Origin of the sequence: Streptomyces sp. MMBL 11-1 (assembly GCF_028622875.1) — a bacterium.
In the GTDB taxonomy this organism is placed as follows: Bacteria; Actinomycetota; Actinomycetes; order Streptomycetales; family Streptomycetaceae; genus Streptomyces.
In genome coordinates, this window is the sequence record NZ_CP117709.1 from 5,227,121 (window position 1) to 5,342,463 (window position 115,343).

The 115,343-nt window shown below is 71.5% G+C and carries 93 protein-coding genes and 2 pseudogenes (2 of these 95 running past the window's edge); 49 read left to right on the forward strand and 46 right to left on the reverse strand.

All coding sequences use genetic code 11. The annotated features are described in order from the left end of the window. Positions 1 to 981, reverse strand: the 5' portion of a protein-coding gene (locus PSQ21_RS23490) for a DUF4190 domain-containing protein (RefSeq protein WP_274032734.1). 228 nt of this gene lie to the left of the window's left edge; the window shows 981 of its 1,209 coding nt (coding positions 1-981); the start codon lies at positions 979 to 981; the stop codon falls past the left edge of the window. A 108-nt stretch (positions 982 to 1,089) separates the two neighbouring features. On the opposite strand from PSQ21_RS23490, the pseudogene PSQ21_RS23495 reads away from it, so the two are divergent. Next, positions 1,090 to 1,248 (forward strand): annotated as a pseudogene (locus PSQ21_RS23495) (DUF255 domain-containing protein); the annotation flags it as partial. Between the two features lie 57 nt (positions 1,249 to 1,305). Then, complete coding sequence (locus PSQ21_RS23500) at positions 1,306 to 1,452, forward strand: hypothetical protein (protein WP_274032736.1); 147 nt, start codon at positions 1,306 to 1,308, stop codon at positions 1,450 to 1,452. A 277-nt stretch (positions 1,453 to 1,729) separates the two neighbouring features. Here PSQ21_RS23500 and PSQ21_RS23505 read toward each other — a convergent pair. Continuing rightward, positions 1,730 to 2,528: pseudogene (locus tag PSQ21_RS23505) on the reverse strand (IS5 family transposase). A gap of 204 nt (positions 2,529 to 2,732) precedes the next feature. Here PSQ21_RS23505 and PSQ21_RS23510 point away from each other — a divergent pair. Then, positions 2,733 to 3,593, forward strand: a complete 861-nt coding sequence (locus PSQ21_RS23510; RefSeq protein ID WP_274032738.1) for a hypothetical protein — start codon at positions 2,733 to 2,735, stop codon at positions 3,591 to 3,593. Positions 3,594 to 3,609: 16 nt separating this feature from the next. On the opposite strand, the gene PSQ21_RS23515 is transcribed toward PSQ21_RS23510, so the two are convergent. The 3 genes from PSQ21_RS23515 to PSQ21_RS23525 form a co-directional block, all read right to left on the reverse strand. Further along, entirely contained in the window at positions 3,610 to 4,476 is an 867-nt protein-coding gene (locus tag PSQ21_RS23515) for a TIR domain-containing protein (RefSeq protein WP_274032739.1), read from the reverse strand. A 46-nt stretch (positions 4,477 to 4,522) separates the two neighbouring features. Beyond that, positions 4,523 to 5,077 (reverse strand): hypothetical protein, encoded by a 555-nt coding sequence (locus PSQ21_RS23520; RefSeq protein ID WP_274032740.1) that lies wholly within the window; start codon positions 5,075 to 5,077, stop codon positions 4,523 to 4,525. A gap of 760 nt (positions 5,078 to 5,837) precedes the next feature. Further along, positions 5,838 to 6,404 (reverse strand): Uma2 family endonuclease, encoded by a 567-nt coding sequence (locus tag PSQ21_RS23525; RefSeq protein WP_274032742.1) that lies wholly within the window; start codon positions 6,402 to 6,404, stop codon positions 5,838 to 5,840. 197 nt (positions 6,405 to 6,601) lie between these two features. On the opposite strand from PSQ21_RS23525, the gene PSQ21_RS23530 reads away from it, so the two are divergent. After that, positions 6,602 to 8,620 carry a thioredoxin domain-containing protein gene (locus PSQ21_RS23530; RefSeq protein ID WP_274032743.1) on the forward strand — a complete coding sequence of 673 codons (2,019 nt, stop codon included), beginning with the start codon at positions 6,602 to 6,604 and terminating at the stop codon, positions 8,618 to 8,620. Positions 8,621 to 8,687: 67 nt separating this feature from the next. Here PSQ21_RS23530 and trhA read toward each other — a convergent pair whose 3' ends face one another. Further along, positions 8,688 to 9,380 carry a PAQR family membrane homeostasis protein TrhA gene (gene trhA / locus PSQ21_RS23535; protein WP_274032745.1) on the reverse strand — a complete coding sequence of 231 codons (693 nt, stop codon included), beginning with the start codon at positions 9,378 to 9,380 and terminating at the stop codon, positions 8,688 to 8,690. A 222-nt stretch (positions 9,381 to 9,602) separates the two neighbouring features. Here trhA and PSQ21_RS23540 point away from each other — a divergent pair, with 222 nt between their 5' ends. After that, complete coding sequence (locus PSQ21_RS23540; protein WP_274032747.1) at positions 9,603 to 11,426, forward strand: phosphoenolpyruvate carboxykinase (GTP); 1,824 nt, start codon at positions 9,603 to 9,605, stop codon at positions 11,424 to 11,426. Positions 11,427 to 11,694: 268 nt separating this feature from the next. On the opposite strand, the gene PSQ21_RS23545 is transcribed toward PSQ21_RS23540, so the two are convergent. The 7 genes from PSQ21_RS23545 to PSQ21_RS23575 form a co-directional block, all read right to left on the reverse strand. Beyond that, the gene (locus tag PSQ21_RS23545) at positions 11,695 to 12,330 is read right to left on the reverse strand and encodes a hypothetical protein (RefSeq protein ID WP_274035899.1); all 636 of its coding nucleotides are present in this window, start codon (positions 12,328 to 12,330) and stop codon (positions 11,695 to 11,697) included. 82 nt (positions 12,331 to 12,412) lie between these two features. Further along, positions 12,413 to 14,221 (reverse strand): vWA domain-containing protein, encoded by a 1,809-nt coding sequence (locus tag PSQ21_RS23550; protein ID WP_274032748.1) that lies wholly within the window; start codon positions 14,219 to 14,221, stop codon positions 12,413 to 12,415. Beyond that, positions 14,218 to 15,543, reverse strand: coding sequence for a toxic anion resistance protein (locus tag PSQ21_RS23555; RefSeq protein ID WP_274032749.1), 1,326 nt, complete (start codon positions 15,541 to 15,543; stop codon positions 14,218 to 14,220). The genes PSQ21_RS23550 and PSQ21_RS23555 overlap by 4 nt, the downstream gene beginning before the upstream one ends. Positions 15,544 to 15,635: 92 nt before the next feature. Beyond that, the gene (locus PSQ21_RS23560; RefSeq protein ID WP_274032750.1) at positions 15,636 to 16,763 is read right to left on the reverse strand and encodes a hypothetical protein; all 1,128 of its coding nucleotides are present in this window, start codon (positions 16,761 to 16,763) and stop codon (positions 15,636 to 15,638) included. Positions 16,764 to 16,881: 118 nt separating this feature from the next. Next, the gene (locus tag PSQ21_RS23565; protein WP_274032751.1) at positions 16,882 to 17,289 is read right to left on the reverse strand and encodes an SCO4983 family protein; all 408 of its coding nucleotides are present in this window, start codon (positions 17,287 to 17,289) and stop codon (positions 16,882 to 16,884) included. An 81-nt stretch (positions 17,290 to 17,370) separates the two neighbouring features. Then, entirely contained in the window at positions 17,371 to 18,582 is a 1,212-nt protein-coding gene (locus PSQ21_RS23570; protein WP_274032753.1) for a pyridoxal phosphate-dependent aminotransferase, read from the reverse strand. A gap of 320 nt (positions 18,583 to 18,902) precedes the next feature. Further along, positions 18,903 to 19,715 carry an arylamine N-acetyltransferase family protein gene (locus tag PSQ21_RS23575; RefSeq protein ID WP_274032755.1) on the reverse strand — a complete coding sequence of 271 codons (813 nt, stop codon included), beginning with the start codon at positions 19,713 to 19,715 and terminating at the stop codon, positions 18,903 to 18,905. A 310-nt stretch (positions 19,716 to 20,025) separates the two neighbouring features. On the opposite strand from PSQ21_RS23575, the gene PSQ21_RS23580 reads away from it, so the two are divergent. After that, positions 20,026 to 20,355 (forward strand): hypothetical protein, encoded by a 330-nt coding sequence (locus tag PSQ21_RS23580; RefSeq protein ID WP_274032756.1) that lies wholly within the window; start codon positions 20,026 to 20,028, stop codon positions 20,353 to 20,355. Between the two features lie 61 nt (positions 20,356 to 20,416). Here PSQ21_RS23580 and PSQ21_RS23585 read toward each other — a convergent pair whose 3' ends face one another. Then, positions 20,417 to 21,235, reverse strand: coding sequence for an NAD(P)-dependent oxidoreductase (locus PSQ21_RS23585; RefSeq protein WP_274032759.1), 819 nt, complete (start codon positions 21,233 to 21,235; stop codon positions 20,417 to 20,419). A 98-nt stretch (positions 21,236 to 21,333) separates the two neighbouring features. On the opposite strand from PSQ21_RS23585, the gene PSQ21_RS23590 reads away from it, so the two are divergent. Both PSQ21_RS23590 and PSQ21_RS23595 read left to right on the forward strand, forming a co-directional pair. Beyond that, on the forward strand, positions 21,334 to 21,768 hold the full coding sequence (locus PSQ21_RS23590) for a winged helix-turn-helix transcriptional regulator (protein ID WP_274032760.1): 435 nt from the start codon (positions 21,334 to 21,336) through the stop codon (positions 21,766 to 21,768). A 134-nt stretch (positions 21,769 to 21,902) separates the two neighbouring features. Beyond that, positions 21,903 to 22,817: a S1 family peptidase gene (locus PSQ21_RS23595; RefSeq protein WP_274032762.1), complete on the forward strand. Its 915-nt coding sequence runs from the start codon at positions 21,903 to 21,905 to the stop codon at positions 22,815 to 22,817. A 36-nt stretch (positions 22,818 to 22,853) separates the two neighbouring features. On the opposite strand, the gene PSQ21_RS23600 is transcribed toward PSQ21_RS23595, so the two are convergent. Continuing rightward, a complete protein-coding gene (locus tag PSQ21_RS23600) occupies positions 22,854 to 23,675 on the reverse strand; it encodes a TetR/AcrR family transcriptional regulator (protein ID WP_274032763.1) in 822 nt (273 codons plus the stop codon). Between the two features lie 83 nt (positions 23,676 to 23,758). Here PSQ21_RS23600 and PSQ21_RS23605 point away from each other — a divergent pair, with 83 nt between their 5' ends. Next, positions 23,759 to 24,607, forward strand: a complete 849-nt coding sequence (locus tag PSQ21_RS23605; protein WP_274032764.1) for a siderophore-interacting protein — start codon at positions 23,759 to 23,761, stop codon at positions 24,605 to 24,607. 43 nt (positions 24,608 to 24,650) lie between these two features. Here the strand turns inward: PSQ21_RS23605 and PSQ21_RS23610 are convergent, their stop codons facing one another. Continuing rightward, entirely contained in the window at positions 24,651 to 26,282 is a 1,632-nt protein-coding gene (locus PSQ21_RS23610) for an N-acyl-D-amino-acid deacylase family protein (protein WP_274032766.1), read from the reverse strand. 49 nt (positions 26,283 to 26,331) lie between these two features. Next, positions 26,332 to 27,669: an alanine racemase gene (locus PSQ21_RS23615; protein WP_274032768.1), complete on the reverse strand. Its 1,338-nt coding sequence runs from the start codon at positions 27,667 to 27,669 to the stop codon at positions 26,332 to 26,334. Between the two features lie 134 nt (positions 27,670 to 27,803). Between PSQ21_RS23615 and PSQ21_RS23620 the strand changes: the two genes are divergently transcribed. From PSQ21_RS23620 to PSQ21_RS23640, 5 genes are all read left to right on the forward strand, one after another. After that, positions 27,804 to 28,946: a sugar kinase gene (locus PSQ21_RS23620; protein ID WP_274032769.1), complete on the forward strand. Its 1,143-nt coding sequence runs from the start codon at positions 27,804 to 27,806 to the stop codon at positions 28,944 to 28,946. Beyond that, positions 28,943 to 29,701, forward strand: a complete 759-nt coding sequence (locus PSQ21_RS23625) for an IclR family transcriptional regulator (protein WP_007460289.1) — start codon at positions 28,943 to 28,945, stop codon at positions 29,699 to 29,701. The genes PSQ21_RS23620 and PSQ21_RS23625 overlap by 4 nt, the downstream gene beginning before the upstream one ends. 6 nt (positions 29,702 to 29,707) lie before the next feature. Further along, positions 29,708 to 30,118: a RidA family protein gene (locus tag PSQ21_RS23630; protein WP_007460291.1), complete on the forward strand. Its 411-nt coding sequence runs from the start codon at positions 29,708 to 29,710 to the stop codon at positions 30,116 to 30,118. 398 nt (positions 30,119 to 30,516) lie between these two features. Further along, positions 30,517 to 31,992 (forward strand): GntP family permease, encoded by a 1,476-nt coding sequence (locus PSQ21_RS23635; protein WP_274035901.1) that lies wholly within the window; start codon positions 30,517 to 30,519, stop codon positions 31,990 to 31,992. A 125-nt stretch (positions 31,993 to 32,117) separates the two neighbouring features. Beyond that, the gene (locus PSQ21_RS23640; protein WP_274032771.1) at positions 32,118 to 33,437 is read left to right on the forward strand and encodes an Nramp family divalent metal transporter; all 1,320 of its coding nucleotides are present in this window, start codon (positions 32,118 to 32,120) and stop codon (positions 33,435 to 33,437) included. Between the two features lie 78 nt (positions 33,438 to 33,515). On the opposite strand, the gene PSQ21_RS23645 is transcribed toward PSQ21_RS23640, so the two are convergent. Beyond that, positions 33,516 to 35,240, reverse strand: coding sequence for a chitinase (locus PSQ21_RS23645; protein ID WP_337961684.1), 1,725 nt, complete (start codon positions 35,238 to 35,240; stop codon positions 33,516 to 33,518). Between the two features lie 851 nt (positions 35,241 to 36,091). Between PSQ21_RS23645 and PSQ21_RS23650 the strand changes: the two genes are divergently transcribed. From PSQ21_RS23650 to PSQ21_RS23720, 15 genes are all read left to right on the forward strand, one after another. Beyond that, on the forward strand, positions 36,092 to 36,958 hold the full coding sequence (locus PSQ21_RS23650; protein WP_274032773.1) for a hypothetical protein: 867 nt from the start codon (positions 36,092 to 36,094) through the stop codon (positions 36,956 to 36,958). Positions 36,959 to 37,242: 284 nt separating this feature from the next. Then, positions 37,243 to 37,950, forward strand: a complete 708-nt coding sequence (cpaB, locus tag PSQ21_RS23655; RefSeq protein ID WP_274032775.1) for a Flp pilus assembly protein CpaB — start codon at positions 37,243 to 37,245, stop codon at positions 37,948 to 37,950. A gap of 7 nt (positions 37,951 to 37,957) precedes the next feature. Next, a complete protein-coding gene (locus tag PSQ21_RS23660; RefSeq protein ID WP_274032777.1) occupies positions 37,958 to 39,271 on the forward strand; it encodes an AAA family ATPase in 1,314 nt (437 codons plus the stop codon). Positions 39,272 to 39,484: 213 nt separating this feature from the next. Continuing rightward, the gene (locus PSQ21_RS23665; protein ID WP_337961706.1) at positions 39,485 to 39,826 is read left to right on the forward strand and encodes a septum formation initiator; all 342 of its coding nucleotides are present in this window, start codon (positions 39,485 to 39,487) and stop codon (positions 39,824 to 39,826) included. Continuing rightward, positions 39,823 to 40,230: a TadE/TadG family type IV pilus assembly protein gene (locus tag PSQ21_RS23670; protein ID WP_274032780.1), complete on the forward strand. Its 408-nt coding sequence runs from the start codon at positions 39,823 to 39,825 to the stop codon at positions 40,228 to 40,230. Before PSQ21_RS23665 ends, PSQ21_RS23670 begins: the two co-directional genes overlap by 4 nt. A 75-nt stretch (positions 40,231 to 40,305) precedes the next feature. Next, positions 40,306 to 41,643: a CpaF family protein gene (locus tag PSQ21_RS23675; RefSeq protein ID WP_274032781.1), complete on the forward strand. Its 1,338-nt coding sequence runs from the start codon at positions 40,306 to 40,308 to the stop codon at positions 41,641 to 41,643. Positions 41,644 to 41,653: 10 nt separating this feature from the next. After that, positions 41,654 to 42,598: a type II secretion system F family protein gene (locus PSQ21_RS23680; RefSeq protein ID WP_274032782.1), complete on the forward strand. Its 945-nt coding sequence runs from the start codon at positions 41,654 to 41,656 to the stop codon at positions 42,596 to 42,598. Positions 42,599 to 42,640: 42 nt separating this feature from the next. Next, positions 42,641 to 43,528, forward strand: coding sequence for a DUF5936 domain-containing protein (locus tag PSQ21_RS23685; protein ID WP_274032783.1), 888 nt, complete (start codon positions 42,641 to 42,643; stop codon positions 43,526 to 43,528). Between the two features lie 136 nt (positions 43,529 to 43,664). Next, a complete protein-coding gene (locus PSQ21_RS23690; RefSeq protein ID WP_274032784.1) occupies positions 43,665 to 45,083 on the forward strand; it encodes a sensor histidine kinase in 1,419 nt (472 codons plus the stop codon). Between the two features lie 28 nt (positions 45,084 to 45,111). Continuing rightward, on the forward strand, positions 45,112 to 46,143 hold the full coding sequence (locus PSQ21_RS23695) for a response regulator transcription factor (protein ID WP_274032785.1): 1,032 nt from the start codon (positions 45,112 to 45,114) through the stop codon (positions 46,141 to 46,143). Positions 46,144 to 46,347: 204 nt separating this feature from the next. Next, complete coding sequence (locus PSQ21_RS23700) at positions 46,348 to 46,578, forward strand: hypothetical protein (protein WP_274032787.1); 231 nt, start codon at positions 46,348 to 46,350, stop codon at positions 46,576 to 46,578. Further along, entirely contained in the window at positions 46,578 to 47,195 is a 618-nt protein-coding gene (locus PSQ21_RS23705) for a pilus assembly protein TadG-related protein (protein WP_274032788.1), read from the forward strand. Before PSQ21_RS23700 ends, PSQ21_RS23705 begins: the two co-directional genes overlap by 1 nt. 34 nt (positions 47,196 to 47,229) lie before the next feature. Then, positions 47,230 to 47,847: a hypothetical protein gene (locus tag PSQ21_RS23710; RefSeq protein WP_274032789.1), complete on the forward strand. Its 618-nt coding sequence runs from the start codon at positions 47,230 to 47,232 to the stop codon at positions 47,845 to 47,847. Positions 47,848 to 47,855: 8 nt separating this feature from the next. After that, positions 47,856 to 48,503, forward strand: coding sequence for an OmpA family protein (locus PSQ21_RS23715; protein WP_274032791.1), 648 nt, complete (start codon positions 47,856 to 47,858; stop codon positions 48,501 to 48,503). A gap of 339 nt (positions 48,504 to 48,842) precedes the next feature. Further along, entirely contained in the window at positions 48,843 to 50,402 is a 1,560-nt protein-coding gene (locus tag PSQ21_RS23720) for a hypothetical protein (RefSeq protein ID WP_274035904.1), read from the forward strand. Positions 50,403 to 50,589: 187 nt separating this feature from the next. Here PSQ21_RS23720 and PSQ21_RS23725 read toward each other — a convergent pair whose 3' ends face one another. Further along, positions 50,590 to 51,006, reverse strand: coding sequence for a hypothetical protein (locus PSQ21_RS23725; protein ID WP_274032793.1), 417 nt, complete (start codon positions 51,004 to 51,006; stop codon positions 50,590 to 50,592). Further along, positions 51,003 to 54,485: an ALF repeat-containing protein gene (locus tag PSQ21_RS23730; protein ID WP_274032795.1), complete on the reverse strand. Its 3,483-nt coding sequence runs from the start codon at positions 54,483 to 54,485 to the stop codon at positions 51,003 to 51,005. The genes PSQ21_RS23725 and PSQ21_RS23730 overlap by 4 nt, the downstream gene beginning before the upstream one ends. 369 nt (positions 54,486 to 54,854) lie before the next feature. Between PSQ21_RS23730 and PSQ21_RS23735 the strand changes: the two genes are divergently transcribed. The 3 genes from PSQ21_RS23735 to PSQ21_RS23745 all read left to right on the forward strand — a co-directional run bounded on the left by PSQ21_RS23735 (position 54,855) and on the right by PSQ21_RS23745 (position 58,689). Continuing rightward, complete coding sequence (locus tag PSQ21_RS23735; protein ID WP_274032796.1) at positions 54,855 to 55,385, forward strand: hypothetical protein; 531 nt, start codon at positions 54,855 to 54,857, stop codon at positions 55,383 to 55,385. A gap of 96 nt (positions 55,386 to 55,481) precedes the next feature. Then, the gene (locus tag PSQ21_RS23740; RefSeq protein ID WP_274035905.1) at positions 55,482 to 56,963 is read left to right on the forward strand and encodes an FG-GAP-like repeat-containing protein; all 1,482 of its coding nucleotides are present in this window, start codon (positions 55,482 to 55,484) and stop codon (positions 56,961 to 56,963) included. Positions 56,964 to 57,489: 526 nt separating this feature from the next. Further along, complete coding sequence (locus PSQ21_RS23745) at positions 57,490 to 58,689, forward strand: glycosyltransferase family 39 protein (protein ID WP_274032798.1); 1,200 nt, start codon at positions 57,490 to 57,492, stop codon at positions 58,687 to 58,689. 63 nt (positions 58,690 to 58,752) lie between these two features. Here the strand turns inward: PSQ21_RS23745 and PSQ21_RS23750 are convergent, their stop codons facing one another. Next, positions 58,753 to 59,184 carry a DUF192 domain-containing protein gene (locus PSQ21_RS23750; RefSeq protein WP_274032799.1) on the reverse strand — a complete coding sequence of 144 codons (432 nt, stop codon included), beginning with the start codon at positions 59,182 to 59,184 and terminating at the stop codon, positions 58,753 to 58,755. A gap of 104 nt (positions 59,185 to 59,288) precedes the next feature. On the opposite strand from PSQ21_RS23750, the gene PSQ21_RS23755 reads away from it, so the two are divergent. The 3 genes from PSQ21_RS23755 (at position 59,289) to PSQ21_RS23765 (ending at position 61,924) form a co-directional block, all read left to right on the forward strand. After that, positions 59,289 to 60,380, forward strand: coding sequence for a prepilin peptidase (locus PSQ21_RS23755; protein ID WP_274032801.1), 1,092 nt, complete (start codon positions 59,289 to 59,291; stop codon positions 60,378 to 60,380). A gap of 139 nt (positions 60,381 to 60,519) precedes the next feature. Beyond that, positions 60,520 to 61,329, forward strand: a complete 810-nt coding sequence (locus tag PSQ21_RS23760) for a class I SAM-dependent methyltransferase (protein WP_274032802.1) — start codon at positions 60,520 to 60,522, stop codon at positions 61,327 to 61,329. Between the two features lie 148 nt (positions 61,330 to 61,477). Further along, positions 61,478 to 61,924 carry a hypothetical protein gene (locus PSQ21_RS23765; protein ID WP_274032803.1) on the forward strand — a complete coding sequence of 149 codons (447 nt, stop codon included), beginning with the start codon at positions 61,478 to 61,480 and terminating at the stop codon, positions 61,922 to 61,924. 522 nt (positions 61,925 to 62,446) lie between these two features. On the opposite strand, the gene mgrA is transcribed toward PSQ21_RS23765, so the two are convergent. After that, the gene (mgrA, locus tag PSQ21_RS23770) at positions 62,447 to 63,496 is read right to left on the reverse strand and encodes an L-glyceraldehyde 3-phosphate reductase (protein WP_274032805.1); all 1,050 of its coding nucleotides are present in this window, start codon (positions 63,494 to 63,496) and stop codon (positions 62,447 to 62,449) included. A gap of 262 nt (positions 63,497 to 63,758) precedes the next feature. Between mgrA and PSQ21_RS23775 the strand changes: the two genes are divergently transcribed. The 4 genes from PSQ21_RS23775 to PSQ21_RS23790 all read left to right on the forward strand — a co-directional run bounded on the left by PSQ21_RS23775 (position 63,759) and on the right by PSQ21_RS23790 (position 68,918). Then, the gene (locus PSQ21_RS23775) at positions 63,759 to 64,520 is read left to right on the forward strand and encodes an isoprenyl transferase (protein ID WP_007452446.1); all 762 of its coding nucleotides are present in this window, start codon (positions 63,759 to 63,761) and stop codon (positions 64,518 to 64,520) included. 420 nt (positions 64,521 to 64,940) lie between these two features. Then, entirely contained in the window at positions 64,941 to 66,263 is a 1,323-nt protein-coding gene (locus PSQ21_RS23780; protein ID WP_274032807.1) for a PhoH family protein, read from the forward strand. Positions 66,264 to 66,652: 389 nt separating this feature from the next. Then, on the forward strand, positions 66,653 to 67,366 hold the full coding sequence (locus PSQ21_RS23785; RefSeq protein WP_274032808.1) for a transglycosylase SLT domain-containing protein: 714 nt from the start codon (positions 66,653 to 66,655) through the stop codon (positions 67,364 to 67,366). A 166-nt stretch (positions 67,367 to 67,532) separates the two neighbouring features. Continuing rightward, complete coding sequence (locus PSQ21_RS23790; RefSeq protein ID WP_274032809.1) at positions 67,533 to 68,918, forward strand: AI-2E family transporter; 1,386 nt, start codon at positions 67,533 to 67,535, stop codon at positions 68,916 to 68,918. Between the two features lie 76 nt (positions 68,919 to 68,994). Here the strand turns inward: PSQ21_RS23790 and PSQ21_RS23795 are convergent, their stop codons facing one another. Continuing rightward, positions 68,995 to 69,528 (reverse strand): alkyl hydroperoxide reductase, encoded by a 534-nt coding sequence (locus PSQ21_RS23795; RefSeq protein WP_003966620.1) that lies wholly within the window; start codon positions 69,526 to 69,528, stop codon positions 68,995 to 68,997. Between the two features lie 12 nt (positions 69,529 to 69,540). Continuing rightward, positions 69,541 to 70,095: a peroxiredoxin gene (locus PSQ21_RS23800; protein ID WP_007452441.1), complete on the reverse strand. Its 555-nt coding sequence runs from the start codon at positions 70,093 to 70,095 to the stop codon at positions 69,541 to 69,543. A gap of 132 nt (positions 70,096 to 70,227) precedes the next feature. Between PSQ21_RS23800 and PSQ21_RS23805 the strand changes: the two genes are divergently transcribed. Next, entirely contained in the window at positions 70,228 to 71,214 is a 987-nt protein-coding gene (locus PSQ21_RS23805) for a hydrogen peroxide-inducible genes activator (RefSeq protein WP_274032814.1), read from the forward strand. A 77-nt stretch (positions 71,215 to 71,291) separates the two neighbouring features. Here the strand turns inward: PSQ21_RS23805 and PSQ21_RS23810 are convergent, their stop codons facing one another. The 5 genes from PSQ21_RS23810 to PSQ21_RS23830 form a co-directional block, all read right to left on the reverse strand. Beyond that, entirely contained in the window at positions 71,292 to 73,679 is a 2,388-nt protein-coding gene (locus PSQ21_RS23810) for an ABC transporter permease (RefSeq protein WP_274032816.1), read from the reverse strand. Then, complete coding sequence (locus PSQ21_RS23815) at positions 73,676 to 74,362, reverse strand: ABC transporter ATP-binding protein (protein ID WP_274032818.1); 687 nt, start codon at positions 74,360 to 74,362, stop codon at positions 73,676 to 73,678. The genes PSQ21_RS23810 and PSQ21_RS23815 overlap by 4 nt, the downstream gene beginning before the upstream one ends. Then, a complete protein-coding gene (locus PSQ21_RS23820) occupies positions 74,359 to 74,883 on the reverse strand; it encodes a PadR family transcriptional regulator (RefSeq protein ID WP_274032819.1) in 525 nt (174 codons plus the stop codon). The genes PSQ21_RS23815 and PSQ21_RS23820 overlap by 4 nt, the downstream gene beginning before the upstream one ends. Before the next feature lie 90 nt (positions 74,884 to 74,973). Further along, positions 74,974 to 75,303, reverse strand: coding sequence for a hypothetical protein (locus tag PSQ21_RS23825; protein WP_337961685.1), 330 nt, complete (start codon positions 75,301 to 75,303; stop codon positions 74,974 to 74,976). Further along, positions 75,300 to 76,271, reverse strand: coding sequence for an SPFH domain-containing protein (locus PSQ21_RS23830; protein ID WP_274032821.1), 972 nt, complete (start codon positions 76,269 to 76,271; stop codon positions 75,300 to 75,302). Before PSQ21_RS23830 ends, PSQ21_RS23825 begins: the two co-directional genes overlap by 4 nt. 240 nt (positions 76,272 to 76,511) lie before the next feature. On the opposite strand from PSQ21_RS23830, the gene PSQ21_RS23835 reads away from it, so the two are divergent. Then, positions 76,512 to 78,743 (forward strand): transglycosylase domain-containing protein, encoded by a 2,232-nt coding sequence (locus tag PSQ21_RS23835; protein ID WP_274032823.1) that lies wholly within the window; start codon positions 76,512 to 76,514, stop codon positions 78,741 to 78,743. Between the two features lie 88 nt (positions 78,744 to 78,831). On the opposite strand, the gene PSQ21_RS23840 is transcribed toward PSQ21_RS23835, so the two are convergent. The 3 genes from PSQ21_RS23840 to PSQ21_RS23850 form a co-directional block, all read right to left on the reverse strand. Continuing rightward, entirely contained in the window at positions 78,832 to 80,739 is a 1,908-nt protein-coding gene (locus PSQ21_RS23840; RefSeq protein ID WP_274032824.1) for a SpoIIE family protein phosphatase, read from the reverse strand. Between the two features lie 384 nt (positions 80,740 to 81,123). Further along, positions 81,124 to 81,810: a cytidylyl-2-hydroxypropylphosphonate hydrolase gene (gene fomD, locus PSQ21_RS23845; RefSeq protein ID WP_274032825.1), complete on the reverse strand. Its 687-nt coding sequence runs from the start codon at positions 81,808 to 81,810 to the stop codon at positions 81,124 to 81,126. A gap of 102 nt (positions 81,811 to 81,912) precedes the next feature. Next, the gene (locus PSQ21_RS23850; protein ID WP_274032827.1) at positions 81,913 to 83,328 is read right to left on the reverse strand and encodes a class II fumarate hydratase; all 1,416 of its coding nucleotides are present in this window, start codon (positions 83,326 to 83,328) and stop codon (positions 81,913 to 81,915) included. A gap of 105 nt (positions 83,329 to 83,433) precedes the next feature. Between PSQ21_RS23850 and PSQ21_RS23855 the strand changes: the two genes are divergently transcribed. Next, complete coding sequence (locus PSQ21_RS23855) at positions 83,434 to 84,987, forward strand: ricin-type beta-trefoil lectin domain protein (protein ID WP_274032828.1); 1,554 nt, start codon at positions 83,434 to 83,436, stop codon at positions 84,985 to 84,987. Between the two features lie 59 nt (positions 84,988 to 85,046). Here PSQ21_RS23855 and PSQ21_RS23860 read toward each other — a convergent pair whose 3' ends face one another. The 7 genes from PSQ21_RS23860 to PSQ21_RS23890 all read right to left on the reverse strand — a co-directional run bounded on the left by PSQ21_RS23860 (position 85,047) and on the right by PSQ21_RS23890 (position 101,136). Next, entirely contained in the window at positions 85,047 to 87,632 is a 2,586-nt protein-coding gene (locus PSQ21_RS23860; RefSeq protein WP_274032829.1) for an amino acid adenylation domain-containing protein, read from the reverse strand. A 37-nt stretch (positions 87,633 to 87,669) separates the two neighbouring features. Next, entirely contained in the window at positions 87,670 to 88,533 is an 864-nt protein-coding gene (locus PSQ21_RS23865; protein ID WP_274032830.1) for an SDR family oxidoreductase, read from the reverse strand. Beyond that, positions 88,530 to 89,264 carry a thioesterase II family protein gene (locus PSQ21_RS23870; RefSeq protein ID WP_274032831.1) on the reverse strand — a complete coding sequence of 245 codons (735 nt, stop codon included), beginning with the start codon at positions 89,262 to 89,264 and terminating at the stop codon, positions 88,530 to 88,532. The genes PSQ21_RS23865 and PSQ21_RS23870 overlap by 4 nt, the downstream gene beginning before the upstream one ends. 98 nt (positions 89,265 to 89,362) lie before the next feature. Continuing rightward, on the reverse strand, positions 89,363 to 90,664 hold the full coding sequence (locus PSQ21_RS23875) for a M18 family aminopeptidase (RefSeq protein WP_274032833.1): 1,302 nt from the start codon (positions 90,662 to 90,664) through the stop codon (positions 89,363 to 89,365). After that, positions 90,661 to 96,498: a MupA/Atu3671 family FMN-dependent luciferase-like monooxygenase gene (locus PSQ21_RS23880; RefSeq protein WP_274032834.1), complete on the reverse strand. Its 5,838-nt coding sequence runs from the start codon at positions 96,496 to 96,498 to the stop codon at positions 90,661 to 90,663. Before PSQ21_RS23880 ends, PSQ21_RS23875 begins: the two co-directional genes overlap by 4 nt. Beyond that, the gene (locus PSQ21_RS23885) at positions 96,495 to 99,821 is read right to left on the reverse strand and encodes a type I polyketide synthase (protein WP_274032835.1); all 3,327 of its coding nucleotides are present in this window, start codon (positions 99,819 to 99,821) and stop codon (positions 96,495 to 96,497) included. Before PSQ21_RS23885 ends, PSQ21_RS23880 begins: the two co-directional genes overlap by 4 nt. Continuing rightward, complete coding sequence (locus tag PSQ21_RS23890) at positions 99,766 to 101,136, reverse strand: MFS transporter (protein ID WP_397989837.1); 1,371 nt, start codon at positions 101,134 to 101,136, stop codon at positions 99,766 to 99,768. The genes PSQ21_RS23885 and PSQ21_RS23890 overlap by 56 nt, the downstream gene beginning before the upstream one ends. Before the next feature lie 220 nt (positions 101,137 to 101,356). On the opposite strand from PSQ21_RS23890, the gene PSQ21_RS23895 reads away from it, so the two are divergent. Beyond that, positions 101,357 to 102,358 (forward strand): LuxR C-terminal-related transcriptional regulator, encoded by a 1,002-nt coding sequence (locus PSQ21_RS23895; RefSeq protein WP_337961686.1) that lies wholly within the window; start codon positions 101,357 to 101,359, stop codon positions 102,356 to 102,358. 59 nt (positions 102,359 to 102,417) lie between these two features. Here the strand turns inward: PSQ21_RS23895 and PSQ21_RS23900 are convergent, their stop codons facing one another. Then, positions 102,418 to 104,085 (reverse strand): fumarate hydratase, encoded by a 1,668-nt coding sequence (locus PSQ21_RS23900; RefSeq protein ID WP_274032839.1) that lies wholly within the window; start codon positions 104,083 to 104,085, stop codon positions 102,418 to 102,420. 194 nt (positions 104,086 to 104,279) lie between these two features. On the opposite strand from PSQ21_RS23900, the gene PSQ21_RS23905 reads away from it, so the two are divergent. Beyond that, a complete protein-coding gene (locus PSQ21_RS23905) occupies positions 104,280 to 104,972 on the forward strand; it encodes a DUF1707 SHOCT-like domain-containing protein (RefSeq protein ID WP_274032841.1) in 693 nt (230 codons plus the stop codon). A 165-nt stretch (positions 104,973 to 105,137) separates the two neighbouring features. Continuing rightward, positions 105,138 to 105,509, forward strand: a complete 372-nt coding sequence (locus PSQ21_RS23910; RefSeq protein ID WP_274032843.1) for a WhiB family transcriptional regulator — start codon at positions 105,138 to 105,140, stop codon at positions 105,507 to 105,509. A 229-nt stretch (positions 105,510 to 105,738) separates the two neighbouring features. Here PSQ21_RS23910 and glpX read toward each other — a convergent pair whose 3' ends face one another. Next, complete coding sequence (gene glpX / locus PSQ21_RS23915; protein WP_274032844.1) at positions 105,739 to 106,770, reverse strand: class II fructose-bisphosphatase; 1,032 nt, start codon at positions 106,768 to 106,770, stop codon at positions 105,739 to 105,741. A gap of 158 nt (positions 106,771 to 106,928) precedes the next feature. On the opposite strand from glpX, the gene PSQ21_RS23920 reads away from it, so the two are divergent. After that, entirely contained in the window at positions 106,929 to 107,477 is a 549-nt protein-coding gene (locus tag PSQ21_RS23920) for a DUF4245 domain-containing protein (RefSeq protein WP_274032847.1), read from the forward strand. Between the two features lie 139 nt (positions 107,478 to 107,616). On the opposite strand, the gene PSQ21_RS23925 is transcribed toward PSQ21_RS23920, so the two are convergent. The 4 genes from PSQ21_RS23925 to PSQ21_RS23940 all read right to left on the reverse strand — a co-directional run bounded on the left by PSQ21_RS23925 (position 107,617) and on the right by PSQ21_RS23940 (position 111,643). Further along, positions 107,617 to 108,207 (reverse strand): malonic semialdehyde reductase, encoded by a 591-nt coding sequence (locus tag PSQ21_RS23925; RefSeq protein WP_274032849.1) that lies wholly within the window; start codon positions 108,205 to 108,207, stop codon positions 107,617 to 107,619. 272 nt (positions 108,208 to 108,479) lie between these two features. Next, positions 108,480 to 108,722 carry an exodeoxyribonuclease VII small subunit gene (locus PSQ21_RS23930; protein WP_274032850.1) on the reverse strand — a complete coding sequence of 81 codons (243 nt, stop codon included), beginning with the start codon at positions 108,720 to 108,722 and terminating at the stop codon, positions 108,480 to 108,482. 156 nt (positions 108,723 to 108,878) lie between these two features. After that, positions 108,879 to 110,090, reverse strand: a complete 1,212-nt coding sequence (gene xseA / locus PSQ21_RS23935; protein ID WP_274032851.1) for an exodeoxyribonuclease VII large subunit — start codon at positions 110,088 to 110,090, stop codon at positions 108,879 to 108,881. Between the two features lie 125 nt (positions 110,091 to 110,215). After that, positions 110,216 to 111,643, reverse strand: a complete 1,428-nt coding sequence (locus PSQ21_RS23940) for an APC family permease (RefSeq protein ID WP_274032853.1) — start codon at positions 111,641 to 111,643, stop codon at positions 110,216 to 110,218. A gap of 93 nt (positions 111,644 to 111,736) precedes the next feature. Here PSQ21_RS23940 and PSQ21_RS23945 point away from each other — a divergent pair, with 93 nt between their 5' ends. Together PSQ21_RS23945 and ppgK are read left to right on the forward strand one after the other, a co-directional pair. Next, positions 111,737 to 112,726, forward strand: coding sequence for a 4-hydroxy-3-methylbut-2-enyl diphosphate reductase (locus tag PSQ21_RS23945; protein WP_176739499.1), 990 nt, complete (start codon positions 111,737 to 111,739; stop codon positions 112,724 to 112,726). 38 nt (positions 112,727 to 112,764) lie between these two features. Further along, the gene (ppgK, locus tag PSQ21_RS23950) at positions 112,765 to 113,520 is read left to right on the forward strand and encodes a polyphosphate--glucose phosphotransferase (RefSeq protein WP_274032856.1); all 756 of its coding nucleotides are present in this window, start codon (positions 112,765 to 112,767) and stop codon (positions 113,518 to 113,520) included. 113 nt (positions 113,521 to 113,633) lie between these two features. On the opposite strand, the gene PSQ21_RS23955 is transcribed toward ppgK, so the two are convergent. Further along, on the reverse strand, positions 113,634 to 114,194 hold the full coding sequence (locus PSQ21_RS23955) for a DUF6542 domain-containing protein (RefSeq protein ID WP_337961707.1): 561 nt from the start codon (positions 114,192 to 114,194) through the stop codon (positions 113,634 to 113,636). A gap of 389 nt (positions 114,195 to 114,583) precedes the next feature. Here PSQ21_RS23955 and ychF point away from each other — a divergent pair, with 389 nt between their 5' ends. Then, positions 114,584 to 115,343: the 5' portion of a redox-regulated ATPase YchF gene (gene ychF / locus PSQ21_RS23960; protein WP_274032860.1), read on the forward strand. It continues 329 nt past the right edge of the window; only the first 760 of its 1,089 coding nucleotides appear in the window; the start codon lies at positions 114,584 to 114,586; its stop codon lies beyond the right edge, outside the window.

The window sequence follows — 115,343 nt, forward strand, 5'->3', positions numbered from 1 at the left end:
GTCGATCGCGCGCAGTAGCATCGCCGACTCGGCCCCGCCTTCCGCCATCCGTTCGGCCCACGCGGTGGCCGCGGCGAGGTCGGTGTCCACCTGCTCGGGGACACGGAACCAGGCCTCGGCCGAGGGCCGCATCGCCTTCAGGTAGGCCAGTTGACCGGCGTCCCACGCGCCGGGGTCCTGCCGCAACGAAGCCTCCGGCAGGCCGGTCTCCGCTCCCAGCCAGCACCGCACAGTCCGGTCCCCGCCGGTCCCGCTGACCGACTCCGGGTAGAAGAAGGAGAATTCGACGGCCGGAAGGGTCCAGGTGTCCGGTGCGAAGTCGTGGAACAGGGGCGCGCAGCCCTCGTAGGCCTGCGCGACGATGGTGGCGGTGTCGGAGATGGCGTGGTCGCCCCTCAGCCGGAACGTTCCGTACACCTCGGCCGGATGAGGCCCGTCGCACGGCACGATCTCGACGGACGGGTCCGTCATCCGCAGGTCCTCGCCCTCCTGGGTGGAGAACAGCCCGCCCGCCGGTGCGAAGCAGTCCCCGGCCTTCAGGTCGAACAGCGTGCCCGCCTTCGTGTCCCGGGGGCCGAGGAGGCCCCCGCCCTCCTCCGCCCAGGCGTCGAACCGTGCCCCGCCGACCACCAGCAGCAGGGTGGCCACCGCGACCACCGCCCCGCCGACGGCCGTCCCGGCAACGGCCAGCCCCTTGCCGCGTTTGCTGTTGCCGGGGATCCGCACCAGCGCGACGATCCCGAGGATCAGCCCCAGCGGCGCGAGGCAGATCAGCAGCGACAGAACGAGCGAGGCGACGGCGAGGCCGCTGAGCGGAACCGGGGATGCCGGAGGGCCGGGCGGGCCGGCCGCGGGCGGGGCGGAGGGGCCGGAGGACAGTGAGGAAGGCGGCGGCACGGTCAGGGCCTGTGCCCTTTCGTCGGGGTAGGCAGCGCAGGAGTCCGTGTGGGGCCGGAGTGCCCGCACGTTAGCAGCGCGCACCTCCGCACCTCCGCACCTGTGTCCACCTGTCCCCCTACCACCGCATGTTCACGTCCGCGGCCCGTGGCGCGCGGGTGTCGCGGAGGAGGGTGCGCGAGGATTGGGTCCATGGCCAACCGACTTGCGCAGACCACCTCCCCGTACCTTCTCCAGCACGCCGACAATCCCGTCGACTGGTGGCCCTGGTCGCCCGAGGCGTTCGAGGAGGCGAGGAAGCGGGATGTGCCGGTGCTGCTCAGCGTCGGGTACGCGAGCTGCCACTGGTGTCAATGTACTTACACAACCAGGTAGTCCTGCCCTGGGGCGTTGCCAGAAGGTAGTCACATGGACACGTGCGATCAGCAGCTGGACGCAAGCATCAACGCTTGGGTAGAGGCCGAGTTGGACGTCTCGCCCGAGTGGGGGCCAGAGAAGTACACCACCATCCGCCAGCTCCTGGAGGACAGCACACCCGCTGTCGCTGCCGAGTAGTAGCGGCACGGAGCCGTAGACTGCGGCCCGCGCGCACGGCACCACTCGGGCTGGGGCACTTTTCGTGGTCGCGACTGTGTGAGCCCGGGGTGGTTCAGCCGGGGGTCGGGCTTCCCGCAGAGCTGGTCAGCCCGACCGGCAGCGCTCCACCACGCGCAGGCCGTCGCACCGCCTGGCTGAGAGTAGCCGCCTCTTTGTGCTGCAACAGACGGCACTGCGCTGCGTCTGGCCGGTAGTCTTCCCAAGCTAACTGCCGCTGCGGAGGGGATGGTTGCCATCAAAGAGTCATCTCATTTGGCGAGCCTGAGGCGGGAGATGAGGGGCAGGCGATACTGGTAAAGGCGAGGAAGTGATCAGCCTTGCGTTCGTAGCGTCGGTGGAGGCGGCGGCAGTCGGCGAGTCAGGCCACGGTGCGCTCCACGGTCCAGCGGTGGCGGGCCAGCCGTTGCGAGGGCTCGGCTCCCTTGCGGGCGATGCCGCCTTCACGTCACCATCGCCGCAGGTGGGTGTAGTTGTAGTCCTTGCCGGCGTGAAGTTTGCCGGGATAACGTCGTCGTCGGCTGCGGCGCGAGCGGATGGGCGGGATGCCCTTCACGAGCAGGATCAGGGCCTGGCTGTCGTGCAGGTTGGCCCCGGAGATGCCGACGGATACGGGCACCTGATCGTTCCGCGATCAGGTGGATCCTCGAGCCGTACTTGCCCCGGTCGACAGGTTTCGGGCCTGTCAGGTCCCCCTTTTCAGGGCCCGCATGTTCACCGAGTTGATCGCGCAGCGCGAGTCCATCTCGCCTCGGGCGCCGAGTTCGTCGGGACCAGGCGGTGGAGCTTGGCCCAGACCCTGGCCTTCGACCACTTCGAGAACCGCCGGAGGGCGGCCGCCCAGGACGGGCCGAACGACGCCGAAGGTAACTGCTGCCAGGTACAACCCGACGTAGTTACGAGGACGATTACGGCCAGCACCTCCCGGTCGCCGTGTCGACGCCCCCGCCCTGCGGCCGCGACGGCGCCTCCGGCACCACCCGCTGGAACAGTTCCCACAACTCGTCCGTCACCAGCCGCTCAACGGTCCCCACCATGACTCACAGACCACCGAGTCCCCCAAATGCGATGACTTCTTAGCATTCTAGAAAATTGCCGCATCGGACAGGAAGCGTTTCGTTCAGTGGCTTTCCACTGAAGTGAACTTGGCTGCAGCGATCGATTTTTGAATGTAAACGTTCATCATCGATCAATCTACCTGTTCGGTGACGTTTCGTAGTCAAGTCCAGTAGGCTTTTGGAATGGTCATCGATAGCGGGTTTCCTCTGGATGCGCCCACGCCCCGTCTCGTTCAAATCACTCCAGGGATGGCGGAGATCCTGCTGTCCCGAACAGTAGTAAATCGTCGCTTGGACTGGGGGCAAGTAGATTTCTTGGCTGATTCAATTATCCGCGGAGAGTGGCAGTTGACGCACCAGGGAATTGCCCTCGACGGGCCTCTTGATACTGGATTTCTACTTGACGGGCAGCACCGATTGAATGCCGTCATCAAGGCCGGCGTCGCAGTGTGGATTTACGTTTTTGAAGGACTTCCGAGAACGGCCTTTCCTGTCCTGGATACCGGGAAGCGTCGAAGCGGTGTGGACACTCTTTCTTCCACCGGTGAGAAGTATCTCCCCGTGCTTTACTCCACGATTCGTCACGTCATTCTGTTTAAAAACATGCCAGATTCCTCATGGAGTGGCAATGGGGCTCGAATCGCGAACGGTCGGATTCTTGCGGCCTATAACGAGGATAGCGGAATGTATCGAGATGCAGTGGCGATGGGCCGTGAGATTTCTAAGCATGTATTTGCTAGTCAAACTGGAATGGCGGTGGGATATTTTGTCACGACTGAGGCGGCTCCTGCAGTGAAGGCGGAAAGTTGGATTGACGGACTAACCTCAGGTGCAAACCTTGAAGTTGGAGATCCGCGGCTCGCTCTGACCAAGGTCCCTCATATGAAGAAGAGGGGTGCCAAGCGTCGATATACCATGCGTGAGCAAGTGGCAATTTACATTAAAGCGTGGAATGCGTGGGTTCAGGAAGAGAAGATCGAGAAACTGAATTTCAAGAAGACAGAGAACATGCCGATGCCTGTAGAAGAGAAGTTCGACCGATGAATCGATGGCGCGCACACTAAGGTAGGCCGGCGCTGCTGCGGAATAGTGCGTCCCCTGACTCGTTCATTACGACCACAGGTCTGCTTAGAGACTTGGCCAAACGTTCAATGAAAGCGCGTGACAAGAATGCGCTACCGTCTGTCGGGTGTCGTGCAGTAATACTCACCTCAGTATTTCCCCATGAGGACTTAGTTACCCGCCATCCGATTTTCGTAAATGATGCCAGGATGAACTCATCTTCGCTGATGCGTCGGCTGCGCGACAGCTTTTCTTCTGCTTGATTCACTTCCCCTTCTAGGCTCACTCCACGGTATTCTAGTTTTCGAACCAGCAGTAGAATTTCCTCAAGCATCTCCGCCTCGGACCGTTCAGCTGTATTTCGCACACCTCCTGGGAGGAGTACTTTTTGGGCCTCCTGGAGGGCGCTTTCCAATTCGGGCCAACTTCGCGTGAATGATCGTTCAAGACGATCCTCAGAAACCGTTCGCCCGGATGATGCCTTGTTCAGGTCGCCAATGAGCTTCCGGACGTCTTGCCGATTTCCCCCTACGGTTGCCTGGAACTTGGATAGCGGTCCGGTTAGGTCTGTAATCTTCATACCGATGAGGAACGGGGTGACACGTGCAATCTCAAATTGTTTTGCAAGTGCCCCTGCTTCGAAGTTGATCCACGTCGATGCTTTGTTCTCGGGAGTCACGCAAATAATCCCGAAATCCGTTGCGGCAAGTTCGTGGGCGAGCTCATCCATTCCCCTACCGCCTTTGGCGATGTCTTGACTTGAGACCCATGGATCAATCTCTTGGATAACATCCGGAAGCCAGCGCTTGAGAGCTTCGGCAACTTTCCTGGAGCGCTCTCCGGACCAACTCAAGAACACTTTCATGAGGGAGCTCTTCTCTTCAGCCACTCACTGTCAAAGGGCCAAGTTGTCATGGGCGTCGGTTTGATTTCAGTAGTTCCTCTTGCTCGACTTTGAGCGTGATGTAAGATTCGCGCACGTACGATAGAAAACCGCTTCCCGGGTGACGGATCAACGTAGAATCGTTGACGGCAACGGTTTCCCAGTCGGCCAATAGGGCATCGTAGGTCGCTGCATGGGCGCAGAAGTCAAGTACCACTGACGGCATCTCTCTTTCAATAATGAGATCTCCGCGAGTGGTGACGATTTCTCTTATCTGTTGGGCCCTTGGGGCGAATACCGTCTTAACCCACACGTGCCAACGCGTCGACACCGACTCGGTCAGCGAGCGCTCTGGCGATTCTTCCGGATCGAGTGGAAAGTATGTGCTGCGATATTCTCTCCATGCTCTTTCGTTAGTTTCCGCCAAAACGAGAAGCGGGCCGTATAGGTCTTTTAGCTGGCTACTAACCCAATTGATCCGTTCCTTTCTGAGAGACCTGCGAACTTCACCTCGGTGATCCATCCAGAAGACCATAATCGCGATTGCGACACCGGCTCCAGCTGTCACGATTGATGCGTACATCCGTGTCCTCCATGGTGTAGTCCGCAAGATATCCAGGCGAAGCCGACAGTAAACCTCTTCGTCAATGGAATTATTGTAATTTTATCTGCATTTCTGGGGTCGTGGAATTGATTACTGCGGCCGATGGTGAATTGCTTCCAAGCGGCTTCCGGGATATGAAATGTCCAGATTTCTGTTTCCCATCGACCCCTCACCGGCCGCGTTGCTGGTGGCCCCCATGTGTCGTGCGGTGCTCCCTTGTGCAGCGCCTGTGCTGTCCGGCCGCAGTCGACCGCTCGTGTGCTGGTGGAGCTGGTCCAGATCCTGGCTGCCGCGCATGCGACGTCTTTGCCGAGCGCCCAGGATTATCTTGCTGCTTCCTGCAGTGATGCCTCCGGCCGTCATCTGGGATGCGCAAGTACGTGATCAGGGAGGCTGTGTGGGAATGAAGGTGGGTAATCTCGTCCAGTGGTGCGAGGCCGATGATCTCACCATGAAAGTCAAGGTCGCTCGCACATGTATTTACCCTCAAAGAGGCACGCTCCGTGACTACGGGCGCTTCGACGTGTATCTAGCCCGGGAAATCCCATGAGCAGGGTGGAGTCTGCTAGAAGCCTGTCGACGGCGGCCTAAGCCTCAGGGGTTGGCGGACGCAGGGGAGGGGCGTCGTCCGGGATTGCATAGGTGATCAGTACCGTGACCACCACGGTCCGGTCCGCCGTCAGTCGCGGCACCACCCTGAGGCGAGAAGCGCCGATGCAGACGTGAGCTCTTTCCCCTCTCAGGCGGTTCCGAGGTCGACAGAGACGGGGAACGGAGCGGCAGTCCTGATCGCGCCGGTGAACATTTCGCCGTCCCTATAGGCCTTGGTGGCGGGGTCGAGGACGTAGGTGTAGACGATCGGAACGCCAGTAGCGGCCTGTTCGATGCGCCAGTAGAAGGGGATGCCGGCCTTGGCGTACTGGTCCACCTTCACGATCCGGTCAGTGGTCTCCGAACCGGGCGACACGACCTCGACGACCAGGAGCACGTGCTCGGGGCGGGTGGGTGTGAGATCGATGGTTTCCGCCCGGTAGACGGTGACGTCCGGGCGGCGGTTGGTGAGTGGAACGTCCTGCAGGCGGACGTCGAAGTCCGTGTCTGCGTTCCAGTCCGGGCCCGCGGCGGCGTCCAGGGCATTGGCCAGGATCCGAGCCAGCCGGTTGTGCCGCTTGGAGGCGCTCGGGCTCACGACGACCATCCCGTCCACGATCTCGATGCCGGCGCACTGCTCCTCGGACCAGGAGTCGTACTGCTCCGCGCTGATCTGCATGTGCATCCACGCGGGCGCCACCATCTCGGCGGACATGGTGTACCTCCTTCGAGGAGCCTCGGCAGGTCCGGTTCTGCTGCGCCCAGCCTACTGTTCCGAGGTGCTGGGCTGCCCGGCCTGGAGGGGGATCGAGGAGCCCACCACGTGATGGCGCACAAGTGCAATTCGGCCAAGTGAGGTGTGCTCGTCAGTGCTTCACCGGCCGTGTCAGGCGCTGTGAGAGGCTGGGCCGTATGAACCGGTTGGCTGGTGTGACCTCGCCTTATCTGCTTCAGCATGCTGACAACCCGGTCGACTGGTGGCCGTGGGGACCCGAGGCGTTCGAGGAAGCGAAACGGCGCGACGTACCCGTTCTGCTGTCGGTCGGCTACTCCGCGTGCCACTGGTGTCATGTGATGGCCCACGAGTCGTTCGAGGACGAGACCGTCGCCGCCTACCTCAACGCGCACTTCGTGTCGGTGAAGGTCGACCGGGAGGAGCGGCCCGATGTCGACGCCGTGTACATGGAGGCCGTCCAGGCGGCCACCGGGCACGGCGGGTGGCCGATGACCGTCTTTCTCACTGCGGACGCCGAACCCTTCTACTTCGGGACCTACTTCCCGCCCGAGGCCCGGCACGGTTCGCCCTCCTTCCAGCAGGTCCTGGAAGGCGTGACGGCCGCCTGGACCGGCCGGCGCGAGGAGGTCGCCGAGGTCGCCGGGCGGATCGTCGCGGATCTGGCGGGGCGTTCGCTGGTGCACGGTGGCGACGGGGTGCCGGGGGAGCAGGAGACCGCGCAGGCGCTGCTCGGGCTGACCCGGGAGTACGACGAGCAGCACGGGGGATTCGGGGGCGCGCCCAAGTTCCCGCCGTCCATGGCGGTGGAGTTCCTGCTGCGTCACTACGCCCGTACGGGTTCGGAGGGGGCCCTCCAGATGGCCGCCGACACCTGCTCGGCCATGGCTCGTGGCGGGATCTACGACCAGCTCGGCGGGGGCTTCGCGCGGTACTCCGTGGACCGGGAGTGGGTGGTGCCGCACTTCGAGAAGATGCTCTACGACAACGCCCTGCTCTGCCGCGTGTACGCCCATCTGTGGCGTGCCACCGGGTCGGACGAGGCCCGTCGGATCGCTCTGGAGACCGCCGACTTCATGGTGCGGGAGCTGCGGACCGCCGAGGGCGGCTTCGCCTCCGCGCTGGACGCGGACAGCGAGGACGCCGACGGACGGCATGTCGAGGGCGCCTATTACGTGTGGACGCCCGCGCAGTTGCGTGAGGTGCTGGGCGAGGACGACGGCGCCTTCGCCGCCGCGTACTTCGGGGTGACGGAGGAGGGGACGTTCGAGGAGGGGGCCTCCGTGCTCCGGCTGCCGGGGGACACGGGGCCCGTGGACGCCGTCCGGGTCGCGGACGTACGGGCCCGGCTGCTGGCGGCCCGCGCGGAGCGGCCGCGCCCGGGGCGGGACGACAAGGTGGTCGCCGCCTGGAACGGGCTCGCCATCGCCGCGCTCGCCGAGACCGGCGCGTACTTCGACCGGCCGGACCTGGTGGAGCGGGCCACCGAGGCCGCCGATCTGCTGGTCCGGGTGCATCTGGGCGAGGTGGCCCGGCTGACCCGTACCTCCAAGGACGGGCGCGCGGGCGACAACGCCGGGGTGCTGGAGGACTACGGCGACGTGGCCGAGGGCTTCCTCGCGCTGGCGGCCGTGACGGGGGAGGGGGCCTGGCTGGAGTTCGCCGGGTTTCTGCTGGACATCGTGCTGGAGCAGTTCACAGGCGAGGGCGGGCAGCTGTATGACACCGCTCATGACGCCGAGCAGCTGATCCGCCGGCCGCAGGATCCGACGGACAGCGCCACCCCGTCCGGCTGGACCGCGGCGGCCGGCGCGCTGCTCTCGTACGCCGCGTACACCGGGTCCGAGGCCCACCGGACCGCCGCCGAAGGGGCGCTCGGTGTGGTGAAGGCGCTGGGGCCGCGCGTGCCCCGGTTCGTCGGCTGGGGTCTCGCGGTGGCCGAGGCGCTGCTGGACGGGCCCCGTGAGGTCGCCGTCGCCGGGCCGGTCGGCGGGGAGCTGCACCGTACGGCGCTGCTGGGGCGGGCCCCGGGCGCGGTGGTCGCGGCCGGGGAGGGCCCGGGAGCGGGGACCGAGTTCCCGCTGCTGGTGGACCGGCCGCTGGTGGGCGGGGAGCCGACCGCGTACGTCTGCCGCCACTTCGTGTGCGACGCGCCGACGACGGACGCGGGGGAGTTGGCGGCCAAGCTCGGCGGGTGAGGGCCGCACAGGGGTGAGGGGCCGGTCGTCTCGTGCGGCCGGCCCCTCGTGCGTAACCCCTCAGCGCTCACCCGTGCTGGTACGCCACCAGCGAGATGCCCACGTAGTGCGCGATGAACGCGGCCAGCGTCAGCGAGTGGAAGACCTCGTGGAAGCCGAACCAGCGCGGCGACGGGTTCGGCTTCTTGATCCCGTAGATCACACCGCCCGCGCTGTACAGCAGACCGCCGACCACGACGAGGACCAGGACCGCGATGCCGCCGGTCCGCATGAAGTCGGGCAGGAAGAAGACCGCCGCCCAGCCCATCGCGATGTAGCACGGGGTGTAGAGCCAGCGCGGCGCGCCGACCCAGAACACCCGGAAGGCGATGCCCGCCGCCGCGGCCGCCCAGACCGCCCACAGCAGGGGCCGGGCGGTGGACTCGGGGAGCAGGAGCAGCGTCAGCGGGGTGTAGGTGCCCGCGATGATCAGGAAGATGTTCGCGTGGTCCAGGCGGCGGAGCACCGCCTCTCCGCGCGGCCCCCAGGTGCCGCGGTGGTAGACCGCGCTGACACCGAACAGCAGACAGGCGCTGAGGATGTAGACGCCGCAGGCTATCCGGCCCATCGTGCTGTCGGTCAGGGCGATCAGGGTGATGCCGGCGATCACCACCGCCGGGAACATCCCGGCGTGCAGCCAGCCGCGCATCCGTGGTTTGACGGGGACGGGGTCGAGTACGACGGGGCCCGGGGGCGCGGCGCTAGCGGCGTCGTCAGTCATGTCCGCATGCTACCTACGCCACCGTAAGTAGCGGATTTGGGGCGCAAATGAGTGGCGATGCTCACGTGTGAGCCCCCCTGGACATATGGGCGGAACAGCCGGATGATCAAATGAGTGCAGTCGGCACCGGATGAGCGCCAGGGGAATTCGAAGGGACGAAGCATCCGGGTCGCAGCCCCCACGGGGCCTTAAGACAACTGACACCCTCAACTAGGAGCGATCGTGGCGCGCGACATCGCGGCTCCCCTCACCGTCCCCACCCACCACCAGGAGCTGGTCTCCTGGGTCGACGAGATCGCAGCGATCACCCAGCCGGACCGGGTGGTCTGGTGCGACGGCTCCGAGGCCGAGTACGAGCGCCTGTGCGGGGAGCTCGTGGCCAAGGGCACGTTCACCAAGCTGGACGAGACCAAGCGGCCGAACTCGTACTACGCCGCGTCCGACCCGAGCGATGTCGCCCGCGTCGAGGACCGTACGTTCATCTGCTCCAAGGAGGAGAAGGACGCGGGTCCGACCAATCACTGGAAGGACCCCGCCGAGATGCGGGAGATCTTCACCGGTGCGGACGGTGTCTTCCGTGGGTCCATGCGCGGGCGGACCATGTACGTCGTGCCCTTCTGCATGGGGCCCGTCGGCTCGCCGCTCTCCGCCATCGGCGTCGAGATCACCGACTCCGCGTACGTCGCCGTCTCCATGCGCACCATGACCCGCATGGGCCAGGCCGTCCTGGACGAGCTGGGCACCGACGGGTTCTTCGTGAAGGCCGTCCACACCCTGGGCGCTCCCCTGGAGGAGGGCCAGGAGGACGTCCCGTGGCCCTGCAACACCACCAAGTACATCTCGCACTTCCCCGAGGACCGCGAGATCTGGTCGTACGGCTCCGGCTACGGCGGCAACGCCCTGCTCGGCAAGAAGTGCTACGCCCTGCGCATCGCGTCCGTCATGGCCCGCGACGAGGGCTGGCTCGCCGAGCACATGCTCATCCTGAAGCTCACGCCGCCGCGCGGGGAGTCGAAGTACGTCGCCGCAGCTTTCCCCTCGGCCTGCGGCAAGACCAACCTCGCCATGCTGGAGCCCACCATCCCCGGCTGGACCGTGGAGACCATCGGCGACGACATCGCCTGGATGCGGTTCGGCGAGGACGGCCGCCTCTACGCGATCAACCCCGAGGCCGGCTTCTTCGGCGTCGCGCCCGGCACCGGCGAGCACACCAACGCCAACGCCATGAAGACCATGTGGGGCAACTCCGTCTTCACCAACGTCGCGCTCACCGACGACGGCGACGTCTGGTGGGAGGGCATGACCGAGGAGGCGCCCGCGCACCTCACCGACTGGAAGGGCAACGACTGGACCCCCGAGTCCGGCACGCCCGCCGCCCACCCCAACGCCCGCTTCACCGTCCCCGCCGGGCAGTGCCCGATCATCGCGCCCGAGTGGGAGGACCCCAAGGGCGTGCCGATCTCCGCGATCCTCTTCGGTGGCCGCCGCGCCTCCGCCGTCCCGCTGGTCACCGAGTCCTTCGACTGGCAGCACGGCGTCTTCCTCGGGGCCAACGTCGCCTCCGAGAAGACCGCCGCCGCCGAGGGCAAGGTCGGCGAGCTGCGCCGCGACCCGTTCGCCATGCTGCCGTTCTGCGGCTACAACATGGGCGACTACATGAACCACTGGGTCAAGGTCGGTGCCGACAAGGACCAGGCCAAGCTGCCGAAGATCTACTACGTGAACTGGTTCCGCAAGAACGACGCGGGCAAGTTCGTCTGGCCCGGCTTCGGCGAGAACAGCCGCGTCCTGAAGTGGATCGTGGAGCGCCTGGAGGGCAAGGGCGAGGGCGTCGAGTCCCCGATCGGCATCCTGCCGGCCAAGGGCGCGCTCGACACCGAGGGCCTGGACCTCTCCGAGGCCGACCTCGACTTCCTGCTCACGGTCGACAAGAAGGTCTGGCGCGAGGAGGCCGCCCTGGTCCCCGAGCACCTCAACACCTTCGGCGACCACACGCCGAAGGAGCTGTGGGACGAGTACCACGCGCTGGTGAAGCGCCTGGGCTGAGCCCCGGGGCTCCGCCTGGGCCGGGCCGCCCCGGGCTCCGCCTGGGCCGAGCGCCACGCTCCGCCTGGGCCGGGCCGCCCCGGGCTCCCGCTGGCCCCGGGGCTCCTGCTGGCCCCGGGCTCCCGCTGAACCCCGCGGCCGGGTCCGTCGGACATCCGCCCTGACCTGTGGGGCCGAACGACCCGCCGCGGTACGGGGCCTGTCCTCGCCGACAGCCCCGGAGGGCCTGTCCCCGACCAAGGACACCCTCCCGGCCCCCGGAACCCCCTCACGGTTCCGGGGGCCGCTCCTTCCCGGCGGGAGGCGTGCGCCGCAGACCGCCGCCCACGCCCCCGCCCCGGTCCTCCAGATACCTCGTGTGGGACCGCTGGCGCAGCTCCTCCGCCTCCCGCAACCCGTCCACCAGCTCCTGCGCCTCCCCGTGCAGCAGCGCCACCTGCCGCTCCAGCTCCTCCTCCGGAGCCCGCGCGCCCGGCGCGAGCCGCGTCCACCACCGGGTCCGCAGATACGCGTCGACGGACTCCGGAACGTCCCGGCGCACCGCCCGCGCCACCACGTGCACGCCCTCCGGATCGTCCGCCAGCGCCTCGGAGACCCAGCCGGGGGCCAGCAGCCCGTCCAGCAGGCCGGTCAGCGCGGCGAGCCGCTCCGTCGCGGCGGCCGGCAGGTCCACCCGGTCCAGATACGCCCGCAGGGTCACGAGGTCGGCCCGCAGTCCGTCCAGCCGGGACGACGGGTCCTCGAACGCCGGGGCGGGCGGCCGGCCCGGCGCGGCGAGCAGCGCGCCCGCCCCGTACAGCCCGCCGACCACCACCGGCCAGTACGCCCCGGCGAACCCGGCGAAGGTGAGGGCGAGACCGCCGAGGGCCGCGGCGCTGCCGGTCAGATTCCGGGCCGACTCCAGATAGCCGACGACCCGGGCCGCCGCGGACCGGCCTCCGCCCCGGCCTCTGCCGGCTGCCGCCGGTCCCTCTCCGGCCTGCTTTCTACTGGTAGCCACGGATCTCCTCGAACGCCCCGTCCAGCGAACCGGGGCCCTCCTCCTCCGTCCCGTCGAAGAGCCGGCCGCCGGTCAGCGCCGCGATCGAGGCCAGCTCCGAGCGGTCGGAGTCGCCGAACACGACCGGGAACACCGGGGTGACCCGGCGCGCGGCGGGCAGCGCCCGGTAGAACGCCGTGAACTCCGCCGCCGACCGGCCCGCCGTGTTCTCGCCGTCCGTCATCAGCACGATGGAGGTGAACACGGACTCGGTGTCCGGGCCGAGGTGGTCGTAGGCGGCGGCGAGCGACGAGTAGATCGCGGTGTCCCCCTCGGCCGTCAGCGCGGCGGCGTCCGCCCGGAGCGCCGCCGGGCCCGCCTTCGGGTCCGCCGGGTCGACCGTGTGCGTGCGGACCTGTTTGACGGTGGACCCGAACGGCAGCAGCGTGACCTGTTCGCGCTCCCGGAGGCCGCCGGTCAGCCCGTTCAGCGCGGACTTCAGCCGCGCCAGCCGCCCGCCCTTCATCGACCCGGAGGTGTCCAGCACGTACACGGTCCGCGACGGCCGCCTCAGCCGGTGCTCGTACGCGGCGAGCAGCCCGTCCGCGACCGACCGCGTACCGGGGAACGGCAGTTCGCGGCGCTGCTCGGGGGAGAGCGGATCGGCGGGGCGCGCGGCGGCGACGACCGGCCGGCGCAGGGTCCGTGCGGTGATCTCCCGCTGCGCCCCGGTGGACCGGAAGTGCTCCGCCAGGGCCCGTACGGCGTCCCGGGCGTCGGGCGTGGCCCCGGTGAGGGCGCTCAGCGGGTAGTCGGCGGTCACCACCCCGTCGCGGGGGCGGATCACCGTCAGCCCGGCACCGGTGTCCCGGTTCAGCGACAGCAGCACCGACTCGTAGTTGATCAGCGCGTCCACCGTGGAGCGCCGGGCGTACGCGGAGGCCAGCCAGCCCGAGGAGCCGGAGGTCAGCCGCTGCCCGGCGAAGAACTCCTTCAGCTTCGGCGCGGCCTCGCGGACGTCGGCGTCGGTGAGCGCCGCCTGCGCGCCGGAGAGCCCGGACGCCACCGAGATCAGTGCGGCGAAACCGGAGTTGGAGCGGCTCGGGTCGGTCATCCCGTACGTCAGGTCCCCGGCCGCGACCGCCCGGTGGACCTGCGCCCAGCTGACCGCCCCGGCGTCCCAGCCGAGCCGCCGCACCGTCGCGGGCCGCACTCCGAGGGCGACCGGGGAGGCCATCAGCGGGGTCTCGGACGCGATCCGGCGGGCTGCCTCCGGATCGAGGCGCAGATAGTCGTTGGACGACAGCCACACCGCGTCGAACGCCCCGTCCGCCTTCCCGGACGCCAGGCGCTCCACGGCGTCCAGCGTGCCTGCCCAGGTGGGCCGCACGGTGATCCCGGTCGCCTCGCGTGCCTTCTCCAACAGGGGCTTCATGTCCGCGAGTTCGCTGGACGCCAGCACGCGGACGGTCCCCGTGCGAGGCCGTCCGTCGTCACCGCCGCCCCGGCCGGCGTCCCGTTCGGCGCCCCGGTCCGTCGTGCAGGCGGCGAGCGGGGCGATCAGGGCGGCGGCCAGCAGCGGAAGGAAGGCGCGCCGGAGCCGGCGGCGGCCGGGCGTCGCGCGGGCGCCGGGCCGGGGGCGTTCGGCCGGGGCCCGCTTGGTCGGTGTGCGTCCGGTCGGTGTGCGTCCGGGCGGGGTCCGATCGGCCGGGGGCCTGTCGGCCTGGGTGCGTTCGGTCTGGGGCCTGTCGGCCCGGGGCCGCTCGGGTGGGGTGCGCTCGGCCCGGCGTACGGGCTCCGGGCGGCGGCTTCTCATGAGCGGCCCCCGTCCAGCGCGGAGTCGGCGGCCCGGCTGCGTTCCAACCGGGCTGCGGCCTCCTGGAGTTCGGCGGTCAGCGACTCCACGGTGGCGGCCATGGTCTCGGTCGCCCGCGTCTTGTACGTGTCGATGGCGTCGAGCGTCGCGTAGATCTGCCCGAAAGCGGTGCGCAGGGTCTCGACGCCGACCGCGGGGTCGGCGGCGATGCGCTGGATCTCCCCGCTCTGCGTGGCGAGCATCTCCGCGTTGCCCCGGATCAGGTCCTCGGTGGTCGAGCGCAGCACCTGTACCTGCTCGGTCACCCGGCGCTGGTTCTCCAGCGCCGAGGACAGCATCACCGCGATCCGCAGGGCGGACACGGTGGTGGTGGCCGCCCGGTCGACGCCCTTGATCAGCTCGTCGTTGTTGCGCCGCACGACGTCCATCGCCAGGTACCCCTGGGCGCAGACCGCGATCTGCGTCAGCAGGTCCTGGTGCTTCTGCCGCACGGGGAAGAGGACGTCGGCCCGCAGCGCGTCCGCCCGTACCGGATCGCCCGCCGCCTCGGCCTCCGCGATGCGCCGCTCCACGACACCGTCGAGGGCCTCGGTGAGCACCGCGTACTCCTGCAACGTGCCCATGGAGTCCCAGAGGCGGGTGCGCTCGGTGTGCAACGCGGCGTTTTCGCGCAGCAGTTCGTCCTGGCCGCCGCGGAGCGAACCGACGATCCGGTCGAGAGTCCCCCTGGCGGAGGCGTACTTCGCGACGTGGTCGCGCAGCCGGCGCCCGCCCGGCAGCCGGGACAGCAGCCGGCGGGCCCCGCGCCCCGGGGTGTCGCGCGGATCGAGGTCCTCCACCGTGCGGCGCAGCTCGACCAGCGAGGACCCCACCCGGGCCGAGGCGTCCCCCTCGCCGGACGCCAGCGCGCGGACGGTGCGGTCCAGCATCCGGTTGGACTGCTGGGCGGCGCCGCGGATGTCGCCCTGCCCGAGCGCGGCGATCTCGCCGACCCGCGCACCGAATGCGGGGGAGCGCGCGTCGAGCTCGGCGAGACCGTCGATGAACTCCTCGGCACGCCGGACCAGGTCGGCGCGCACGGCCTCCGCGACCGGGACGAGTCCGGTGGCCTGTTCGGCGCGTACGGGGGCGACGGGTGCGGGCGGGGTGAGCACGAGCGGGGTGGTCGGCGGGTCGAACGGCCGTCGGGGATCCTGGGGCCCGGCGTTCCGATGGCTGGCGTCTTGCGGTCCGGCGTTCTGCTGTCCGGCGTTCCGGGGGCTGGCGTCCTGGGGTCCGGCGTCATGACGCCCGGCGTTCCGGGCTCCGGCGTCCTGGGGCATGGTGGCGTCTCCTGTGCTGCGAGTGCGGGTCCGGAGCCGGGAACAGGCCCGGCTGCCGGGGCCGCGGGAACAGGGTGCGGGCGGGGGCGTTGTCAGCCGCGTGCCCGCCGTGCCATCGAGCGCAGCACCTCCGCGGTGGGCACGGGCGCCTGGCGTACGCCGGTCAGCCGCTGGTCGATGTAGGCGGTGTGGTCCGCGGTCGCGGCGATGAACTCGGCAGCCGCGCCCTGGGGCCGGAAGCCGTGCCGTACCGCCAGCTCCCGCAGCCCGGGGTCGGTGGAGAGCAGCTCGCCGAGTTCGCGGCCGTGGTCGGTCAGCGGTACGAGGGTGTGATCGCTGGACACCGTGGTGTCCGGGTAGAGGACGACGAGGTCGCCGATCTCCTGCCGCTGGCTGCGCATCAGGAGCGAGGCCACCTGTGACTCGTAGACCAGGACGAGGGGGTTGCCCACTCCGCTGATGAAGTCCCGGAACGGCGCGTCGCTGCTGGTCTGCTGCGCCCCCTGCACCTGGACGAGCTTGCGCATCAGGGGCCCGGTGCGCTCCACGGCCTTCGCGTCCGTGGCGACCCGGCCGTCGTCGGCGACGTACGAGGCGGCGGCGAGGTAGAGCGCGCCGGAGTTGGAGGTGACGGGGTCGGTGCTCGTGATGAACACCGTGCCGCTCAACTCGGCTTGCCCGGACGCGCCCTTGAGCTGCTGCCAGGTCCGGTCGTCCTCGGCCGCCGCCAGGTAGGGGCCCATGAGCAGCGTCCCCTGCGTGGTGAACTTCGACCCGCCGGGCGCCCGCAGCCGGGCCAGCCCGTTGGCCGCGAGGACCTCGGCCGCGTTGCGGTGGGCCACCACGACGAGCGGCGAGTAGAACGGCCGCAGCGGGCCGCCCTGGGCGTCGGCCCCCCGGCGCAGCTCATCGGCCGGGGCCTTGGAGCCGGGGAAGGCGAAGTCGTAGCCCTTCAGGGGCAGTCGGTCCATCGCCCAGGACCCGGAGGTCTCCGTCCGGACGGTGAACCCCTTGGCCGCGAGGGTCTTCACGGTGTCGGGGTCGGCGAAGAACTCGGCCTTCTCCGACCCGATCACTCCGCGCACGGTCTTCGCGGCCGTGCCGCTGGCCCCGCTGTCGCGGCCCAGGGCGACGGCCGCTGCCACACCGGCGATCAGCACGACCGCCAGGACGATTCCCACGATGCGTCTCACCCGCGCAGCGTGCTCGCGGAAACCCACATTCCGGGCCGAGTTGGGTGGACGGCAGATGAAGGGGCCATCCCAGAACGCAACGGCCCCGGTGGGCAGGGCCGTGGCACCCGGTCCGCCCGCCTCGCCGGCACGCGGACCGGGGCCGTCAGCGGGCGCCGACCAACTGCCCGGAGGGGGCGGGTCCGGCGGAGGCGGCGAGGGCCGCGGTGTGGGCGTCCATCCGTACCGCGGAGAGGATGGCGGCGGTCGTGTCCGCGCGGGACGCGGCCACCAGCAGGGCGCGGCCCGCGAGGGCGTGGGCGCGGCGGTGGAGGTCCGCGGGGGTGGCGTCGGTCAGACCGGCGTGCCGGGCGGGCGGAGCGCCGCGCAGCCGGGCCACCTGCTCGGCGATACGGTCGCCCGCCGCGGTGAGGCCCAGCTCGTCGGTGACCGCGAGGAGGGCGGCCAGATGCCCGGCGAGCTGGATGTCCAGCTCCTCCTCGCGGCTGCGGCGCGGAAAGTCCGCGTCGTCGGCCGGGGTGTGGACCGAGGGGCTGCGGATCGGCTCGTACATGGATGGCCTCCCGATGGTGCGTGGAACCATCCTACATTGGAATGAGTCTAAAGTTGTGCACGATCCGGATGGGTGATGGCTCTAAGGCTGTCCGTAACCGTCCAGGAAGGTGCCGATGCGGGTCACGGCGTCGGTCAGGTCCTCGACCGTCGGGAGTGTGACGATCCGGAAGTGATCGGGCTCGGGCCAGTTGAAGCCGGTGCCCTGCACGACCATGATCTTCTCGGCCCGCAGCAGGTCCAGCACCATCTGCCGGTCGTCCTTGATCTTGTAGACCTTGGGGTCGAGCCGGGGGAAGAGGTACAGCGCCCCCTTCGGTTTCACGCAGGTCACCCCGGGGATCGAGGTCAGCAGGTCGTACGCCGCGTCCCGCTGCTCCAGGATTCGGCCGCCCGGCAGCACCAGGTCCTGGATCGACTGCCGCCCGCCGAGCGCGGTGGCCACCGCGTGCTGCGAGGGCATGTTGGCGCAGAGCCGCATGTTGGCGAGGATCGTCAGCCCCTCGATGTACGAGGTGGCGTGCGCCTTCGGCCCGCAGACGGCCATCCAGCCGGAGCGGTAGCCCGCCACCCGGTAGTTCTTGGAGAGCCCGTTGAAGGTCAGCACCATGAGGTCCGGGGCCAGCGCCGCCGTCGGGGTGTGGGTCGCGCCGTCGTAGAGGATCCGGTCGTAGATCTCGTCGGAGCAGACGATCAGGTTGTGCCGCCGGGCGATCTCGGTGAGACCGCGCAGCATCGCGTCGTCGTACACCGCACCGGTCGGGTTGTTCGGGTTGATGATCACCAGGGCCTTGGTGCGGTCGGTGATCTTCCGCTCGACATCCGCGAGGTCCGGCATCCAGTCGGCCTGCTCGTCGCACCGGTAGTGCACGGCCGTCCCGCCCGCCAGCGAGACCGAGGCGGTCCACAGCGGATAGTCGGGAGCCGGTACGAGCACCTCGTCGCCGTCGTCCAGCAGCGCCTGCATCGACATCTGGATCAGCTCGGAGACGCCGTTGCCCAGGTAGATGTCCTCGACGTCGAGCTCGATGCCCTTGGTCTGGTAGTGCTGCATCACCGCGCGGCGCGCGGACAGCAGGCCCTTCGCGTCGCCGTAACCGTGCGCGCCCGCGACGTTGCGCAGGATGTCCTCGAGGATCTCCGGCGGGCACTCGAACCCGAACGCGGCGGGGTTGCCCGTGTTCAGCTTGAGGATGCGCTGACCGGCCGCTTCCAGCCGCATCGCCTCCTCCAGCACGGGACCCCGGATCTCGTAACAGACGTTGGAGAGCTTCGTGGACTGGATGACCTGCATGTCCGCGAGCTTACGGCGGCGTTTCGCGAGGTGCGCGGGGATTGCTCCCGGCGTACTCCCTCCGGGGTGCCTCCCCGCCCCGCCCCGTCTTCCATCGCCATGCCCGCCGCCGCCCCGGACCGTGGGATCGCCCGGTCGGGGCGGCGTCGGGGCTTGGAAAGGAGGCGTGTGCGGCCGGGACGGGTGAGATGCGCCACGCGAGGGCCGGACAGGCCCCGTCCGCACCCCGGCACGGGCCCGCGTCCAGCTCCCGTCCGCCCCCGCCCGGGCGGGCGCGCCCGTTCGCCGCCGGGCGTCGCCGGCCCGGCCGCCCGGTGCCGTCACTCCGGCAGCCGGGCCCCCTCCGGGAGCCGGATGCCGAAGTCGTCCGCCAGGACGCGCAGCGCCTCGTCGCCGTCCTTCAGCCGCCGCTCCCGGATCGTGCCGTCGTCGGCCGTCTCCACCAGGTCGAGCCCGGAGAGGGCGAGGTGGGAGCCGATCCGGGTGCGCTGCGCGTACACCGCCTGCCGGAACGGTGAGCGCGGATGCGTCGCGATGAACCAGTTGATCACTTCGTAGTCCGGCTTCTCGTACGGCTCCAGGGTGAATCCGTACTGCGGCTCCCACGACCCGCCCTTCTCGGCCTGGAGCTCCCACATGGGCAGCGGACCGTGGTGCGGTGCGTGGACCAGGCGGTGGTGGCGCGGCGCGTCGAACAGTTCGGCGCCCTCCACCAGCTCGATCGGCTCCAGCAGGGCACCGACCGTCCCGAAGCCGACGTCCGCCAGATACGGGTGCGGCTCGCCCGCCACGTCCACCCGCATCAGCATGTGGGTACGGGGCCGGATGTCGCCCGGCGCGGCACCCAGCACCACCCGGGCCGTCAGCGGCGTCACGGCGAAGCCGATCTGCCTCAGCGCGGTGGAGAGGAGGGTGTTGTGCTCGTAGCAGTACCCGCCGCGCCCGCCGTGCACGAGCTTCGCCTCCAGATCGTCGAGCGCCAGCGAGGGGGCGGAGCCGAGGACGGCGTCCAGGTTCTCGAACGGGATGCCGGTCAGGTGGGCGCGGTGCAGGGACCGCAGTACCTCCAGCGTGGGGCGGGGCGTTCCGGTCCAGCCGATGCGGGCGAAGTAGGCGTCGAGGTCGAGAGTCATACGCCGACCGTACGCAGCCGGGGGGCGGGCGCGCCTCCGGCCGTGGACCGACGTGCGCGCCCGGACGGCCTCGGTCTCCGGACCGATACCGGGACCGGGAACCGGGACCGGCGGGCGCATGGGGGACCAGGACCCGGACCGGGGGTGGCGCGCGGGGGACCGGGATCGGCGCACGGGGGGCGCGGACCGGGACCGGCGCACGGGGGACGCGGACTGGGACCGGCGCACCGGGGGCCCCGGGCCGGGCGGGGCGGCTCAGATCTCGCTCAGATCGGGTGAGATCCGCCCCGCCCCGGGTAGCGGTGCTCCCATGAGCATGTTCCGGAAGCCCCAGCCCCTCGCCGTCCTCGTCCTCCGCGACGCCCCCGACCTCGTCGCCGGGCTCCGGCGTGCGCTGGAGGCCGCCACGGACGCCGAGCGCCCCGGCCTGGAGCTGGCCCTCGCCCTGGCCGAGGACTCCGCCGCGCGCCCGGACGCGGAACTGCGCGGCCGGTGGGTGCGACAGCGGCTCGCCGCCGCCGGATACGAGGGGCCGACGGACTCGGTGGCGGCCGTCAAGGTCCTGCGCCGGGCCGAACCCGGTCTGACGCTGCTCCAGGCGGCGACGTACGCGAAGGAGGCCCAGGCGGCTGGAGCGTGAGGCGGGCGGGGCCCGGAGGACGGGGCGGGCGCGGTCCGGCGAGCGGTCCGGGGCCGGGCCGTCACATTCCGTCCACCGACCCCGCCGACGCGATCAGCAGGGCCGTGTCGACGCCCTGCTCCTGTGCCGTGCGGAGCAGCGCCGCGTCCCCCGCCGCCGCCACGGCCGGGCTCGTGGGGTCCTCGGCCACGGGCCCGCCCGCGTACGCCGCCGTCGCCGGGGCCATCGCCGTGAGCCAGCCGGCCAGCAGCGCGCCGAACTCCTTCTGGTCGATGCCCGCGTTCCGGACCAGTGCCGCCGCGTGCCGGGCTCCGGCGAACATGGCGGTCATCGCGCTGAGCAGGGCCACGTCGTGGAGCGCGGCGAAACCGGGGTCGGCGCCGACGTACCGGGTGGCGGCGGGCACGGCCAGCACCTCGCGGTGGGCGTCGAAGACGTCGCGCGAACCGCTGTAGAAGACATAGCCCCCGGCTTCCGGCACACCGATCATCGGCGGTACGGCCATGATCCCGCCGTCCAGGAAGCGGGCGCCGCGCTCGTTCGCCCAGGCGGCCCGGGCGCGCGACTCGGCCGGGGTGGAGGTGGTGAGGTCGACCAGGTCCTTGCCCGTGAGATCGGCCTCCGCGAGCGCTTCGCGCACCGAGGCGTCGTCCAGGAGGCACGCGACGACGAGCGGACTCGCGGCGACCGCCTCCGCCGCCGTCGCGGCCACCCGCGCGCCGGCGGCGGCGAGTTCGGCGGTCCGGCCGGGGCTGCGGTTCCAGACGGTCAGGGGGTGCCCGGCGGCGAGCCAGGTACGGGCGAGAGCGACGCCCATCGCGCCGAGGCCGAGCAGGGTGAGAGGGGCGGGCGGGACGGAAGCGGCGTTGTTGTCGGACATGACGCTTAGGCTGGTCGGAGGCGCCGGGGGTGACAAGTACGCACTGTGGAGTGGGTGGTTACCTCGCGGACAGTGACCAGGTGAGGGAGGGGCGGGCGATGCGGATCGTACGGAGGCCGGGGGCTTTCGTCTGCGGGATCGACGCGGCGATGGACGTGATCGGCGGCAAGTGGAAGGTGCTCATCCTGTGGGCGTTGAATGAGCGGACCTGCCGCTTCGGTGAGCTGCGCCGGAGCCTGCCCGGGGTGACCGAGAAGGTGCTCAGCTCCCACCTCAAGGAGTTGGAGGACGACGGCATCGTGCACCGCGAGGTGTACGCCGAAGTGCCGCCGCGCGTGGAGTATTCGCTCACCCCGCTGGGCCTCTCACTGAACGCCGCGCTCGAACCGCTGGGTCAGTGGGGGCGTGAGCACATCAGTCGCGGTACGCCCGAGGCCGACGCCGGAATCGGTGCCGGAGCCGCTGCCGCTGCCGGTGCCGGGGCAGCTCCCGAGGCCGTGGTGGGGCTGGGGCTGGGGCGCGGACAGTCCTAGGCCGTGTCCGCGGAGTCTCGTCCGGCCCGCGGCCGGAACTGACCTCTTGTGATGGCCTGACATCTGCGCCAGCATGCGCATGTCAAAAGCCGGAAGATCTCCGGCCTCTGGCGTCACTGGAGGGGATCCCCCACATGAACAAGCCTCTCGTCGGTGCGTTTCTCGCTGCCCTGCTCCTGGGAGCGGGTGCAGCGCCCGCCGTGGCGGCCGAGCCCGCCGGAAGCGCGCGCGAGGTTTCGGCCGAAGCCGCGCCGCAGACGATGTACGCCGCACCGCAGACGATGTACGCCGCACCGGACACCGTGCCCGCCGCGAAGGCCGTGACCTTCGCCGGGACCGTCGCACTCAGCAACTGTTCGGGCTCCGTGGTCCGTACCCCCGACTCCGCCCCCACCGATCCCGCCCTCGTGCTCTCCAACGGGCACTGCATGGAGACCGGCTTCCCCGGCCCCGGCGAGGTCGTCGTCGACCGGCCGTCCTCCCGGACGTTCACCCTGCTCAACGCCCAGGGCAGGGGTGTCGGCACGCTGAGGGCGAGCAAGATCGCGTACGGCACCATGACCGACACCGATCTCTCGCTCTACGAACTCACCAGCACCTACCGGCAGATCGAGGACAGGCACGGCATCCGGGCGCTGGAGCTGGAGACCGCCCACCCGACGGCGGGCACCGCCATCACGGTCGCCTCCGGCTACTGGAAGCGCACCTACAGCTGCGACATCGACGGCTTCGTCCACCGGCTCAAGGAGGGCCGGTGGACCTGGAAGGACTCGGTCCGCTACACCCCGGAGTGCCGGACCATCGGCGGTACGTCCGGCTCGCCGGTGATCGACGACGCCACCGGCAAGGTGGTCGCCGTCAACAACACCGGCAACGAGAGCGGCCAGGAGTGCACGGACAACAATCCGTGCGAGGTCGACGAGAACGGCGAGGTGACCGTCCGCGAGGGCATCAACTACGCCCAGCAGACGTACAACATGGTCCCGTGCGTCGGGGCCGGCAGCAAGATCGACCTGACCCGTGAGGGCTGCGCGCTGCCCAAGCCGTAGCCGAAGCCCCCGGCGCGCGCCGGGCGGCCCCGACCGCTATCGGGCCCGCCGGGCGCGCGCCGCCTCGATCCCGTCCAGCAGTACCCCGAGCCCGGCCCGGAACGTCTCACGGGCCTCCCGCTCCGGATACGACATCGCCCCCGCGCCCTCCTCCGCCACCGTTTCCGGGTACGGCTCCACCGGCCCGTCCGCCTCCAGCCGGCTCACGGCCGGGAAGCGCTCCGCGAAGTCCGGGACCAGCTCCATCAGGGCCGCCGAGCGCGCCGCCCACCACTCCTCGTCGGACCTCCCGGTCGCCGCCGCGGCCAGCCGGGCGTCGGCCACCGTCTGTGCCGAGCCCCGCGCATAGGCGAACAGGGTTCCCGCCAGCCGCCTCAGCGACCCCGCGTCGAGACCGGTCGCCCCCAGCAGGGCGACCAGCGCGTCCAGGCCCGCGTACTCGTGCGGCCCCAGTACCGGCCGAGCCTGCGAGACCTGGAGCACCCAGGGGTGCCGGACGTAGAACTCCAGGATCTCTTCGGCCCAGGCGGTGAGCGCCGCCCGCCAGTCGGCCGGCTCCGGCCGCCCGGCGGGGAGTTCGGCGTGGACGGCGTCGTACATCAGGTCCAGCAGCTCGCTCTTGCCGGGGACGTAGGTGTAGAGCGCCATCGCCGTGCGCCCGAGCCGGTCGCCGACGGCGCGCATCGACAGGGCCCCCATCCCCTCCTCGTCCGCGAGCGCCACGGCGGCCGCCACGATCGCGTCGACGCTCAGCCGGGGCTTGGGACCCGGGCCGCCGCGCGCCGGGGGCGGGGCGTCCGCTCGCCACAGGAGGGAGAGGGAGCGGCGCGGGTCGCCCTGCCCGGCGAAGACCACCACGTGCGACTCCTTACGGCGTAAAGTAACGTCCGGCGGGTAATTCATTACAGCGTAAGCTATCGGTGTGGGGAGAGGTCGGAACGATGAGCCAGGCACTGCCGGTCACCTATGTGCGGGTCACGGAGGTCGAGCGGATCACCCCCGGGACGGCCAGGATCGGCTTCACCGCCGACGAACTGCCCGGCCTGCTGGAGGACCGCCCCGACCAGCAGCTGAAGCTCTGCCTGCCGCGCGCCGGTCAGACCGTGCCCCGGCTGCCGGAGCAGGACGCGGACGACCCGTACGGCATGCGCTGGTACGAGGCGTTCCTCGCGATCCCGGAGGCGGAACGGCCCTGGATGCGCAGCTTCACCGTCCGCTCCTACGACCGTGAACGCAACGTGATGACCGTGGACTTCGTGCTCCATGGTGACGGCGGCCCCGCGTCCCGCTGGGGTGCGGCGGCCCGGGCCGGTGACGTCCTCGGCATGGTCGGCCCGTCCTCCCTCTACGCCCGGCCGCTGCCCGCCGCCCGGCGGATGCTCCTCGCCGGGGACGAGACGGCGCTCCCGGCGATCGCCACGGTGCTGGAGGCGCTGCCCGCCGATACCGGGGCCGTGGTGTTCGCCGAGGTCGCGGACGCGGCGGAGGAGCGGGGCCTGCCGTCCGCCGCCGGCGGGTCCGAGGTCCGTTGGGTGCACCGGGACCGGGGCGGCTCGCTGGTGACGGCGGTACGGGAGGCCGGGCCGGACCTCGACGGGGTGGACGCGGCCTGGGTGGCGGGCGAGGCCTCCGCCGTCCGGACGCTCCGCCGCCACCTGGTCGGGGAGCGGCGACTGCCGAAGACCGCCGTTGAGTTCAGCGGCTACTGGCGGCGCTCCCTCACCCAGGACGACGCCCCCACCGAGGAGGACCTCGCCTGGGCGGCGGAGCGCGCGGCGGACGCCTCGTAGAACCGCGCGGTGCACGCTGCGGGGAGCGCCTCGCCCGAGAGCGCTAGGCGGCCCCGGTTCCGGCGCCCGCTCCACGGACCGCCCGGCCCGCCAGTGCGGAGGTCCGTCTGCCGTCCTCGATGACGAACCGGCCGTCGATCAGCACATGCGGGATGCCGACCGGAAGGGTGCGCGGCTCCTCGAACGTGGAGCCCGCCGCCACCGTTTCCGGGTCGAACAGCACCAGGTCCGCGCGGTACCCCTCGCGCACCAGGCCCCGGTCCGCGAGCCGCAGCCGGGCGGCCGGGCGCGAGGTCAGGTGGGCCACGCACTCCTCCAGGGAGAGGATGCCCAACTCCCGTGCGTACCGGCCCAGATACTGCGGGAACGTGCCGTACGCCCTCGGGTGCGGCTTGTCGCCCTGGAGGATGCCGTCACTGCCGCCCGTGTGCACGGGGTGACGCATGATCCGCTGGACGTTCTCCTCGTGGCCCACGTGCTGGAGGATCGTCGTCCCGAGCCGGTCCCCGGTGAGCAGCCGGCGCGCGGTCACCCAGGGCTCCTCGCCCCGCAGCGCCGCCGACTCCGCCACCGTACGGCCCACGTACTCGGCCAGGTGCGGTGCGCCGACGCCGGAGATCTCGATGGTGTCCCACTCGATCGGGACCCCGTGGCAGCCGTCCGAGCCCAGCACCTCCAGGTGGTGCCGGATCCGCTCCGCGCTCTCCGCGTCCGCGAGCCGGGCGAGGGTCGACTCCGGTCCGCCCTCGCTCGCCCAGCTCGGCAGCATGGCCGCCAGGGTGGTGCAGCCGGGGGTGTACGGGTAGGTGTCGAGCGAGATGTCGGCCCCGCCGGCGAGCGCTCCGTCGAGCAGGGCCAGCAGGTCGGGCGCCCTGCCCTTGTTCACACCGAAGTTCATCGTGGCGTGCGCGAGATGGAGGGCGCAGCCGGCGTTCCGGGTGAGCCGCACCATCTCCTCGTAGGCTTCGAGCGCCCCGGCCCCGTAACTGCGGTGGTGCGGGCAGTAGTAGCCGCCGTGGCGGGCCACCATCCGGCACAGCTCGGTGAGTTCGGCGTCGTCCGCGTACATCCCGGGTGTGTAGGTGAGACCCGAGGACATGCCGACGGCGCCTTCCCGCATGCCCTGGTCCACCAGCTCCTTCATCCGGGTCAGTTCGGCGTCGGTGGCGGGCCGGTCGTCCCAGCCCACCGCGTACATCCGGACCGTGCCCTGCGGGATGAGGTAGGCGGCGTTGACCGCGATGCCCTGGCCGCCGAAGTTCCGGTCGAGACGGTCCAGATAGCCGCCGACGGTGCGCCAGTCGAAGTCGATGTCGCTCCCGTCCCCGTTCCAGCCGGCGATGGAACGCCGGACCTCGGCGAGGGTGCGGTCGTCGGCCGGGGCGTACGACAGCCCGTCCTGGCCCAGCACTTCGAGGGTGACGCCCTGCGCCGCCTTCGCGCTGTGGTCGGGGTCGCGCAGCAGCGCCAGGTCGCTGTGGGCGTGCATGTCGATGAAGCCGGGGGAGAGGGCGAGCCCGTCGGCGTCGAGCGTCCGGGTGGCGGTGGGGCGGGGGCCGGAGGATCCCTCGGGGTGGATCTCGGCTATGCGGCCGCCGTCGAGGGTCACATCGGCGCGGTAGGAGGGCGCGCCGGTGCCGTCGACGACGAGCGCGTCACGCAGGACCAGGTCCATGGGTCACCTTTCCGATCGGGGAGGGGCCAGGTGTCGCGGGCCCATGGCTCTAGAAGAACGTGCGGATGTAGTCGGTGACCGTGCCGTCCGCCGTGACCAGGGGGATCAGCTGCCACTTGTCGAAGCTGGTGCAGGGGTGCGAGAGGCCCATGCCGACCCAGTCGCCCACCTCCAGCTCCGTGCCCGCCTCCGTGCGCACCCAGGTGTGCTGGTCGGAGAGGCCGGTGACCGTGACCCCGGTGGCGGGCCGGACCGAGCCGTCCCGGCCGGAGCGGACCACCTGCGCCTCGGGCAGATCGAGGTCGTACGCCGCGTCGCGCTTGCCCGCGTTCAGGAACGCCTGCTCGCCGGAGGGCCGGGAGACGACCTGCGCCCAGAGGCGGAAGGCAGGCTCCAGCGCGCCTTCCCCGGGAACGCGGTTGAACGGGGTGAGGTGCTTGTAGTGCCCGTCGTCGTGCGAGACGTACGCACCCGAGCGGAGCAACTTCAGGACCGGGGCGCTCAGTTCGGGGATCTCCGCGAAGACGTCCGCGACCGCGTCGAACCAGGCGCTGCCGCCCGCGCTGACGACGATCTCCTCGGCGCCGGGGAACCGGCCGGCCGCGTCGAAGTCGGCGGCCAGCCCGACGAGCCGCCGCAGCCACGCCCGTACCCGCTCGGGGTCGGCGTCCGGCACCTCGCCCTCGTACCCGGCGACGCCCACCAGCCGCAGCGAACCGGCCGCCGCCACCGCGTCGGCCACCGCCGCGCAGTCCGCCTCCGTGCGGGCCCCGGTGCGCGCGCCCTCGCCCGCGCCCAGCTCCACGACCACGTCGACCGGGCGGGTGGCGCCCGCCGCGCCGAGGGCCGTCTCCATCAGCTCGACGCCGCGCACCGAGTCGACGTAACAGACGAAGCGGAACTCCGGGTCGGCCGTCATCTCGCCGGCCAGCCAGCGCAGGGCGACGGCGTCGACCAGCTCGTTGGCGAGGAAGATCCGCCCGATCCCGTACGCCCGGTAGACCCGCGCCTGGTGCGGCACGGCGGCCGTGATGCCCCACGCGCCGCGCTTCAGCTGGTCGACGAAGAGCTGCGGGGACATGGACGTCTTGCCGTGCGGGGCGAACGCGAGGCCGTGGCGCTCGGCGTACGTCTCCAGGAGGTCGAGGTTGTGCGCGACCGACTCGGCGGAGAGCGCGAGCACGGGGGTGGTGAAACCGCCGGTGAAGAGGTTCCGCCGCTCGGCGGCCAGGGCCCCGACGGTCAGGCCCTCGGCGTCCGGCGGCAGGGCCTTGAAACGGTGGTCGACGCGTTCGTCGGCGAGGCCGGACGCCAGGGACGCGGGGGACGCGCCGGGGGCGGAAGGCGCGGGAACGACGGTGTGGCCGGTGGGGCGTTCGGCTGCCAAGGGAAGCTCCTCGAAGTTCGTTGCAACATATGCAACACCCATTGCGTATATCGCTCAACGCTGTCTAACATCCGAGCCGATGCCCGGTCAATGGTGACCACCGGCCCGCACGCCGATCAGTGAGGAGCCCTCCAGTGCCCGGACCCGCAGCAGGGACGGCCGACGCCGCCACGACCACCGATGTCGTCTGTCTCGGTGAGTCCATGGTGACGTTCCTGCCCTCGCAGCCCGGCCGCCTCGCCGACGTGCCCTCCTTCGGGCGCGGGATCGGCGGCGCCGAGTCCAACGTGGCCTGCGCGCTCGCCGCCGCCGGGCACCGGGCGGCCTGGGTCGGCCGGGTCGGCGCGGACGGCTTCGGCGACCACCTGGTCGAGACGATCGCGTCGTACGGGGTCGACACCTCGGCCGTCCGCCGCGACCCCGACCGCCCCACCGGCATCTACTTCCGCACGGCCACGGACCGGGGCGCCGACACCCACGAGGTCGCCTACTACCGGGCCGGGTCCGCCGCCTCCGCGATGTCCCCGGACAACGTGCCGTACGAGGACCTCCTCGCGGGCCGCGTCCTGCACCTGTCCGGGATCACGGCCGCGCTGTCCGCCGACTGCCTGGCGCTGCTGCGGGACCTGACGGCCCCCCGGCCGGACCGCCCGCTCGTCTCCTTCGACGTGAACCACCGGCCGCGTCTGTGGCGGGGGTCCGAGGCGGACGCGTCGGTGCTCCTGGAGCTGGCCCGCCGCTCGGACCTGGTCTTCGTGGGCGAGGACGAGGCGGAGGAGGCGTGGGGGATCGTCGGCGCGGACGCGGTCCGGGCGGCGCTGCCGGAGCCGGCCGTGCTGGTCGTGAAGCGGGGGAGCGCGGGCGCGACGGTGTTCTCGGGGCCCCGCCCCGGGCCCCGCTCCGCAACCGCCGGAGGGGCTGAAAACGCCCCGGCCGCGCGCTCCACGGAGGGCGGCGGGGCCGAGTTCGCCGCCGATACCGTCACGCTCGTCCCCGCCCTCCGCGTCGACGTCGTGGCCGCCGTCGGGGCCGGGGACGCGTTCGCCGCCGGGTTCCTCTCCGCCACCCTGCGGGGGCTGCCCGTGCGCGACCGGGCCCGGCACGGGCACCTCATGGCCGCCGCCGCCCTCACCGTCCCCGGCGACCTCACCGACCCGCCCGCCCGCGACCACGCCGACCACCTCGCGGCCCTCGACGACGACGCCTGGGGGAGACTGCGTCTCGGCCCCGGCTGGACCGCAGCCGACCGGGCCGCAGAGGAGGTACGCACACCATGAGCCAGACCGTCGACCGGGCACTGAGCATCCTGCCGCTGCTCGCCCAGGGACCCGCCGACCTCGGCCAGGTCGCCGAGCGGCTCGGCGTCCACAAATCCACGGCGCTGCGTCTGCTGCGTACGCTCCACGAGCACGGCCTCGTCTACCGGCAGGAGGACCAGCGCTACCGCCTCGGCGCCCGGCTCTTCGCGCTCGCCCAGGAGGCCGTCGAGAACCTCGACGTACGCGAGATCGCCCACTCCCACCTGGTCGCGCTGAACGACCGGTGCGGGCACACCGTCCACCTCGCCGTGTACGAGGAGCAGGAAGTCCTCTACATCGACAAGGTCGAGAGCCGCTACCCGGTCCGCATGTACTCACGGATCGGCAAGCCCGTGGCGATCACCGTCGCGGCCGTGGCCAAGCTGCTGCTGGCCGACCTCACCGAGCCCGAGCGGCGCGTCATCGCCGAGAAGCTCGACTACCCCATGTACACATCCCGTTCGACGCCCAACGCCGCCGCGTTCCTCAAGGAGCTCGCCGTCGTCCGCGAACAGGGATGGGCCACCGACCTCGGTGGCCACGAGGAGTCCATCAACTGCATCGGCGCCCCCATTCGCGGCGCGGACGGGCGGGTCGTCGCGGCCATGTCGGTGTCCGCGCCCAATGTGGTCGTCACGGCCGAGGAACTCCTCACCCTGCTCCCCCTGGTGCGGCGCACCGCCGAGACCATCAGCCGGGAGTATTCCGGCACCACCCGACCCAAGAAAGCCTGATCAGCCATGACCGAGAAGACCGCCCTCACCCCCTCCACCCACACCACGCCGCCCGCGAAGTTCTCGCACGGCGTGAAGAAGGGGAACATCCTCCAGGTCGCCGGCCAGGTCGGCTTCCTCCCCGCCGTGGAGGGCCAGGCCCCGACGCCCGCCGGTCCCACGCTCCGCGAGCAGACCCTCCAGACCTTCGCCAACGTCAAGGCGATCCTGGAGGAGGGCGGCGCGAGCTGGGACGACGTGATGATGATGCGCGTCTACCTCACGGACGTGGACCACTTCGCGGAGATGAACGAGATCTACAACACCTACTTCGCCGAGCAGAACCTCAAGGAGGCCCCCTCGGCCCGGACGACGGTCTACGTCGGCCTGCCCAAGGGCCTGCTCATCGAGATCGACGCCCTCGCGGTGCTCGGCTGACGGCCTCCCGGCCGACCCCCCATCGGCCGGCTCCGACTTCCTCCGGCCGGCCGGTCCTCCTCGGCCGGCTCCGGCCCCCTCCGGCCCGCCGGTCCTTTCCGGCCGGCTCCGGCTTCCTCCGGCCGCCGGCCCTCTGCGGCCGGCTCCACCCCCTCCGGCCGCCGGCCCTCTTCGGCGGCCGGCTCCGCCCCTCTGCGGCCCGCTTACCACCCGGGTCAGCCGACCACCAGGCCCGCCGCACCCCCGGCCCGCCGCACCCCGTCCCCCGATCGCAGGCCCCCGCTGATCGCTTCACCTCACCCGCAGGACCGCTCCAGCCCGCCGTACGGCACGGCGCCCCGCTCCCCGGGGGCGCCGTGCCGCGCTCCCCCCTGCCCTCCAGCACCAACGGAGTCCCCATGCTGCTCGCCGCCACCCCGCCGCCGGCCGAGGCGCCACCGCACACCGGTGGTCTGCTCCTCCTGATCGACGGCACCGCCGGTCTGCTGACCGTCGCCGCCCTCGGCATCGCCCTCCTGCTCTTCCTGATCATCAAGGTCAGGCTCCAGCCGTTCGTCGCCCTGCTCGCGGTCTCCATAGCCGTCGGCCTCGGCGCCGGGCTCTCGGTCACCGAACTCTTCGGCACCGTGCAGAAATCCGCCGCCGTCTCGCTCATCGAGTCCGGCATGGGCGGCATCCTCGGCCATGTCGCGATCATCATCGGGCTCGGCACCATGCTCGGCGCGATCCTCGAAGTGTCCGGCGGAGCCGAGGTGCTGAGCGCCCGCCTGCTGAACGCCTTCGGCGAGAAGCGCGCCCCGCTGGCCATGGGCATGACGGGCCTCGTCTTCGGCATCCCGGTCTTCTTCGACGTCGGCATCTTCGTCCTCGCGCCGATCGTCTACGCCGCCGCCAAGCGCTCCGGCAAATCGATCCTGCTCTACGCGATGCCGCTGCTGGCGGGCCTGTCGATGACCCACGCGTTCCTGCCGCCGCACCCGGGGCCGGTGGCCGCCGCCGGACTCTTCAACGTCTCGCTCGGCTGGGTCATTCTGATGGGCGTCGTCGTCGGCATCCCGTCGGTCATCGCCGCCTGGGCGTACGCCGCCTGGATCGGCAAGCGCATCTTCGTCGACGTCCCGCAGGACATGATGGAGGCCGCCGAGGAGGCCAGGGCCGCCGTCGCCGCCGAACAGCGCGCCGCCGGGATCACCCCGCAAGAGAAGCCGATCCCGCTCGGTACGGTCCTCGCGATCATCGGCACCCCGCTGATCCTGATCCTCGCCGCGACGTTCTCCTCGATCGCCCTGGACCCCTCCACGCTCCGCTCGGTGATCGAGTTCTTCGGCAACCCGTTCGTCGCCCTGACGATCGCCCTGTTCCTCGCGTACTACCTGCTGGGCATCCGGCGCGGCTGGTCCCGCAAGTCCCTGGAATCGGTCTCCACGTCCTCGCTCAAGCCCGTCGGCAACATCCTGCTGGTCGTCGGCGCGGGCGGCGTCTTCGGCGCCGTCCTCAAGGGCAGCGGCATCGCGGACGCGCTGGCCGACACCTTCAACGACGTCGGCCTGCCGGTCATCCTGCTCGCCTGGCTGATCTCGGTCGTCCTGCGCGTGGCCCAGGGCTCGGCCACCGTCGCGATCGTCACGACGGCCGGCATCGTGGTTCCGCTGGTCGAGGGCCAGAACCTGTCCCAGCCCCACCTCGCCCTGATCATCATGGCGATCTCGGCGGGCTCGATCTTCGCCTCGCACGTGAACGACGGCGGCTTCTGGATCGTGTCGAAGTACTTCGGCATCAGCGAGCGCGACACCCTCAAGTCCTGGACCGTCCTGGAGACGGTGCTCTCGGTCGCGGGCTTCGTCGTCGCGGCGCTGCTCAGCCTGATCATCTGATCCCACCGAGACGGGCGGGACTGCTCTTGGCGAACCGGCACACACGGGTTGTTCCCCCTCCCCGTGTGTGCCGGTTCCGTGCGCACCCCTTGTGCTGCCCCGCCGATTGCGCTTCCTTGATCGGCATGGCGGAGACAAGCGCAACCACAGGGACAGGGGAGCCGGCCTCCCGACCACGTAAGTCCAGCTGGAAGTACATCGGCCCCGGCATCGTCGTCGCGGCGACCGGGGTCGGGGCCGGCGACCTGGTCGCGACGCTGATCGCGGGCAGCAAGTTCGGATACACCCTGATGTGGGCGGCGGTGATCGGCTGCGTCGTCAAGATCTCGCTCGCCGAGGCGGCCGGCCGCTGGCATCTGGCGACCGGCCGCACGCTCTTCGACGGCTGGCGCAGTCTGGGCCCCTGGACCACGGTGTACTTCGCGGTCTACGTCGTCCTCTGGGGCTTCATCTACGGGGCGACGGCCATGTCCTCCAGCGCCCTGCCCATCGTGGCGCTGTTCCCCGACGGCCCCGGGCTCAAGTTCTGGGCGATCGTCACCGGGCTGATCGGACTGGCGTTCGTCTGGTTCAACCGGTACGCCGTGTTCGAGAAGGTCATGACGGTCCTGATCGGCATCATGTTCGTGGTGGTCGTGTACGTGGCCGCCCGCGTGGTGCCGGACGCCGGGGCCTCGTTCGCCGGGCTGCTGCCCGTCCTCCCGGACGGCTCGCTCCTCTACACCCTCGGGCTGATCGGCGGTGTCGGCGGCACGATCACCATGGCCGCGTACGGGTACTGGGTCAACGCCAAGGGCTGGAGCAACTCCTCCTGGATGAAGGTGATGCGGCTCGACAACCGGGTCGCCTACATCACCACCGGGGTCTTCGTCGTGGCGATGCTCATCGTCGGCGCCGAGCTGCTGCACGCCTCCCAGACCGCCCTCACCTCCGGCGACCGCGGGCTGATCGACCTGGGCAGGGTGCTGGAGGACCGCTTCGGCGCGGGCACCGCCAAGCTCTTCCTGGTGGGCTTCTTCGCCACGTCGTTCTCGTCGCTGATCGGCGTCTGGCACGGGGTCAGCCTGATGTTCGCCGACTTCGTGGAGCGGTTCCGGGCCCCGGCCGCCGGTGCGGCGAAGGCCGGGGAGCCCGAGGAGCACGAGGGGCCGGACGTCGCCGAGCGCCGGCAGCGGTCGCTGCCCTTCCGCGCCTACCTCCTGTGGCTGACCTTCCCGCCGATGACCCTGCTCTGGCTGGACGAGCCCTTCGGCCTGGTCATCGCGTACGGGGTGCTCGGCGCGTTCTTCATGCCGTTCCTCGCCCTGACCCTGCTCTGGCTGCTCAACTCCTCCCGTACGCCCGGGGAGTGGCGCAACGGATGGCTCAGCAACGGGATGCTCTCCCTGGCCGGGCTGCTGTTCGTCGTGCTGTGCGTCCAGCAGGTGCGCGAACTGCCCTGGTGACCCGGTCGCCGTCGGCGTAACGCCGCAGCGCCGCCGGGGGAGCGGCGGCGCTGCGGGTTCCGGGTGGTCGCGGTGTCGTTACGGCAGGCTGCGGACGTGCGGGCCGACCGCCTTCGACCAGGCGAACCCGGCCGTCGCGTCCCAGTTCGTCGACCAGGTCATCGCGCCGCGCAGCGACGGGTAGGTCTTCGACGGCTTGAACGAGCCGCAGCTGGTGCCCTTGGTCAGGCAGTCCAGCGCCGCGTTCACGGTCGACGGGGAGATGTAGCCGCTGCCCGCGCCGCGGGTGGAGGCGGGGACGCCGAGGCCGACCTGGGACGGGTCGAGGCCGCCCTCCAGCTGGATGCAGGCGAGCGCGGTGAGGAAGTCCACCGAGCCCTGCGAGTAGACCTTGCCGTCACAGCCGAGCATCGCACCGCTGTTGTAGTACTGCGTGTTGACGACGGTGAGGATGTCCTTGACGTTGAGCGCCGTCTTGAAGTACTCGCCCGACGTCGACTGCATGTCGAGGGTCTGCGGGGCCATCGTGAGGACCATCCCGGGGCCCGCCTTCGCCGACAGCTGGCGCAGCGCCTTCGTCATGTAGGTGGCGTTGAGGCCGTTCTCCAGGTCGATGTCGACCCCGTTGAAGCCGTAGTCCTGCATCAGCGCGTACACCGAGTTGGCGAACGCGGTGGCCGAGGCGTCGCTGTCGACCCGGACCGTGCCCAGCTCGCCGCCGATCGAGATGATGACGTTCTTGCCGGCCGCCTGCTTGGCCTTGATGTCCGACCGGAACTGGGCGTCCGTGTAGCCGTTCAGCCCGGCGGTGTCCAGGTTGAAGGTGACCGCGCCCTGGGTCGCCGTGGCGTCCGCGAAGGAGACCGCGATGATGTCGTAGTCGGCCGGGACGTCGCTGAGCTTCTGGACGGCCGCGCCGTTGTTGAAGTTCTGCCAGTAGCCGGTCACCGCGTGCTTGGGCACCGTGGTCACCGGACCGCCGCCGTTCTTGGCCGTACGGGCGCTGACGGTGGTCGACCTGGCGGATTCGCCGGCGGCGTTGGTGGCGCTCACCGAGAACTCGTAGGCGGTGTCCGCGGTGAGGCCCGTGACGGTCGCCGAGGTGCCGGTGGACGTGGTGGCCTTCGCGCCGTCCCGGTACACCGTGTACCCGGTGGCGCCGGAGACCGCGTTCCAGGACAGGGCGACGGAGGACGTGGTCGTGGCACCCGCCGCGAGGCCCCCGGGAGCCGCCGGGATGACCGGGCCGGGCTCCTCGCCGCCACCGCCGTCGGGGCCGGTCACCTCGAAGTCGTCGGCGAGGTAGGCGGCCTGCCCGTACCAGCCGTGGGTGTAGACGGTCACCGAGGTGGTGTTCGCGCCGGTCTTGAAGCTGGTGGACAGCTTGGTCCAGGTGGAGGAGCCCGGCGTCCAGGTGGAGACGTCGGTGGTTCCGGTGCCGTTCACGCCGAGGTAGGCGTAACCGCCCTGCACCCAGGAGCTGAGCGTGTACGTCGAGTTGGCCTTCACCTTGACGACCTGGGAGCACTTGGCGTTCTCCTGGCCGGCCGGGGTCGCCTTCAGCGCGGACGTACCGCCGTGCACGGGGGAGGAGACGACGGTGCCACTGCCCCCGGCGCAGGTCCAGCCGGCGAGGCCTGCCTCGAACCCCGGGTTCTTGGCGTTGTTGACGTCGGCGGCCTGGGCGGTGCTGACGAGTCCGGTGACGGTCAGGGCCGCGGCCGCGATGACGGCCATGGTGCCGCCGAGCACGGGACGGGAGTGACGACGCCTTCTGCGACTGCTGCCTGCGGAGCGTTCCACTGGTTCCTCCGTGGGGAGTTGGTGGCCTGGCGGGGGTCGTGCAGAAGTGCCGGACGTACTGCGGGCCGGGGCTGCACGGGGTGGGCCGGGCGGAGCGGGGATCCGTGACGGGCGATCACGGTGAGGCGCGATCGATCACGGTGATGCGGTGTGTATCGGGTCGAAGGACGGGGTGTCGGGGGAGTCGGGGGTGTCGTGCACGGTGGTGCGTGGGGCGCTGGGCCGGGAACATGGAGACGGGGTGTCCTGCCGGGAGCGGTGACCACCGCTTGGCGCATAAAGCTGGTCCAGACCAATCGAGTTGTCAAGACCTCTGGCGGTGGAAAGGCTTTGGCGAGGGTGAGCGAGAGGCGCCTCCGCGAGGGTGGGCGCGAGGCCGCGCGGCGGCCCCGGCGGCGGAGTGCCCGAGGGTCTGTGGGGGTGCCGGGTCGGAGTTCTTCCCGCCGGGAACGGTCCTGCGGCCCGCATCGCCCCCCGCACGGGTGATCTTGCGGGAGATCTTCGGGCGGTCTTCGGGCGGTCACGGAAACGCCCTTACGAAAAAGGGGGTCGACGGCCCGGAATCCAGCCTGACGTGCGTGAATGGACAGATGATTGAAAACCGGACACAGTCTTCGGTAACGCTGCGCAGTGATAGCCGAGTTGGACGGAATCGATTTCGTCCCGTTTAGCACCCGAGCCCCGTAGGAACGGTGTTCGCATGGCGTCGTACTGGTCTCCGATAACTGTTCTCTGCCTGGTGAGACGTGGCTAAAGTGCTGGGTCAGGAGCACGGAGCAGGAGCGATTGCGGCCGACGTCCCCACGTCGACCGGAGCCGAAACGGGGAAGAGCGTGCCGACCGCAATAGCAGTGACGAGCGCAGACCTGGTACTGCCGCCCACCGACCAGCAGACACCGACCGCCGCTCTGCTCCAGGCCCCCGAGGCCCAGGTACTGGAGCTGGCGATCGGCGACATGCACCTGCTGCTGGAACAGCACGGGTACGTGATCGCCCTCTATCCCTCGGGCATCCGCCCCGAGCACGAGCGTCGCCTCCACTCCATCCGGTCGGTGCTGGAGAGCGACCGGATCGCCCTGGTCAAGGTGGATCTCCCGCCGCTCGGCCTCGCCGTACTGGTGCGCCAGCTGCGGCAGTTGTCCATCTGCGACTTCAGCCCCGGGGTGGTCGCCTCCGCCGCCCGGCTGCTCTCGCACTACATCTACGCCGGCGCCCTCCTCAACTCCGTCGCCCGGCTCGACCGGGTGCCGGTCAGCCTCAAGAGCCACGCCAGATCCTGGGTCCCCGGCACCCAGTTCGCGGTGCTCGCCGGGCCCGAGGCGCAGCTGGTGAAGGTGGGCCCGACCGCCGAACCGCCGGCGGGGCCGGATTTCGGTACGCATCTTCTGGTCGCGAAAGGGAATCTGCAGTCGGACTGGGTACAGGAGACCCTCGCGCCCGCCTGGAAGGTCCAGGCCATTGACGACACCACGGTCCCGTCCGACTCACCGCGCTGGTGGGGCACGGGAAAACTTGTGGAGTTCGCCGCCCACCTCCCGGACCTCTCCGTGCTGTACCAGCTGGTCTCCTCCGTACGCCGGGAAAAGTGCCACTGGTGCTCCATGGAACTCATCGGCGACCGCTGCGCATTCTGTTCCGCTCCTCTCGCGGCTCCGGAGAACCGCGTGCTCCCCACCGGTGTCCTCCATCGCGGGGTCGGCGAGTCGCCGGGCCCCTAGCGAGACCGCACTTCCCGCGGGATCCCGCTCCTCCCGGTTCCCGCACCCACGCCCCACCTCCCCGCACTTCCCGCACTCCCCGCACCGAGACCTTCCCGCATGAGACCTTCCCGCCCGGTCGGCCCCGCGGCAGCGCGCCGCCGCAGATGTAAGCGCGTAACCGCTCCACCGCACCACCGCACAGCACAGCAACACCGTGCAGCACAGCAACACCGCGCAGCTCCACCGCTCTCTCTGTCCGCTGTCCGTCCCACACATCCGATTCGAACGAGGTTGTCCGGACCATGAACTCCCGCCAGCGCCGCGGCGTGATACTCCTGCTCCTGTCGGTCCTGTGTGCCTTCGCGGCCTTCGCCGGCGTGCTCTCGGTGATCAGCGACGTCAACTCGAAGGTCGGACCCGAGGTGACGGCGTATCAGCTGAAGACCAACGTGGCTCCGTACACCGCCTTGAACAGCGGCCAGTTCGAGAAGATCAAGATGCCCGAACGCTGGCTCTCGGAGAACGCCGTGACCGACCTGCGGGAGGTCGAGTCGAAGATCGCGGTCACCGAGCTCCGCGAAGGCTCGCTGCTCCAGTCGGACATGATGGTCCGCAAGCCCGAACTCCGTGCCGGTGAGCAGGAGATCGCCATCATGATCGACGCCTCCACCGGCGTCGCGGGCAAGATCACACCGGGCGCGTCGGTCAACATCTACGCCACGTTCGCCGGTGAGCAGCAGGGCGACGCGGCCCAGTCCAAGGTCATCGTCTCCAACGCCAAGGTGCTGGACGTCGGCGAGCTGACCGCCCTGGACCCCAGCGCGGACGACCGGGGCACCCGGGCGACCGAGGCCGTGCCGATCACCTTCGCCCTGAACACGCTGGACACCCAGCGCGTCGCCTACGCCGAGTCGTTCGCGGAGCACGTGCGTCTCGCGCTCGTCGCCCCGGGCAGCGACGGCACCATCCGCCCGGGGGACCGCACCTACACGCTCGACAAGGACAAGTGAGGATGGGATGACCACCAGAATCCTCCCCGCCGTCGGTGACCTCGACGCGGCCCGCTCCGTCACCACCCTGCTCAGCCAGCTGCCCGACGCCGAACCCGCGCCCCCGGCCGGCGACTCCACCCAGCTCATCGACACCCTGGCCCGCCTCGCGGCCGAGGCGATCGACGAGCTGCCCGAGGTGGTGCTGGTCCACGAGCGGATCGGCCCGGTGCCGGCCCTGGAGCTGATCCGGGAGGTGTCGATGAGGTTCCCGTCCGTCGGCGTCGTCCTGATCACCGCGGACGCCAGCCCGAACCTCTTCGCCGACGCGATGGACTCCGGGGCGCGCGGACTGGTCACTCTGCCGCTGAGCTACGAGGAACTGGCCAACCGTGTTCAGGCGGCCGCCCAGTGGTCCGCCGGCGTGCGCCGCCACCTCACCTCCGGCAACGACGTCTTCACCGGTCCCGGCGGCACGGTGGTCACGGTCACCGGCGCCAAGGGCGGCGTCGGCGCGACCGTCACCGCCATCCAGCTCGCCCTGGCCGCCCAGGCGTCCGGCAACACGGTGGCGCTGGTGGACATGGACCTCCAGACCGGGGACATCGCCTCGTTCCTGGACGTCCAGTTCCGCCGCTCCCTGGTCGACCTCGCCCTGATCACCGACATCTCGCCCCGGGTGCTGTCGGACGCGGTGTTCTCCCACTCCACGGGCCTCGCCCTGCTCCTCGCCCCCGGCGAGGGCGAACGCGGCGAGGAGGTCAGCGACCGCTCGGCCCGCCAGATCGTCAGCGCGCTCCGCACCCGCTACGAGATCGTCGTCATCGACTGCGGCGGCCAGATGAACGGGGCCAACGCCGCGGCCATCGAGATGGCGGACGTGGCCCTGCTGGTCACGACCCCGGACGTGATCGCGGTGCGCGGCGCGAAACGCATCGTACGGATGTGGGAACGGCTTCAGATCCGCAAGGCCGAGGAGACGATCACCCTCGTCAACCGCTTCACCCGCAACACGGAGATCCAGCCGCCGCTGATCCAGAAGATCACCGGCACCCGGGTCGCCTCGGCGACGGTCCCCGCGAACTTCAAGGAGCTCCAGGCGTCCATCGACTCCGGACGCCTGCACGAACTGGACGCCAAGAGCACGGTCAAGCAGGCGCTCTGGGGGCTGGCCGGAGAGCTGGGCATCGTCAAGGAGAGCGCGACGGCGAAGAAGAGCGGCAGCGCCCTGGCCAAGAGGAACAGTGGCGTCTTCAAGAACGACCGGGGCTCGATCGGACGCGCGCGCCGCCGGCGCGACGGCTCCGGCCGCGGGCCCGGAGACTCCGAGGGGACACGTTGAGCGATGACCACCACAAGGACGGCACGAAGCGGCATACGGGGGCGGATCACCGCCCTACGTGACCGCCGGTACGGGAACGGGCCGGGGGCCGGGAACGGAACCGGGATCGGGACCGGGGTCGGGGCCGGGGACAGAAACGGGACCGGGAACCGGAACCGTGACCGGAACCGGAACCGTTACCAGGCCCGGGACCGTGACCGGGGACAGACCGCGATCGAGTTCCTCGGCATGACCCCCTTCATCATCCTGATCATGCTCGTGCTCTGGGAGTGCGCCCTGATCGGCTACACCTTCAGCCTCGCGGGCAACGCGGCCGACGTGGGCGCGCGCAAGGGCAGCGGCGCGGAGTACGGGGCGGGAGCGGCCTGCCGGGCGGGGGCGGAGAAGGACCTCCCCGACGCCTGGGAGGACGGGGCCCAGATCCGCTGCGAGGGCGGCAGCCGCCTGTACGAGGCCACGGTGAAGCTGAAGGTCCCGGTGCTGGTGCCGGGCCTGTTCGACCTCGACACCGAGATCACCGGCAAGGCCGGATCCCCGAGGGAGGATCAGCGATGACGACGCATCCGTACGGCGGGCGCACCCGCTCCGCACGCGCGCGGGGCGACCGGGGCCAGGTCGCCATGGAGTATCTCGGCTTCCTCCCCCTGCTGCTCCTCGTCGCGATGGCGGCCATCCAGCTCGGCCTGGCCGCGTACGCCGCCAACCAGGCGGGTACGGCCGCCCGCGCCGGAGCCCGTACGGAAGCCAGCGTGGACGCCCGGGGCAGCGGCCGGGCCAACGCCCGTGACGCCGTGAGCGACTGGGTGGAGGACGGCGGGTTCCGCTACCGCAGGAGCGGTGGCCAGGACATCACGGTCACGGTCCGCGTCAAGGTGCCCTCCGTCGTGCCGGGACTGGACGACTGGTGGGCCGAGCGGAGCACGACGATGCCCAACGAGAGGTCCGCGGCCGGCTTCTGACCCCGACCTTCCGCGAGAGAGCCGCACCGACCGGCCGGGCGCCACCGCCCGCCGAGACCGAGGAGAGCTACGCCGATGAGCCTGCGGGCACGCATGACCGCTCCTGAGGAACAGGGCGGGGCACGGGAGGACGGCCACCTCGTGGCCACCTACCGGGCCAAGCTGCTGGAGGAGATCGACCTCGCGGAGATGTCCTCGCTGGCCGCCGCCGACCGGCGGGCCCGGCTGGAGCGCGTCCTCGGCCACATCATCAGCCGCGAGGGCCCGGTCCTCTCCACCGTGGAGCGCTCGCAGCTGATCCGCCGCGTCGTCGACGAGGCGCTCGGACTCGGCATCCTGGAACCGCTCCTGGAGGACGCGTCCATCACCGAGATCATGGTCAACGGCCCCGACCAGATCTTCGTCGAGCGCAACGGCAGGGTCGAACAGCTCCCGATGCGCTTCGGCTCCCACGAACAGCTGATGCAGACCATCGAGCGGATCGTGTCGACCGTCAACCGCCGCGTCGACGAGTCCAACCCGATGGTCGACGCCCGCCTGCCCAGTGGTGAACGTGTCAACGTGATCATCCCGCCGCTCTCGCTGACCGGCGCGACGCTCACCATCCGGCGGTTCCCGCGCTCCTTCACGCTCCAGGAGATGATCGGCTTCGGCTCGCTGGACGAACAGATGCTGGTCCTGCTCGCCGGACTGGTGCAGGCCAAGCTCAACATCATCGTCTCGGGGGCCACCGGCACCGGCAAGACGACCCTGCTCAACGCGCTGTCCGGACTGATCCCGAACACCGAGCGCATCGTCACCATCGAGGACTCCGCCGAGCTCCAGCTCCAGCAGAGCCATGTGATCCGGCTGGAGTCCCGCCCGGCGAACGTCGAGGGCAAGGGCCAGATCACCATCCGCGACCTGGTCCGCAACTCGCTGCGTATGCGCCCCGACCGCATCGTCGTCGGTGAGGTCCGAGGCGGTGAGTCCCTCGACATGCTCCAGGCGATGTCCACCGGTCACGACGGTTCGCTGGCGACCGTCCACGCCAACAGCGCCGAGGACGCGCTGATGCGTCTGCAGACCCTCGCGTCGATGTCGGAGGTTGAGATCCCGTTCGAGGCGCTGCACGACCAGATCAACAGCGCCGTCGACGTGATCGTCCAGCTCACCCGGCACGCCGACGGCGCCAGGAAGATCACCGAGATCGCCGTCCTGGACTCGCACGGCCGCGACCCGTACCGCATCGTCACGGTCGCGCGGTTCAACGCGCAGCCGATGGCCCCCGACGGCCGCATCTACGGCGACTTCCAGTACCTCCCGCTGCCCCGGAGGCTCGCCGAGCGCCTCTATCTGGCCAGTCAGCCCATCCCGCAGGCGTTCGGCGTCGCCCAGTCCGCCGAACAGCTCGCCACCCGAGAGGCCAACTAGGTACCGAGCCATGGACAACGTCAACCTCCCCCTGGTCACTGTCGGCGTCACGCTGCTGGCGTGCGTGCTCGGCGTGATGGGCCTGTACGCCTACTCCGGCGGCAAGGCCGACCGGGACGCCCTCGTCGACCGGCTCTCCCACGTTGGGCAGATCCCCGAGCAGGGCCGCCCCCGCCGCTTCAAGGGCCTCGACCGCAGGCTGCGCGCCACCGCGCTCGGCCGGAAGCTGGAGCTGAAGCTCGCGGCGACCGGCATGGACATCACACCCGGCGAGTTCTTCGTCTACGCGCTCGTCGCCATGGCGGGGCTCTGGATGATCGCCTCCTCCATGCTCGCCGCGTTCTTCGGCCCGGTCGCCGCCCTGATCGGCCTCTGGGGCACCAACGCGTTCCTCAACTGGCAGCGGGTCAAGCGCACCGAGCGCTTCATCAACCAGCTCCCCGAGCTCTCCCGGATCCTCGCCAACGCCACCCAGGCGGGCCTGGCCCTGCGCACCTCGCTGTCGATGGCGGCCGAGGAACTGGAGGACCCGGCCGGCGAGGAACTGGCCCGGGTCGCCAGGCGGCTGGCCGTCGGCGAGCCCCTGGAGGACGCGCTCAGCGAGCTGACCGACCGCCTGCCCTCCCGCGAACTGGTGGTCCTGGTGACGACCCTGGTCCTCTCCAACCGGGCCGGCGGTACGGTTGTCAGCTCGCTGCGCAACCTCACCGAGACCCTGGAGGAGCGCAAGGAGACCCGCCGCGAGGTCAAGACGCAGCTCTCGCAGGTCACCGTGACCGCGTACGCGGTGCCGATCTTCGGACTCGGCGCGATGCTGCTGATGAACGCGGTCATGCCCGGCGCGCTGGACCGGATGACGGGGGCGTTCCTCGGCCAGGTGGCGGTGGTCGTGTCCATCGTCCTCTACGCCATCGGGTTCGTCGTCATCCGCCGCTTCTCCCGTATCGATGTCTGAACCGATGCCTGAGCCCAGAAACCAGGAAGAAAGGGGACGGACATGGACCTGCTGCTAGCCCTGGTCGTCGGCCTCGCCGTCTACGGGGCCATCCACGGCATCCGGATGTACCGGGCCGACGCCAAACTCCCCGGCGATCTGGCTGTGGCCCTGGAGTCCGGGGCCTCACGCACCAGCGCGGTGGGCTCCGGCATCGACCGCCTCGGCATCCGCTGGGCCCCCATGGTGCTGCGGATGATGGGCCCCAAGGCCGTCAACAAGAAGCGCCGTCAGATCGACCTGGCGGGCAACCCCGGCGGCCTCACCCTCGACCGTTACGCGGCCCGCCGCGCGGTCTACGGCGCGCTGGGCCTCCTCGGCGCGTTCTCGATGCTCCTGCGCGGCCAGCTGTTCCTGGCCCTGCTGATGGTCGCCTTCGGCCTGTTCTGGGTGGAGGCCGGGATCTGGTCGGCGATCCGGGTGCGCCGCGAACACATCGAGCGGACGCTGCCGGACTTCCTCGACGTCCTGGCCGTCGTCGTCTCGGCCGGGCTCGGCTTCCGGCAGGCGCTGGACCGGGTCGCGGAGAAGTACGAGGGCCCCTGGTCGGACGAGCTGCGCATCACGCTGCGGCAGATGGACATGGGCGTCAGCCGCCGCCAGGCCTTCGAGGAACTGCGCAGACGCAACGACTCCGAACAGGTCGCCATGTTCGTCACGACGCTCCAGCAGGGCGAGGAGCTGGGCGCGCCGATCGTCGAGACGCTCATCCAGATCGCCAACGACATGCGCCGCACCGACGCCCAGAACGCCCGCCGCAAGGCGGCCAGGGCAGTCCCGAAGGCCACGTTCGCGGTGACGACGTTCCTCCTCCCGGGCACGCTGCTCCTCCTCACCGTCGGATTCGTGTACGGAGCCGACGTTGACCTCACGTCACTCACGGGCGGATGAGATGAACGTCGGCGGGATGACATGAACGACGGGCCGCATGGGGACGGAACTTCTACGTCCGGTACGCCCGCTGAAGCGGCGGCCGGCCTCGCGAAGAAGCAAGGGTTACGGGGAATGAGACGGAGGTGACAGGCTCATGGCATTCCAGCTCAGCGGAGCCCAGCCCGGACTGACGGCGGAACTGACCCGCGCCCATGCCGGAACCCCGGCCCGCCCGGCCTTCGCCATCCAGGTCAACGCTCTCCAGGCGATGTGCCGCCAGGTCTTCGGCTTCCGCCTGGCGATGATCGCGATAGCGACCCCGTACGCGATCGACCGTACCGCTCCCGGCCTGCCCACCTGGTTCATCGGTTCGGCGATCCTGGTCACCTTCATGGGCTCCTACCTGCTCTTCAGGGACTGGGAGCGGTTCGGCCCGGTGCTCTTGCGCCACCCCTGGATCCTGGCCGTCGACGTATGCTTCGGCGCGCTGCTGCTGATCACCGCGACCCCCGAGTCGACCCTCGCGTACGTCACCGTCTGCACCCCGCTGCTGGCGGGCCTGATCCAGGGCTGGCGCGGCGCGGCGGTCTTCGCGGCGCTCCAGGTGGTCATCGTCTTCGGCGTGTACGCGAGCGTCCCGAAGCTGGAGCCGGGCGGGGCGCCGGCCCTGCTCCTGCCCGGTTTCTGCGTGATCGCCGGGGCGGTCGGTGTCACCCTGCGCAATCTCCTCCTGCGCTTCGGGACGGCTACGCAGGCACTCACCGAGACCCGGGCGCGGCTGGCGGTGAGCGAGGCGGTGGAGGGCGAGCGCACCCGCCTCGCCCGGGAGATGCACGACTCGGTCGCCAAGACCCTGCACGGTCTGGCGCTGGCCGCCGATGGACTGGCGGGCGTGGCCGGCCGCATGGACCCGCCCACCGTGAAACTCCAGGCGGAACTGGTCGCCCGCGCCGCCCGCCGGGCCGCCGCCGAATCCCGGGAACTGCTCACCGACCTGCGTCGGGAGCAGGGTCTGGAGGGCGGCGTCGACCTGGTCGCGGAACTGGCGGCCCAGGCGCGGGACTTCACCGACCGCCACCCGGTCACGGCCACCTTCCGCCGCCTCGCCGAGGAGACCCCGGTCCCGGCCGTGCCGCAGGCGGTCGCCCGGCAACTCCTCACCGTCGCCTCCGAGGCTCTGGAGAACGCCCACCGCCACGCCGGCCCGTCGTACCTGATCGTCCTCGCGGGCGTGAAGGGCGACATGCTCCGCATCAGCGTGTACGACGACGGGCGCGGGCTCCCCGCCGGAACGACGCTCGACACCCTCCGCCGGGCCGGCCACTTCGGCCTCGTCGGCATGGTGGAGCGGGCCGCCTCCATCGGGGCCCGCATCCGGATCGGCCGGGGGAACGCGGAGAAGGGCACGGAGGTGCGAGTGGAGCTCCCCCTGGCGGCGCTGACGGGCCCGGCCGCAGGGGAGAACACCCCGTCGGCCACCCTGCCCGCGCCGGAACTCTCGCTCGTTCGACCTTCCTCGCCACCGCCCTCGTCATCGCTTGCGTCCGAGAACGTCACGACCCCCCACCCGTAACCCCCCGACCCTGAGAGGAGGTCGCAGCATGCCGGACGATGTCTCCCCTGCGCCGAACCGCAGCGGGGCGGCGGCTCAGCGCCCCGCCCCCCAGCGCACGTCGTCGCACCCGCTCCCCCCGGCCCTCGGTCCCGCCGGACAGCCCGGACACGAGCGTTCTGCGATACAGCACCCGGCCGCGCCGACGCCGTATCCCCCCTTCGGAGAGCCCGCTGCGCCCCCCTTCCCGTCAGCTCCCGCGGCTCCCGAACCGGCCCGGCTCCGGGTGGTGGTCGCGGACGACAACCCGGTGGTCCGGGCGGGCCTGGGTGCCCTGCTGTCGGGCCGGGCCGACATCCGGGTCGCGGCGGAGGCGGCGGACGGCCGCGAGGCCTACGAGAAGACGCTCCAGCACCGCCCCGACGTGGTTCTGCTCGACGTCCGTATGCCCGGCGTGGACGGTATCTCGGCCCTGCCGCACCTGGTCGGCATCGCGCCCGTGCTGATGCTGACGTACAGCCGTGAGAGCGAGATCGTCCACGAGGCGCTGCGCCTGGGCGCGGGCGGCTACCTGGTGCACGGCGAGTTCACCGCGGACCAACTGGTCCGGGCGGTACGCGACACGAAGGACGGCCGCGCACACTTCACCGCCACGGCGGCCGACGCCCTGCTGGCCCACATGCGCACGGGATCGTCCCCGCCCCGGGGCGCCCTGCCCGACGGGCTCGGATCGGCGCCGAGGACAGCGCCCGTACCCGTGCAGGCACCGCAACGCACCCGCGAAAATTCGGAAAGCCTTTCGCAACTGCAACCTTCTGTGGGACAGTCTTCTGTGTCCGGGGGGTCGGCTTCTACTCCCAACCGGCAGCAGTACGGGCTGAGTTCGCGGGAGGTGGAGGTCATGGACCTGATTGCGTCCGGAATGAGTAATCAGCAGATCGCCGCGACCTGTTTCATCAGTGAGAAGACGGTCAAGAACCACATCAACCGCATCTTCACGAAGCTCCACAGCGCCACCCGCAGCGAGGCGATCGCCCACTGGCTCGGCACCGCGCCCCGGTCGTCCGGGTGGCAGCCATGACCGATCGATCGCGCAACGAGGTGAACCGGAACGCCTTTTGGGCCCGGGAATGGGCCCACGGGCCCTCTGGGCGAGCGATAATTCCCCCCTATGTTTCTCACGTCGCCGACGGCACCGGCCAGGAGGAAGCCGGTACCGAGGACGGCACCGCAGGAACGTGCGAGTCGGCCGGCAACCGGTCGGCCGAACCCGGAGGGGAACACCATGTCGGACATCACCCTGAAGACCGTCATCCGCGTCAACGGCTGGGCCAACACCGCCGTGAGCAGCATCCAGAAGCGCTACGCGGCGAAGGACCGGGGGCAGACAGCGTTCGAGTATCTGGGCATCATCCTGGTGGTTGTGGCGATCATCGGTGCGATTGCGGCAGCCGGGATCGGCGGGAACATCTCGGAGCGCATCGACGGACTGGTGACCGCCATCACCTCTGGCTGATGCGTACACGTTCACGCGGCGACGCAGGGCAGGCCTTCCCCATCTACATCGTGATGGTGGCGGGCCTGCTCTTCCTTGCGTTGGCCTTCTTTGCTGTAGGCAAGGCCTCGGCCTTGCGCAACGGTTCCCAGGGAGCGGCGGACGCCGCCGCGCTGGCTGCCGCGCATAAGGCGCGTGCCAACTTCGGGCCCGGATTCCTCGGCTCGCTGCCCGGCAACGCGCTGGATGCCTTCCTCATCGCGCCTTTCGCCCCGCCCTGCGCCGAGGCGCAGAGGCTTGCCGAGGCCAATGACGCGAAGAGGGAGCTCTGCTATCCGACCCCCGGATACCTGCGCGACAAGATCACGGTCGAGGTCGAGGGACACGAATCGGTGGACTCGCCGGTGCTCCCCGGTTCACAGAACAAGAAGGCCAAGGCCAAGGCCACCGCGCTCATCGAGTTCCGCTGCCCCAACCCGATAGTCATCGACGCCAACAGTGACGGCTCCCCTGAGGCATTCATCTTCACGTGCAGGAGCGGCGATGTCATCAAGATCGCGACGGCCGAGATCGGTCGGCCCGGGCTGTGGGAGAGCGTGGGCAGAACTCTCTTCGACGTGCGGTTGGTCGACCAGTGACAGCGAAGCGAACGACAAGTAGAGGAATCGGACCATGAGCATGCGGCGGACCACGACGACCAGAAGGGCGATGGCGGCTGTCTCCGTGACTGCTGCTCTTGCCCTCGCGCTCGCCGGCTGCGGCGATGGCGGAGGCGAGGAGCCCGGCAACGAGGGCTCCAGCGCACCGTCCGCCCCGGCCAGCCCCTCTGCGGAGGACAAGGGCGAACCACAGCAGGAGGACACGGCTGCGGGCGAGAACGTGGACCCGGACGTGAAGCTCGCGGAAGCCCGGGGGATGGGTGGGCTCGTCCTGGTGATCAACGAGGCCAAGCGGGACTCGGGCGGATTCCTCACCGTTCAGGGGGAAGTCACCAATGAGGGGGACCAGGCACGGATCACCACGGCGTGGTCCGGGTCCGAGGTGAACCTGGTGAACAAGAACCCCAACTCCGTCGCCGGTGCGACTCTCGTGGACAAGGTGGGGAAGAAGCGCTACTACGTGCTCCGTGACACGGACTCCCGCTGCCTGTGCACCACGGCGATCTCATCCCTCGCGCCGGGCAAGTCGGCGCCGATCTTCATGCAGTTCCCCGCCCCGCCGCAGACCACCACCGAGGTCGACTTCACCCTCCCGACCTTCGCCACCACCTCGCTGAAGATTTCTGGGTGAGTGCGGCCATGAAGACCACCAAGCGCCCCCGGGCGGCCCACAGCATGGGCCAAGCCGTCGCGGTCGCCGTCCTGATCGCCGGCACCACGCTGCTCGGAGCCTCGCCCACGTACGCCGACGACGGGCCGAGCGTCCCGCCCGGGACGGAGGCGACGTCGGAGCCGCCCGTCCCCGTCGACCCGAACGACCCGGACCTGAAGATGCCGGAGGGCGGCACCCTCGCCCCCGGCCGGGTCCTCGACATCGTCCAGGTCGTGGAGGACCTCGGAGGCGAGGAACGCCGCGAGGACAGCAACGCCGACATCAAGTTCGCGCTCCAGGCCGAAGTCCTCTTCGGCAAGGACAGCGCGAAGCTCGGCTCGGCGGCCAACGCCCGGATCGCCGCGATCGCCGACGAGATCAAGAAGCAGAACGCGACCAAGGTCCGCGTCTTCGGCTTCACCGACGACCTCGGCTCCTCGGCCCACGGCGACGTCCTGTCCAAGCAGCGCGCCGACGCCGTGCACGGGGTCCTGTCGAAGGAGCTCGGTCCCACGATCACGTACGAGATCCGGGGCTACGGCGAGCAGTACCCGATCGCCAGCAACAGTAACGAAGAGGGCCGCAAGAAGAACCGCCGCGTGGAGGTCTCCTTCCCGCGCGGCGCGGGGTCCTGACCTCCTCCGTACCCACGGGAGACGGCCCGGCCCGGCACGCGACGACCTCGCGCGCCGGGCCGTTCGTCGTCACGGTGGCCGGCCCGCCCGGCGCCCGCCAGGGCCGTAAACCGGCCACATACGCTCCCAGCCCGTCACCCGAACGGCGGACCGTCGTTTGCGTTGTGGATCAAACACAGCTCATACGGACAAGAGCACGGTGGGTCCGTCGTGCGGCCGGGCCGGTATCCGGACCGCCGGCCGGCCCGCGCGGCAGGTGGCAACACGCCGCGAGCCGACGACACATGCGTCAGCGGGGGTGCCGAGGTGCACGTACGAACAGGCGTCGAGGAGGGTGTGATGGGTGTGGAGGGTGTGGAGGCCCACGCGACGAACGAGCGGGTGACGGGACGCACATGGACGGTGCGGCTGGATCCTGTAGGCCGCGGCCGTGCGGACGTACGTGTCTCGTGCAGCCGCCCGGCCTGCGCCGCGCAGGTGCTGCCCTCCGCGGCCGTCGGCCGTACGGCGGCGGTCGAGCATCTCAAGGCCCACCTGCGGGCGGGCCCGGCCCCCCGCCCGTCGGCGTACTGCGCCTGCCGGGCCGAGGAATGCCATACCCACATCCGCCCCGCCGGACCGCGTGAGCGCCCCGCGCCCTGGAGGTGCGGGGGCGCGGTCGTCCTGGCCGTCGTCACGGACCGGGAAGGGCGCTGGTGGCAGGTGATGGAGTGCTGCTCGCGCTGCGCGGCCGCCCACCCCACCGCGAAGATCGCCGCCACCGCCCCGGCCCCCGACAGGACGGCTCCGGCAGGCCCCTTCCGCCCCGCGGCGCGCCCCGCCCCGGCGGTGTCGGCCGTCGGCCCCCACTTCTCGCACACCGATGCCGGGGCCACCGCCCCGCACGAAGTGCCCGCCCCCCGGGCCCCGAGGCCGAAACGGCAGCGCGCCCGGCGCGGGAGGATCGCCCAGCGATTCGTCCCGCACCACCTGCGTCCCCTCGCGCTGCGCGACGAACTCACCGAACTCGGCGAGCTGTTCCGCGCCTACCAGCAGCGCCCCGAACCCGACCTCGCGATGCTCGCCGATCTCCACGCCCGCAAGGCGGAGGCCTTCTCCGCCTGGGCCCAAGTCACCGGTGACACGGAGCTGCGCCTCGAAGCCGAGCGAGCCGAACAGGCGGCCGCCACCGTCCGGCTCCAGCATCTGCACCGCATCGGAGAGGCCCCGGAAGGCGAAGGGCCCGCTGTGGCACGGCTGCTGACCGCGGCCGCGCAGTGGGACCACGCACGGGCCGTCCTCACCCACGTGGCCGACCACGCACCCCTGCCCGGGCCGGAGGCCCGCCTGCTGGTGGTGATGCTGACGCTGCGCACCGCGCACTCAGGCGTCGGCAACCTCGTCGGGCAGGACCTCAAGGGGCTGCCCCTGCCGGAGCCCGAGCACCTGGTCGGGCAACTGGTGGAGTGCGGCTGGCTGGACATCGCCGGGACCGTCGACGAACTGATCGCCTCCCGCCCGGAGAACCCCACCCGCATCAGTGTGCCGTCCCTGACGCCCGACGAGAACGCCCCGGGACCGTTCACTTTCGGCAAGAAGATGCGTCCCAAGCTCAGCGGATGGGCCCAGCGAGTCGTCGGGGAGAAGAAGCTACGCAAGGCCAAGACCGCGGCCGACGCCCGTCTGCTCGCCCTGGCCCTGGCCACGGGCGTCACCGCCGACGGACGACTGGGGGCCGGGGGCGAGGGCCTCGGTCTGGAAGCCCTCTCCTCCTGGTGTGCCATCGCCCCCGGTGACCTTCGGGAGCTGGTGGACCGGCTGACCGCGGCGGACTGGCTGACGGAGGCGGTCGTCACCGACACCGTCCTCACCGGCCGGCTGACCGAACGCGTCCTCCCGCTCACCTGCCCGTTGGTCTGATAAGCGGAACAAACGGAACCGTGGTACGGGTATGCGGTGGCGGGCCCGGGGTCTGGGCACAGCATCCGGGGCCAGGGCAGGCAGTCCCGTTGTGCGGCGGCTGCGACGACGAGGGTGCAGCACCGCTGTCCCGCACCGCTTCGGCAGAAGCGGTGCGGGACAGCGGGAGCGGTGGATCGGCAGAGCGCTATGCCACCTTCTTGAAGATGAACCTCTTCGGGGAGTCCGCGGAGACGGGGAGGTAGATCCCGCCCCTGGCACCCTTGTCCATGATCAGGAGCTGCAGGCGGGTCGATGAGTCGGGCGCCAGCTGGATCGTGAGTGTGACCTCTTGGTCCGCCACGCTGTTCGCCTTCTTCTCCAGAACCCATGTGCCGGATCCCGTGACCGGGTCGAGAGGCGCTCCGTCCTCGAAGGAGAAATGGGTGGGGACCTTTTCTGCGGTGGCCGATCCGTCTTCGTCGAAGGTCACCCGTGCTTCACGAGGGCCGGACCAGGCGCCGATCAGGTCGCTCGGCTTCGCCGAGCCGCCGGTCGGGCTGCAGCCGACGGCTCCCAACGCCAGTGCGACGAGCACGGCGCACAGGGGCAAGCCCCTCCTCATCGTGTGTTCAGCTCCTCGACCCACGTCGCCTTCTGCGTCTTCTTCCGCAACGGGCCGTTCATCAGCTCCGCGAGGCGGTTCATCGGCTCCCCGTAGTACTTGTCCCATTGGGCCCTCAGGAAGGGCGGGTGTACTGCGGAGTTGATGGTCGTGTGGTTCGTGATGGTGATCTCGACCCGTGCCTTTCCTGTCTGGGAGTCGTGGGACAGGACCTTGTATGAGTAGTTGTACGACCCGATGAAAACGGAGGTGGAGGTGCCATACCGCCCGTTGGTGCGTTCGTTGCGGTGGCGGGCCGTCCAGCCGAGGGAGAGCACGTCGCCCACGTCGCTGGCGAGCCTTCCCAGGCCCTCCTTCGCGAGGACGCTGTAGCCGCCCGTCCGATTGGGGTCGTTCGTGAGGATCTTCTTGATGATCTCACCGCGGACCGTGTCCATGGAGTGGTCACCCCGCAGGTGCTCGGTGAACTTGTCCCCGGCTTCGAAGGTGTCCGTCCGGTTGCCCCGGCCGAGCAGCCACTGTATCCCCAGGTCGATCGCGTCCGGCGCGGACCCGAACGCCCCGGCGCCCAGCATTTCCCGCAGCAGCTGGAGCTGCTGCTTCTCCAGTCGTGAGAGTGACTTCTCCGCGAGCCGGCGCTTCTCCTCCTCCTTGCGGCGGATCTCCTCCTCCTGGACCAGCTTGAGCTGGTAGGCCAGGAGAGCCTGCCCGTGGGCCGCCTCTGCGGCAGCCGCGTCCTTGCCGGCGGCTACCGCCGAGGCGCGGGCCGCGTCGGCCGCGGCGTAGGCGCTGTCGGCGGAAGCGTTCGCCTGGGTGGCGGAGACAGCCGCCCGAGAGGCGGAGTAGTCGGCCTGGTCGGCATCGCGTTCCGCGGCGTTCGCCGCCGCGTTCGCCGCCTGGGCGGACTTGGCGGCGTCGGCCGCGGATGCCTCCGCGTTCTTGGCGTGCCCGTTCGCCTCGATCGCGTACGAGTCGGCCTGGCCCTTCGACTTGGCGGCCTCGGCGGCCCACTTCTTGGCGTCGGCGGCGGCCTTGTTGGCGGTGGCCGCGACGACGGCGGCCTCGGCGGCGTCCTTCTGCGCGGTGGCAGCGATGGTCGCGGCCTCGGCGATGAGCTGCTTGATCACTGCCACATGGGTGGTGGTGAGGTGATCGCGCCGCGCGGTCGAGTACTGCCCGACCTCGATGAAGTCGTGCAAGGCAGCGGAGGTACCCTCCAGGGCGACTCTGGCCGCGCCCTTGGTCTCGGGCCCGCCGCTGGTCGCCAGCTGGGTGGCACGGATACTCTCGTCGGTCTCCTGGGCGTCGTATTGGCCGTTGCGAAGGAACGCGAGGAGCGCGGCGACCGAACCATCGCTCAGCGCCGCACGGGCGGCGTTCTTGAGCTCCGCACCACCACTGCCGGAGATCTGGGTGACCAGGATGCGGTAGTCGGTCAGCGCGGCCTCGTCCGCCCCGGTACGTAGAAACTCGGCGATCTGCCGGGCGTCGCCCTTCAGCGCCTCCGCGGCGGCGGTGCGGACACTCTCGTACTCGCTGTCGACCGCGAGGGCCTGCACCTTCGCGCGTTCGTCCTCTTCGGCGGCCTCCTGCCAGCCGGTGCGCAGGTACTCCCGGACCGCGTCGTCGGTGCCCGCCAGCGCGGACTTGGCTGCCGCCCTGCTCCAGGCTCCGCGGGTCCTCATTGCGAGGACAGCGACCCGTCGCCCCTTGACCGCCACTTCCTTGGTGTCCGTACCGGGCTTCGCGGCTTCGACCGCGAGGCGCACGGCCTCCTCGTCGAGCTCCTTGGCGGCCTTGTCGGCCGCGGCCGTCTCGGCCCGGTTCAGGGCCTCGGCCTCGCGATCGGCCCTGGCCTGTTCGATCCCCGCCTCGGTCCTGGCCTTGATCTCCTCGGCCTCGATCCTGGTCGCCACACTATGAACCTTCCGCGCGGTGGCTACCGCCGCGGTCGCCCTGTCCGCGGCCACCTTGGCCGCAGCGGCGTGCGCCGTCGACTCCTTGGCGGCCGTGGCCGCGTCCCCCGCGTGGTCGGCCGCCCGGTTCGCGGCAACCGCGGCATTCCGGGCGTGCTGGGCGGCGGAGGCCGCCATCTGGCGGGCCTCCTTCGCCGCGTCCGCGGCCTCGTAGGCGAGGTCTCGCGCCGCCAGGGCCGCCCGACGTGACACCCGTGCGTGGTGGCGGGCGGTGGCTGCCCACTGCTTGGCGCGGGCGGCTTCGGCGCTGGACTGGCCCGCCAGGTTGCCGGCCCTGTCCGCTTCGTCTGCGGCGATGTCCGCGTTGCCGCTGGCGCTGGCAGCGGCGTTGGCCGCGTCGCCAGCCGCCCGAGCCGCGATCTCCACCTGCGCGGCGGCCTGTTCCGACTTCTCTGCCGCCTGGGCTGCGGAGTTGGCGTCTTCGGCGGCCCGCCGTGCGGCGTCGGCCGTTCCAGCGCCTGTCGCCGCGTTCGCCGCCGCGTCACGGGCCCGCGATGCTGCGGCTGCGGCTGCGGAGGCGGCTGCCGCGGCGTTCGCGGCCGCGTTCGCGGCCATACGCGCTGCCCGGTTGGCAGCCTGCGCGGCGCCGATGGCCTCCTGCGCGGCGCTGGCTGCGCCCTTCGCCGCATCCGCGGCGCGCCCGGCCGCGGCGCCGGCGCGGGCGGCGTCCTTCCCGGCCTCCTCCGTCTCCCGTGCTGCCTTCTCCGCCTGGGCTTTCGCCAGCTCCGAGGCCTTCACCGCGCGCGTCGACGCCTTCTTGGCCGCCTCGGTCAGCTGTTTGGCGTCCTTGCCGGCGGCCTCGGCCTGAGCGGCCAGCTGGGCGATCGTGGCCCGTTCCTGGTCGCGGGAACGGGCGATGTTCTGGCCGACCGCCAGGAACTCGCGAACGTCCTCGATGGACCCCCGCAGCGCGACCTGCGCGGCCTCCTTGGTGGCAGGTCCACCGGCACTCATGATCTGTGTGACGAGCAACCGGTCGTCCGAGTCCCGGTTGGCGTACTGGGTCTCCTCGATGAACGCGTACACGTCGTCGACAGAGCCCTTGAGCGCCGCCAGGCCGGCCTCCTTGACCGCGGGGCCGCCGGCGGTGGTGATCTGTGTCGCGAGGATCCGTGCGTCCGTCTCGGACGGGGCCTTCCAGCCGTCCTTCAGGAAGTTGCGGAGATCCACCTCCGAACCCGCGAGCGCCGCGTAGGCAGCCTCGCGGACGGTCACACCTCCTGCGGTGAACATCCGGGTCGCGTCGACCCGGTGGTCGGTGAGCTCCGCGAAATCCTTCTCGACGTCGAGGAACTTGCGGACATCCTCGTCGGTCCCCAGCAGGGCTGCCTCCGCCGCGGCCCGGATGTTCGGGCCGCCCGTCACCCACAGTTCCACGACACGGCTGCGGTCCGTCGCGGCTGCCTGTTGGGCCCCCGCCGCCACCGCGGGACTCGCGCCGAGCAGTCCCCCCAGGAGCGCCAGAGGCAGCAGGCTCAGGCACAACAGACGTCTGCCGAGCACTCGTCTTTTCTCGACTCTCGCCGAGCGGAAATTATCTCTCACCACTCATGCCTTTCTTGTTGGAAGTGCGGCCGAGTATTCCGGCTGAGTGAGCATAACTTCCTTCATTTTTCGCCGGAAAAGAGCTGACGAGTGGCTTGAAAGGCTCCTGAATAAACTAGACGAATGGGTCATGATCCCACTTTTCGCCCAAGCGACACATGAGGTGGTGGCAAGTTGTACGGCCGTCCGGAGTCGAAGTTGATTCGTTATAAACGAGGGCTGCTCTCACTCTCCGAAGTCAACTGGTGATAGATTCTCGGTCGCTCTGTATTCAGGTATGCAGTGCGAGCTCTGTCCTCGCCTCATGCCATCTGGAAGGAAATTCGGTTGATATTTCGCGCGCGCGGAACGATGGTTGTCGGTGCTGTCGCGGCCGTCACGGTCATGGCGGGTCTCTCCGCACTCGTTGTGGCCGAGGCTGCTCCGCAGAAGGTGCCCGGTGCTGCCCGGCAAGCTGCAGGCAGTGAATTCCCGTCCACGGTGGAGGACTTTGCATACCCGGGCGCGGAGAAGATCCTCCAGGAACAGGGCATCGAACTCCGGAAGGGCGATGGCGGCATCCTGCTCGCCGACTGTGCGGTCGCCAAGGATATTCAGGTCACGACGTCGGTGCGGCACCCCGGGCAGACCGAGCCGGGCAAGTACTGCTTCCAGGCGTCCGGCCCGGGATACCTCACGCTGGAGGTTCCCAAGGTCTTCAATATTCTCACCGGTGACGTCGCGGTCCAGGCCAAGTTGACTGCGGACGGTAAGACGCAGGAGGTCGCTGTCCCCAAGAACGACATCGTGGGTGTCGGAGCCGGCGGAAACCCTCCAGGGACGCCCACCGTTCTCGTCGAGCTCCGCGTTGCCGGCTGACCGGACGCTGTGCACCAGGGCGCCGATTCCCAGGAATCGGCGCTCCGCCATCACTGCCAGGGAGAGAAAAAAGTGAGGAAATCAGACGTGTCCGGAATGCGTGCACGAGCGGCATCGGCAGCGGCCCTCGCGGCAGTCGTCGCCACGGCCGGAATGCTTGCGGGCGGCTCCGCACAGGCTGTCGTGGGCTCCGCGGCCCCGGAAGCGGCGTACGGGTTCACGGCGAAGCTCGATATCGGAGAGGGGGAGCAGAGACGCTCCTGCTCCGGGACTCTGGTGGATGCCCAGTGGGTGCTCACCGCTGCCGCCTGTTTCGCCGAGGTTCCGAACGCGGGAACCGGTGTCACGCCCGGCAAGCCTCAGTGGAAGACCACCGCCACCATCGGCCGCGGTGCGAGCGGTCATGTGACCGAGGTGGTCGAACTCGTTCCCCGTGACGACCGTGACCTGGTCATGGCCCGGCTCTCGCAGCCGGCGACGGGCATGACCCCCTTGGCGCTGGCGACCACGCCTGCCGTAAGCGGTGAAACCCTTCAGGGAACGGGTTTCGGCCGTACCAAGACCGAGTGGGTGCCCGACGCGGCCCACAGCGCCTCGTTCAAGGTCGGCGACGTTGCCGGCGCGGATGTCGCCCTGGTCGGCGCGAGCGCCGATGACTCCCTGTGCAAGGGCGACACCGGGGCCCCCTTGGTGCGGCAGAACCAGGACGGCAGGACCGAACTTGTCGGCGTGGCCTCCCGCTCCTGGCAGGGTGGCTGCTTCGGTGAGAGCGAGACCCGCACCGGCGCGATCGCGGCACGTACGGATGACCTCGCTGAGTGGGTGCGTGCCACGGTCGAGAAGGTGTGGGCGCGGCAGTTGCACCTCGCCGACTTCAACGGTGACGGCAAGGCCGACGCCATGACCGTCGATGCCATCGACGGTGGCCTGTACGTTCAGGCCGGCGACGGTGCGGGCCGGTTCGGGCCCCGCTACAAGGCCGGTTCTGGTTGGTACACCATGCGTCTTCTGGCGGCAGCCGATTTCACCGGTGACAAGAAGGCCGATGTCCTCGCCGTCCAGACCAGCGGGAAGCTGTTCGTCTACCCGAGCGATGGCGCGGGCGGCTTCGGTGCGGCCATCGAGGCCGGTTCGGGCTGGAGCGACATGCGCCTGCTGACCGCAGGTGACTTTACGGCTGATGGCAAGGCCGACGTTCTCGCCGTCCACAAGGACGGGAAGCTGTTCCTGTACCCCGGCGACGGCAAGGGGCGCTTCTCCGCTCCCTCCCAGGCCGGTTCCGGCTGGGGTGAGATGCGTCTGATCGCAGCTGCGGACTTCACCGGTGACAAGAAGTCCGACGTTCTCGCCGTCCACAGCGGCGGCAAGCTGTTCGTGTACCCGGGCAGCGGCGTGGGCGGCTTCGGTTCAGCCATCGAGGCCGGTTCCGGCTGGAACAACATGAGCCTGATCGCGGCAGCCGACGTCACCGGCGACGGCCGCAGCGACATCCTCGCGATGAGCAACCGCGGCAAGCTGTTCGTCTATCCGGGCAACGGCAAGGGCGGCTTCAACCCGCCCATCGACTCGGGGGCCTGACCTTCCCGCACCCCCGGAAGGCCGACAGTCCACGACGACGCCGGTTGGTCAATCCGGGCTCGTCCGTTTCGCCCCGTCGGATTCGTTCGACGGGGCGGAGTGGCTGGTGGGGTGCGTGCTCGTGATGTCTGCCCCACGGTGACCCCTGGCAGCGGCCCGCGTGTGGCGATGCTGCGGGGGTCGCTGTTGAGGACGCGACGCTGCTCCCGCTCGATGTGCCGCGTGTCACAGCAGCAGCCGCTCGGTCCCGGTGGAGTCGAGGGGGGCGGCACGAGCGCGCGGAGTCCGGCGGGTTCTTCGACGAGTGTGCCGAGTACGTCGAACACGACGCCGTCGCTGTACAGGACGGGACGGCCGCCCGACACCCGCAGCTGGCCGTCGTGGACGGGGTGGGATGTCGCCGTGGAAGGTGTACGGGAACGAGGTCCTCGGCGTCTGAGCCGGCCCTCCGTGAACGCCCGGACGGCCCCTGGCCCCCGGCCCCCGGTGCGGGGGGACCTCCGCCGTCACGGTCATAATCGGCCGTATGTCCGACCACCAGCTCCGCACCAGGCCGCCCGCCGGCCCGGCCCCGGGCCTCCGTACCCCAGGGTCCCGGGCGGCCGCCGCGTTCCGGGCCGCCGTGCCCGCGCTCGCGGTCTACGCCGGCGCCCGGGCCCTGGGGCTCCTGGCCTTCTGGGCAGCCGCCTCGGCCGCCGGGAAGGACCCCCTGGGGCCGCTCAGCGGACGCTGGGACTCCGTCTGGTACCAGCGCATCGCCGAGAACGGCTACCGCTACACCGTCACCCTCCCGGACGGCTCGGTCCACTCCGACCTGGCGTTCTTCCCCCTGCTCCCGGCGCTGGAACGCGGTATCTCCGAGGTGACCCCGCTCACCCTCGGCGGCGCCGGACTCCTGGTCGCCTGGACGGCCGGACTGCTGGCCGCCTGGGGCATCTACGCCGTCGGCGCCCAGCTGCGCGGACGGCGTACGGGCGTGGTGCTGGCCGCCCTGTGGGGGGTGTACCCGACGGCGTTCGTCCAGTCGATGGCGTACACCGAGACCCTCTTCACCGCGCTCGCCGCCTGGGCGCTGTACGCCGTCCTCCAGGGCCGCTGGATCGTGGCGGGCGCGCTCTGCGTCCTGGCGGGGCTCACCCGACCCACGGCGGCGGCGCTCATCGCGGCCCTGGCGATCACCGCCGCCGTCACGCTCGTACGGGAGTACCGCGACGAGCGCCGCGCCGGCCCGCTGCTGCGCCGCAACGCCCGGATGATCGCGGGCGTGGCACTCGCGCCGCTGGGCTGGCTCGCGTACGTGGTGTTCGTGGCCGTCCGCGAGAACAGCCCGTTCGCCTACTTCGACGTCCAGGCGCAGTGGGGCAACAACATCGACGGCGGGCGCGCGCTCGCCGCCTTCATCGCCGGACTCCCATGGCCCGCCGCCCTGGGCCTGTGCGCGGCGTTCGGGCTGCTGGGGTGGCTGGTCGTGCTGTGCGTACGGCAGCGGCAGCCGCTCCCGGTTCTCGTCTACGCCCTCACGATCGTCGTCATCTCGCTGATCGGCGCCGGGTACTTCGGCTCCCGGCCGCGCCTGATGATGCCCGCGTTCCCGCTGTTGCTCCCGCCCGCCGTCGCCCTGCTGCGGCTGCGTACGACCGGGCGGACGGCCACCGCCCTCGCCGTCCTCGCCTGCGCGTCCGCCGCGTACGGGGCCTGGACCCTGCTGGGCCCGGGACCGCCGTAGCCCAGTCCTGCGGCGTCGCGCAGTGCCGGGCCGCGCAGTGCCGTGCCGCGCCGCGCTGCGTTCTCAGGCTCCAGGACCTGACGGCCCGGACGGCCCTGACGGCCCGGAGGCCCCCGGTGCCCCGGAGGCGGGGGCCGTCGCCCTCAGCTCCACCCTTACGCCCGGCCGCACCCCCCACCGCTCCATCGCCCCGGCCTCCGCCTCCACCACGTGCCGGGCCCGCGGCCGGGGCAGCCCGAGGCGTCCGGGCTTCATCGTGCGGACGGCAAGGACCGTGAACTTCCGGTCCAGGTACGCCACATCGATGGGGAACCGCATCCGGAAGGTGTGCACGCTCCCGCACGGGGTGAGCATCATCGCCCCCTCGATCCCGTCCCGCCCGAGCAGCCCCTTGCTGCGGGCCCGGTACGAGGCCGCTATTCGCAGCGGCACCTCCCGGGCCCCGGAGACCGTGTCGACCGTGAGCGTCCCGTCGCCATCGCGCCATGTCCTCATGGGCACCGACCGTAGCCCTCGTCGGACGCGCCCGGGTCCGATACGGCCGCGCTTGGGCCCCCGGGCCCAAGACCCCTGTTCGCGCGGCCCATTAGGGTCGTCCCGTGGACGCCGCGCTGCTCGCCCTCGCCGCGGTCTGGGGTGCCGTCACCGGACTGCTGATCCCGCGTGCCGCCTACCGGTTCGCCGTCGAGCCCGAGGAGCCCTGGCGTACGGCATGCCCCGCCGGGCACCCGCTCACCGGCCCGGTCCGCGGCTGGCTCGGCCCGGCCCGATGCGCGCCCTGCGCCGCCGCCCCGGGAACGCTCCCCGAGCCGGACACCGGCCCCGAGCCGGACACCGGCCCCCCGCCGGACACCGCCCCCGCGCCCGACGCCGCCTCCACGCCGGACAACACCGCCTCCATGCCCGACACTTCCGCCGGCCGACCGGGCACCGAACCAGCGGCCGGACCAGGGGCCGCCCCGGGCCCCGCCTCCGCCCCCGACCCCGGGCGGCCGGGCGCCGACCCTGGGGCGGCCCCAGCCGAAGCGATCCCCGGCACCGGAACACCGGTCCCCGGCACCGGAACACCGGTCCCCGGCACCGGAACACCGGTCCCCGGCACCGGAACACCGATCCCTGGCCCGTCCGCCTACGCCCCCGGCCGGACCGCCTACGCCCCCGGCGTCCTCGCCCCCCTGGTCACCGTGATCGCCTGTGTCGCGCTCGCCGCCGCCACCGGGGCCAGGCCCGAGCTGATCGGGTGGCTGGCGCTGACCCCCGTCGCCGTGCTCCTCGCCGTCGTCGACCGGCGGGTCCACCGGCTGCCCGACCCCCTGACCCTGCCCCTGGCGGCCGCGGCCGTCCTCCTGCTCGGCGGCGCCGCGCTGCTCCCCGGGCACGCCGGATCCTGGACCTCCGGCCTGCTGGGCGGTCTGACGCTCGGCGGCTTCTACTTCCTGCTCTTCCTGATCAACCCGGACGGCATGGGCTTCGGCGATGTCAAGCTCGCCCTCGCCCTGGGCGTGGCCCTCGGCTGGTACGGCTGGACCGTGCTGTTCCTGGGCGGGTTCGCCGGATTCCTGTACGGGGCGGCGTACGGACTCGCCCTGGTGCTCCTGCGCCGGGCGGGGCGCCGTACCGGCATCCCGTTCGGCCCCTTCATGATCGGCGGGGCGCTGACCGGCCTGCTGCTCGGGGCCCTGGCCGGGTGAGTGCGCCCCCGGCCCCGGTCACGGGAGCACCTGCCCGCAGGTGCGCCCGCAGGCCCGCCCGCCAGGGCCGTGCGCGCCCGCGCCCGCGCGGGCGCGGAATCCGTTCGCGCGCTCCGGGCCCGCCTGACACGATTCCCGTATGTCCGAACCATCCGCACCCGCCTCCCTCCCCTTCGACTCCCCGGCCTCCCGCGACCGGTTCGAGGCCCTCGTCGCCGAGGCCGACGCCGTGTCCGTGGACGGATGGGACTTCTCGTGGCTTGAGGGGCGGGCCACCGAAGAGCGCCCCTCCTGGGGGTACGCACGCGCGATGGCCGACCGGCTCGGCCGGGCCCACGCCGCTCTCGACCTCCAGACCGGGGGCGGCGAGGTCCTCGCCGCCGCGCCGAAGCTCCCGCCGGTCACCGTGGCCACGGAGGCCTGGCCGCCCAACATCGCCCGAGCCACCGCCCTCCTGCACCCGCTCGGAGCGGTCGTCGTCGCCGACGAGGACGAACCGCCGCTGCCCTTCGGGGACGCCGCCTTCGACCTCGTGGTCAGCCGCCATCCGGTCACCACGTGGTGGGAGGAGATCGCGCGGGTGCTCGCTCCCGGCGGCACGTACTTCTCGCAGCAGGTCGGCCCGGCCAGCGTCTTCGAACTCGTCGAGTACTTCCTCGGCCCCCAGCCGCCCGAGGTCCGGCGCGGCCGGCACCCGGAGGACGCGCGGGCCGCCGCGACGGCGGCCGGACTCGACGTGGTGGACCTGCGCTCCGAGACCCTGCGCACCGAGTTCCACGACATCGGCGCGGTGGTCTACTTCCTGCGCAAGGTGATCTGGATGGTCCCCGGATTCACCGTCGAGCGGTATCGGCCCCAACTCGCCGCACTGCACCGGCAGATCGAGGCGGAGGGCCCGTTCCGCGCCCGTACCGCCCGGTTCCTCGTCGAGGCGCGCAAGCCCCGGTGACGGCGGCCGTGGCCCGTCCGCCGGTCAACCTGCCTGTCCCGTACGCCAGTTCAGTGTTACCTCGGAGGCAACGGGATCGTGCGGGCGGCCGTCCTACTCGACGGGACGAACGCACAGCGAAGGGCACAGCGAAGGAGGGGGAGCGGTCATGACCGTGGAGAGGGGAGACTGCGTGGCGCCGGCCAGGCGCGCGCGGCACGGCAACGCCGACTGGCTCACGGGGGCCAGGATCACCGCCGTCCTCGGGGTCTACTACCGGCCCGAGGGCCGGGCGGGCGAGCCTGAAGCCGTCGAGTTCGTCCTCTCGGACGACCAGTCCGTCCTGCTGACCTGTGCCTCCGACCGGACGCTGCACGTCACCCCGGGCGCCTGGCCGAGGCTGCCCGAGTGGTGCGTACCGGCGAGCCAGTGGCAGCACGCCCCGCCCGCCCTCCTCCCGCCGGTGCCGTACGGGGGAGCGTGGACGGTCGTGGGCACCCAGGAGCTGAGGGATGCCGGAGGGGAGGTACTCCAGGCCGTCATCCGGTGCGAGGAAGGGAACTTCGTGGTGGTCGCCGGAGACACGATGGCGATCCGCTTCGACCCCCGCCCCTGACCCGCGCACCCGGACCCCTGACCCGCGCACCCGGGCCCCGTCCGCGAACGTGACCTCCTCGACCACCGCCCCCACCGCCGGCGCGGCGAACTGCTCGGCCGTTCGAGATCACTACACCTGGAGCCCTTGTGGACCAGTTTCCGGCGCTGCCGATCCCGGAGACGTCAAGCCGACGTCGTATCGCGCCCCCCCTGACAGCAAGGTCGAAATCGGGGCCTGTGCCGGGGCCGGTTCACGACGTCCGACGTGCGTTCGCCCGCCCTGCCCGGAACGCGGTCCGGCGAATCCGGAGCGTCATGGTGGAGTGGCGCGGCACGCGGCAGCACTTACGAAGGGTTATGGTGGAAACCCCCCCTCGGGCCGGTCCGTATCCCCCCCCCACGGACCGGCCCGTTTTTATGCGCCGACGTACGCGCCGACGTACGCCCCGCCGTCCGCCCCGCCGTCCGCTCCGGCGTCCGCCCCACCGTGCGGCCCCGGGCGCTCCCCTCCTCCTTGCGCGCGCGCCCCGTCGGGCCGACGTCAGCCGCGGCCGGCCCAGATGTTCGTGCCCGCCGTGTCCACGGCGAAGGCGTCGATCTCCTTCAGCTCGTCGGCGGTCAGCGCCGGGCCCGCGAGGGCCGCCACGTTCTCCTCCAGCTGCCGCACGCTCGACGCGCCGATCAGCGCCGAGGTCATCCGGCTGTCGCGCAGCACCCACGCGATGGCGAGCTGGGCGAGCGACTGGCCGCGGCCCCGCGCGATGTCGTTGAGGCCGCCCAGCCGGCGGACCACCTCGTCGGAGAGCAGGCCCGGGTCGAGGGACTTGCCCTGGGTGGCGCGCGAGCCCTCCGGGATGCCCTTCAGGTACTTGTTCGTGAGCAGACCCTGGGCGAGCGGCACGAAGGAGATGCAGCCCATCCCGGCCGCCTCCAGGGTGTCGAGCAGCCCGTCGTCCTCGATCCAGCGGTTGATCATGGAGTAGGACGGCTGGTGGATCAGGGCCGGCACGCCCATCTCCCTGAGCAGGCCGGCCGCCTCGGCGGTCTGCTCCGCGTTGTACGAGGAGACGCCCGCGTACAACGCCTTGCCCTGCTGTACGGCGGACGCCAGAGCGCCCATCGTCTCCTCCAGCGGGGTGTGCGGGTCGAAGCGGTGCGAGTAGAAGATGTCGACGTAGTCGAGGCCCATCCGCTTCAGGGAGGCGTCGAGCGAGGACAGCAGGTACTTCCGGGAACCCCACTCGCCGTACGGGCCGGGGTGCATCAGATAGCCGGCCTTGGTGGAAATGACCAGTTCGTCCCGGTAAGGGGCGAAGTCCTGGGCGAAGAGCTTGCCGAAGTTCAGCTCGGCCGAGCCGGGCGGCGGACCGTAGTTGTTGGCCAGGTCGAAGTGGGTGACCCCGAGATCGAAGGCGCGGCGCAGAATCGCCCGCTGGGAGTCGAGCGACCGGTCGTCGCCGAAGTTGTGCCACAGGCCCAGCGAGAGGGCGGGGAGCTTGAGGCCGCTGCGCCCGGTCCGGCGGTACTCCATGGAGTCGTAGCGCGAATCGGCGGCGCGGTGGCGCAGGTCGGGGGAGAGGTAATCAGTCACGTTTCATTCCTTATCACGGAGTTGTGACAGACCGGGTTGGGCCCCCGTGACCCGATCGCAGTAATGTGGCGGCTTCGGGGAATGCCGATGTGCGGCGCGGCGAAGGCCCGCGCGGCCGTGCCAGTGGTAGGGGTGCGGACCGCCGGGGGATCGTGCGGGCGGCGCAGACCGCGCGGCGAACCCCCGCGGGGGACGGCCCCCGGACCCCCCGGCGACGGGGAGGGCGGGCCCGGGCCCGTACGGAACCGAGAGGGTGAACGCAGTGAACTTCCGCGACCTGGTGTACAGGCTCTACGCGCGCCGGGTGGGAGGCCGCCTGGACCACGACCAGGTGCCGAAGCACATCGGGGTCATCCTCGACGGCAACCGGCGCTGGGCCAAGGCGTCCGGCGGATCGGCCGTGCAGGGCCACCAGGCCGGCGCGGACAAGATCTCCGAGCTGCTCGGCTGGTGCAACGAGACCGATGTCGAGGTCGTCACCCTCTGGATGCTGTCCACGGACAACTTCGACCGGCCCGAGCACGAGCTGAAGCCGCTGCTCGGCATCATCGAGAACACCGTGCGCAACCTCGCCGCGGACGGGCGCTGGCGCGTCCACCACGTCGGCACGCTCGACCTGCTTCCGCCGGAGACGCAGTCGGTGCTCAAGGAGGCCCAGGAGGCGACGTCCGACATCGACGGGATAATCGTCAATGTCGCGGTCGGCTACGGCGGTCGTCAGGAGATCGCGGACGCGGTGCGCTCCCTGCTCCTGGAGCACTCGGAGAAGGGCACGACCTTCGAGGAGCTGGCCGAGGTCGTCTCCACCGACCTGATCTCCGAGCACCTCTACACCCGGGGCCAGCCCGACCCCGATCTGGTGATCCGGACGAGCGGCGAGCAGCGGCTCTCGGGCTTCATGCTCTGGCAGAGCGCCCACTCGGAGTACTACTTCTGCGAGGTCTTCTGGCCGGCCTTCCGCAAGGTCGACTTCCTCCGGGCGCTGCGCGACTACGCCGCCCGCCACCGCCGCTACGGGGCCTGAGACGCCCTGAAGACGCCTCCCGCCCGCGCGTCCCCCGACGGCTCCCCTGTATCGCGTCCTCCGACGGCTCCCCTATATAGGGGAGCCGTCGCGTAGGTAAGAAGGTCACCGCGCGTCCACCGGGACTTCTTCACACCGTGTCATATGCGGCGGCATGGCTTCGCGCGGAAAAGGGAATACCCCTGTCAGGTCGACGTCCGGTCATCAACCAGGCGGATGTCGCATCCAAGTGAGCGGTGCCAAGGCCGCTCGCCCGGGAGGCCCTTTGCACACGAAGGACCGTAGACAGTCTGCGGCCGACGCGGTGGCCGCGGTCCGGCCCGCGCACAGGGGCCCGATCCCGGTCCGTCCTCTCCCTTCGGGAAGCTCCGCGACCGTCCGTCGCACTCCCCGACCTCGTCCGAGGGGGTACGTCCTTCCGTGGTGACCAGCAGCAAGCGCCGCATGTCCGACCGGCGCACATACGTTCTCGACACCAGCGTCCTGCTGGCCGATCCCGGTGCCATGGCCCGCTTCGACGAGCACGAAGTCGTGCTGCCGATCGTGGTGGTCACGGAACTGGAGGCCAAACGGCATCACCCCGAGCTCGGATACTTCGCCCGGCAGGCCCTGCGCCTGCTGGACGACTTCCGGGTCCGGTACGGTCGGCTGGACGCCCCGATCCCGCTCGGGGATCTGGGCGGGACGCTCCGTGTCGAGCTCAACCACTCCGATCCCGGTGTTCTGCCCGCCGGCTACCGGTTGGGGGACAACGACTCACGGATTCTCGCGGTCGCACGCAACCTCCAGGCCGAGGGGTACGACGTCACGGTCGTCTCCAAGGACCTGCCGCTCCGCATCAAGGCGTCCTCCGTGGGCCTTCTCGCCGAGGAGTACCGCGCCGAGCTCGCCATCACGGACTCCGGCTGGACCGGCATGAGCGAACTGTCCCTCGCCGGGGAACAGATCGACCTGCTGTTCAGCGAGGAGACGCTGTACGTCCCCGAGGCCGCCGAACTGCCCGTGCACACCGGCCTGGTCCTCCAGTCCGAGCGCGGCAAGGCGCTCGGCCGGGTGACGGCCGAGGGCAACGTACGGCTCGTGCGGGGCGACCGGGAGGCCTTCGGCATCCACGGGCGCAGCGCCGAGCAGCGGATCGCCCTCGATCTCCTGCTGGACGCCGACGTCGGCATCGTGTCGCTGGGCGGCCGGGCCGGCACCGGCAAGTCGGCGCTGGCCCTCTGCGCGGGCCTGGAAGCGGTGCTGGAGCGCCGGCAGCACAAGAAGGTGATGGTCTTCCGCCCGCTGTACGCGGTGGGCGGGCAGGAGCTCGGCTATCTCCCCGGCAGCGAGGCCGAGAAGATGAGCCCCTGGGCGCAGGCGGTCTTCGACACGCTCTCGGCGGTCGCCGGGCGCGAGGTCATCGAGGAGGTGCTCGGGCGCGGGATGCTGGAGGTCCTGCCGCTCACCCACATCCGCGGCCGCTCCCTGCACGACGCGTTCGTGATCGTCGACGAGGCGCAGTCGCTCGAACGGAACGTCCTGCTGACCGTGTTGTCCCGGATCGGGGCGAATTCGCGTGTCGTGCTCACCCATGACGTGGCCCAGCGGGACAACCTCCGGGTCGGCCGGTACGACGGAGTCGTCGCCGTCGTCGAAAAACTGAAGGGCCATCCGCTGTTCGCCCACGTCACGCTCACGCGGTCGGAGCGTTCGCAGATCGCCGCGCTGGTGACCGAAATGCTGGAGGAAGGCCAGATCTGACGCGCATGTCCCTTTGATGCCGCCCGGCGAGCCAAGGAGCATAGCCGGGCGGCATTGTGCTGCGCCGTCATTTCCGGGAAACCGGAGGGCCGAACGTGGTGTGACCTTTCCCACGCAAGACAGAATTGCCTCCTGGCGCTCCCGTCCGGCAGAGTCTTGCTTCCGTCAGGCCCCGCATACGGCACTTGGGCACCTCCAGAGGCGCCACGCACCACACAACTCAACACGAGACGCCCGTATGCCGCCCGCGAGTACCACGCGGCAGCCTCCTCACCGGGGTTGTCCATCGGGCCCGCGCCTCCCGTGACCCACGCAGTAGGGAGGCCAGTGCCAGGGGCACGAACGCGCCCGCGAGGTCACCTAAGCGGGCGATGCTGGAAGGACACCATGTGAGCCGGATCTCGGTCCGGGGGTTCGCCGTGGCATCCGCCACCGCGGTCACCACCGTTGGCGCCGTCGTAGGCGTTGCTGCGGGCGGCACACCTGCCGCCGACGACAACAACTTCGAGGCGGCCGCAGCCGACACCACGCTGCTCGCAGACATCCCCGCGGGCCAGCAGGCCCAGGTACAGACCGCTTCGCTGACGCAGCAGGCCGATGCCCAGGCATCCGCCGCCGACGCCGCGGCGAAGAAGTCCGCCGAGGAATCGGCCCGCCTGCAGGCCGCCAAGGACGCCAAGTCCAAGAAGCAGGCGGCCGAGGACCGGGTCAAGGCCGAGCGCGAGGCGGAAAAGAAGAAGAAGGAAGAGGCCGAGCGCGCCAGCCGTTCTTCCGTCCGCGACGCCGCCTCGTTCTCCGCGCAGGGCTCCTACAGCGTGGCCGAGGTCAAGGCCATGGCCCGTCAGATGGTCCCCGCGGACCAGTTCCAGTGCTTCAGCAACATCGTGAACCACGAGTCGACCTGGAACTACCGCGCGACCAACCCGTCCTCCGGTGCGTACGGCCTGGTGCAGGCGTACCCGGGTCACAAGATGTCGTCCGCCGGCGCCGACTGGCGGACCAACCCGGCCACCCAGATCAAGTGGGGCCTCAGCTACATGGACAGCCGTTACGGCGGCCCGTGCGGCGCCTGGTCCTTCTGGCAGGCCAACTCCTGGTATTAGGGAGAGCGGGCGAAGTCCACGGACCGCCCTCTCAACCTCGCGAGGCCCCTCACCGTCCAGACGGTGAGGGGCCTCGCGCGTGTACGGTCGCATCCTGGCGGCACCGGGGAGCGTGGGAACACGCTGAGGAGCGCTGGGTGGCGAAGATGGGGGAAGGAAAGCAAGCATGTCGAAACTGCCGGGCTGGCTGGGCCGCTTCGGGGCCGAACTGACGGAACTGGGTGCGCGACTGGACGAGCGCCGGGCGCACGCCGCCGCCGATGACGAAGACCCCCTCGGGGCACGGGCGCCGGCCGTCCCGGAGGCCGACGACGCCGGGCAGGTGCCCGCGCCGCCCTCGTACGCCCCCTCGGTCGCCGCCAAGCCGGATCCGGTGGCGGCGATCCCCTGGGGGATGCGGGTCGCCGCCGAGGCCGGCTGGCGCCTCCTCGTCCTCGCGGGGACGCTCTATGTGCTGATGCGGGTGATCAGCGCGGTCCAGCTCGTGGTGCTGGCCTTCGCCGCGGCGCTGCTCGTCACCGCGATGCTCCAGCCGACCGTGGTCCGCCTCAAGCGGTTCGGGCTGCCCCACGGGCTCGCCACCGCCGTGACCGCCGTGCTCGGGTTCGTCGTCATCGGCCTGGTCGGCTGGTTCGTGGTGTGGCAGGTGCTGGAGAACCTCGACACGCTCTCCGACCGGGTCCGCGACGGCATCGACGAGTTGAAGCGCTGGGCGCTCGACAGCCCCTTCCATGTCACCGAGTCGCAGATCAACGACATCGCCAAGAACCTCAGCGACACCATCAGCACCAACACCGAGGAGATCACCTCCGCCGGACTCCAGGGCGTCACCGTCATGGTGGAGTTCCTCACCGGGCTGCTGCTGGCGATGTTCTCCACGCTGTTCCTGCTCTACGACGGCAGGCGCATCTGGGAGTGGTCGCTCAAGCTGGTGCCCGCCGGGGCCCGCCCCGGGGTCGCCGGCGCCGGACCGCGCGCCTGGCGCACCCTGACCGCGTATGTGCGCGGCACGGTGCTCGTCGCCCTGATCGACGCCATCTTCATCGGCTTCGGCCTCTACATCCTCAATGTGCCGCTCGCGGTGCCGCTGGCCGTCTTCATCTTCCTGTTCGCCTTCATCCCGCTCGTCGGCGCCGTGGTCTCCGGGGCGCTCGCGGTGGTCGTCGCGCTGGTCACCGAGGGGGTGTGGACCGCGCTGTGGGCGCTGGTGGTGGTCCTGGCGGTGCAGCAGATCGAGGGGCACATCCTGCAGCCGTTCATCCTCGGCCGCGCCGTGCGGGTGCATCCGCTCGCGGTGGTCCTCGCGGTGGCGACCGGCGGGCTGGTCGCGGGCATCGGCGGCGCGGTGGTCGCCGTGCCGCTGGTCGCCGTGACCAACACGGTGGTCGGCTATCTGCGCGCGTACGGGGAGCCCGGCGAGCGGGGAGGTCACCACGGGGCCACCGCCCTGGCGATGAGCCCGGCGCACGCCGCCGCGCCCCCGCCCCCGCCCCCGGGTCCGCAGGACACGCCGGGCGAACCCGCGCGGGAGAACAGGCCTCCGCAGGAGTAGGGACACGAAAAGAAGAGCCCCGGGGACGGTCGGTCGTCCTCGGGGCTCTTCTCGTATCAGGGGTGGTGCGGTGTCACTACTCGGCGAGTACGGCCTCGGCGTCGAGGGTCACACCGACCGCCTGGATCACCGAAGCGACCTTGACGGCTTCCTGAATGGTCTCACGGTCCACGCCGGCCTTGCGCAGCACCTGCTCGTGGGAGTCCAGGCACTGGCCGCAGCCGTTGATCGCGGAGACGGCGAGCGACCACAGCTCGAAGTCGACCTTCTCCACGCCGGGGTTGCCGATGACGTTCATCCGCAGGCCCGCGCGGAGCGTGCCGTACTCCGGGTCCGACAGCAGGTGCCGGGTCCGGTAGAAGACGTTGTTCATCGCCATGATCGCTGCCGCCGACTTCGCCGCGGTGTACGCCTCGGCGGAGAGGTTGGCCTTCGCCTCGGGCTCCAGCTCGCGCAGCACCTTCGGCGAACGCGAGGCGATCGCGCAGGCCAGCACGGTGCCCCACAGCTGCTGCTGCGGGAGGTCGCTGTTGCCGATGACCGAGCCGAGGTTCAGCTTCAGGTCCTTGGCGAAGTCCGGTATGGCGGACTTCAGTTCGTCGAGAGCCATGTCGGTATCAGCTCACTCGCCCGAGAGGAGCGCGACCGGGTCGAGGGTGTTCTCGCCCTTGGTCCAGTTGCACGGGCACAGCTCGTCGGTCTGCAGGGCGTCGAGGACCCGCAGGACCTCCTTGGGGTTACGGCCCACGGAACCGGCGGTCACCATCGTGAACTGGATCTCGTTGTTCTGGTCGACGATGAAGACGGCGCGCTGGGCGAAGCCGTCCTCGCCCTCGATGCCGAGGTCACGCATGAGCTCGTGCTTCGAGTCGGCCAGCATCGGGAAGGGAAGGTCGGTCAGGTCCGGGTGGTCCTTGCGCCAGGCGTGGTGCACGAACTCGGAGTCACCGGAGAAGCCGAGGACCTGGGCGTCGCGGTCCGCGAACTCCTCGTTCAGCTTGCCGAAGGCGGCGATCTCGGTGGGGCACACGAAGGTGAAGTCCTTCGGCCACGCGAAGACGATCTTCCACTTGCCCTCGTAGGTCTTGTGGTTGATCTGCTCGAACTCCTTGCCGCTCTCCAGCGAAACACAAGCAGTCAGGTCGAACTCGGGGAACTTGTCACCGACAGTGAGCACGCGCTCTCCTTGCAACGTCTGGAATTCCCTTTTGGGGGAGTTCCTGAGGGTTGGACGAGCTCCACCATGGCACAGGGTGCATTGATCACGGAAATAGCTACACTCGGTCCATATGATCGGAGGTGCCTATCAGTGGGCCAGGGAAATCAGGGCGTACGTACCAAGCAGTCCGGTAAGTCGGCCGCCAGACAGCCCAGCCTGTCGCAGCTGCGCGCCTTCAAGGCCGTGGCGGAGCATCTGCACTTCCGGGACGCGGCGGCAGCAATCGGGATGAGTCAGCCTGCACTCTCCGGAGCGGTGTCCACCCTGGAGGAGGCACTGGGTGTCCAGCTCATCGAGCGTACGACGCGCAAGGTGCTGCTCTCGCCCGCGGGAGAGCGGCTCGCGGTGCGGGCCGGTGCGGTCCTGGAGGCCGTCGCCGCGCTGATGGAGGAGGCGGAGGCGGTCCGCGCCCCGTTCACCGGAGTGCTCCGGCTCGGAGTGATCCCGACCGTCGCCCCGTATCTGCTGCCCACCGTGCTCCGCCTCGTCCACGAGCGTTACCCGGACCTCGACCTCCAGGTCCACGAGGAGCAGACCTCCTCCCTGCTCGAGGGGCTCGCCGCGGGGCGGCTGGACCTGCTGCTGCTCGCCGTGCCGCTCGGAGTGCCGGGAGTCACCGAGATCCCGCTCTTCGACGAGGACTTCGTGCTGGTCATGGAGCAGGACCACGAGCTCGGCGGCCGGACGGACATCCCGCGCGAGGCGCTGCGCGAACTGCCGCTGCTGCTCCTGGACGAGGGGCACTGCCTGCGCGACCAGGCCCTGGACATCTGCCGTGAGGCGGGCCGCACCGAGGGCGCGCCGGTGACCACGACCGCCGCCGGGCTGTCCACCCTCGTTCAGTTGGTGGCCGGAGGGCTCGGGGTGACACTGCTGCCCCGGACCGCGGTGACGGTGGAGACCGGCCGTAACGAGGCGCTGGCCACCGGGTACTTCGCGGATCCGGCGCCCACCCGGCGGGTCGCGCTGGCGATGCGGACCGGGTCGGCGCGGGGCGGCGAGTTCGAGGAGTTCGCCGCCGCGCTGCGCGAGGCGATGGAGCCCCTCCCGGTGCGGCCGGTGGCGGAGGGCCCGTAGAGCGGGCCGCCCTCACGCGGAACGCGGGCAGGGGCCCCGTCTCCAGGAGCCCCTGCCGTAGGCGGTCGTGCGGGGTGTCACTCGGTGCGCAGTCCGTCCGGGCGCATCATGCGCCACAGCGGCGGCAGCGACAGCAGGGTGACCAGCAGGATCAGCGCGCCCCCGGCACCCGCCATCGGCCAGAACAGCCACCAGTCGGAGACGTCCTTCTCGATCAGGTGGACGAGTGTCGCCCCGAGGCCAAGACCGCCCGCGACCGCCACCGCCAGACCGAGCGCCACCGGCACGGCGGTCTGCCACAGCACCGACCAGCCGAGCGTGGAGCGCCGGGTGCCGAAGGCCACCAGCACCGACAGCAGCCGCCTGCGCTCACGCAACTGCTCCACCTGGGAGACCAGCATCGACAGGGCGATCAGCAGCAGCACCACGCTCGCGCCGACCTGGAGCCCGGTCTGGATGCTGGCGTACTGGCGGTCGCGTTCCACCGAGTCGATCGTGACGAAGCGCATCCCGGGGTCGATCCTGGCCGCCGTGTTGCGTACGTGCTCGGCGACGTCCGGCACGCTGCGGTCGACCCGGATCTGGGTGGTGATCGTCGCTCCGGGCAGCTTGCCCGCGTCGATCGCACCGGTGGTGGCCATGATCCCGTAGTGGGTCTCGCCCATCGGGTCCTTGCGGCCCTGCACGGTCGGGGAGTCGGCGGGCAGCGTCCACCGCATCACCTTCTTCCCGTAACCGATCTCGACCTCCTCGCCCTTGCGGGCGGTCCGGTCGATCCAGGCGCTCATGTCCTTGTCGCCCGGCGGGTGGGCGACGAACGTGTCGCCGTCCTCGCAGGCGCCGATCCGGGCCAGCTCGCGCAGGGTCTCGCAGGTGCCGACGGTCAGGGTGGTGGTGGGCGGCACGTCTTCGTCGGCGTAGACGCCGGGCCTGGACGCGTACGCCGCCACCGATCCGATGACCACCTCCACGCCCTTGGTGGCGCGGAACTGCTCGATGGCCGAGGTGGCAGCCTCGCCGGTGACGTCCTCGGAGTAGCCGGCGAACTGGGCCCGGGTGGGGTCCGCACCCGTCATCCGGTTGAAGTCGGCGTTCATCGAGGCGAACAGCATCTGGAGGGCGATCGCCCCCGCCACCGCGACGGTGACCCCGCTGACCGCGCGGGACGCGGCCCCGCTGCTCAACTGGAGCCTGCGGGTGGCGAGCTGCCAGGGCACCGGGCCGCCGCGCAGCCGGCGCACACAGGCCTCGACCAGCCAGGGCAGCAGCAGGGCGAGCCCGAACAGCACCAGCACGGCGCCCGCGGTGATCGGGAACGGGTTCACCGGGGCGTACTCCTCGACCCGGCCCCAGAGCGCAAGCACCACGAGACCCGCCAGCGGCACCGGCAGCCGCCACCACAGGCGGCGTCCCCGCTCACGGCCCCGGCGCACCACGCCGAGCGGCTCGATCACCACGGCCCGCATCGCCACCAGGGTGACGAGGACGGCCGTCAGCGGCACGGCCACCGCGATCAGCGACGCCAGCCGGAGATCGGGCGCCAGGTCGGCCGGGAACGCGCTGACGTCCCAGATCTCCACCGCGCCGACGAACTGCCGGCCCACCAGGAAGAACACCAGGCCGAACAGCAGCCCCAGCAGCGCACCGAACAGCGCCTCCCCGGCGGCGATCCGCCGGGTCGCCCTGATGTCCGCGCCGACCAGGCGCAGCGCGGCCAGCCGCCGGTCCCGCCGGTCGCCGCCGAAGCGCACGGCGGTGGCGATGAAGATCGCGACCGGTGCCAGCAGCACGACGCAGACCATGATGACGAGCACGATCAACAGGGGCGGGAGGGGATCGCCCTGGCGGTCGTCGCCGTACCCGGCGATCCGGTGGCCGCCGTTGGCCGGCGTCAGGGTGTCGCTGCCCGCGTAGTAGAGGAGCTCACCGGGGGAGCGCAGCCCGGCGTCGCCGATCGTGCCGGTGATCTCGTACGGCAGCCGCTCCCGCAGCAGCTCGTTGCCCGGCTCGTCGAGCAGCTCCCGCAGGGCGGGGGAGACGGCCATCGTGTCCGGCGCGGGGAAGCGGTCGACCCCCGGCGGCAGGGCGGGCGTCGAGCCGTCCGGGCGCATCAGATATCCCGCGACGGTCCGGTCGCGGTACTCGGTGGTCGTGTTGATCCGCAGCACCGAGCTGTCGGACTTCGTGGCGTTCGCGTCGGGGGAGTCGGCGATCCGCGCCTGGCTGCGGGCCTGCTCGCGCGCGTTCCGCTCGTCGAGCAGATGCGGTACGGAGGAGGCGAGCAGCAGGAGGGCGACGCCGAGGCCGACGCCGACGGCGGTCAGCAGCGTACGGATCCAGCCCTCGCGGCCCCCGGCGGCGGCGAAACGGATGCCGAGGCCGAGGTCGCGGAGGGTGATCGCGCCCCGCGAGAGCGACGGCGGACGCGGTGGCGCCACGGGCCGCCTTTCTTCGAGCAGCGTCATACGGCGTGCTCCATGTCGCGGGCCCGGCCGTCGCGCACGGTGACGTCACGGTCGGAGTAGGCGGCGACGCGGGCCTCGTGGGTCACCAGGACCACGGCGACGTTGGCGGAGCGGGCGGCCTCGGTGAGCAGCTCCATCACCCGCTCGCCGTTGAGGGAGTCCAGCGCACCGGTCGGCTCGTCCGCGAAGATCACCTTCGGTGACGCCGCCAGCGCACGGGCCACGGCGATCCGCTGGCCCTGCCCGCCGGAGACCTCGCCGGGACGCTTGGCCCCGAGGTCGTCGACCTCCAGGCGCTCCATCCACTCCAGGGCGGTGCGCTCGGCGGCCTTGCGCTTCACGCCGTTCAGCCGCAGCGGAAGGGCGACGTTCTCCACACAGGTCAGCTCCGGGACGAGCTGGCCGAACTGGAAGACGAAGCCGAAGTCGCTGCGCCGCAGGGCGCTGCGCTCGGCGTCCGACATCGCGGACAGCTCGCGGCCCGCGTAGGTGATGGTGCCGGAGTCGGGCGTGATGATCCCGGCCAGGCAGTGCAGCAGCGTCGACTTGCCGGAGCCGGAGGGGCCCATCACGGCGACGACCTCGCCGGGGTGCACGGAGAACGACGCGCCGTCCAGGGCGGGCGTCGAGCCGTAGGTCTTGCGCAGATCGTGCGCGGCGAGAAGGGAGCCTTCGGGAATCACGGAGCCACCACCTTGGCGAGCTGGTCGAGACGGGCAGAGGTCAGTTCCAGCCAGCGCAGATCGGCTTCCAGGTGGAACAGGGCGTGGTCGCAGATCAACTGGTCGGCGAGGTCGCCCGTGCGCTTCCGGTCGGTGAGGACGCGCATCATCCGCAGATGCGCCGAGCGCTGGGTGTCCAGCAGGTCGGCCGCGCTGCGACCGGTCAGGAGCGCCAGGACGACCTTGGTGTAGAGCGTCGACTGGAGGTAGGGCTCGGGCTTCTCCGGCTGGGCCAGCCAGTGCGAGACATCGGTGATCCCGGCGTCGGTGATGGCGTACCGCTTGCGCTCGGGTCCTCCCTCGCTCTCGACGCCGTCGACCTCGACGAGTCCGTTCTTCAGGAGTCGGGACATCGTCGAATAGACCTGGCCGTAGTGGAGCGGGCGGTCCTGGCCGAACTTCTCGTCGAAGGTCCGCTTCAGGTCGTAGCCGTGTCGGGGGCCGGACTCCAGGAGCCCGAGGAGGGTGTGACCGATAGACATGAGAAGAACTGTACACGGTGTGTATACCTACCGTGTATACGCGTCCGGAAAGCGACCCCCGACCCGGGGAGCGGGTCGGGGGTCGCGGTGTTACGGGGTGTCGCGGGCGTCGGTTCCGGGCGGGGGCGGCGGCGTGCCCGACCCGGGCTCCGGCCGGGTTTCCGGCCCCTCCGGCCCCTCCGGCGACTGCTTGGGCGGCCGCCCCCGGCGGGCGATGGGGCGCGCGGACCCCGGCAGCCGGCCCGCCTCCGCGAGCGCCCGCCGCAGCAGGAACTCGATCTGCGCGTTGGCGCTGCGCAGCTCGTCGGAGGCCCAGCGGGCGAGTGCGTCGTGCACCGCGGGGTCCAGCCGCAGCAGCATCTGCTTGCGCTGCCGCGACCGGGACGCCGGAGTCCGCCGGGGAGGCGTCCGGTCCGTCACTGGTAGAGGGAGCCCGTGTTGAGGACCGGCTGGGCCGCGCGGTCGCCGCACAGCACCACCATCAGATTGCTGACCATGGCCGCCTTCCGTTCGGAGTCCAGCTCCACGATCTCCTGCTCGGCGATCCGGGCCAGGGCCATCTCGACCATGCCCACCGCGCCCTCGACGATCTGCTGGCGGGCCGCGACGACCGCCCCGGCCTGCTGGCGCTGGAGCATGGCGGAGGCGATCTCGGGGGCGTACGCGAGGTGGCTGAAACGCGACTCGATGATCAGGACGCCCGCGGCCCTCACCCGGGCGGTCAGCTCGACCGCCAGCTTCTCGGTGATCTCCTCCGCGTTGCCGCGCAGCGAGAGACCGTCCTCCTCGTGGGCGTCGTACGGGTACTCGATGGCGATGTGGCGCACGGCCGCCTCGGTCTGGGTGGCGACGAACTCCAGGAAGTCGTCGACCTCGAAGAGGGCCTGGGCGGTGTCCTCGACCTTCCAGACGACGATCGCGGCCAGCTCGATCGGGTTGCCGTAGGCGTCGTTGACCTTGAGGACGGCGGTCTCGTGGTTGCGGACCCGGGTGGAGATCTTGCGGCTGGAGGTCAGCGGATTGATCCAGCGCAGCCCGTCGGTGCGGATGGTGCCGACGTACCGGCCGAAGAGCTGGATCACCCGGGCCTCGCCCGGAGCGACCATCTTCACACCGCTCATGCAGAAGAACGAGGTGAGCGCGAGGAGCGGTCCGAGGACGAGGAGGGTGACGCCGAGCGGCACGGCGCCGCTCCCGTTCATCACGCCGCCGCCGATGGTGAGGCAGATGCCCGCGATCACCCCGAGCACGGTCAGCAGGAGCCCGACCCCGCCCCCGATGGAATGCGCCGGGACCTCCCTGACCTGGGGCGCGGGCAGGTCGGGGGCGTCGATGGCGAGGTCGCCCGCCGGTGCGCCCGGGCGGAGGTCGTCGTGCTGTGCGGTCATGGGATCCCCCGTTCGGCGCGGTCTCGTGCCGCGCTATCAATGTGATTACACATTAATGGTTCTCGCAACCTTGTCCACCTCTGGGGAGTCGGTTCCTAGGGGAAGGGGTGCTGATTCTCACGTCCGTAAAAGACCGGATCGCTCGTCTTTTGTCCCTGTCGGCGGTGTTAGCTGGCAGGTCTGAGTGAACTGAGGAAACCGAGCGAGCCGGTCGAGCAGAGAAGCGGGAGCAACACACCAATGGGTCGAGCGGATGCGCGACGAGCCCAGGCGCAGGAGTCGCGCCGGGCCCCGAAGAGCGGCGGCATACGCAGACTCTTCACGTGGAAGAAGCTGCTGGGCACGTTCTTCGGGATCGTCCTGCTGGGCATGGGAGCCTTCGGGGCGCTCTACGTGTACGTCGACGTCCCCGCCGCCAACGCCATGGCGGAGCGGCAGAGCAACGTCTACCAGTACAGCGACGGCACGGTCCTCGCCCGGACCGGCAAGGGCGTCAACCGTCAGATCGTCGATCTGGACGAGGTGCCGAAGAAGGTGCAGCACGCCTTCGTCGCCGCCGAGAACAAGTCCTTCTACAAGGACCAGGGCGTCGACCTGAAGGGCACCACCCGCGCTCTCCTCAACACCGTCAGCGGCAAGGGCAAGCAGGGTGGCTCCACCATCACCCAGCAGTACGTCAAGAACTTCTACCTGACGCAGGACCCCACCGTGAGCCGCAAGCTCAAGGAACTGGTGATCTCGCTCAAGATCGACCAGCAGAAGTCCAAGGACGAGATCCTCGCCGGGTACATCAACACCGCCTACTACGGACGCGGCGCGAGCGGCATCCAGGCCGCCGCTCAGGCGTACTACGGCGTCGACGCCAAGGACCTGGACGTCTCCCAGGGCGCCTACCTCGCCTCCGTCCTCCAGGCCCCCAGCCAGTACGACTGGAACTCCGCCACCGACACCGGCAAGAAGCTGGTCAAGGAGCGCTGGGCCTACACCCTGCGCAACATGGTCGAGATGAAGTGGCTGACCGAGTCCGAGAGGGCCGGCCTGGAGTTCCCCGTCCCCCAGAAGCCCAAGCCCGCGCAGGGCATGGAGGGGCAGGCCGGCTACCTCGTCGAGGCGGCCAACAAGGAGCTGGACAAGCAGGGCGTCACGGCCGCGGACCGCGAGGCGGGCGGCTGGACGTTCACCCTCACCGTCGACAAGAAGCGCCAGAAGGCGCTGGAGAAGGCGGTGGACGACCAGCTGGAGTCCAAGCTCGACCGCGAGGGCAACAAGGTCGACGCCACCGTCCAGGCCGGCGCCACCTCCGTCGACCCGAAGACCGGCAAGGTCGTCGCCCTGTACGGCGGCCAGGACTACATCAAGCACTACATCAGCAACGCCACCCGCCAGGACTACCAGCCCGCCTCGACCTTCAAGCCGCTGGTGCTCGCCTCGGCCCTGGAGAACGAGTCGACCACGCAGGACGGCAGCCTGATCGGGCTCAACACGGTCTACGACGGCACCAGCAAGCGGCCCGTCGTCGGCAGCGACACCCCGTTCGCCCCGCAGAACCAGGACGACCGCAGCTACGGCCAGGTCTCCGTCCAGAAGGCCTTGAACAGCTCGGTCAACTCCGTCTTCGCGCAGATGATCGTCGACGTGACGCCCGCCGCCGTGAAGGAGACCGCGCTCGCCCTCGGCGTACCGGACAAGAACTTCCCCGAGCGCCCCGCCGTCACCCTCGGCACCATGAACGCCTCGACCTGGGACATGGCCGGCGTGTACGCCACGCTCGACAACCACGGCCGGAAGGTCACCCCGCACATCCTCCAGTCCGCCGAGCACCGCGACCGCACGGTGACCGCCGAGAAGCCCAAGCGCGAGCAGGTCATCAGCCGCGCCTCGGCCGACACCGTGACCAAGGGGCTCACCGGGGTCGTCGACGCCGGTTCCGGGGGCGCGGCCAACAGCCCCGCCTATGACGCGGCGGCCAAGACCGGCACCTCCGAGGACAACAAGTCGGCCTGGTTCGCCGGGTACACCCCGGAGCTGAGCACGGTCGTGGCCCTCTTCGGCGAGGGCGACGGCGGCCGCAAGCAGGTCTCCCTGACCGGTACGGCCAACTCCGGCCGCGCCAGCGGCAGCGGCTTCCCGGCCAGGATCTGGGCCGACTACACCCTCGGCGCCCTCGGCGGCGGGTCCGGCAAGACGTTCGACCTCCAGGACGTGGAGCGCGGCGAGGTGCCCGCCCCGCCGACCCCTTCCGGGACGCCGAGCGAGGAGCCCACCCCGTCCGAGAAGCCGTCCCCGTCGGACAGGCCCTCCGAGACGCCGAGCGAGTCGCCCAGCGACACCCCGTCGTCGTCGCCGCCTCCGCCGCCCAGCAGCACGCCCACCACCCAGCCCCCCACGAGCCCGGAGGTGCCGCCCCAGCCCGGGGAGGGCGACGGCCAGCCGGGCGAACGGCCGGGCGGCAACGCACTGTTCGGCGAGTGAGCCACTGACGGCATGACGTCATGCGTGTGGGGCGGGCCCGGAGGCCCGCCCCACACGCATGACGTCGGCCGACGCGCGACGGACGCGGCTACTGCCCCCGGGCCGCCATCTCGAACCAGACGACCTTGCCCGTCGACAGACGCGTCGCCCCCCACCGCCGGGCCAGCCGGTTGACCAGGAACAGCCCGCGCCCGCCCTCGTCCGTCTCCCGCGCCCGGCGCTGCCGGGGCAGCTGCGGGGAGTCGTCGCCGACCTCGCAGCGCAGGATGTCGGTCCGCAGCAGCCGCAGCGTCACCGGCCGCTCCGCATAGCGCACGGCATTGGTGACGACCTCGCTGACCAGCAGCTCCACCTCGTCGGCCAGATCGTCCAGACCCCAGCGGCTCAGCGCCCGCCGGGCCAGCCGGCGGGCCCGGCCCGGAGCCGCGTCCTCCGGCTCCAGATACCAGTACGCCACATCGCTCGGCGCGATCCCGTCGAAGCGGGCGGCGAGCAGCGCGATGTCGTCGTCCCGGTCGCCCGGCCCGAGCATGTCCAGCACGTCGTCGCACAGGGCCTCCAGCGGCGGCGAGTGGTCCGGGCCGGTGAGCTGCGCGGTCGCCGCGAGGCGCTCCCGCAGCTGCTCGATGCCCGTCCACACGTCCCGCAGCCGTGACTCCACCAGACCGTCGGTGTAGAGGAGCAGCGTGGCGCCGGCCGGGGCGTCCAGCTCGACGGCCTCGAAGTCGACGCCGCCCACCCCGATCGGGGCGCCCGGCGGCACCACCAGCACCTCGGCCCGCCCGCCCAGATGGAGCAGCACGGGCGGCGGGTGTCCGGCGTTGGCGATGGTGATCCGGTGCGCGACCGGATCGTAGACCGCGTACAGGCAGGTCGCCATCCGGTCGCTGCCCAGGCGCTGCGCCTGCTCGTCCAGGTGGTGCAGGACCTCCTGCGGCGGCAGGTCGAGCTGTGCCAGGGTCTGCGCCGTCGTCCGGAGCTGACCCATGATCGCCGCCGACGTCATGGAGTGGCCCATCACATCGCCGACGACCAGCGCGACCCGGCTGCCGGGCAGCGGGATCGCGTCGTACCAGTCGCCGCCGACCCGGGCCGTCTCGGCCGCCGGGAGGTAGCGCGAGGCGAGCCGGACGCCGGTGGGCTGGGGGAGCGAGTCGGGCAGCATCGTGCGCTGCAGCTCGTCGGCGATGTAGGCCTCGCGCCCGTACAGCACGGCCTTGTCGATGCCGAGCGCGGTGTGGGTCGCCAGTTGCGCCGCGACCAGCAGGTCACTGGCCTCGAACGGGGTGCGTTCGGTGCCGCGCACGAACACCGCGGCGCCGATGACCCGGCGCCGGCCGCGCAGCGGGGCGAGGATCGCCCGGTGCCCGGTGGGGACGGACCGGCCGGGGCCGAGCAGCTCCGGCAGGGCGGCCCGCGCCGCCGCGGAGTCGCCGAAGACCGGCCGCACCCCGCGCAGCACCTCGGCCAGCGCCCCGCCCGCCGGCACCTCGCACAGCTCGGCGGCGGGCATCAGGTCGGCCTGCGGGTCGAGGATCAGCGGACGCAGCCGCTCGGTCTCGGAGCCGGACGCCTCGCCGCCCTCCTCGTCGCTGACGCGCAGCCGGTCGCTGCGGCGCAGCCGCAGGACGAACGGGCTGACCGGGCGCTCGTCGCCCACCGGCAGCGGGTCGCGGAGGTAGACCAGGATCGCGTCGGAGAACGTCGGCACGCTGGCCCGGCACAGTCCGAGGACGATCTCGTCCAGGTCTATGCCCCGGGCGATCCGCCGGGTCGCCGCGCCGACGAAGCGCAGCCGGTCGCCCTCGCGGCGGGTGGCCGCCTGTGCGTCGGAGACGGCGGCCGCTCCGGGGCCCGGGACCGGCGCCGCGGCCGGAGCCGGGACCCCGGCAGCGGCGGCCGCGGCCGCGGCGTCCTGCTGCCGGGGCCGGGTGCGCTCCTGCTGCCGGGCCGCCAGAGGCTGCCGGCCTTCGTGGGAGGTGGGATGCTCCGTCACGCGTGGGGTTCCGTCCGTCCGGGCCGGTTGTGTGAGGCAGTCACCTCGTGGGGCGCTACTGTGCCCCGGCAAGCGCGGGAAGAACAACGGCTGTCACCGGATGCCCCCGATGAAGGGGCCGAAACCGAACGCCGCGGAGATGGCCGACAGACGCCCCCTCCGGCGACGGACGCGGCGAGAGGGCAGCGGACAGCGTGCACGTCTCCACCCCCTCGTAGTGGCTCCCGCGACCGGGCGGAACGTCCGGGTCCGTGGCCCGTCCCTCCGCCCGACCGGTGTGGTGACTTGTGGTCAGTTCCGGTGTGGTGCCCGCTGGTTGCGGCGATCAGCCCTCCGTGCGCCCGGGCCTGCCGACCGGACCGCCCGAAGGGTCTCTCCAGGGTCTCACGACGGCATACGGGCAGGGGTACGGTCCCAGTCATCCGGCAACGGCGGCACCTGCCACCGCGGATCGGGCCGCCAGTGCTCCCAGCCGTCCCGGAACGGCGGCCCCCACCCGGTGATCACCTCGACCGCCGCGCGGCCCGCCTCACGGACCCGGGCCGCGGTCTCCCGGTCCATCAGACCGACCTGCTGCGCCTGGGCGAACTCGTCCTCGTCGAGCCATCTCCAGCTCCGGTCGGGGTTCACGGAGATGTCGAGAAAGTGATCCTCGGAATCCACCCCTCCGGACCACCGGGTCCGGGGCTCCTCCAGGTTCACGTACCAGTTGCGGAACATCCAGCCCCGGTCCCAGAACAGCCACACCGACCACGGGTCCCCGGGCCTGGCCAGCTTCAGCACCCCGGAGCCGAACCAGGTCGAGCGGGCCGTGGTGCGCGGCGCGGTGTAGCGGGTGGCCAGCGGCTCGGCGTGCACCTGGGTGCCGTCGGCCAGGACCGGCCGTACGCACTCGGTCCCGGGCGCCATCCAGACGGCGAGCAGTTCGTCGGTGTCCTGGACGACGGTCACCGGGCGGCAGATGTGCACGGGCGGGACGCCGGCCGTCCGATGGGCCCGGCCGTTGTCGCGGTAGCGCCAGAGGATCTGGTCCCCCGGCGCCCAGCGCGCGTGCTCTCCCGTACCTGTCATGGAGGGATCTTACGGAGCGCTCCCACCGGCCCGCTGCGACTCAGGTCACCCGGTCCCGGTCCACCGGACGCCGCCGGGCCTCACCGGGCGCCCCGCCCGCGCTCACGGACGCGTCATCCGCAGCACGTCCAGCGCCTCGTCGAGCTGCTCCACCGTCAGGTCGCCGCGCTCGACGTAGCCCGAGGCCAGGACCGTCTCGCGGATCGTCGTCCCCTCCTTCAGGGACTTCTTGGCGACCTTCGCCGCCTCCTCGTAGCCGATGTACTTGTTCAGCGGGGTCACCACGGACGGCGAGGACTCGGCGTAGGCGCGGGCCCGCTCCACGTCGGCGGTGATGCCGTCGACCGTACGGTCCGCGAGCAGCCGGGAGGCGTTGGCGAGCAGCCGTACGGACTCCAGGAGGTTCTTCGCGATGACCGGGAGCATCACGTTCAGCTCGAAGTTGCCCGCCGCGCCGGCCGTGGCGACTGTCGCGTCGTTGCCGGTGACCTGGGCGGCGACCATCAGGACCGCCTCGGGGACCACCGGGTTGACCTTGCCCGGCATGATGGAGGAGCCGGGCTGGAGGTCGGGCAGCGCGATCTCGGCGAGGCCGGTGCGCGGCCCCGACGCCATCCACCGCAGATCGTTGCAGATCTTCGTCAGGGAGACGGCGATGGTCCGCAGTTGCCCCGACGTCTCCACCAGGCCGTCCCGCGCGCCCTGTGCCTCGAAGTGGTCGCGGGCCTCGGTGAGCGGCAGCCCCGTGGCGTCGGCGACCTCCGCGATCACGGCCGCGGAGAAGCCGGGCGGGGTGTTGATCCCGGTGCCCACCGCCGTACCGCCCAGGGGCAGTTCGGCGAGCCGGGGGAGGGAGGAGCGCAGCCGCTCCACGCCGTAGCGGATCTGGGCCGCGTAACCGCCGAACTCCTGGCCCAGGGTGACCGGGGTGGCGTCCATCAGATGGGTGCGGCCGGATTTCACGACCTCCGCGAATTCGGCCGATTTCCGCCCCAGGGATTCCGCCAGGTGGTCCAGGGCGGGGATCAGGTCGGCGGTGACGGCGGCGGTGGCCGCGATGTGGATGGAGGACGGGAAGACGTCGTTGGACGACTGGGAGGCGTTCACGTGGTCGTTGGGGTGGACCTCCCGGCCGAGGCGCTCGCCGGCGAGGGTGGCGATCACCTCGTTGGTGTTCATGTTCGACGAGGTGCCCGAGCCCGTCTGGAACACGTCGACCGGGAAGTGGTCGTCCCAGCGGCCCGACGCGACCTCGGCGGCGGCCTCCTGGATCGCGGTGGCGATGTCCGGATCCAGTACCTTCAGCTCGGCGTTGACCTTGGCCGCCGCGCCCTTGATCCGGGCCAGCGCCTCGATGTGCGCCCTCTCCAGCCGCTGCCCGGAGAGGGGGAAGTTCTCCACCGCCCGCTGGGTCTGGGCCCGCCACTTGGCGGTCCCGGGGACCTTCACCTCGCCCATCGAGTCGTGCTCGATCCGGAACCCGTTGTCGCGGGGCGAGTCACCTGACGTGTCGACCATGGTGTTTAAACCTCCTGAAAAAGATGAGCACTTGTCTTGTTCCATGTATTCCCAAGTCGCCTACCGACCAGTAAATACCGGGGGTAACCACTACCGGGAGGCGCAATGAGGCGCACCAGCACCAGACTTCGAGGGCTCGGAAGCCTTCGCCTGCTCCGCTGTACGGTCGCGGCCACCGTCGCTCTCGCGGCCGCCGTCGGCGGTATGGCCGCCGCCGGACCCGCGGGCGCGACGGAGTCGGGTACCAGCTCTATCGCATCCACCCCTCTCCCGCCCGCACTGGAAGCCGTCCGGGCCGCCGAGGCCACCCAGCTGTACGGGAGCCCCGCCGAGCGGCCGATGGGCGACCGCAGGACCGGACTGATCTCGCTCGGCGACAGCGAGATCTCCGGCGAGGGCGTCGGCACCTACGACCCCGGCACCAACGGGCCGGACAACTGGTGCCACCGCTCACCGGACGCCGCCATCCACCGCACGGGCATCGCGGCGGACCTCACGTACAACGTCTCGTGTTCCGGCGCCCATACCGGAAACATCAGAATCGGCGGGAGCAAGCAGTACGCCGACGAGCTCGTGCAGAGCGACAGCCTCGCGATCAAGGCCCGCAACACCCGGATCAAGATGATCGTCCTGGTCGCCGGGGCCAACGACGACCTCCAGTTCGGCCCCGTCATGACCGACTGCGTGGTCCGCTACATCAGCCTCCAGGGCCCCTGCGAGCCGAAGTACGCGAGCGGCTGGCAGGCCCGCGTCGACGCGCTGGTCCCCAAGGTCGAGCGGACCGTCCGCGACCTGCGCACCGTCATGACGGACGCCGGATACGCGAACAGCGACTACAAGCTCGTCCTGATGGGCTACCCGAGCCCGATCGGCCCGGACTTCCGCGACAACCCGAAGTTCCCCGGCAAGCTCGTCTGCGGCGGACTCGGCTACGACTCCGACACCGTCTGGGGCCGCAACACGGCCGTGCCCGCCTTCCAGGCCGGGATGCGCGAGGCAGCCACCGCCACCGGCGCCACCTACCTCGACAACTCCCGGCTCTTCCACGGCCACGAGGTCTGCACCGAGAACGCCTGGGCGCGCGGGCTCTACATCGACCTGAGCAAGCCCGGCCTGCCCGACGAGAACTCCGTCCGGCAGTCCTTCCACCCCAACGCGGCCGGCCACCGGGCCTTCGCGTCCTGCCTCACCCAGCTGTACGACTCCGGGCTGCGCGAGGCGAGCTGCGCCGACCCGGCGAGCACCGGGGACCCGGTCCTGACGGGAGCGGCCTGGGACGACCTGTTCGCCCCGCTGAAGAACGAGGCGACCGGCACCTGTGTGGACGTGCCCGCCTCGGTCACCCGTAACGGCACGGAGATCGGCGGCTGGGACTGCCACGGCGGGCGCAACCAGAACTGGTGGTACGACGCGGGTACGCAGACGGCCCGCACCGCGCTCAGCCACGACCGCTGCCTGGACGTGCCGGGCGCGAAGTACGCCACCGGCGCCACGCTCGTCGTGTGGGACTGCTCGGGCGCGGCGAACCAGAAGTTCGTCCGGCAGGCGGGCACCCTCCGCCCGGCCGCCGCGACGAACCTGTGTCTGACGCTGGCGGGGGCCAAGGACCCGCTCAAGCTCCGGACGTGCGACGGCGGCGCGAACCAGCGCTTCGTGTAACCACCGCGTGCGAGGGGGCGGCCGCCGTGGTGCGGTCGCCCCCTCGTCCCGCCTTCGTCTCACGTCTGCCGGGCGAGTGCCTCGGACAGCGCCCCCAGCGTCGGCGTCAGATACAGCTGCCGCAGCGGTATGCCGGGCAGCCCGCGCTCCCGGGCGAGCGTGCCGATCCGGATCGCGTACAACGAATTGCCGCCCAGGTCCCAGAAGTCGTCGTCCGGGCCGACCGACGCGACGCCCAGGACCTCCTGCCAGATCGAGGCGAGGGCGGCGGCCGGGGCCTCGGGAGCTCCGGGTGCCGCAGGTGCGGGGGCCGGGGCCCGGCGCGCTCCGGGCGTGGGCAGGCGGGCCGCGTCCAGCTTGCCGTTCGCGGTGAGGGGGAGGGCCGACAGTACGGTCACCGTCGCGGGCACCATGTGCGGGGGAAGCAGCCGGGCGGCCCGCTCCCGTACGGGTCCGGACTCCTCGCCCGTCCCCGGGGCGGGGACCACGTACGCGTCGATCCGCACGGCCGCCGCGTCCCCGCCCTCACCGCCGGTCACGGTGACCGCCGCCGCCGACACCGCCGGGTCCTCCAGCAGCACGTGCCGGATCTCGCCCGGCTCGATCCGGAAGCCCCGCACCTTCACCTGGTCGTCGATCCGGCCCAGGTGCTCCAGCGTCCCGTCGGGCAGCAGCCGCCCCAGATCGCCGCTGCGGTAGAGCCGCCCGGCCGGGTCCAGGACGTCCGGGACGAAGCGTTCGGCGGTCAGGGCGGGCCGGTGCAGATAGCCGAGCGCCACGCCCGCCCCGCCCACATGGATCTCCCCGGGCGCACCCGGCGGCACCGGCCGCCCGTGCGGGTCCAGGACCCGGACCGACCAGCCCGGCAGGGGCCGGCCCACCGACCGGGACCCGGCGAGCGCCTCGCGGCGCGTCACCGTGGCCGCCGTGACATGCACCGTGGTCTCGGTGATCCCGTACATGTTGACCAGGCGGCAGCGGTCCTCCGGGTGCCGGTCGAACCAGCCCAGCAGCGGACGGGCGTCCAGCGGCTCGCCTCCCAGCACCACCAGCCGCAGGGCGGGCAGCGTGCCGCCCGTCCGGTCGGCCGCCACGAGCTGGGTGAACGCCGACGGGGTCTGGCTCAGCACGCTCACCCGCTCCCGTGCCAGCAGGGCGTGGAAGTCCTCCGGCGAGCGCGAGGTCCAGTGGTCCACGACGACCAGCCGCCCGCCCGTCAGCAGCGCGCCCCAGATCTCCCACACCGAGAAGTCGAACGCCGCCGAGTGGAAGCACGTCCAGGTGTCGTCGGGGGAGAGGCCGAAGTCGTCGTGGACGGAGCCGACCAGGGCCGTGACACCGGTGTGCGGGACGAGGACCCCCTTGGGGCGGCCGGTCGAACCCGAGGTGTGGATGACGTACGCGGGACCGGTGGCCGGGCCCCGGGGCGTGGCGGGGCGCGGCGGGTGGCCGGTGAGGACGGCCGGGTCCCGGACCGTCAGCCGGACCCCCGCGTCCCGCGCGGTGCGCTCCCGGCGGTCCGCCGGATGCTCCGGGTCCAGCGGTACGTAGACCGCGTCCGCCTTCAGCACGGCGAGCATCGCCGCCACCAGGTCGGCTCCGCGAGGCAGACAGAGGCCCACGAGATCCCCGGGGCGGACGCCGTGGGCGTACAGCCCGTCGGCCAACGCCTCGGCACGGTCGTCGAGTTCGGCGTACGAGAGGGTGGTGGACCCCACGGTGAGTGCGGGCGAGCGCGGGCGGGCGGCGGCCTGAGCGGCGAAGGCCTCGTCGACGCGGCGGAGGGGCCCGGGGCCCGGCGCCTTCTGTGGTGCTCCCAGGGCCAGTTGCCGCGCGCACTCGGCCTCGCTCAGCGGATTCAGTGCCGAGAGCGGTGTGTCGGGCGGGCATGCCGCCAACGCCGCGTGTACCCGCTCCACATGACCGCGCGGCACGGGGAGACCGTCGGGGCCGGCCGGCAGCGTGGCCGGCCCGCCCTCCTCGTCCGCCACCAGGCCGAGGACGGGCGGATCGTCGCCCTCCGCCGGGACGACCGGCCCGGTGGCGAGCAGGTCCGCGACCGTACGGCCGGGCGACAGGTCCGCCGTGAACACCGCGTACCCGTCGAGCGCCCCCAGCGCGTACGGCGGCCGGCCCCGGGCCGGCGCGGGGACGGCTACGCGCACCGAGGCCGCACCCTCGTACCGCCCGACGGTGACCGCGAGCGCCGAGGCGAGCCGTCGGGTCTCCCCGGCCACGCTCAGGTCCAGGGGGAGCGACTCGTGGAGCGGCGTCACGGCGTCCGGGGCCAGGCCGCCCCGCAGCACCCGGGCGACGAGCCGCAACGAGCGGGCGTCCAGCGCGGACCCGTCGGCGGTCAGCACGAGATCCGGGCCGGGGCCGGGGTCCGCTCCCGCCCCGTCCGCGTACCGCAGCAGCACCGCCCGCAGCCGGTGGCCGGACGCGACCGGGCGGCGGGCCTCGGCCGCGCGCCGCCGGGCGGCGGCGCCGGACCCGGCCGGAGCGGGCACGGTCTCCGTCCACAGCCGGAGACGGCGGCCCCCGGGCCACCACAGCTCCGCCGCCGCCGTGAGGGCGGCGGCGAGCGCGGTGTCGGCGGTGTCCGGCGGCAGGCGGACCGTCAGGGTGTGATGGGCGGGCGGCACGTACGCGACTCCTTGTCCACGGAAGGGGAAACGGCGGTCAGCGGGCGGAGAACCCGCCGTCCACGGTGACCACGCTGCCGGTCACCTGCCGGGACTCCTCCGAGGCCAGCCAGAGCACCGCGTTCGCCACATCGTCCGGCTCCACCAGAGCGTTCATCGGCTGATCCCGGACGAACGCGGCCTCGTGCTCCGCGACCGGCACCTCCAGCGAGCGGGCGATCTCCGCCAGCATCCGGCCCTCCATCGCCTCGTCGTCCCGCACCGAGCCCGGACACACCGCGTTGACCCGAACCTTGCGGGGCGCGTAGTCCAGGGCCACCGCTCTCGTCAGGCCGACCAGCCCGTGCTTGGCCGCGACGTACCCCGCGAAGTGCCGGTAGCCCACCAGGCCCGCCGTCGAGGCGATGTTGACGATCGAACCGGACCCCTGAGCGGCCATCCGGCCGCCGACCGCGCGGATCGCCCGCCACGCACCGCCCAGATCCACATCGATCATCAGCTGCCACTCCGCCTCGGTGATCTCGTGCGCCGGGCGGCCCGAAGGGGCGGCGATGCCCGCGTTGTTGACCAGGACGTCGATCCGCCCGAAGCGCTCCTCGGCCGCCTCCGCCGCCGACTCCAGCGCCGCCAGGTCCCGGACGTCGGCCTGCCGGGTCAGCACGGCGGACCCCGCCTCGCGGCAGAGCCGCCCGGTGTGCGCGAGCTGCGAGGCCGAACCGAGCGGATACGGCACCCCGGGCAGCTCGCCCGCCACGTCCAGCAGGACCAGGTCCGCGCCCTCGCGGGCGAAGGCCAGCGCACAGGCCCGGCCGAGACCGCGCGCCGCTCCCGTGATCAGCGCCGTCCGCCCGGCGAGCCGAGCTCCGCCGCCCGCGGCCCCCGGGCCGCCGTCGCCCGTCACCGGCCCCGCTCCGCGCGCACCTCGGCGGCCACCAGCTCCAGCAGCTCGCCCGGCCGCTCGGTGAGATACATGTGCCCGCCGGCCGGCTCGGCCACCGTCAGCTTCCCCGACGTCGCCCGGCCCCACTCGGCCGCCTCCGCCGCTGTGACCAGCGTGTCCTCCCGCCCCCGGACGGAGATCACCGGCACACCCAACGGCCGGTCCGTGGACGGGACATACGTCTCGTGGAGCCGGACGTCCGCCCGGAGCGTCGGCAGCAGCAGCTCCCGCATCTCCGGGTGGGCCAGCGCCGGGTGGTCGTACCCGGCGAACGCCCGGACCCGGGCGGCGAACTCCTCGTCCGGCAGTCCGTCCGCCCGGTCCGTGCGCGGCGTCCAGGGGCCGGGGGCGCCGCTGACGACGAGCGCCGCCAGGCGGCCCGGCCCGTCCGACCGCTCGATCCGGTGCGCCAGTTCGTACGCGAGGACCGCGCCCATGCTGTGCCCGAACAGCACGACCGGGCCGCCGTCCCCGTCCCCGCCCCCCAGGGCCGCCGTCACCTGCGCGTACGCGTCGTCGACGGCCGGGGCCGCCGAGGTGTGGGCGGGCTCGGGGAACCGCTTCTCGCGGCCCGGCAGCGACACCGGGAGGATCCGCAGACCCTCCGGGGCGAGTCCCTGCCACGGCGTGAAGAAGGAGGGGCCCGCCCCGGCGAAGGGCAGGCAGATGAGGACGGTCTCTACGTCGGCCACGGTCGGTCCTGTTCTCTTCTGTTCCGTACTTCTCTGTTCCGTAACTTCTCTGTCCGTACTTCCGGGAGCCGCGCCCGTCGGTGAGGGCGTGCGGTCCGTCAGTCCCCGACCATGATCGTGGTGAGGATCGCGGCGAGATAGCCCGGGTCGCGCACCCCGCACAGCTCGCGCGCCGAGTGCATCGACAGGCCGGGCACCCCGACGTCCACCGTGGTGACGCCGAGCCGCGCCGCCGTGAGCGGGCCGATCGACGTACCGCAGGGCATCGCGTTGTTGGAGACGAACGGCTGCCAGGGCGCCCCGGACCGCTCGGCCGCCGCGGTGAGCACCGCGATGCCGGTGGAGTCGGTGGCGTACCGCTGGTTGACGTTCACCTTGACCGTCGGGCCGCCGTTGGGGAGCGGGCAATGGTCGGGGTCGTGCCGTTCCGCGTAGTTGGGGTGCACCGCGTGCGCCATGTCGGCGGAGACGCAGAACGCGCCCGCGAGCGCCCGCGCCCAGTCCTCGTCGCTGCCGCCGCGCGCCGACACGGACCGCGACAGGATCCGCTCCAGCAGTGGGCTCTGCGCACCCGTCTCGGAACCGCTGCCGACCTCCTCGTGGTCGAAAGCGGCCAGCACCGGTACGAAGGAGGGCTGCGTGGCCCCCGTCGCCGCGTCCACCAGCGCGGTCACCCCGGCGTGCACCGACACCTGGTTGTCCAGCCGGGGCGCCACCACGAACTCCCGGTCCACACCCAGATATCCGGGCGGCTGGACGTCGTGCAGCATCAGGTCCCAGCCCAGCACGTCCGCCGGGTCCTCCCCGGCGTCCGACGCGACCCGGCGCAGCAGCTCACCCTCCCGCGGGTCGCCCAGCGCCCAGATCGGCGCGATGTGCCGCTGCCGGTCCAGGACCACGCCCTCGTTCACCGTACGGTCCAGGTGAATGGCCAACTGCGGGACCCGGAGCAGGGGTTCGTCGATCTGCACGAGCCGGCTGCGCGGGGTGCCGTCGGGGCCGCGCAGAGCGAGGCGGCCGGAGATGCCCAGATCCCGGTCGAGCCAGGTGTTCAGCGGGACTCCGCCGTAGATCTCCACCCCGATCTGCCGCCACCCCGAAGTGCCGGTGTCCGGCGCGGGTTTGATCCGCAGGTTCGGCGAGTCGGTGTGGGTGCCGACGATCCGGAACGGGGTGTGGGCGGGCGCGCCCTCGGGCACGTACCAGGCGATCAGCGCACCGGCACGGCTGACGAAGCAGCCGCCGGTCGCCCCCGTCCAGTCGTCCGTGCCGCGCAGTTCGCGGAACCCGGCCTTCTCCAGACGCTGGGCCGCGCTGGCCACCACGTGGTAGGGGGAAGGGCTGGCGGCGATGAAGGAGAGCAGGTCGTCGGTGTGGCTGCGGTGGGGGGCCGGAGTCATACGGCGTCCGCCTTTCCGGTGTTCGGCAGTGACTGGGAGGGTGACGGTCCGCCGGGCTGGTCGGGCCCGGCGCTGGCGTCCCCGGCGGAGCCCCCGGAGCCTCGGCCCGAGGGCCCCGGCGAGGGGCGCTCCCCGAGGAGTTCCCGCACCGGCCGGTCGGGCCGGGCGCTGAACTCCGCGAGCAGGTCGGTGTACGACGAGAGAAGGTCGTGGGCGGTCGTGTGGTCCCACAGGTCGGTGGAGAATTCCAGGAACGTTCCATAACCCTTGGCGGGGTCCCGGCGCGGCGCAAGCCCGAAGCACAGTTCGCTGCGGGAAAGCGGCGGTGCCAGATCGGTCACCTCGACCCGGAGCCCGGGGATCTCGATGTCCGTGTCGACGGAGTTCTGGAACGCCAGGACGTGCGGCACCCGGTCGGGGACGCTGTCGGCGCCCGCGTCCCGCATCGCCTGCATGATGCGCGCGGTGGGCAGGACATGCGCCATGGCCCCGAGCGCGCCGGTGCCCGTACGGACGGCCAGCTCCGCGCAGGTCTCGTCGAGATTGGCTGGATCCAGTCGTACGCGGACCATCACCGCGGTGGACGTCATCGCCACGAGCGACTCCGAGGCGGTGCCCTCGCGGTGGGCGTACGGGACGCTCAGCAAGGTGTCCTCCTCCCCCGACAGCCGGGTCAGGAACACCCCGAGCGCCGCCGCAGCGACCGCGAACGGGGTGGTGCGCCGCTCGGCCGCCAGCTTCTCCACCGCCGCCCGCACGGCACCCGTCGCGACCCCGCGCACCGTGTCCCCGCGCCCGCTCAGCTTCCGCGGACGCGGCCGGTCCGTCGGTACGGGGACGGCGGACGGCACCCCGTCCAGGTAGCGGGCGCAGAACGCGGCCCGTTCCGCCTCCGCGCCGGGATCGTGCTGCTCCCGCTGCCACCGGGCGTACCCGGGCGCCTGCATCGCCGGTTCGGGCAGGCCGTGCGGGACGCCCGCGGCCGCCGCCGTGTACAGCGCGGCGAGCTCCGCGAGCAGCACGGACAGCGACCAGCCGTCGGCGCAGATGTGGTGCAGGACGAACATCAGCTCCCAGCGGTCCTCCTCGACCCGCAGCAGCCGCGTCCGGGGCAGCAGGGGCCGCCCCAGGCCGAAGGGGGCCGCCGCGTCCGCCCGGCACAGGGCGTCCGCCCGGGGCCGACGCTCGCCGGCGGGCAGCCCGGTCAGATCCTCCACCGGCAGTGCCACCGGCTCCGCCGCCAGCACCTCCTGCCACCACGGCCCGTCCGGCGCCCCCTCCGGCGTGAACCTGGTCCGCAGCCCGTCGTGCCGGGCGACCAGCTCGGAGACGGCGGACCGCAGGGCCGCCGGGTCCAGCGCCCCGGTGAACGTGATGCGCGTCGGCACGTTCCACACCGCGGGGTCGGGCATGGCGTGGTGCCCGGCGATCATCCGGGCCTGCTGGTCGCTGACGGGGGCGCGGTCGACGACCGCCGCGACGTCCGGCTCCGGACCGCCGGCCAGCTGCCCGGTCATGGCCCGCAGCGTGGAATCGGCGAAGAAGTCCGCCAGCGGGTAGTCGACGCCGAGCGTGTCCCGGACCCGGTTCACGAGGCGGATCGCGGCGATGGAATTGCCGCCCAGGTCGAAGAAGTTGGCGTCGGCGGGGAATCCGCGCCGGCCGAGGACGGACTCCCAGACCTCGCGCAGGAGCGCGGCGGTGTCGGAGGCCGTGCGGGCGTCCGGCTCCGTCGTGTCCGGTCCGGGGGCGCCTGCCGGGTCCGACCCGGCGGCGCCCGCCGTGTACGGTCCCGCCGTCGCGCTCGCTGCGTCCGCTGTGTCCGCCGCGTCTGCTCCGGCCGCCGTGCCCGCTTCCGCCGTGCGCTCCTCGGCCGGGCTCGACATCGCCTCCGGTATCGCCTCCGACATCGCCTCCAACCGCGCGTCCAGCTCCGCGAGATACCCCTCCGCCGTCGCCGCGTCGAACAGGTCCGCGTCGTAGCGCAGCCGCAGCCGCAGGCTCCCGTCCCCGACCTGGGTGGCCATCAGCGCGAACTCCAGCGGCGACGACTCCGTCCCGGCCGCCACGCCCTCCGCCCGCAGGCCGGGCAGGTCGATTCCGGCCAGCGCCGCCCGGTCCAGATCGACCGAAACGGTCACCAGCGGGCGCGGATTCCCCGGGTCCGGATGGACGGCCGCCATGAGCGCGTCCAGGTCCACCCCGCTGTGCTCGTCCGCCGCGAACAGCGCCCGGCCGGTGGCCCGTACGGCCTCCGGCGAGGAGGTCGCGTCGGTGGCGGACAGCGGCAGCGGCAGCAGTGCCACATGGAAGCCGACCGTGTCCGCCGTCGAGGGCGGCCGCCGCCCGAACGTCGTGCCCAGCAGGAACGCGTCCTGCCCCGACCGCCGCCGCAGCACCAGCTGCCAGGCCGTGCACAGCGTGGCGAACAGGGTCACGCCCTGCTGCCCGCTCCACTCCCGCAGCCGGCCGGCCCGCTCCCGGCCCACGGTCCGGGCCACCGCCCCGCCGCGCCCCGCCACCCGGCGGCCGCGCGGCCGGTCCGTCGGCAGGGCCAGTACCGGCGGCCGGTCGCCCAGCAACGCGCGCCACCAGGCCAGGTCGGCCGCGTCGCCCGCGGGTTCGGGGGCCCCGACGGTCGTCCCGGCGGGCCGCTCGAAGGCCGGCGGGCGTCCGGCGCGGGCCGCCGTGTACAGCTCCCGGAGGTCCCCGGCGATCAGCGCCGCCGAGTGCGCGTCCGTGATGATGTGGTGCGTCCCGAGGACCAGGACGTGGTCGTCCTCCGCCAGCCGCAGCAGCCGGGGAGTGAACAGCGGCCCCGCGGCCAGGTCGTAGGCCCGGCCGCTCTCCTCGGCGAGCAGCGCCCCGATCGCCCGCTCGGCGTCCTGGCCCTGGGCGTCCGTCACCGTCAGGGGAATACGGAGCCCGTTCCGCACGACCTGGACGACGCCCGCCTCCCCATCGGCCCGGAACACCGTCCGCAGCCCCGCGTGCCGCTCGACCAGGCCGTCCACCGCCGTCCGCAGCGCCGCCACGTCCAGCGGACCGCGCAGCCGTACGGCCCCCGTCTCGTTGTACGCCGCCGGGTTCTCCATCAACCGCGCGGCCAGCCACAGCCGCCGCTGCGCCGAGGTGGCGGGCGCGACGGTGTCCTGAGCCGGGGCGCCCCGCTCCCGCGTCCGGCGGCGCAGCACGTCCAGGCGCTCCAGCCCCGACCGCAGCCGCTCCCGGTCCATCCCGAAGTCGACCAGGGCGGCGATCTCGTCCACCCCGGCCCCGTGCAGCGCGTCGACGAACGGGGCGACGCTCGTGGGCGTGCCGATCAGGGCCCGCTGGTCGCAGTAGCGGTCGTACGCCCGGCGGAACAGATAGTCCAGGTCCTCCTCGCTCGCCGCCGCCACGTCCTCGCGCCGGGACCCGGTGGCGGTGGCCGCCGAGCGCATCAGCAGCGAGGCCCGCAGATACCGCACCATCGGCTCCAGCGCCTCGGCCCGGGCGGTGGCGTGGTCGTCGCCGAGGTACGTGTGCACCAGCACCGTCACCCGCCCGGCCGCCGGGTCGAGCCCGCACGCCGCACGCGTACGCCGGTAGTGCGCGATGTTCGCGGCCAGCTCGTCCACGGTCTGGCTCATCAGGTTGGTGACGACCCCGAGGCCGCGCCGGGCCGCCTCCTCGTACGACGCCCGCTGCCCGGAGGTGGCCAGGAAGAACGGCGGCTCCTCCTGTACCGGACGCGGCCGGATCCGGATCTCCGCCTCCGCGCCCTCGCCCGTGCGCCGCCGCACCGCGTCCCCGCGCCACAGCCGGCGCACCTCGTCGAGGTGGTCGAAGGCGATCCGCCGCCGGTCCGTGAACCGGTCGGGATGCAGGGCGAAGTCCCGGGCGTGCCAGCCGGTGGCGCAGCCGATGCCGACGCGACCGCCGGAGAGGTTGTCCACCACCGACCACTCCTCGGCGACCCGCACCGGATCGTGCAGCGGCAGCACCACCGAGCCCGCGTTGATCCGGACGTTCCCGGTCTCCCGGGCCACGGCGGCGGCGAGCACGGCGGGGTTCGGGAAGATCCCGCCGAAGGAGTCGAAGTGCCGCTCGGGCAGCCAGACGGAGGAGAAGCCGTGCTCGTCGGCGAAGCGCGCGGTCTCCAGGACGGTGTCGTACGCCTGCGGGGTGCCGCTGCCGTTGTTGCTGCTGCTGCCGCCGCTGCCGTCGGCCTCGCCGGTCTCCGGATAGTCGCCGAAGAAGTAGACGCCGAAGTCGGGCGCGGGCCGCCGTGTTCCGGCCCGCCGCACGGCGGCCGGGCGGACGGCGCGGGGGAAGAACCCGCCGTCGCGCAGCTCCCGCAGTGAGCCCTCCACCGCCTCCGCGACGCGGTTCACGTCCTCCTCCGTGTGGGCGGTGGACAGGTAGAAGCTGCGCCACTCCCATACGTACACACCGCGCAGTTGGAGGTGGTGGTAGAGCAACTCCAGGTCCGCGCGGTGCTTGAAGCGGAACATCGACCCGAAGTGGGCCAGCTCCAGCGGGAACTCCTCGTCGTGGAAGAAGCGGTTGAGCCGGTCCGCGAGCGCCTGGGTGCGGGCGTTCAGCCCGCTCTGGAGTCCGGGCCCCCGCTCGGTGAGGTGGGTGAGCACCGCGCGGGCCGCCGCCATCGACAGCGGGTGCTGCATGTAGGTGCCGCCGATGAACGTGGTCTCGCGCGAGGGCCCGCCGGGCTCCCCGTACCGCCAGAACCCGCCGTCCACCCCGTCGAGCAGGTCCGCCCGCCCCGCCACCGCGCCGATCGGGAAGCCGGCCCCGAGCGCCTTGCCGTACGTGGCGAGGTCCGGCACCACCCCGAAGTGCTCCTGGGCGCCGCGCGGGTGGGGGCGGAGCCCCGTCAGCATCTCGTCGAAGAGCAGCACGATGCCCCGGCGGGCGGTGAGTTCGCGCAGCGACCGGACGAACTCCACCGGCCGCAGGCCCGGGTTGCGGCACTGCACGGGCTCGACGAGCACGGCGGCGATCGTGTCCCCGAGGGCGTCGATCGTCTCCAGGGACTCCGGGGCCCCGTACTCCAGCACGATCAGCTCCGCCACCGCGCTGGCCGGGATGCCCCGGGAGACGGGCACGGCGTGCTGCCCGGGCCCGCCGGGCCGGCCGAGGACGGAGTCGATGTGCCCGTGGTACGAGCCCCGGAACATGACGACCTTGTCGCGCCCGGTCGCGGCCCGGGCCAGCCGGATCGCCGCCGAGTTCGCCTCCGTACCGGACGAGGCGAAGGCGACCCGCTCCAGGCCGGTCAGCGAGGCGAGCAGGGCCGCGGCCTCCCCGGTGTCGGGGGACCGGGGGCCGAAGCGCAGCCCGTCGGAGAGATGGCGGCGCACGGCGTCGGTGACGGGCTCCGCCTCGTGGCCGAGGAGCAGCGCGCCGAACCCCATGGTGATGTCGGTGTAGGTGTTGCCGTCCACGTCGGTGAGCCGGGAGCCGTGCGCCGAGCGGGCCGCGATCGGGTAGAGCATCTCCTTGGTGGCGTTGCGGAACCCCACGACGGCGCGACTGTCGGCGAGTACCGAACGGTGCCGCTGGGCCAGCTCCTTGGAGGTGCGGGTGCGCTCGGTGAACCGCTGGATCAGGGAGGCGGTGTGGGCCCGTTGGGCCTCGTCGGCCCCCGCCCCCGCCATCCCGCCCGCCGCGTCCACGACGAGACGGGGGCCGTGCGCCCTCTCCCCGGCGGCGGGCTCCGCGTCCTTCGCCGGGATCCGGCCCCGGGCCGCCGCGAGCTGGTCGGTGAGCCTGCGGGACAGTTCCGCCGCCCTGGCGACGGCGTCGGCGGACGCACGCGTTGTCGCGCTCATCGCGGCCCCGCCCCGGTGCGGTCGGTCAGCAGCGCGACGGCCTCGGAGAGCTGGTTGAGCATCGCGGCCTGCGTCTCGGCCAGTTGACGTATCTGCTCCGCGAGAGCGGCGACCTCGGCCCGGGTGGCGTGGACGGGCTCGTCGGTGACCGACGTGGGTGTGGGCGTGACCGGCGTGGGCGCGTGGGTGACCGGCGGGGGCGTGGGGGCAGGCGCCGGCTCCACGGACACGGATGATGCGGACGACACGGACGACACGGACGACACGGATGACGCGGATGACGCGGATGACGCGGATATCGCCGGAGTTCTCCGTCCGGCTATCAGCGCGGCAGTCAGCCGGGGTGTGCCCGCCTCCTCCAGGATCTCCCGCATGCTGATCTCCGTGCCGAACTCGGCCTCCAACTGCCTCACCATCCCGATCAGCTGGAGCGAGTCCGCACCGAGGCCGACGAAGGTGCGGTCGGCGGCCACCTCGTCGGGCCGGTGCCCGAGATGGCGCGCGGTCAGCTCCAGCACCCTGTCCAGTACGGCCTGTTCGGTCATGCGGTCCTCCGTGGAACGTGGGAGCGGGGTGAGGGGCGTGAGCGGGGTGAGGGGGGTGAGCGGGGGCGGGTACGGGGCCGGGCCCCTCCAGTGCGAGCGGCGCTGGAAGGGGTACGCGGGCAGCCGGACGCGCCGGCCGCCGCAGCCGTCGAGCAGCGCGGCCCAGTCCACCCCGGCCCCCGCGCAGTGCAGCGCGGCCACCGCCCGCTCCCACCGCCGCGTCGGTACGCAGACCGCGTCCGGCAGCGCCCGGCGGACCATCCCCGTCAGCACGGCGGACGGGCCCAGCTCCAGCAGCAGCGGGGTCCCGGGCCGCGGCGCACCCTCCTCGGGCGCCCCGGCCAGCCGGTCCAGAACGGCGGCGAAGTCGGCCGTGCGGCGGGCCTGCGCGACCAGGTGGGCGGCGTCCGGCCGCCACCCGGCGGGGCGGACCGTGCCGTCCATGCCGTCGACGAACTCCGTGTGCAAGGGGTGGAGTTTGACCTTGTCGGCCAGCACCTGGAAGTCCTCCAGCGCCGGATCGAGCAGCGCCGTGTGGAACGCCCGGTCCACCGCCAGCACCTCGTACGGCTCACCTCGCGCCGCCAGCAGCGCCCGTGCCGCGTCCACCGCCCCCGGCGGGCCGCCCAGCACGTGGTGGGCGGTGCCGTTGACCACGGCGAGCTCCAGCCCGGGGACGGCGGCGAGCAGCTCCCGCACCCGGTCCCGGGGGACGAACGCGGAGACCATCGCGCCCGGGGCCGCCCGCTCCAGCATCAGACGCCCGCGCCCGCACACCAGCCGCATCGCGTCCTCGGTCTCCAGGGCCCCGGCCACGCACAGCGCCGCGTACGCGCCGACGCTGTGCCCGGCGACCCGGGCCGGGGTGACCCCGAGCCGTTCCCACAGCCGGGCCTGGGCGATCTGGAGGGCGAACAGGGCGGGCTGCGCGAAGGCGGTGTCCCACCGCTCGGGGCCCTGCCCGCCGACGATCCGGTCCAGGAAGTCGTCCCGCCCGGTCTCCTCCGCGTACACCCGGGCGCAGGCGTCGAGCGTCTCGGCCACCACCGGGAAGCGCGCGGCGAGTTCCGCGCCCATGCCCGGGTGCCCGCCGCCCTGGCCGCTGAAGAGGAACACCGGCCGCCTCTCCCGTACGCCGTCGGCCACTCCGGTCGTGTATGCCTCGCCCTCCGGGGTCCCGGAGAGAAACGCGTCGAGACCGGCCACCGGGTCCGCGGCGGTGACGACCAGCCGGTGCGGCAGGAGCCGCCGACCGAGCGCTGTGGTGGTCAGCAGATCGGCGGGGGAGTGGGGCGGCCCCTCCGCCAGGTGGTCCCGCAGGGCGGCGGCGTACGCACGCAGCGCGTCCCCGTCCGCGGCCGAGAGCGGCAGCAGGGCGGGCACGAGGGCGCCGTCGTGCGCCGGCGCCGCGTGCGCGGCCTCCGGCGCCTGTTCCAGGATCACATGAGCGTTCGTACCGCCCATGCCGATGGAGTGCACACCGGCTCGCCGCACCCCCGCCAGCGGCCAGGCGCTCTCCCGTACCGGCAGCAGGAACGGGCTCTCGTCCACCGCCAGCGCCGGGTTGGGCCGGGAGAAGTTCACCAGCGGCGGGACCACCCCGTGCCGCAGCACCTCGACGGCCTTGATCAGTCCCGCGAGCCCCGAGGCGCTGTCCAGGTGGCCGATGGCCGGTTTCGTCGAGCCGAGCGCGCAGAAGCCGGTCCGGTCGGTATGCGCGCGGAACGCCTCGGTGAGGGCGGCGAACTCGATCGGGTCGCCCTTCAGCGTGCCCGTGCCGTGCGCCTCCACGTACCCGATCGACGCCGCGTCCACGTCCGCCGCGCGCAGCGCCCCGAGCACCGCGTCCCGCTGACCGGCGACCCCGGGGGCGGCGAACCCGCCTCTGCCCATGCCGTCGCCGGTCCCTTTGTCCGAGCCGTCGTTGGTGACCGCCGAGCCCAGGATCACCGCGTGCACGGTGTCGCCGTCGGCCAGCGCCCGCGCCAGCGGTTTGAGGAGGACGGCGGCGGCCCCGTTCCCGCCGACCGTGCCGTCCGCGTCCGCGTCGAAGGCCCGGACCGTGCCGGTGGGGGAGAGGGTGGAGCCCTTGACCGGGACCTGGCCGGTGACACCGGGCAGATGCAGGGCGGCGGAGCCCACCAGCATCAGGTCCGCGTCCCCGGCGCGCAGCGCCTGGCAGGCCAGATGGACCGAGACGAGAGCGCTGGAACAGGCCGTCGACACGGTCAGCGCGGGCCCGGTCAGACCGAGCCGGAAGGCGGCCCGGGCCGCGATGAAGTCGGGGTAGTTGCCGACCTGGACCTGCTTGGCGGTCATCCAGTCGCCCGAGCCGGCCTCCGCCGCCAGGTTCTCCGCCAGATAGCTGTGCAGCGAGTACAGGCGGTATCCGGAGCTCCCGTACACCCCGATCCGTACCGAGTCGCCGTCGCCGCCCGCGTAACGCTCCTCGCCGCCCGCGTAGCCCCCGTCCTCCAGGGCGTGGAAGCAGCACTCCAGGAACAGCCGCTGCTGCGGATCGGTCAGCTCCGCCTCCCGCCCGCTCATCCCGAAGAACCCGGCGTCGAAGCCGTCCACGCCCGTCAGGAGCGCGCTCGCCCCGCCGAACCCCGGCCGCTCGTACTCCGCCGCGGGGACGCCCGCCGCGGCGAACTCGGCCCGGGTGAAGCGGCGTACGTGGCCGGTCCCCGCCCGGATGTCGCGCCAGTAGGCCGTGGGGGTGTCAGCCCCCGGAAACCTCAGCGCCGTTCCGATCACCGCGATCCGGTCGTCCCTCAACGGCTTCTTCCTTTCGCTGCCCCGTACGCCCCGTACGCCCCGCCCGGCGCACTCCCGCCACCCTCAGCAGGAACACCACGGCGACGACGATGGCGGCGCCGTGGGACCAGCCCACCACGGCCAGCGGGGAGAATTGGTCGAGAGCCGCCGCCACAAGGATCATGCCGACGCCGAAGCCGAGGTTCTCGAAAGTGGCCGAAAGACCGAAGGCATGGCCACGCAAGGTGGCCGGAAGTGTCTGGAGGTGCGAGGTGTACGCGACCTCGGTGAGGCCGTCCGCGGCCCCCGCGATCAGCGCGATCACCGCCGTCACGACCAGCGGGAACCCGGCGAACGCGGCGATGAACGCGGCCGACATCACCACCGTGCCATAGCCGAATCCGAGCGCCCCCACGGAGCGTCCGGTGCGCTGCGCGTACCGCTGGATCACCTGCTGGGCCCCGATGTTGCCGAGCGCCCACACGCACCAGAACGCGCTGACGAACACCGCGGGATTCGACGCGTCGAGCGAGGTGGAATAGATCGGCAGCGCCGCGTTGTGGGACGAGGAACCGAACGCGTCGACCCCGCGCAGGGCCACCATCAGACCCATCCCGGGGGCGGCGGCGAGCGCGAGGAAGGCCACGGGCCGCCAGCGCCTGCCGCCCTTCGCGGCCGAGGCGCCCTTCCCGGCCGAGGCGTCCTTCCCGGCCCGGGAGCCCCCGGAGCCCTGGGACTCCCCGGAGCCTTCGCGGCCCCCGGAGCCCTGGGAGCCTTCGGGGGCCGATCCGTCGGCTTCCTCGCCGGCGGCACCCCTGGCTCCCGCTTCCTTGGCTCCCGCTCCCTTGCCGCCGGCGATCGGCAGCAGGGCCACCGTCACCGCGCAGGCGATGAACGTCGCCATGTCGACAAGGAAGGCCGCGGTGTACCCGACGAGGGAGACGACCACGCCCGCCGAGGCGAACCCCGCCACCATGGCCAGCGAACGGCCGGTGATCGAGAGGGAGTTCGCCCACGCCCTGCGGTCCTCCCCGACCATCTCCGGGATCGAACTGCGCAACGCCACCATGAACAGGGTCCCGCACGCCCCGATCACCACCGAGACGGCCATCAGCGCCCCGGTCAGCAGACCGTCCGGCGCCAGGACGAGCACCAGCATCACGCCGCCCTGCCCGACATTCGCCCACAGCATGATGCTCTTCGCGCTGAAACGGGCGAGCAGACCGCCCACGACGAGACCGGCGACGAATCCGGAGGCGAGCCGCACCGCCATGAACAGGCCCATGGCCAGCGCCCGTCCCGTCGTCTCGTAGACGAAGAGATTGAGCGCCACCATATTCAGGAATGTGCCGTAGGAAGACACCGCGTATCCGGCGACGAGGAATCGAAAACGGCGCTCGGAGACCGCGGTGTCCCGGCCCTTCTGGGCGTCGCCGTCCGCCTCGTCCGCCTTCGGCCCGTCCGCGCTGTTGATTCCAGATGTCACCGGGACATACTCGTCGAGCGCGGGTGCCGGACGGGGGACTCCCGTTTGCACAAAGGTAATCTGCATCCTTGTGAAGGACGATCATTCCCCCTCACCGGTATGTGATTGCCGTGAATCACCCTCGGACCGGTCGATACCGGAACAACCCTGCGAGGCGGCGCTCGCGGCCTATCGCCGTGCGCTGACGGAGGGCGGCCTCCCGGCCGGCGCCGCGCCGTCCTGCCTGCTGTCCCTGCACCTGATGGTGGCCGACCACGATTCACCCGGCTACCTCATCCCCGTACCGCCGGAGACCGCCTCGTTCGCCGCCCTCGCCCCGATCGAGGAGGCGATCGTCGAGCAGCGCCGAACCCTGCGTTCCGCCCGCGCCACCCTCGCCGCCTTCGAGGGCCTCTACGCCGAGATGCACCGACAGGAACGCCCCGTCCTCACCCGGCTCTCCGGCACGGCCGTCATCGGCAAGGCCCTGGACGCCGGGGTCAGCGGCTGCCGCGCCGAGGTCCGCACCGCCCACCCCGGCGGCGGACGCCCCGCCCACGTCCTGGAGGAGTCCCTGCCGCGCGATCTGGGCAACCTGCGCCGCGGCATCCGGCAGCGCACCCTCTACCAGCACACCGTCCGCTCGGACCGCACCACGCTCGCCTACATCGAGCAGGTGACCGCCGAGGGCGCCGAGATCAGGACCCTGGCCGAGGTCGCGGACCGGTTCATCGTCTTCGACCGGGACCTCGCCCTCATCCCGTTCTCCGACGAGCCGCACACCGCGCTGCGCGTCCAGCACCCGTCGCTGGTCCGCTTCCTGGTCCGCCACTTCGACGAGGCGTGGTCACGCGCGGTCCCGGTCCGCCCCGAACGCGCGCCGCTGCGCACCCCCGTCGTCACCTCCGACCTCCAGCGCGCCATCCTCCAGGCCGTCGTCAACGGCGAGACGGACGCCGCCATCGCCCGCCGGATCGGCATGAGCCGCCGCAGCGTCGCCGAGCACATGCGCAAGGTCTCCGAGCAACTGGGCAGCAACAGCCGGGCGCAGCTGGGGTATCTGGTCGCGACCTCGGGTCTGCTGGACGGCTGAGAACGCGAGGGAGGGCCCGTCCGCGCGGACGGGCCCTCCCTCGTACCTGCCGGGCGGGGTCAGCCGAGACCCGGCCCCCGCACCGGAATGCTGGTGAACGTCGGAGCCGGGGCGGGCTCGGTGAAGAAGTCGTTGCCCTTGTCGTCGACGACGACGAACGCGGGGAAGTCCTCGACCTCGATCTTCCAGACCGCCTCCATGCCGAGCTCCTCGTACTCGACGACCTCGACCTTCTTGATGCAGTCCTGGGCGAGCCGGGCCGCGGGGCCGCCGATCGAGCCGAGGTAGAAGCCGCCGTGCGCGCCGCAGGCGTCGGTGACCTGCTTGCTGCGGTTGCCCTTGGCGAGCATCACCTTGGAACCGCCCGCCGCCTGGAACTGCTCCACGTAACTGTCCATCCGGCCGGCCGTCGTCGGGCCGAAGGAGCCGGAGGCGTACCCCTCGGGCGTCTTCGCCGGACCCGCGTAGTACACCGGGTGGTCCTTCAGGTACTGCGGCATCTCCTCGCCCGCGTCCAGCCGCTCCTTGATCTTGGCGTGGGCGATGTCGCGGGCCACGACCAGCGGGCCGGTCAGCGAGAGCCGGGTCTTGACCGGGTACTTGGTCAGCTCGGCCAGCACCTCGTCCATCGGCCGGTTGAGGTCGATCTGCACGACGTCACCGGCCTCGTCCAGGTGCTCGTCGGTGGTGTCGGGGAGGAAGCGCGCCGGGTCCTTCTCCAGCTGCTCCAGGAAGACGCCCTCGGCCGTGATCTTCGCGGTGGCCTGGCGGTCGGCCGAGCAGGAGACGGCGATGGCGACGGGCAGCGAGGCCCCGTGCCGGGGCAGGCGCACCACGCGCACGTCGTGGCAGAAGTACTTGCCGCCGAACTGCGCGCCGATCCCGATCTTCTGCGTCAGCTCGAAGACCTTCTCCTCCAGCTCCTTGTCCCGGAAGCCGTGCCCGGTGGGGGAGCCCTCGGCGGGCAGCTCGTCCAGGTAGTGCGCGGAGGCGTACTTGGCGGTCTTCAGCGCGAACTCCGCCGACGTGCCGCCGACCACGATCGCGAGGTGGTACGGCGGGCAGGCCGCGGTCCCCAGCGACCGGATCTTCTCCTCCAGGAACGTCATCATGGAGGCCTCGTTCAGGACGGCCTTCGTCTCCTGGTAGAGGAACGACTTGTTGGCCGAGCCGCCGCCCTTCGCCATGAAGAGGAACTTGTACGCGCCGCCGTCGGTGGCGTACAGCTCGATCTGGGCCGGAAGGTTGGAGCCGGTGTTCTTCTCGTCCCACATGGTCAGCGGGGCCATCTGCGAGTAGCGCAGGTTGAGCTTGGTGTACGCGTCGTAGATCCCGTGCGACAGGGCCTCCTCGTCACCGCCCTCGGTCAGCACGTTCTGCCCGCGCTTGCCCATGACGATCGCCGTACCGGTGTCCTGGCACATCGGCAGTACGCCCGCCGCGGCGATGTTCGCGTTCTTCAGGAGGTCCAGCGCCACGAACTTGTCGTTGGAGGACGCCTCCGGATCGTCGACGATCCGCCGCAGCTGCGCCAGGTGGGCCGGGCGCAGGTAGTGCGAGATGTCGTGCATCGCCTCGGCGGCCAGGGTGCGCAGCGCCTCCGGGGCGACCTTGAGGAACGTACGGCCGTCGGCCTCGAAGGTGGAGACACCCTCGGCGGTCACCAGACGGTACGGCGTGGTGTCCTCCCCCAGGGGGAGCAGATCGGAGTACGCAAACTCTGCCATGACGGCCATTCCTCACTCGGCGACAGCGGCTGACCTCCCTCGGGCAGCGCATCCACCAGGGTAGAGCGCCGCCTCCGGGAGGATCCTGTGAGGTAAGGCTCACCTGGACCGCCGCCCGGGAACGCCGCTCGGGGGCCGGGCGCGCCGGGTTGGAGGGGTAGTCGCGATCTATCGCGTTTGGGTACGCTGGGCCGGTGGACCTAGAGAAGCAGCCCCAGCAGCCCCTCGCGCCGGCCGCCCCGCCGCCCGCCGAAGTCCTGGACGGCGATGGCATCCGCGCCTCCGACGCCGACCGCGACCGGATCGCGGACATCCTGCGGGAGGCGATGGCCGAGGGCCGTCTGACGGCGGACGAGCACGGGGAGCGGATCGACCTGGTCTACCGGGCCAAGACCGTCGGCGAGCTCCAGCCGCTGATCCGGGACCTGCCCGCGCCCTCCGGCTCCCCGGCCCGCCCCGGTTCCGAGCCGTACGCCTACGGGCCCGAGAACGACGACGGCCCCGCGGACAATCTCGTCGCGGTCTTCAGCAGCGCCACCCGCAAGGGCCGTTGGCGGGTCGGCGGACGGACGAACGCCTTCGCGCTCTTCGGCAGCGTGGAGATCGATCTGACCGAAGCGCTTTTCGGCCAACGCCTCACCGTTATCAACGCGACATCCATCTTCGGCAGCGTCGACATCCGGGTGCCGGAGAACATTTCCCTGCGCGGCAACGGCACGGGCGTCTTCGGCACCTTCGAAGTGCGGACGCTCGAATCGCCGGACCCGGAAGCGCCGGTGGTCGTGGTGAACGGCTATTCGGTGTTCGGGACCGTGGAAGCCCGGCCGAAGCGGGGCAAGTTCGTCGCCGACCTCCAGCGTCGGCTGCGCAAACATCTCGGCCACTGAATACGGCGGAGCGGACGACCTCCGGTAATCGGCCACAAACCCGCGGGGGCGCATTGCGGTGCGTCGCGCGTCGGTGCCACTCAGTGCATAGGCGTACGCACAGCGGGTAGGGAGTGCTGCATCGACTCTCGCTCGCGAAGCCGTAGCCGTCGTCAGGAGTAGACCGTGCTGCAACCGCCGCATCAGCCTCTGCAGGTCGCCGCCGTTCCGGCCCAGCGGACCCCCGCCCGGGAGGACGATGCGGGCCCCTGGCATTCCGATGCGGCCTGCCGCCGCGACGAGGCGGGCCTGTTCTTCGCCCCGTCGAAGGAGCCGACCGCTGCCCGGCTGGCCCGCGAGGAGGCGGCCAAGCGGGTCTGTGCCCGGTGCCCGGTCATGGTGCACTGCCGGGAGCACGCGCTGATGCAGCCCGAGCCGTACGGGGTGTGGGGCGGGCTCACCGCCGCGGAGCGCCGGGTGGCGCTGGCCCGGCGACGACGGCGGGACATCGAGCTCACGGCGGCGACGACGGCCGAGCACATAGCCGCAGCGGGCTGAAGGCGGCCCGCACCTACGGGAAACGGCCCGCGTATACGGGAAACGCCCGCGTATACCGGAAAGGGCCCGCGCCTACGGGAAGAGGGTCCGCGCCTACGGGAAACGGCCCGCGTACACCGGAAACGGCCCGCGCCTACGGGAAAAGGGGGGGTGCGGGGAGCGATGACCCGCTCCCCGCACCCCCCTACGCACTCCCCGACTGCTCGGCGCTACTTCACACCGCTGCGCGCTACTTCGCGCGGTCGAAGTCGATGGCGCTGTAGGCGCGCAGCTTCGACAGCCGGTGGGTCGAGGAGATCGTCCGGATCGTGCCGGACTTGGAGCGCATCACGATCGACTCGGTGGTCGCCTCCTCCGCGCGGTACCGCACACCGCGCATCAGCTCACCGTCGGTGATCCCCGTCGCCACGAAGAACACGTTGTCGCCGCTGACCAGGTCGTCGGTCGACAGCACCCGGTCCAGATCGTGGCCCGCGTCCAGCGCCCGCTGCCGCTCCGCCTCGTCCTTGGGCCAGAGCTTGCCCTGGATGACGCCGCCGAGGCACTTTATGGCGCAGGCCGAGATGATGCCCTCGGGGGTGCCGCCGATGCCCATCAGCAGGTCGACGCCGGTGCCCTCGCGGGCCGCCATGATCGAGCCCGCGACGTCGCCGTCGGAGATGAACTTGATCCGCGCGCCCGTCTCCCGGATCTCCTTGACGATGCCCTCGTGCCGGGGCCGGTCGAGGATGACGACGGTGACGTCCTCGGGCATGGCGTTCTTCGCCCGTGCCACGCGCCGGATGTTCACCGACACGGGCGCGTTGATGTCGACGAAGTCCGCCGCCTCGGGCCCCGTCACCAGCTTGTCCATGTAGAAGACCGCGGACGGGTCGAACATCGTGCCGCGATCGGCCGCCGCCAGCACGGCGATGGCGTTCGGCATGCCCTTGGCGTTGAGCGTGGTGCCGTCGATCGGGTCGACCGCGATGTCGACCTCGGCGCCGGTGCCGTCGCCGACCCGTTCGCCGTTGAACAGCATGGGCGCTTCGTCCTTCTCACCCTCGCCGATGACGACGACGCCGTTCATCGAGACGGTCGAGACGAGGGTCCGCATGGCCTTCACGGCGGCGCCGTCGGCGCCGATCTTGTCGCCGCGGCCCACCCAGCGCCCGGCAGCCATGGCGGCGGCCTCGGTGACCCGGACCAACTCCAGGGCCAGGTTGCGGTCGGGGGCCTCCGGGGAGACCTCCAATGGGGACGGCAGATGATGCTCGGACATCGGAGCGCACCTTTCTGTACGGCGACGACCGGATATGAGGGTGCTGCGACTCTATCGGTAGGTCGATAAAATGAGCAGGCCGGGTCACGCATGAGCGCCCCTGGAGGGGCGGCCGTGAGCGGCACCCTGCGGTCGGGCGTGTCAGGCCGCGTGCCACCATGGATCCCGTGGCAAGCAAGCGAGGCAAGCAGACAGTCCGGGACATGATCCTGTCGACCTTGGTGATCGCCGCCTGCGCGGGCGTCATCTACCTCTTCATCCCGAAGGACGAGAACGCCGATCCGATCAAGCCCGTCGACTTCACCGTCGAGCTGGCCACGGTGCGGACCGCCGCCTCCTACCCGGTGGCCGCGCCCGAGGGCCTGCCGAAGGAGTGGAAGGCGACCTCCGTCAGGTACGACGAGGTCGCGGGCGACGCCTGGCACCTGGGCTTCCTCGACGCGGACCGCAGGTACGTCGCGGTCGAGCAGTCCACCGCCGCCGCGCGGACGTACGTCCCCGAGGTCAGCCAGAAGGCCAAGGACACCGGGCGCACCGAGACGGTGGCCGGCCGGGAGTGGCAGGTCTGGGAGGGCGCGAAGTACGACGCCCTCGTCCTGCCCGGGAAGGGCCACACCACGGTGGTGACCGGCTCGGCGCCGAAGGAGAGCCTGGTCAAGATGGCCGCCGCGCTGAAGACGGCGCCGCCCGCCGCGCCGGCTTCCTGAGCCGCGACCGCTCCACAGCCCGACAGCCCGACAGCCCGACAGCCCGTATGCGAGGGGCCCCGGAACACCAGGTGTTCCGGGGCCCCTCGCATACGGGCTGCCGGGCTCGGCCGTCAAGGACTCGCGCGGCGCCGAGGACTCAGACGGTCGTGACGACCTCGTCGAAGGAGAGGCGCGGGCTGCGCGGGAACCAGGCGTCCTCGCCCGGCTTGCCGATGTTGACGACCATCAGCGGCGCGTGGTCGTCGTCCAGGAACTCCTTCTGGACGCCCGCGGCGTCGTAGCCGGTCATCGGGCCGGCGGCCAGGCCGGCGGCGCGGACGCCGATGATGAAGTAGGCGGCCTGCAGCGCGGCGTTGAGGCCGGCGGCCGACTCGCGGGCCGGGCGCTCCGAGAAGAACATGTCCTTGGCCTGCGGGAAGTGCGGGAGCAGCGCCGGGAGCTCCTCGTGGAACTCGTTGTCGGCGGCCAGGATCGCGACCAGCGGGGCCGTGGAGGTCTTCGGGCGGTTGCCCTCGGCCATGTGCTGCACCAGGCGCTCGCGACCCTCGGCGGAGCGGACCAGGACGACGCGCAGCGGCGACTGGTTGAAGGCGGTCGGTCCGAACTTGACCAGGTCGTAGATCGCCTGGACCTGCTCGTCGGTCACCGGCTCGTCGGTGAAGGTGTTGGCGGTACGGGCCTCACGGAAGAGGAGGTCCTGGGCGGCGGGGTCGAGAACGAGGGACATCTGGGGCGAACCTTCCGAACGTACGCGGCGGGGAGACGTCCCGAACGTACGCCAGATTTAGGTTAACTTTCAACTAAAGCGGGTCGGGAGTGACTCATCGCACAGCGCACCTCTCCCTGCGCCATCACCCGTCCCGCCGCCGCACCCTCGTCCGCCGTAGCCGCAGCACGCCCGTCCGCCGGGACCGCCACCGAGCCGTCCTGGCGCCGGCCGCCCCGCGCCATCCGAGCGTGCGCGCCGCCGGAGCCCCGCCGGGCCCGCGGACGCCCCGCTCAGCCCTGATGGTCCTCCTGCGGGCGGGCCAGGGCCGCGTCCAGCCGGGCGCGGGCGCCCTCCAGCCAGTGCCGGCAGACCTTCGCCAGCTCCTCGCCCCGCTCCCACAGGGCCAGCGACTCCTCCAGCGTCGTGCCGCCCGCCTCCAGCCGGCGTACGACCTCGATCAGCTCGTCCCGTGCCTGCTCGTACCCGAGCGTGCCCGTGGCGGCAGCCGCCGTCGTCCCGTCGTCGTCCGTCATGTGATCCACCCTAAGCGTGAGCTGTTACGACCATGTGGGCGCTGATGCCCCTGCGACACGGCGGTCGAGCCGTCCCGCTTCCCGGTTCCGGCGGTCCGGCCGTCCCGCTCCCCGGCTCAGGCGGGCGTGGCGGTCCGGCCGTCCCGCTTCCCGGCCTCACCCGTCCACCCGCACCGTGAACTCGCCCTCCGACACCCGCGCCCGCAGCGGCTCACCGGGCGCCCCGGCCTCGCCGGGGGAGCGGACCACATGTCCGTCGGGCCGCTGGAGCACCGCGTAGCCCCGCTCCAGGGTCGCGGCCGGCGACAGCGAGACGACCCGGGCGAGCGTGTGCGACAGCTCCGAATCGGCCCGGTCCAGGAGATGACCCAGCACCCGGCGGCCGCGCCCGAGGAGCGCGTCCACCTCGGCCTCGCGCTCGTCCACCAGCCGCTGGGGCCGCTCCATCGCGGGGCGGCCCAGCGCGTGGGCGAGCCCCCGTTCCTCGCGGTCCAGCAACCCCCGTACGGTCCGCAGTGCCCGGTCCCGCAACTGCTGCACCCGCTCCAGCTCCTCGCCCACGTCGGGGACGACCTTCTTGGCCGCGTCCGTGGGCGTGGAGGCACGCAGGTCGGCCACCAGGTCGAGCAGCGGTGAGTCGGGCTCGTGGCCGATCGCGGAGACCACCGGCGTACGGCAGCCGGCCACGGTCCGGATCAGCTGCTCGTCGGAGAACGGCAGCAGATCCTCGACGCTGCCGCCGCCCCGCGCCACCACGATCACGTCGACCTCCTCCAGCGCGTCCAGCTCCTCGACCGCCCGCACCACCTGGGCGACCGCGTTCACCCCCTGCACGGCGGTGTTGCGGACCTCGAAGCGCACGGCGGGCCAGCGGCGGCGGGCGTTCTCCAGCACATCACGCTCGGCGGCGGAAGCACGCCCGCAGACCAGCCCGACGAGCTGCGGGAGGAACGGCAGCGGCTTCTTGCGGTCCAGGGCGAAGAGCCCTTCGGCGGCGAGCGACTTCTTCAGCTGCTCCAGCCGGACGAGCAGCTCACCGATGCCGACCGGCCGTATGTCCGTCGCCCGGAGCGACAGCTGCCCCCGGGGCGCGTACCACTCGGGCTTGGCCAGCACGACGACGCGCGCGCCCTCCGTCACCACATCGGCGATCCGGTCGAAGACCTGCCGGAAACAGGTCACGCTCACCGAGATGTCATGGGACGGATCGCGCAGCGTCAGGAAGACGACTCCGGCGCCCGGGCGCCGCGACAGCTGGGTGATCTGCCCCTCCACCCAGATGGCGCCGAGCCGGTCGATCCACCCGCCGATGAGCCGGGACACCTCACCGACGGGCAGCGGCGCTTCCGCGGACGTGTTGAGAGCCATACGGGCGAGCGTATCGGCCGCCACCGACAGGCCCCCCGCCCCACGCGAAGCCGTACGGGACGTGAAGCCGTACGGGAGGGACACGGCGGGACACGACGCCATCCGGGACATGAAGTCCTGGCGTGCTACGGGACCGGGGCCCCCTTCTCCACGCCACCCGGGCCCTCCGTACCCGTACCGCCCCGCCGGCCCGTCCCCTGCACCGCCAGCACCACGAGCCCCACGCCGAGCCAGCAGACGCCCACCACCTGCGAGGACGCCGTCGCCTCCACGATGACCGCGACCAGCACCCCCGCGCCGACCACCGGGATCAGGACGTGCCGCCACCACACCGGCGGGCCCTCCATCCGGCGTACGGCGAACCAGCCGACCACCGACGCGTGCAGCAGGATGAACGCCGTCAGCGCGCCGATGTCCACCACGGAGACCAGATGGTCCAGGCCGTCGTCGCGCCGGGCCGCCCATACCGCGGCCACCAGCGTCACGACCGCCGCGCACAGAATCGCCACCCGCGGTACGCCCGACGACGGGTCGACCTTCGCGAGGAAGTGCGGCAGGCGCCGCTCCCGGGCCATCGCGAAGACGAGCCGGCCGGCGGCGGCCTGCCCCGCCAGCGCGGCGAACGCGGCGCCGATCGCCTTGCTGACCGCCACCAGATCGTGCAGCCACGTCCCCACCGAGGCGTCCACCGCGTCGTAGAACGCCGACCCCTGCGCCGCCGGGTCCGCCGCCAGCTCCGCCGAGCTCACCGGCTCCAGCAACGCCGCCAGATACGACTGCGCCACGAACAGGGCACCGGCCAGCACCAGGCAGAACAGCACCGCCCGCGCCACCTTCCGCGAGCCGCCCGTCACCTCCTCGGCGAACGAGGCGATGGCATCGAAACCCAGATAGGAGAGCACCGCGATCGATACGGCCCCCAGCACCGCCGCCACGGAGAACCCGGCGTCCCCCGTCAGCGGCGTCAGCCAGCCGCGCTGCGCCCCGTCCCGTACGAGGACGACCACGGCCGAGACCACGAAGACCAGGAGCACCACGATCTCCATGGCCAGCACCGCGAAGCCGACGCGGGCGGCAGCCCGTACGCCCCACAGGTTGAGCAGCGTGGTCACGAGCACCGCGATCGCGGTCCACACCCACCGCGAGACCTCTGGGACCAGCGCGTTCATCGCGATCCCGGAGAAGAGGTAGGCGACGGCCGGGATCAGCAGGTAGTCGAGCATGGCCATCCACCCGGCGATGAACCCCGGCCCTTCCCCGAGCCCCTTGCGGGCATACGTGAAGACCGAGCCGGCGAAGGGGGCGACCCGCACCATCTGGGCGTAACTGAAGGCGGTGAACCCCATCACCACCGTGGCCGCCACATAGACGAGCGCGACCGCGCCACCGGACTTCGCGTCCAGGGCACCGAAGACCCCGACGGGGGCCATCGGGGCGATGAAGAGGAGCCCGTAGACGACCAGATCCCGGAACCCCAGCGTCCGTCGCAGCCTGCCCGGTGCCGTACTGCTCCCCGCGCCGCTGCCCGAACCGTTCTCCGGCACCGATGTCATCGCCCCTCCATCACCATCCGCCATTTCCCATGAACGCACCGCGACCAGTCTCCCGACCCGGCCGTCCTCGCGCCTGTTCGCCACGGCCTTACGATGGGACGCATGACTGCAACTCCTGCCCGCCGTGTCCTGCTCGCCGCTCCCCGTGGCTACTGCGCGGGCGTGGACCGTGCCGTGATCGCCGTCGAGAAGGCCCTGGAGCAGTACGGGGCCCCGATCTACGTCCGCCACGAAATCGTGCACAACAAGTACGTCGTCCAGACCCTGGAGAAGAAGGGCGCGATCTTCGTGGACGTCACCGCGGAGGTGCCCGAGGGCTCCATCGTGATGTTCTCCGCGCACGGGGTCGCGCCCACCGTCCACGCGGAGGCCGCCGAACGGAAGCTCGCGACGATCGACGCGACCTGCCCGCTGGTCACCAAGGTCCACAAGGAAGCCGTCCGGTACGCCAAGGAGGACTACGACATCCTCCTGATCGGCCATGAGGGGCACGAGGAGGTCATCGGCACCTCCGGCGAGGCCCCCGACCACATCACCCTGGTCGACGGCCCCGAGGACGTCGCGAACGTCAAGGTCCGCGACGAGTCGAAGGTCGTCTGGCTCTCCCAGACCACCCTGTCCGTCGACGAGACGATGGAGACGGTCGACGCCATCAAGGCGAAGTTCCCCAACCTCCTCTCGCCGCCCAGCGACGACATCTGCTACGCCACGCAGAACCGTCAGATCGCGGTGAAGAAGCTCGCCGAGGACGCCGAACTGGTCATCGTGGTCGGCTCCAAGAACAGCTCGAACTCCATTCGCATGGTCGAGGTCGCCCTGGACGCCGGAGCCCCCGCCGCCCACCTGGTCGACTTCGCCGACGAGATCGACGAGGCCTGGCTGGAGGGCGTGACCACGGTCGGCCTGACCTCCGGCGCCTCCGTCCCGGACGTCCTCGTCGACGGCGTCCTGGAATGGCTCGGAGAGCGCGGCTACGCGGACGTGGAGACGGTGAAGACGGCCGACGAGTCGATCACCTTCTCCCTCCCCAAGGAGCTGCGGCGCGACCTGCGCGCCGAGGCCGCCGCCCTTTCCGCCGAGTAGCCGCGCAAGGGGCCCGGCCTGCCCGTACCGTGGGTCCCATGGAGATCTTCGGCGTGGACATCGGCGGATCCGGGATCAAGGGTGCTCCCGTGGACCTGGACCGCGGAGACCTGGCGCGGGAGCGCCACAAAGTGCTGACACCGCACCCGGCCACGCCCACCGGCGTGGCCGATTGCGTGGCCGAGGTCGTCGGCCACTTCGGGTGGTCGGGCCCCATCGGCATCACGTACCCGGGGGTCGTCACCGACGGGATCACCCGTACCGCGGCCAATGTCGACAAGGGCTGGATCGACACGGACGCCCGCGCGCTGCTGGGCGAGCGGATCGGCCAGCCCGTCACCATTCTGAACGACGCGGACGCGGCCGGGGTCGCCGAGATGACGTTCGGCGCGGGCAAGGGCCGCGCGGGCACGGTCATCGTGCTGACCTTCGGCACAGGCATCGGCAGCGCGGTCTTCACCGACGGCCGGCTCGTCCCCAACACCGAGCTGGGCCACCTGGAACTGCACGGCCACGACGCGGAGAAGCACGCCTCCACCAAGGCCAAGGAGGACGGGGACCTCAGCTGGCAGCACTGGGCGCACCGGGTCCAGAAGTACCTGCTGCACGTGGAGATGCTGTTCTCGCCCGAGCTGTTCATCATCGGCGGCGGCGTGAGCCGCAAGGCGGAGAAATTCCTGCCGCTGATCGAGAAGGTCCGGGCCGAGATGGTCCCGGCCCAGCTCCAGAACAACGCGGGCATCGTGGGAGCGGCGATGGCGGCGGCGGGCCAGGCGCGACACGACAAGGGCTGAACGGGACAGGAGCTGAACGCGACAGGGGCTGAACGGGGCAGGGGGCATCGGAGGGCTCGCTCGGGCGCGTCGGAGGTGGACAGCCGGCGGCGACGGCCTGGGAGGTCCCGGTTTCAGGGCCGCTGAGGACGGCGGACAGCCGCGCCCGCCGCCCCCGCCCCGGCCCGTACGGGCTTCGCGGCGGCGGGGGCGGCGGCGGAGAGGGGCGCCGGCTCGGTGGCGGCACCACGCCCCTGGCCCAGCACGTACCGCCGCCGGGCGCGCATGTGGCGCACCTTGCGCACGGAGGCGATGAGACCCGCGATCAGCGTGCCGCCGTACAGCCAGCCGGCGTGCACGGCGAGGGCGGTGACGAGGCCCATGATCTGCCCGCCGAAGCCCTCGGACCCGCCGGAGATCGGAAACACTCCGACGGCGAAGGCGATGGGCACGCTGATCGGTGCCGTGACCAGGTCGGCGGGCCGGACCCAGAGGGCGGTCAGAGCGCTGACGGGCAGGAAGAGCAGCCCGTAGACGAGCTCCGAACTGTCGAACAGCAGCCGGTCGACACAGGCGAGAACCACCATCGTGAGGGCGGCGAACAGCCCGGCCCCGATCCCGGTGAGCCGGGGGTTCGGGAACCGCCGCAGCGCGAGAACCACGGGGGGCACGCTGCGCACCCGTACCCGGTACACGGCGGAACTCTCACCGGCGGAACCACCCGGCGCGGGCGGGGCGGGCGCGGCCTGCGGGGGCTGCCTGTGCTGCGGGGGACGTGTCCTGTGCTGCTCCACCCGCACAACGTAGGTCGCGGGGGGCGGTGAATCAGGTGTTGGACACGCGCTTTGGCCGACCTTGGCGTTGCGTTCGATGTCACACGGCCGAAAGCCGCGTTGTCCGGGCCGGCGGGAGGGGCGGGTAAACCGCACTGTCCGGGCCCGCGGGAGGGCTCGGTAAACCGCACTGTCCGGCCCGTCGGCCCGGCCCGTAAACTGGAGAATCGGTCCACTCCGGGACCCGGCCGAACAGCCGAGCCGGACCCCGGACGCCCCTGACCCCCTCCTCACTCCAGGAAGTCGCCAAAGTGTCGCTCACGATCGGAATCGTCGGTCTGCCGAATGTCGGCAAGTCGACCCTGTTCAACGCCCTGACCAAGAACGACGTGCTGGCGGCCAACTACCCGTTCGCCACGATCGAGCCGAACGTCGGCGTGGTCGGCGTCCCGGACCCGCGCCTGAACAAGCTCGCGGAGATCTTCAGCTCGCAGCGGCTCCTCCCGGCGACGGTGGACTTCGTCGACATCGCCGGCATCGTCCGGGGCGCTTCGGAGGGCGAGGGCCTGGGCAACAAGTTCCTCGCGAACATCCGCGAGTCCGACGCGATCTGCCAGGTCATCCGGGCCTTCAAGGACGAGAACGTCGTCCACGTCGACGGCAAGGTCTCGCCGAAGGACGACATCGAGACGATCAACACCGAGCTGATCCTCGCCGACCTCCAGTCCGTCGAGAAGGCCGTCCCGCGCCTGACGAAGGAATCCCGCCTCCAGAAGGAGAAGGTCGCGGTCCTCGCCGCGGTCGAGGAGGCCCAGAAGATCCTGGAGTCCGGCCAGACGCTGTTCTCCGCGGGCATCACGGCGGCCACCGAGAAGGGCCGGCTCCTCCACGAGCTGCACCTGCTCACCGTCAAGCCGTTCCTGTACGTCTTCAACGTCGACGAGGACGAACTGGTCGACGAGGACTTCAAGAACGAGCAGCGCGCCCTGGTCGCCCCCGCCGAGGCGATCTTCCTGAACGCCAAGATCGAGTCCGAGCTGATCGAGCTCGACGACGACGAGGCCCTCGAAC

Bases quoted from the DNA above. Each gene is read 5' to 3' on its own strand.
- PSQ21_RS23500 (WP_274032736.1), top strand. From the start codon at position 1,306: ATGGACACGTGCGATCAGCAGCTGGACGCAAGCATCAACGCTTGGGTA.
- PSQ21_RS23510 (WP_274032738.1), top strand. From the start codon at position 2,733: ATGGTCATCGATAGCGGGTTTCCTCTGGATGCGCCCACGCCCCGTCTC.
- PSQ21_RS23515 (WP_274032739.1), bottom strand. From the start codon at position 4,476: ATGAAAGTGTTCTTGAGTTGGTCCGGAGAGCGCTCCAGGAAAGTTGCC.
- PSQ21_RS23520 (WP_274032740.1), bottom strand. From the start codon at position 5,077: ATGTACGCATCAATCGTGACAGCTGGAGCCGGTGTCGCAATCGCGATT.
- PSQ21_RS23525 (WP_274032742.1), bottom strand. From the start codon at position 6,404: ATGTCCGCCGAGATGGTGGCGCCCGCGTGGATGCACATGCAGATCAGC.
- PSQ21_RS23530 (WP_274032743.1), top strand. From the start codon at position 6,602: ATGAACCGGTTGGCTGGTGTGACCTCGCCTTATCTGCTTCAGCATGCT.
- trhA (WP_274032745.1), bottom strand. From the start codon at position 9,380: ATGACTGACGACGCCGCTAGCGCCGCGCCCCCGGGCCCCGTCGTACTC.
- PSQ21_RS23550 (WP_274032748.1), bottom strand. From the start codon at position 14,221: ATGAGAAGCCGCCGCCCGGAGCCCGTACGCCGGGCCGAGCGCACCCCA.
- PSQ21_RS23555 (WP_274032749.1), bottom strand. From the start codon at position 15,543: ATGCCCCAGGACGCCGGAGCCCGGAACGCCGGGCGTCATGACGCCGGA.
- PSQ21_RS23565 (WP_274032751.1), bottom strand. From the start codon at position 17,289: ATGTACGAGCCGATCCGCAGCCCCTCGGTCCACACCCCGGCCGACGAC.
- PSQ21_RS23570 (WP_274032753.1), bottom strand. From the start codon at position 18,582: ATGCAGGTCATCCAGTCCACGAAGCTCTCCAACGTCTGTTACGAGATC.
- PSQ21_RS23575 (WP_274032755.1), bottom strand. From the start codon at position 19,715: ATGACTCTCGACCTCGACGCCTACTTCGCCCGCATCGGCTGGACCGGA.
- PSQ21_RS23580 (WP_274032756.1), top strand. From the start codon at position 20,026: ATGAGCATGTTCCGGAAGCCCCAGCCCCTCGCCGTCCTCGTCCTCCGC.
- PSQ21_RS23585 (WP_274032759.1), bottom strand. From the start codon at position 21,235: ATGTCCGACAACAACGCCGCTTCCGTCCCGCCCGCCCCTCTCACCCTG.
- PSQ21_RS23590 (WP_274032760.1), top strand. From the start codon at position 21,334: ATGCGGATCGTACGGAGGCCGGGGGCTTTCGTCTGCGGGATCGACGCG.
- PSQ21_RS23595 (WP_274032762.1), top strand. From the start codon at position 21,903: ATGAACAAGCCTCTCGTCGGTGCGTTTCTCGCTGCCCTGCTCCTGGGA.
- PSQ21_RS23605 (WP_274032764.1), top strand. From the start codon at position 23,759: ATGAGCCAGGCACTGCCGGTCACCTATGTGCGGGTCACGGAGGTCGAG.
- PSQ21_RS23610 (WP_274032766.1), bottom strand. From the start codon at position 26,282: ATGGACCTGGTCCTGCGTGACGCGCTCGTCGTCGACGGCACCGGCGCG.
- PSQ21_RS23625 (WP_007460289.1), top strand. From the start codon at position 28,943: ATGAGCCAGACCGTCGACCGGGCACTGAGCATCCTGCCGCTGCTCGCC.
- PSQ21_RS23630 (WP_007460291.1), top strand. From the start codon at position 29,708: ATGACCGAGAAGACCGCCCTCACCCCCTCCACCCACACCACGCCGCCC.
- PSQ21_RS23635 (WP_274035901.1), top strand. From the start codon at position 30,517: ATGCTGCTCGCCGCCACCCCGCCGCCGGCCGAGGCGCCACCGCACACC.
- PSQ21_RS23640 (WP_274032771.1), top strand. From the start codon at position 32,118: ATGGCGGAGACAAGCGCAACCACAGGGACAGGGGAGCCGGCCTCCCGA.
- cpaB (WP_274032775.1), top strand. From the start codon at position 37,243: ATGAACTCCCGCCAGCGCCGCGGCGTGATACTCCTGCTCCTGTCGGTC.
- PSQ21_RS23660 (WP_274032777.1), top strand. From the start codon at position 37,958: ATGACCACCAGAATCCTCCCCGCCGTCGGTGACCTCGACGCGGCCCGC.
- PSQ21_RS23670 (WP_274032780.1), top strand. From the start codon at position 39,823: ATGACGACGCATCCGTACGGCGGGCGCACCCGCTCCGCACGCGCGCGG.
- PSQ21_RS23675 (WP_274032781.1), top strand. From the start codon at position 40,306: ATGAGCCTGCGGGCACGCATGACCGCTCCTGAGGAACAGGGCGGGGCA.
- PSQ21_RS23680 (WP_274032782.1), top strand. From the start codon at position 41,654: ATGGACAACGTCAACCTCCCCCTGGTCACTGTCGGCGTCACGCTGCTG.
- PSQ21_RS23685 (WP_274032783.1), top strand. From the start codon at position 42,641: ATGGACCTGCTGCTAGCCCTGGTCGTCGGCCTCGCCGTCTACGGGGCC.
- PSQ21_RS23690 (WP_274032784.1), top strand. From the start codon at position 43,665: ATGGCATTCCAGCTCAGCGGAGCCCAGCCCGGACTGACGGCGGAACTG.
- PSQ21_RS23695 (WP_274032785.1), top strand. From the start codon at position 45,112: ATGCCGGACGATGTCTCCCCTGCGCCGAACCGCAGCGGGGCGGCGGCT.
- PSQ21_RS23700 (WP_274032787.1), top strand. From the start codon at position 46,348: ATGTCGGACATCACCCTGAAGACCGTCATCCGCGTCAACGGCTGGGCC.
- PSQ21_RS23705 (WP_274032788.1), top strand. From the start codon at position 46,578: ATGCGTACACGTTCACGCGGCGACGCAGGGCAGGCCTTCCCCATCTAC.
- PSQ21_RS23710 (WP_274032789.1), top strand. From the start codon at position 47,230: ATGAGCATGCGGCGGACCACGACGACCAGAAGGGCGATGGCGGCTGTC.
- PSQ21_RS23715 (WP_274032791.1), top strand. From the start codon at position 47,856: ATGAAGACCACCAAGCGCCCCCGGGCGGCCCACAGCATGGGCCAAGCC.
- PSQ21_RS23720 (WP_274035904.1), top strand. From the start codon at position 48,843: ATGGGTGTGGAGGGTGTGGAGGCCCACGCGACGAACGAGCGGGTGACG.
- PSQ21_RS23725 (WP_274032793.1), bottom strand. From the start codon at position 51,006: ATGAGGAGGGGCTTGCCCCTGTGCGCCGTGCTCGTCGCACTGGCGTTG.
- PSQ21_RS23740 (WP_274035905.1), top strand. From the start codon at position 55,482: ATGCGTGCACGAGCGGCATCGGCAGCGGCCCTCGCGGCAGTCGTCGCC.
- PSQ21_RS23745 (WP_274032798.1), top strand. From the start codon at position 57,490: ATGTCCGACCACCAGCTCCGCACCAGGCCGCCCGCCGGCCCGGCCCCG.
- PSQ21_RS23750 (WP_274032799.1), bottom strand. From the start codon at position 59,184: ATGAGGACATGGCGCGATGGCGACGGGACGCTCACGGTCGACACGGTC.
- PSQ21_RS23760 (WP_274032802.1), top strand. From the start codon at position 60,520: ATGTCCGAACCATCCGCACCCGCCTCCCTCCCCTTCGACTCCCCGGCC.
- PSQ21_RS23765 (WP_274032803.1), top strand. From the start codon at position 61,478: ATGACCGTGGAGAGGGGAGACTGCGTGGCGCCGGCCAGGCGCGCGCGG.
- PSQ21_RS23790 (WP_274032809.1), top strand. From the start codon at position 67,533: ATGTCGAAACTGCCGGGCTGGCTGGGCCGCTTCGGGGCCGAACTGACG.
- PSQ21_RS23795 (WP_003966620.1), bottom strand. From the start codon at position 69,528: ATGGCTCTCGACGAACTGAAGTCCGCCATACCGGACTTCGCCAAGGAC.
- PSQ21_RS23810 (WP_274032816.1), bottom strand. From the start codon at position 73,679: ATGACGCTGCTCGAAGAAAGGCGGCCCGTGGCGCCACCGCGTCCGCCG.
- PSQ21_RS23820 (WP_274032819.1), bottom strand. From the start codon at position 74,883: ATGTCTATCGGTCACACCCTCCTCGGGCTCCTGGAGTCCGGCCCCCGA.
- PSQ21_RS23830 (WP_274032821.1), bottom strand. From the start codon at position 76,271: ATGACCGCACAGCACGACGACCTCCGCCCGGGCGCACCGGCGGGCGAC.
- PSQ21_RS23835 (WP_274032823.1), top strand. From the start codon at position 76,512: ATGGGTCGAGCGGATGCGCGACGAGCCCAGGCGCAGGAGTCGCGCCGG.
- fomD (WP_274032825.1), bottom strand. From the start codon at position 81,810: ATGACAGGTACGGGAGAGCACGCGCGCTGGGCGCCGGGGGACCAGATC.
- PSQ21_RS23850 (WP_274032827.1), bottom strand. From the start codon at position 83,328: ATGGTCGACACGTCAGGTGACTCGCCCCGCGACAACGGGTTCCGGATC.
- PSQ21_RS23855 (WP_274032828.1), top strand. From the start codon at position 83,434: ATGAGGCGCACCAGCACCAGACTTCGAGGGCTCGGAAGCCTTCGCCTG.
- PSQ21_RS23875 (WP_274032833.1), bottom strand. From the start codon at position 90,664: ATGACTCCGGCCCCCCACCGCAGCCACACCGACGACCTGCTCTCCTTC.
- PSQ21_RS23880 (WP_274032834.1), bottom strand. From the start codon at position 96,498: ATGAGCGCGACAACGCGTGCGTCCGCCGACGCCGTCGCCAGGGCGGCG.
- PSQ21_RS23890 (WP_397989837.1), bottom strand. From the start codon at position 101,136: ATGGTGGCGCTCAATCTCTTCGTCTACGAGACGACGGGACGGGCGCTG.
- PSQ21_RS23900 (WP_274032839.1), bottom strand. From the start codon at position 104,085: ATGGCAGAGTTTGCGTACTCCGATCTGCTCCCCCTGGGGGAGGACACC.
- glpX (WP_274032844.1), bottom strand. From the start codon at position 106,770: ATGTCCGAGCATCATCTGCCGTCCCCATTGGAGGTCTCCCCGGAGGCC.
- PSQ21_RS23920 (WP_274032847.1), top strand. From the start codon at position 106,929: ATGGATCCCGTGGCAAGCAAGCGAGGCAAGCAGACAGTCCGGGACATG.
- PSQ21_RS23925 (WP_274032849.1), bottom strand. From the start codon at position 108,207: ATGTCCCTCGTTCTCGACCCCGCCGCCCAGGACCTCCTCTTCCGTGAG.
- PSQ21_RS23930 (WP_274032850.1), bottom strand. From the start codon at position 108,722: ATGACGGACGACGACGGGACGACGGCGGCTGCCGCCACGGGCACGCTC.
- xseA (WP_274032851.1), bottom strand. From the start codon at position 110,090: ATGGCTCTCAACACGTCCGCGGAAGCGCCGCTGCCCGTCGGTGAGGTG.
- PSQ21_RS23940 (WP_274032853.1), bottom strand. From the start codon at position 111,643: ATGACATCGGTGCCGGAGAACGGTTCGGGCAGCGGCGCGGGGAGCAGT.
- PSQ21_RS23945 (WP_176739499.1), top strand. From the start codon at position 111,737: ATGGGACGCATGACTGCAACTCCTGCCCGCCGTGTCCTGCTCGCCGCT.
- ppgK (WP_274032856.1), top strand. From the start codon at position 112,765: ATGGAGATCTTCGGCGTGGACATCGGCGGATCCGGGATCAAGGGTGCT.